The organism is Lysobacter firmicutimachus, from assembly GCF_037027445.1.
GTDB lineage: Bacteria > Pseudomonadota > Gammaproteobacteria > Xanthomonadales > Xanthomonadaceae > Lysobacter > Lysobacter firmicutimachus.
In genome coordinates, this window is sequence record NZ_JBANDL010000002.1 from 3,384,128 (window position 1) to 3,498,063 (window position 113,936).

The window sequence follows — 113,936 nt, forward strand, 5'->3', positions numbered from 1 at the left end:
AGTTCGGCCATTTCTGGGTCGCCCGCCGCTGCGGGGTGAAGGTGCTGCGCTTCTCGATCGGCTTCGGCAAGCCGCTGTGGCTGCGCAAGGCCGCCGACGGCACCGAGTACGCGATCGGCGCGATTCCGCTCGGCGGCTACGTCAAGATGCTCGACGAGCGCGAGTTCGAGATTCCCGATGCGCTGATTCCGCAGGCCTTCAACCGCAAGCCGGTGTGGCAGCGCATCGCCATCGTCGCCGCCGGCCCGCTCGCCAACCTGATCCTGTGCGTGGCCTTGCTGTGGGGCATGTTCGTGATCGGCCGCCCCGATTTCGCCCCGGTGGTCGGCGACGTCGCCGGCCTGGCCGCCGAGTCCGGATTGCGCCGCGGCGACACCGTGCTGCGCATCGGCGACCGCGACACCCCGACCTGGAGCGAAGTGCAACTGGCGCTGCTGCCGCACGCGCTCGACCGCGAGGACGTGGCGGTGCGAATCCGCGCCGAGAACGGCGCCGAGGCCACCCGCCACCTGCGGCTGTCGCGGCTGCCGGCCGAGTTCGACGAACGCCGCGCGGTCCAGATCGTCGGCCTGCGCGGCCGCCACGAGCTGCGCCCGGCGGTGATCGGCCGCATCGAACCGGGCAGCCCCGCCTGGGGCGTGCTGGCCGAGGGCGACCGGGTCACGGCGCTGGACGGCGATCCGCTGCGCAGTTGGGAAGACCTCACCGCGGCCGTGGCCAAGCTGCACCGGCGCGGCGGCAGCGCGATGATCGAGGTCGCCCGCAACGGCGATCGCCTGGCCCTGGAAATCGCCCCGGCGCGGATGCTCAAGCCCGACGGCGAAGCCTACTGGGGCCTGGGCCTGATCTCGGCCGAACTGCCCGAGCCGACGCGCGACGCGGTCCTGCGCTACGGCCCCTTGCAGGCGGTGCCGGCGGCGCTGCGCGAGGGCGTGCACCAGGCCGAACAGCTGTTCGCGATGATCGGCCGCGCCTTCACCGGCCGGGTCTCTCTGCAGAACACCGTGGCCGGGCCGGTGACCATCGGCCGCGCCGCCAATGCCTACGCCAACAACGGGCCGGCCTGGTATCTGCAGCTGCTGGCCCTGCTGTCGCTGAGCCTGGGCATCCTGAACCTGCTGCCGATCCCGATCTTGGACGGCGGTCACCTGCTGTATTACCTTATCGAGCTGGTCAAAGGCAGCCCGGTCAGCGAACGCGTAATGGCGGCCGGACATTTCGTCGGCCTGGCCCTGATCGCCGGCCTGATGGGCCTGGCGTTCTACAACGACATCCTGAACAACTTGGTGCGCTGATGCCGGCCTGACGCTCGAACGGACGCTTTGCCCTCTATCCTGCCGCACTTCGACCCGATGCCCGACTGCCGGCATCCAGCCCCAAACGGACGTAATGATGACGCGAATCCCTAATCGCCGCCTGCTCGCCCTCGCCCTTGCCACGGCAATGACCTCGGCGCCGGCGATTCCCGCGATGGCGCAGTCCGCCGATCCGTTCTCGCTCGGGGTCGCCGCCGCGCCGGGTTCGTTCACGGTCAGCGACATCCGCATCGACGGGCTGCAACGCATTTCCGCCGGCACCGTCTTCACCTACCTGCCGGTCGAGCGCGGCGACACGATGGACTCGGCCAAGGCCGGCGACGCCATCCGCGCCCTGTACAAGACCGGCTTCTTCGAAGACGTGCAGCTCGACCGCCAGGGCACCATCCTGGTCGTCACCGTCGCCGAGCGTCCGGCGATCAACAAGCTCACCCTGACCGGCAACAAGGACATCAAGAGCGAAGACCTGCTCAAGGGCCTGAAGGAAATCGGCCTGGCCGAAGGCGAGACCTTCGACCGCCTGGCCCTGGACAAGGTCACCCAGGACTTGACCCGGCAGTACAACAACCGCGGCAAGTACAACGTCGAGATCACCAATTCGGTGAACCGTCTCGACCGCAACCGCGTCGACCTGACCATCAACGTCAAGGAAGGCAAGGCCGCGAAGATCCGCCACATCAACCTGATCGGCAACGACAAGTTCGAGCAGAAGGACATCCTCGACGGTTGGGAGTCGCGCGAGCACAACTGGCTCAGCTGGTACCGCCGCGACGACCAGTACTCGCGCGAGAAGCTGTCCGGCGATCTGGAAAAGCTCAACTCCTACTACCTCGACCGCGGCTACGTCGACTTCAGCATCGACTCCACCCAGGTCGCGATCAGCCCCGACCGGCAGGACATGTTCCTCACCGCCGGCGTCACCGAGGGCGATCAGTACAAGGTCTCCAGCGTGCAGGTCACCGGCGATACGATCCTGCCCAAGGAGCAGATCGAGAAGCTGGTCATCGTCAAGCCGGACCAGATCTTCTCGCGCCGCCTGCTCGAGATCAGCTCCGACTCGATCACCGCGACCCTGGGCAACGTCGGCTACGCCTTCGCCCAGGTCAACCCGATTCCGGACGTCAACCGCGAGAACAAGACCGTCGGCATCAACATGCAGGTGGTGCCGGGCCCGCGCGTGAACGTGCGCCGGGTCGTGTTCAAGGGCAACACCCGCACCGCCGACGAAGTGCTGCGCCGCGAAATGCGCCAGTTCGAGGGCACCTGGTATTCGCAGGCGGCGATCGACCGCTCCAAGATCCGCCTGCAGGGCCTGGGCTTCTTCGAGAACGTGGACGTCGAGAGCAAGCCGGTGCCCGGCACCAACGACCAGGTCGACGTCGTCTACAACCTCAAGGAAACCACCTCCGGCAGCTTCGTGTTCGGCCTGGGCTATTCGCAGCTGGGCAAGCTGACCACGCAGATCCAGCTGTCGCAGAACAACTTCCTAGGCAGCGGCAACCGCGTGTCGGTGCAGGCCCAGCGCAGCCGCTATCAGTCGCGCTACGACTTCTCCTACACCAACCCCTATTTCACCGACGACGGCGTTTCGCTGGGCTACAACCTGTCCTGGCGCGAACTCGACTACTCGGACTTCAACACCGCCCAGTACTCGACCACCAACGGCACCGCCCAGGTCGTGCTCGGCGTGCCGCTGACCGAAACCGACTCGGTGACCGGCCTGATCGGCATCGACAGCAACGAGATCCTGGCGTTCCCGAACACCGCGCCGCCGAGCATCATCGACTACCTCGACGCGCTCGGCCAGCGCACCTTCCACGCCTGGCGCGCGCAGATCGGCTGGGGCCGCAACAGCCTCAACCACGCGCTGACCCCGACCGCCGGCACCCAGCAGCGGGTGTGGCTGGAAGCGACCCTGCCGGGTTCGACGGTCGAGTACTACAAGATCAACTACAACTTCTCCAAGTTCTGGCCGTTGTCGCGCCACCTGGTGCTCAACACCCGCACCGAGCTGGGCTACGGCGACAGCTACGGCAAGGACGTCAGCCGGGTCGTCGACCCCGACGGCCCGAACGGCCCCGTCGCGCCGCGCACCATCACCGCGACCGGCCTGCCGTTCTTCGAGAACTTCTACGCCGGCGGCGTGCGCTCGGTGCGCGGCTTCACCGACAACACGCTGGGCCCGCGCGAGGCCGCGTTCATCGGCGCGACCTACAAGCAGCCGCTGGGCGGCGCGTTCAAGACCACCGGCTCGCTGGAAATGTATTTCCCGACGTTGCTCGACACGCCCGCCGCGCGCGTCTCGGCGTTCCTCGACTTCGGCAACGTCTACAAGAGCTACGACGATTTCGACGCCGGCGAGCTGCGCGCTTCGGCGGGCATCGCGCTGATGTGGCGTTCGCCCATGGGCCCGATCTCGATCAGCTACGCGTTCCCGTTCAAGAAGCAGGGTCCGGAGTACGATGCCCAGGGCCGCCAGACCGATCGCGGCGACGAGCTGGAGCGTCTGCAGTTCACCTTCGGCGGTACGTTCTGATCGCGGCCGCGGCCGCAGGCGACGCTTCGGGGCCCCTGCTTTGAGCAACAACGGTCACACGGCTCAGGAACTGGCCGAGCGCTTCGCGCTCGGCCTGCGCGGCGACGGCGCCGCGCGCGTGCTCGGGGTCGGCACTCTGGCCCGGGCCGAACCCGGACAGCTGGCCTTTCTCGCCAATCCCAAGTACCGCGCCCAGCTCGCCGCGAGCCGGGCCGGCGTGGTGGTCATGCGCGAGGACGACGCCGAGGGCTACCCCGGCACCGCGCTGATCGCACGCGATCCTTACGCCGCGTTCGCCAAGATCTCGGCCCTGTTCGAGCCGCGCCCGCTGCGCGAGCCCGGCATCCACGCCTCGGCGGCGATCGACCCCAGCGCGGACGTGTCCGCCGACGCCCACATCGGCCCCTTCGTCAGCATCGGCGCGCGCAGCCGGGTCGAGGCCGGCGCCATCGTCGGCCCCGGTTGCGTGATCGGCGAGGACTGCGTGGTCGGCGCCGGCAGCGAGCTGATCGCCCGGGTGACCCTGGTAACCCGGGTCCGGCTCGGCCAGCGTGTGCTGATCCACCCCGGCGCGGTGCTCGGCGCCGACGGCTTCGGCCTGGCGATGGAGGCCGGCCGCTGGCTCAAGGTGCCCCAGCTCGGCGGCGTGGTGGTCGGCGACGACTGCGAGATCGGCGCCAACACCACCATCGACCGCGGCGCGATCGAGGACACGGTGCTGGAGGAGGACGTGCGCCTCGACAACCAGATCCAGATCGGCCACAACGTCCGCATCGGCGCCCACAGCGCCATGGCCGGCTGCTCGGCCGCCGCCGGCAGCGCCAAGATCGGCCGCTACTGCCTGATCGGTGGCGGCGCCGGCGTGCTCGGCCACCTGGAGCTGTGCGACAAGGTGGTCGTCACCGCGATGAGCCTGGTCACCAGCTCGATCCGCGAGCCCGGCGAATACTCCTCCGGCACCCCGTTGATGGACAACCGCAGCTGGCGCAAGAACGCCGCGCGGTTCAAGCAGCTCGACGCGATCGCCCGGCGCAACCCGCGTTCGCGCGAGGACGGCTGAGCCGGCCGCCCGCCCGGCGCCACCATACGCCGGCGCCACACCCGCGGCGAAAACTGCGGGACAATGGGCGTTGCGGCGCAAGCCGGTCACGACGGGCCGCGGACGGACCGCGGACTCCCAGCGCAGGACGCGCATAACGGAAGAACCCAAGAAGATGAGCCAGACCCTGCAACTCCCGCTCGACGTTACGGCGATCCAGAAGCTGCTGCCGCACCGTTACCCGTTTCTGCTGGTCGACCGCGTGGTCGAGTTCGAAGCCCACAAGCGCGTGCTCTGCCGCAAGAACGTGAGTTGCAACGAGCCTTTCTTCAACGGCCACTTTCCGGGCCATCCGGTGATGCCGGGCGTGCTGGTGATCGAAGCGCTGGCCCAGGCCGGCGGCATCCTGACCCAGCTCTCGCACGGCGGCGTCGCCGACGGCCGCCTGTTCTACCTGGTCAAGATCGACAACGCCAAGTTCTCGCGCATGGTCACGCCGGGCGACTGCCTGGAGCTGGAAGTCACGCTCAAGCGCACCATCCGCAACATGGCCATCTACACCGGCATCGCCCGCGTCGACGGCGAGCAGGTCGCCTGCGCCGACATCGTCTGCGCCGAGGTCAAGGAGTGACGCGATGAGCGCCACGATCCATCCGACCGCCTTCGTCGAACCCGGCGCCCGCCTCGGTGCCGGCGTCGAGGTCGGTCCGTTCTGCTACATCGGCGCCGACGTCGAAGTCGGCGAGGGCACCGTGTTCGGCCCGCACTGCGTGGTCCACGGCCCGACCCGGATCGGCCGCGGCAACCGCTTCTACGCCCAGTGCGCGATCGGCGGCGACCCGCAGGACAAGAAATTCGCCGGCGAACGCACCGAGCTGGAAATCGGCGACGACAACGTGTTCCGCGAGTTCGTCACCGTCAACCGCGGCACCGGCAACGGCGGCGGCCTGACCCGGATCGGCAACGGCAACTGGTTCCTGGCCTATACCCACGTCGCCCACGACTGCCATGTCGGCAATCAGTGCGTGTTCTCCAACAACTCGACCCTGGCCGGCCACGTCACCGTGGAAGACCAGGTGATCATGAGCGGCTTCTCCGGCATCCACCAGTTCTGCCGCATCGGCGCGCACGCCTTCATCGGCATGGGCGCGCTGGTCAACGGCGACGTGCCGCCGTTCCTGATGGTCGCCCAGGACGGCTACGGCCGCCCGCGCGGGATCAACAGCGAAGGCCTCAAGCGCCGCGGCTTCGACGCCGAGCGGATCGGCGCGATCAAGCGCGCCTACCGCACCCTGTACGTTTCCGGCGCGTCGCTGGAAGAGGCGCGGGCCAAGCTCGAGGACATGGCCGCCGACAGCCCGGACGTGCGTGCCCTGCTCGACTTCATCGGCAACGGCGAACGGCCGCTGCTGCGCTGAGGCATCGTGACGGCGACGACCCAACGCCTGCGCATCGGCCGGGCCGTCTTCGCCTACACCGTCGACGGCGCCGAACAGCGCGCCGATGTCGCCGAGATCTTCATCGACGAGCGCCCGCTCACGCAGTGGCTGGGCATCGCCCGCGACCTCGGCAACGCCGACACCGACCTGGAAATCCCGCGCCCGACGGCGCTGGCAGAACGCGGCCTCGCCGTATTCCTCGGCCAGCAGCCGGCGCACAATCAACTCGGCAGCGCGCGCTTGGTGCTGTACCGCTGCCACTGCGGCTGCGACTACTGCGGCGTGGTGTCCTGTGTCCTGGAAGTGCGCGAGGACCGGGTCGCGTGGCGGCAGGTGGCGCCGGAATACGAGCACGGCTTCGCCCCGACCGCGAACGCGGCCTCCGTCGGCCCGCTGGACTTCGTCTTCGACCGCGGCCAGTACCAGCGCGAGCTGGAACGCCACTTTTCGGCGTCGCGGCCGGCGCGCTGAGCGACGCGGCAGCCGCCAATGCGCGGCCTCGCGCCGTGCCCGGGCGCCGGCCGGGCCGGTATCGCCGGCGCCCGCCCTGCGGCCGGCAAAAGCCGACGCGGGTCACGCCGTTTGGCAGCAAGTGCCCCTCAACGACCGCGATGGCCCCATGCCCACGCCATTCCGGGCGAGAATGCGGCATCGTCCTCATTCCCGGCCGGCCGTCGCGCCTGCGTTTGCGCGCCGACCGGCACCGGCTCGAACCGGAACGCCTCTTGCCCCGATGAACGCTCCTGCCGCCGTCGCCCCCTCCCCCATCGATGAGATCTTCCCCGCCGCGCCGCCTCCGCCGCCGCGCTTCGCCCTGATCGCCGGGGAAGCCTCCGGCGACCTGCTCGGCGCGGCGCTGATCGAGGAGCTCAAGCGCCGCTACCCCGGCGCCGAGTTCGTCGGCATCGGCGGCGAGCAGATGCGCGCGGCCGGCATGGACACCTGGTTCGACGCCGGCGAACTGGCGGTGATGGGCTTGTCGGAAGTGCTCAAGCACCTGCCGCGGCTGCTGCGCCTGCGCCGCGACGTGCGCCAGCGCATCCTCGACTGGAAGCCCGACGCCTTCATCGGCATCGACGCGCCCGACTTCAATCTCGGCGTCGAACGCTGGCTCAAGCAGCGCGGCGTGCGCACCGCGCATTACGTCAGCCCGTCGGTGTGGGCGTGGCGGCGCAAGCGCGCGCAGAAGATCGGCCTGAGCGCCGACCGGGTGCTGTGCCTGTTCCCGATGGAGCCGCCGATCTACGCCGAATACGGCGTCGACGCGCGCTTCGTCGGCCACCCGCTCGCCGACGAGATGCCGATCCACCCCGACCGCGAAGAAGCGCGGATGAACCTGGGCCTGGACGAAGAGGCGCCGGTGCTGGCGATGCTGCCGGGCTCGCGGGTCGGCGAAATCGAACGGCTGGCCGGCGACTTCCTCGCCGCTGCGGCGCTGATGCTGGCCGCCGAGCCGCGCCTGAGCGTGGTCGCGCCGATGGCCAACGCCGCCTCGCGCGCCGCATTCGAACGCATTCTCGACGCGCACCCCGACGGCGCGCGCCTGCGGCGCGCGCTGCGCATCGTCGACCGCGGCGCGCGCACGGTGATGATCGCCAGCGACGCGGTGTTGCTGGCCTCCGGCACCGCCACCCTGGAAGCGATGCTGGCCAAGCGGCCGATGACCGTGGCCTACAAGGTCTCGCCGCTGACCTACACCCTGGTCAAGCGCCTGGGCATGCTCAAGGTCGACCACTACGCGCTGCCGAACGTGCTCGCCGGCGAAGCGGTGGTGCCGGAGCTGATGCAGGCCGACTGCACCCCGGAAAACCTGGCCGGCGCGACCCTGCGCTGGCTGCGCGAGCCGGCCGCCAGCGCGGCCCTGCTGCCCAAGTTCCAGCGCATCCACCTGGAACTCAAGCGCGACGCCTCGGCCCGAGCGGCCGACGCCATCGCCGAGCTGATCGGCGAGAATGCCAAGGCGGCGGGTTAACCCCGCCATTTCCCTCCTGCCCCGCTCCTCGCTCCCGCTCCACGTGCCTCCGACCGACGCCAGCGCTCCTACCCGCCCCCGCGCCAAGCCCCGCCTCATTGCCGGCATCGACGAGGCCGGGCGCGGCCCGCTGGCCGGGCCGGTCGCGGTGGCCGCGGTGATCCTGCACCCGCGCCGGCGCATCGACGGTCTGGACGATTCCAAGAAACTCACCGAAGCGCGGCGCGAGGCGCTGTTCCCGCTGATCCAGCAGCGCGCCTTGGCCTGGCGGATCGAATTCGTCGAGGTCGAGGAAATCGACCGGGTCAACATCTTCCAGGCCACCATGAGCGGCATGCGCCGCGCGCTGCTGGCGCTGGCCCCCGGCGCCGACCTGGTCCGGGTCGACGGCAACCACCTGCCGCCCGGCCTGCCCTGCCCCGGCGAAGCGCTGATCGGCGGCGATGCGCTGGAGCCGTCGATCATGGCCGCCTCGATCCTGGCCAAGGTCGCGCGCGACCGGCTCATGCGCGAGTTGCATGCGCAGTACCCGCACTACGGTTTCGACCAGCACAAGGGCTATTCCACCGCCGCCCACCTGGCCGCGCTCAACGCCCACGGCCCCTGTCCCCAGCACCGCCGCAGCTTCGCCCCGGTACGCATCGCCGAAGGCCAGTTGGCTTTGTTCTGAGCGCCGCGCCGGCACGGTGCGAAATCTACCCGTGCGGCCTGTGGCTTGCGCCGCGCCGATGCATTGCCATCGCTGTTGCATTTGCTTGAAAAGCCTGGCGCAGCGCGGAACTCGCGGTGACACCTATAGCCCCGAAGGGCGGCGCACAGGACGTGCGTCCCGCCTTTGAAGAGCATGGTTCGATAGGACATGGACGCCCTATCGAAAAATCCCCGCGCAAGCGCCGAGCTCGCAAGGGAGCTTCGCGCGGAACGCGTTTTTCTTTGGTGACTTTCTTTTGAGGCGCAAAAAGAGAGTTAACCGCCGACTTGCGGGCGGACGCTTCGCTCTCGAAGCCTTCGAGCGCAGACGCCGCGAAACTGAAACGTCGCAGTCGCGGCTTACGCCGCTCCTACTGGGCGCCTAAAGAAAGGTATCCGCCCGCTCGTGGGCGGACGCTTTGGCTCTCGAGGCCTTCGAGCGGGAACGCCGCAAGACCGAAACAGCGCGGTCGCGGCTTGCGCGGCTCCTGCTCCGGCGATGCTGCACCGCTTCGGCCGGTAGCGATGAGCGTCGGGGTTCTGCGCATTCCTTGTCGCGGCTCACGCCGCTCCTACAGGGAGCTTCCGACATCGCGGTCGGCTTGCGGGGCGCGCAAGCGCAGGCGCGACCGCCGATCGGCTGAATACGGCCTCCGTGCCATCGGTCACAACGACTTCATACCGGCGCGCTCAGACTGCCGACAGGCGCAGAGTCACCCCTGCAGACTCTGCAGGTTCGCGTCGCACCCGGCCCGCGACGCGCGCCGCCTGCCTCCCCCGAAGGCCGGACGCGAGGTGTTCCATGCGCATGCCTCATCCCACCCCGACCGCCGAGCCGTTGCCGTTCGAGCGCGACTCCGCCGCGCCCCCGGTACCGCCGGCCTACCAACCCGCCCTGGCGATCAAGCCCGCCGCGATCGCCGAGTTCGATGCCCTGGTCCATGAGCTGCAACCCGACGCCGCGCGGGTGGACGCGGCGCGGCTGCAGCGCCTGGCCGGTTGGCTGGCCTCGCTGCCGGCCAGCGAAGCCCGCCGCGTGATCGACGACCGCATGCAACGTCTGCAGGAGCTGCACGCGATGGTCGTAGACCCGGCCTGGGACTGCGATCCGGCCCTGCGCGTGCGGCTGGACAAGCTGTTCGCCTACATCGACCGCCACGACGACCTGATCCCGGACCCGACCCCGCTGCTCGGTCTGCTCGACGACGTGCTGCTGATCGAACTGGCCTGGCCGACCTTCGCCGCCGAAGCCGAGGACTTCCGCGATTTCTGCGCCTACCGCCGGCTCGAGCACCCGCACGGCGAACCGGCCGAACAGCGCGCCGCCTGGATGCGCGACCGGCTGGCCGAACTGGCCCTTCTACAGCACAACGCCCGGGTCAACGACAGCCACTACGCCAACGGCCGCACCCCCGAGCCGGTGTTCCGGGTCGCCTGACCCGGACGCGGCCGCACCGAGGCGGCCGCGCGCGACCTGCCTACGGCGACTGATGCAGGCTCGGGCGTCCGTGATCGCGGGCGCCCGCAACTGCCGGCTTCGCCGGCGCACCGACAGGCTCCGCCGTCGCCGTGGCGAAAGTTTTCGCCGCAGGGTGAGATTCCGCGCCGGAGCCCGCCGCGGCCCGATTCTTCTCCTGTCAAGGCTTGCCCCTAGCCGCCGGGCTGATACCCTGCAATCCGGCACGCAACCGCTGCCGTCCCCCGGCTTGGCATCATCACGGCACGGCCGCAGAACCGGTACGCATGTCCGCTCCATTCGTTCATCTTCACTTGCACAGCGAGTACTCGCTGGCCGACTCCACGATCCGCATCGGCGATCTGGTCAAGCGCTGCGTCGCTCACGGCCAGCCCGCGGTCGCCCTGACCGATCTCGACAACCTATTCGCCGCGGTCAAGTTCTACAAGGCCTGCGAAGGTGCCGGGGTCAAGCCGATCATCGGCGCCGATGTGCATTTGGCCGACGGCAACGAGGCCGCTTCGCGCCTGACCCTGCTGTGCCGCGACCGCGGCGGCTACCTGACGCTGTCGCGCCTGCTCACCCGCGCCTGGATGGAAGGCCACCGCACCGAAGGCGTGGTGCTGCGTCCTGAATGGCTGCGCGAGGACAATCAGGGCCTGTTCGCGATCGCCGGCCGGGCCAGCCTGGCCGGACGCCTGGCGGCGAGCAACCGCCACGAACTCGCCCATGCCTGGCTGGTCGACTGGCAGGGCGTGTTCGGCGACCGCCTGCACCTGGAACTGACCCGCACCCGCCGCGACGGCGAAGAAGCCTTCAACGCCTTCGCCTTGCACGCCGCCGGCAAGCGCGGCCTGCCGGTGGTGGCCAGCAACGACGCCCGCTTTCTCGACGCCGACGGCTTCGACGCGCACGAGGCGCGGGTATGCATCGCCTCCGGCCGCGTGCTCGACGACCCCAAGCGTCCGCGCGACTACAGCGAAGAGCAGTACCTCAAGTCCAGCGAGGAAATGGCCGAGCTGTTCGCCGACGTGCCCGACGCGATCGACAACGCGCTGGCCCTGGCGACGCGCTGCAACGTCGAACTCAAGCTCGGCGAATACGCCCTGCCGGCGTTCCCGGTGCCCAGCGAGCACACCATCGAATCCTGGCTGCGTTCGCAATCGCGCGAAGGCCTGGCCAAGCGCCTGGAGAAGCATCCGCTGGCCCCGGGCAAGACCCGCGAGGAGTACGACCAGCGCCTGGAAGTCGAGCTGGACGTCATCATCAAGATGGGCTTCCCCGGCTACTTCCTGATCGTTGCGGACTTCATCAACTGGGCCAAGGACCACGAGATCCCGGTCGGCCCGGGCCGCGGTTCCGGCGCCGGCTCGCTGGTCGCCTGGGCGCTGGGCATCACCGACCTGGACCCGCTGCCCTACGACCTGCTGTTCGAGCGCTTCCTCAATCCCGAACGCGTGTCGATGCCCGACTTCGACATCGACTTCTGCATGGACCGGCGCGACGAAGTCATCGACTACGTCGCCCGCAAGTACGGCCGCGACCGCGTCTCGCAGATCATCACCTACGGCACGATGGCCGCGAAGGCGGTGGTGCGCGACACCGGCCGCGTGCTCGGCCATCCCTACGGTTTCGTCGACGGCATCGCCAAGCTGATCCCCAACACCCTGGGCATCTCGCTGGACGACGCGCTGGGCGAATCCGAGGCGGCGCGCAAGAACCCGGAGTTGGCCTCCGCCGACCTGATCCAGCGCTACCGCAGCGAAGACGACGTGCGCGACCTGATGGATCTGGCGCGCAGCCTGGAGGACCTGACCCGCAACGCCGGCAAGCACGCCGGCGGCGTGGTGATCGCGCCCAGCCCGCTGTCGGACTTCTGCCCGCTGTTCGCCGAACACGACGGCGAAGGCCGCGGCAAGAGCCCGGTGACCCAGTTCGACAAGGACGACGTCGAAGCCGTCGGCCTGGTCAAGTTCGACTTCCTCGGCCTGCGTACGCTGACGATCATCGATTGGGCGGTGCGCGCGATCAACAAGCGCCGCGCCAAGGAAGGCAAGGAACCGCTCGACGTCAACGCGCTGGAGCTGACCGACAAGGAAACCTACGAGCTGTTCGCGCGCGGCGACACCGTCGCGGTGTTCCAGTTCGAATCGCGCGGCATGCGCGAGCTGCTCAAGCGCGCCAAGCCCGACACCTTCGAAGACATCATCGCGCTCGCCGCCTTGTTCCGTCCGGGCCCGCTGGGTTCGGGGATGGACAAGGACTGGGTCGACCGCAAGCACGGCAACGCCGAAGTCACCTATCCGCACGAGTCGCTGGAGCCGGTGCTGGCGCCGACCTACGGCGTCATCGTCTACCAGGAACAGGTGATGCAGATCGCCCAGGTCCTGGCCGGCTACACCCTCGGCGGCGCCGACATGCTGCGCCGCGCGATGGGCAAGAAGAAGCCGGAGGAGATGGCGAAGGAGCGCGCCAAGTTCGAAACCGGCTGCGCCGAACGCGGCATTCCCGCCAGCCAGGCGACGCCGATCTTCGACTTGATGGAGAAGTTCGCCGAGTACGGCTTCAACAAGTCGCACTCGGCTGCCTACGCCCTGGTCGCCTACCAGACCGGTTGGCTCAAGCGCCACTACGGCGCCGAGTTCATGGCCGCGACCTGCTCGTCGGACATGGACAACACCGACAAGGTGGTGAACTTCCTCGACGAAGCGCGGGTGATGGGCATCACCGTGCTGCCGCCGCACGTCAACGAATCGGACTACATGTTCGAGGCGATCGACGCCGATACGATCCGCTACGGCATCGGCGCGGTAAAGGGCGTCGGCCGCGGCGTGTGCGAAGCCATCGTCGAGGCGCGCCGCGCAGGCCCGTTCGTCGACCTGCTGGATTTCTGCAAGCGCGTCGACAGCGGCAAGCTCAACCGCCGCGCGCTGGAAGCGCTGACCCACGCCGGCGCGCTCGACGGCCTGGGCAAGAACCGGGCGAGCCTGCTGCTGCAGTTGCCGGAAGTGCTCAAGGCCACCGATCAGTTGGCCAAGGAGCGCGCCGCCGGCCAGGTGTCGCTGTTCGGCGGCTTCGAGGCCGCCGCGCCGGCGCTGCACCTGGACCTGCCGGAAACCGAGGAATGGCCGCTGGCGCAGATCCTGCACGGCGAACGCGAAACCCTCGGCCACTACCTCAGCGGCCACCCCTTCGACCCGTATCGGGAAGAGTTGCGCGGCCTGGTCGGCAACGACCTGGGCGAGCTGGAGAAAATCTGGGAAGGCCGCCCGGAAAGCGCGCGCGGCGGCTGGCGCCCGGAGCTAGAAGTCATCATCGCCGGCCAGGTGGTCGGCCTGCGCAAGAAGGGCGACAGCCAGATGTTCGTGCAGATCGAGGACGGCCGCGGCCGCCTGGAGTGCGCGTTCTTCTCCGAAACCTACAGCGAGTTCGCCTCGATGCTGGCGCGCGACCGCCTGCTGGTGATCCAGGGCGGCCTGCGCGAAGACTCTTTCAGCGGCGGCTTCGCCCTGCGCGCGGCGCGCTGCTGGGACTACAACCAGGTCTGCGCGCGCTACGCCCAACGCCTGTCACTGCGGGTCGACCTGCGCGTGCCCGGCGCCTGGCAACGGGTCGACGCGCTGTTGGCCAAGCAACGGCCCGGCAACACGCCGATCCGCCTGGACCTGCTGCGTCAGGGCGCGGCCGGCATGCTCGATCTGAACGGCCCGCAATCGGTGCGCATCGACGCCGAGCTGGCCGGGGTCCTGCGCGCCCAGCCCGGCGTTCGCGCGGTCAAGCTGAGCTTGAACAAGCCCTGGGCGCAAAGCTAGCGGCGCATGCGCGGACACGGGAACGAGCGAGCCGCACCCCCGCTCGTTCCCCGTTCCTTTGCACCGCTGCCAAGCCCGGAACCGTGGCCTCGCTCACGCCCGGGAAGTGCCACCGATGCCCCGTTCCTCTTGACTCGGTCCCCGCCGCTCCCCATGCCCCTCGGTACGGTCCGCCCCCCTAGGCTAGACTGTGCCTCGTCCCAGGCCCACGGCCCCCGAATGAATCCGAACTACCTCGACTTCGAGCAGCCCATCGCCGACCTGGAAGCCAAGATCCAGGAACTGCGCCACGCCAGCAGCGGCCCGGCCGTCGACATCGATGCCGAAATCCACGCCCTGCAGGACAAGCTGCGCCTGCGCACGGCGCAGATCTTCCGCGACCTCTCGTCGTGGCAGATTTCCCAGCTGGCCCGCCATCCCGCCCGCCCCTACACCCTGGATTACCTGCGGGTGATGTGCGACGAGTTCCAGGAACTGGCCGGCGACCGCGCCTTCGCCGACGACAAGGCCATCGTCGGCGGACTGGCCCGCATCGCCGGCCGCAGCGTGGTGGTCATCGGCCATCAGAAAGGCCGCGACACCAAGAGCAAGATCAAGCGCAATTTCGGCATGCCGCGCCCGGAGGGCTACCGCAAGGCGCTGCGGCTGATGAAGCTGGCCGAGCGTTTCCGCCTGCCGCTGTTGACCTTCATCGACACCGCCGGCGCCTGGCCGGGCATCGACGCCGAAGAGCGCGGCCAGTCCGAGGCGATCGCGCGCAATCTGATGGAGATGGCCGAACTCAAGATTCCGGTGATCTGCACCGTGATCGGCGAAGGCGGCTCGGGCGGCGCGCTGGCGATCGGCGTCGGCGACCGCACCCTGATGCTGGAATACAGCACCTACTCGGTGATCACCCCGGAAGGCTGCGCCTCGATCCTGTGGAAGACCGCCGAAAAGGCCAAGGACGCGGCCGAGCAGCTCGGCCTGACCGCCAAGCGCCTGCACGACCTCGGCCTGGTCGACAAGATCGTGCGCGAACCGATCGGCGGCGCGCACCGCAATCCCAAGCAGATGGCGACCCGCCTGAAGGCCGTGCTGTTGAACGAACTCGACGCGCTGGAAAGCGTGCCGACCGAGCAGCTGCTGCAACGCCGCTACGAGCGCTTGCGCAGCTACGGCGCCTACGAAGCCGCGTAACGCGGCGACGACGCGGACATGGACGTCCGGACCCGATCGCGACGCGACGACGCCCGCAGCCGGTTGCTGCGGGCGTTCTGCTATGCGGCCGCATTGCCGTTGGCGCTGTTCTGCCTGGCGGTCGCGCTGAGCTACGGCTTCTACTGGCTGGGGCTGGCCGGGGTTCCGGCCGAGCTGCCGCGAGCGCAGCGCGCGTATCCGGCCGAACTGCGCCGGCTGTACTGGCGCGCGCATGGCGGCCAGGGCGAGATCCGGTTGCCGCGGCTGAGCGCGCCGCGGGTGGCGTGGAAGGCGGCGCGCGCACTCGCCGTTGCCAATCCGGCGCGCGGGCAACCGTCGGCGGCAATCCAGATCCTGACCCAGGCTGCGCGTGCGATGCACGTACAACTCGAGCCCCCGACGGGTCCGACCTTGCGCCGGCATCAGGCGGAATTGTCGCTGGGCATCGCGCTCAGCCGCGAACGCAGCGGCGAGCAGCTGATCGACTATCTGCTCGAGCGCAGCCATTTCGGCCTGGATGCGGGGCGGCGCCCGCTCAACGGCATCGTCGCCGCCGCCGCGCATTACTACGGCCTGCCGCCGGAGCGACTGAACGCCGCCGAACAGATCGCCTTGCTGGTGCTGCCGCACGGCGCGTCTTACTTCGACCCGGCCTGCCACCCCGAGCGGTTTCGCCGACGCTATGCGTTCCTGCTCGGCCGCGCCGGGCTGATTCCGGCAAATACCGCCGAGCAATCTCCGCCCGCGCGCATGCGCATCGGCGCTTGCACCACCACGCGACGCCCATAACCGGGCCCCGATGGCCCACGCATCAGAGCGCTCAGCGAAAACCGTCGTATCCGGTGATCGGCTTCGCTGCGCACGCCGATCGTGCGCCCAACACTCAGCCCCAAGCGCGCTGATACTGCTCCGGTACCTGCAGGTTCGCGCCCAGCTCGCGCGCGGCGCGCTGCGGGAAATACGGATCGCGCAGCAACTCGCGCGCCAGCAACACCACGTCGGCCTCGCCGTCGGCGACGATGCGCTCGGCCTGCGCGGCCTCGGTGATGAGACCGACCGCGCCGGTGGCGATGCCGGCCTCGCGACGGATGCGCGCGGCGAACGGCACCTGATAGCCGGGCTCGACCGGAATCCGCGCGGTCGGCACCAGGCCGCCGCTGGACACGTCGATCAGGTCGACGCCCAGCTCCTTGACCTCGCGCGCCAGGGCCACGCTCTGCTCGATGTCCCAGCCGCCGTCGGCCCAGTCGGTCGCGGAGATGCGCAGCCACAGCGGCAGCCGCTCCGGCCACACTTCGCGCACCGCGGCCAGTACTTCGCGCAACAGTCGGGTGCGGTTGTCGAAGTCGCCGCCGTAGCGGTCGTCGCGCCGGTTCGACAGCGGCGACAGGAACTGGTGCAGCAGATAGCCGTGCGCGGCGTGGATCTCGACCAGTTGGAAACAGGCGTCGAGCGCGCGCTGCGCGGCGGCGGCGAAGTCGTCGACCACGGTGCGGATCTCGATCGGCGACAACTCGCGCGGTACCGGCGACTCGCTGCGGAACGGCAGCGCCGACGGCGCCACCGGCCGCCAGCCGCCGTCGGCCGGCGCGACCGGCTTGCCGCCCAGCCAGGGCGCTTCGACGCTGGCCTTGCGCCCGGCGTGGCCGAGCTGGACGCCGACCGCGGTGCCGCGCGAACGCAGGAAGCAGTTGATCCGGTGCCAGGCCTCGGCCTGGGCGGCATTCCACAAGCCGGTGTCGGCCGGCGAAATGCGCCCCTCCGCGGAGACCGCGCTGGCTTCGCTCAGGATCAGCCCGGCGCCGCCGACCGCGCGGCTGCCGAGATGGACCAGATGCCAGTTGTTCGGCAACCCGTCGACGGCCGAGTACTGGCACATCGGCGAGACCACCAGGCGGTTGCGCAAGGTCAGCGACCGTTGCGTGAGCGGAGCGAAAAGCCGGGACACGGCGGTTTTCCTGGAGTGGATGATGGGAAAAACGGTAACGAGCCCCGACTTCGCGCGCAGCATCACCGATGGGTTGCTGCGTCCCGTCGCCGTGGCACCATGAACGCATGCCCCTCTCGCCCGCCGATGCGATCGCCTCCGCCCTGCGCGAACTGCCGGCGACGCCGCTGTGCGTGGGCTACAGCGGCGGCCTGGATTCCGGCGCGCTGCTGCACGCTTTGGCGGCTTCGCCGCAGGCGCGCGCGCAGGGCCTGCGGGCCTGGCATGTGCACCACGGCCTGCATCCGCAGGCCGACGCCTGGGCGGCGCATTGCGCGCGAATCTGCGCCGGGCTCGGCCTGGAATTGACCGTTTCGCGGGTATCGGTTGAAGCCGGCCACGGCGACGGCCCGGAGGCCGCGGCGCGGCGCGCGCGCCATGCCGCGTTCGCCGCCGACCTGGGCGCCGGCGAGACCCTGGTCCTGGCCCACCATCGCGACGATCAGGCCGAGACCCTGCTGCTGCGCCTGCTGCGCGGCTCCGGCCCGGACGGACTGGCGGCGATGCGCGAGCGCCGCGATTGCGGCCGCGGCATGCTGTGGCGGCCGCTGCTGTCGCTGTCGCGCGCGCAGTTGCTGGCCTATGCGCAAGCGCAGGGGCTGGAGTGGATCGACGACCCCAGCAACGCCGACCCGGCCTTCGATCGCAATTTCCTGCGCCTGCGCGTGCTGCCGTTGCTGCGTGAACGCTGGCCGCAAGCCGATGCCGCGTTCGCCCTGTCGGCGCGGTTGCAGGAGGAGGCCGCGCAGTTGCTCGACGAAGGCGACGCGCTGGCGCTGGCCGGGGCGCGCAGCCTGGATCCGCAGGCGCTGTCGCGCCGCGCCTTGCGCGCCTTGCCGCCGGCGCGACGCGCGCGGGTGCTGCGGCGCTGGATCGCCGCATTGGGCCTGCCGCCGCTACCGGCCGCCGGCGCGACCCGGATCGAGGACGAATTGCTCCACGCGCGTGCCGACGCCGAGGCCGAATTCGCCTGGCACGGCGCGGTGGTCCGCGCTTGGCGCGACCTGTTGCATGCACAGCCGCAACGCCCGCCCCTGCCGGCCGACTGGAGCACGGTCTGGGACGGCCGCGCCGGCCTCGCCCTGCCCGGCGGCGGGCAATGGCGACTGCTCGGCGCCGACGCGTTCCCGGCGCCCTTGCGCGCGCATGCGCGCCGCGGCGGCGAACGCATCGTCCTGCCCGGGCGGACCCACGGCCACACGCTCAAACACGCGCTGCAGGACCTCGGCGTGCCCCCCTGGGAACGGCGCCGGCTGCCGCTGCTGAGTGCTGCGGACGGCGAGCTGCTGGCCGCTGGCGACCTGCTGTACTCGGCGCGGCTGGACGGCTGGCTGCGCGAACGCGGCGCACGCCTGATCTGGCAAAACTGAGCCGTCGCCGCAACGGCGCGCGCCTGCGCCGCATTGACCCGGTCCAGGAGCGGCCGCACACTTCTCCCATGCCTCGCAAACCCGCCAACGAAGCCTCGCCGGTGGCCGATTTCGAACAGTCGCTCGACGCGCTCGAGCAACTGGTCGAGAAGATGGAACACGGCGAAATGAGCCTGGAAGAATCGCTCGCCGCCTACGAACGCGGCGTCGGCCTGTACCGGCGCTGCCAGACCGCGCTGGAACAGGCGGAACTGCGCGTGCGCCTGCTGAGCGACCCGCAGGACCCGGCCGGCGCCGAACCGTTCGGCAACGCCGGCCCGCCGGGCAGCGATATCGATGCCTGACGCCCGTCCGGGCGAGGACCGCCTGAGCGCCTGGCGCGGGCGCGCCGACGCCGCCCTGGCCCGCGCCTTGCCCGATGCCGAGGCCGAACCGCAACGCCTGCACCGGGCGATGCGCCATGCCGTGCTGCTCGGCGGCAAGCGCATGCGGCCGCTGCTGGTCTACGCCAGCGGCGCGCTGTTCGATGCCGCGCCCGAGACCCTGGACGCGCCGGCTTGCGCGGTCGAACTGGTCCACGCCTATTCGCTGGTCCACGACGACCTGCCGGCGATGGACGACGATGCCTTGCGCCGCGGCCAGCCGACCGTGCATGTGGCCTTCGACGAGGCCACCGCGATCCTGGCCGGCGACGCGCTGCAATCGCTGGCCTTCGCCGTGCTGGCCGACGCGCCGGCCGCGGCCGACGTGCGGGTCGCGCTGTTGCGCAGCCTGGCCGAAGCGGCCGGCGTCGCCGGCATGTGCGGCGGCCAGGCGCTGGACATCGACGCCACCGGCCGCGGCGAACGCCTCAGCCTGGCGGCGCTGGAGCGCCTGCATGCGCTCAAGACCGGGGCGCTGATCCGTGCCGCGGTGCGGATGGGCGCGCTGTGCGGCGGCGCCGACAGCGACGCGTTGGCCGCGCTGGACCGCTACGCGCAGGCGCTCGGCCTCGCCTTCCAGGTCCGCGACGACATCCTGGATGTCGAAGGCGACAGCCAGACCCTGGGCAAGACCGCCGGCAAGGACGCGGCTCAGGACAAGTCCACCTTCCCGGCGCTGATCGGCCTGGACGCCTCGCGCGCGCGCCTGGACGAACTGGCCGCGGTCATGGACCAGGCATTGGCGTCGTTCGGCGAACGCGCACAGGCCTTGCGCGCGCTCGGCCGCCTGGCGATCGAACGCGACCGCTGAAGCGGCGCCGCGCGCGGCGTCGCGGCCGCGCTGCGTTTCTCTCCTGACCGATCGCCGCAGGCACGCGCCGCATGCCTGCGGATGCATGCACCTGCGCAAGAACGACATGAAAAAACGAAGGCGGACCGGAGTCCGCCTTCGTCGTGCCTCGCAACGATGTCGCGCGCGATCAGTTGACCAGGCGCAGCGTCATCGGATAGCGGTAGGACTCGCCCTTGTTGGCGGCCAGCGCGGCGAGGATGGTCAGCACCAGCCAGGCCAGGCCGACGACCAGCATCAGCAGGAAGCCGATCAGCACGATGGTCAGGACCGCGCTGACGATGAAGGCGATCAGCACGGTGATATTGAAGTTGAGCGCTTCCTTGCCCTGCTCGGCGACGAAAGGCATGGTGTCCTTCTTGATCAGCCAGACCACCAGCGGGCCGAGGACCGAGCCGAAGGGAATGATCAAACCGACCAACGTGCTCAGATGAGCCAGCATGCCCCAAGTCTTCTCGTCCTGACTGATTTCGTTCATTACGCTTCCCCTACGTTTTGATGGTCGTGTGTTGGCCGTGCTTTTGACAGCCGCGTTGACGGTAGACGACAAGGTCCACGGCGGACATTGTCGCCCTCGCCGGCATCATAAACCTTTCTGTGTCACAGAATAAGCACGCGACCGCTTGCGGCCGCGGCCGCGCCGTGCAACGTAGCCCGGCCTGCGATCCGGCCATCGGGCCCTCGCCGGGCCCGACGCACGCGCGCGTTGCGACTCAGGTCGCACGCCAGCCGGACAGCGGCGCGATCGCGCGGCTGTCGGGAAACAGGCCGGTTTCGAGCACCCGCTCCGGCACGCCCAGATGCTCGCCGGCCAGCGCCTTGAACAGCGCGCGCAGATCGGTGGTGGTGCGCAGGTCGCGGCCTTCGTTGAGTTGATTCGGGCCCAGCCCGGGCCAGTCGCCGGCGATGCGCCCGCCGCGCACCGCGCCGCCGCACAGCAAGGCCATCGCGCCGGTGCCGTGGTCGGTGCCGCCGGTGCCGTTGATCTGGGCGGTGCGGCCGAACTCGGTCACCACCGCGACCACGGTGCGCGACCAGGCCGCGCCGAAGCCGTCGCGCGCGGCGGCCAGGCCGCGATCGAGTTCGGCCAGCTTGCGCGCCAATTGCGGCGCCTGATTGCGGTGGCTGTCCCAGCCGCTGTCCTCGACGAAGCCGATCCGCGGCCCGCCGTCGACGCCCATGCGCTCGCCGGCCACGCGCATGGCCTCGGCCAGATCGAACACGCCCGCCCCCGCCCGCGCCTGCTCGGCGAACCGGGTCGAGCGCTCGAAGGTCTCGTCCAGCCGCGGATCGGCCGCATACAGCGGACGCAGCAGTTGCAGCAGTTGCGGATCGACCGCCTTGGGCAACGGCGGCCACCAGTTGCTCGCGCGCGCGTTGCCGCGCAGCGCCAACGGCATCACCGCCGCGACCGCGAGCCCGGATTCGCCGGCCGGCAACGCGCCGACGCAGCGGCCGAGCCAACCGTCGCGCGCGCCGCCCGGACGCGCGGTGCCGTTCTCCAGGCAGTCTTGGGCGTCGAAATGCGAACGCGCCCGGTACGGCGGCGCGATCGCCACTACCGGCAGCGCCTGTCCGGCGCGGTACATCGCCGCAGTGCGGGTCATCGCCGGGTGCAGCCCGAACAGGCCGTCGATACGGATCGGCTCCTCCACCGCAGCGGCGGCGCGCAGGCGCGCATAGGCAGGATCGGCGTAGGGCGGCAGCCAATGCAGGCCGTCCAGACCGCCGCGCAACAGCACCAGCAGCAGACGCGTGTCGGCGGCCGCGCCGGCGCGGCCGGCGGCGCCGGCCGCCGCCGGGAACAAGGTCAGCAGCGCGCTCGCGCCGAATGCGGCGAGCAGGCCTCGGCGTTGCGGATCCATTTCATGCCCTCCACTGGAACGCAGGACTGGCGAACAGCAGCGCGTGACCTTCGCTGGCCGAACCGGCGCGGCGCAGGCCGATCGCGAAATCGCCCTGCACCGCCGATTCGCCGAGCACCGCCAGCGCGCGCGGATACGGTGCGGCGCCGCGGCCGTCGACGCGCGCGGCCAACATCTGCGCGGCCTGGATGCGCTTCCACAATCCGTCCGGGCTGCTCCAATCGGCCGCGGTGTCGGCGAAGCCGGCCGGCGAACGCGGCGTGAACACCGGTTGGCCCAGGCGCGAAAGCAGGCCGGTCAGGGCGCGCGCATCGACCGTCAGCTCGCCTGCGCGCAGCGCCGAGATCACGAAATCGTTCGGGGTCTTGAACTTGCACGCGTCCGCGCTCCAGGCCGCGTCGCTTTCGACCATCGCCCGGTACATCGCGCGCAGATCGCCCGCTTCGCGCAGATAGGCCTGGGCCATGCGCTCGACCAGGGCCTTGGGCGGCTGGTCGGCGACGAAATGGCGGGCGAGCTTGAAGCTCAGATGGCGCGCGGTCGAAGGATGCCGGGCCAGATCGGCGAGCACCGCGCGTCCCTGCTCGACCCCGCCTTCGGCGTAGTCGCGGCCGAGCACGCGCCGCGCACCGGGCTCGTGGGTGCGGGCGCGGAACACGAAACCGCTGCCCGGCGCGCGATCGCCGTAGTCCTGGGCCTCGTTGGAGTTGAGCGCGCTCCAACCGGTGATCGCGCGCGCCAGCTCGATCACGTCGTCCTGGCGGTAGCCGCCGTCGACGCCGAGGGTGTGCAGTTCGAGGATTTCGCGCGCCAGGTTTTCGTTGAGGCCGCGGCGCTCGCGACGCAGCTGTGCGGCGCGTTGCGCGACGGCCGAGTCGTCGCCGATCGAGATCGCGTTGTCCAGGTAACGCAGCATCGCCGGATGGGTTTCCACCGCCAGCAGCATGTCCTGGAAGCGGCCGAGCACGTGCGGCCGTATCGCCTCGCGCTCCATCGGCGCCGCGTACAGGCGGGTGTCGCCCTTGTCGACGGAAACCGCGAAATGGTTCGACCAGAACTGCACCAGGCGTTCGACGAACGGCGCGTCGGTATGCGCGGCGTGGCTGAAACGCGCGGCGTACTCGCGCGACTGTTGTTCGCGCAGTTCGCGCCGCAAGGCCGCCGAACGCCGGTCGGCGGGACCGTCGCGGCCGCTGTCCGCGGCCGGCTCGGCGCCCGCCGCCTGCGCGGCCATCGCCGGCGCCGCATCGGCCGACATCGCGCCCGCGGCGGATTTGCGCTGCGCCCGCGCCTCGCGCGAGGCGGCCAGTTGCTTGTGTTCGAGCAGCATCGTCGCCGCGCTGCTGGGCAGCCCCTGGAACTCGCTGTGCGCCGGCGAGCGCGCGAGTTGGGCGAGCAGGATCTCGCGGCCGTCGCCGCTGCGCTCGAGTTCGCCCGGCCTCGCGCCGAGCCCGAAACGATTCGCGGCCGTCGCCTTGCTTGCGCTCATGCGGCCTCCCGGAAGTGGACTCCCAGGATGAACGCCTCAGCTGAGCCTAGGTTGACCGGATCGGGGCCGCGCCCGATCCGCAGTGCGATAGCGCTTAGCGGTTCTCAGTCTTCGGCCGATTCGCCGGCGACCGTCATGCGTCCGACCAGGATCGAGCCGGTGCGCACATGCGAGCGATAGTCGACGTCGCTGCCGACCGCTTCGATCGCCGCGAACATGTTGCGCAGATTGCCGGCGATGGTGATGCCGTCGACCGGGTACTGGATTTCGCCGTTCTCGACCCAGAAACCGGCGGCGCCGCGCGAGTAATCGCCGGTGACCGCATTGACGCCCTGCCCCATCAGTTCGGTGACCAACAGGCCACGGCCCATGTCGCGCAGCAGCGAGTCGAAATCGCCGGCGTTGGCGGCGACCTGCAGGTTGTGCACGCCGCCGGCGTTGGCGGTGGTCTGCAGGCCGAGCTTGCGCGCCGAATAGCTGCCGAGCACGTAGCGCTGCAGCACGCCGGCGCGGACCAGCGAGGATTCGCGCGTGGCCACGCCTTCGGCGTCGAACGCGGTGGAGCGGAAGCCGCGCGGCAGGAACGGCTGTTCGTCGAGCTGAAACCAGGACGGGAACAACGCGCTGCCGACGCTGTCGACCAGGAAACTGGCGCGCCGGTACAGGGCGCCGCCGCTGACCGCGCCGAGCAGATGGCCGATCAGCGAGCGCGCGCTTTCGGCCGCGTACAGCACCGGGTATTCGCCGGTCGGGATCTGCCGCGGCGCAAGCCGGGCGACGGTGCGTTCGCCGGCGCGGCGGCCGACGCTGGCGGCCGATTCCAGGTCTTCGGCGGCCAGCGCCGAGCTGTACCAGCCGTCGCGCTGCATGCCATCGCCGCGGCCGGCGATCAGCGCGCAGCCCAGACTGTGTTGGGTGCTGCGCTCGCGGCCGACGAAGCCGTGCGAATTGGCGTAGACGCCGAGGCTGGCGCCGGTGCCGATGGAAGCGCCGTCGGAATTCTCGATCCGGGCATCGGCGGCGCGCCCGGCCGCTTCGCAGGCCAGGGCCAGCTCGACCGCGCGGTCCGCGTCGATCAGCCACGGATGCCAGGTGTCGAATTCGCGCAGATCGGTGGCCATCAGCGCGGCGTCGGCCAAGCCGGCGGCGCTGTCGTCCTCGGTGTAGCGGGCGATCGCGCAGGCCTGCTCGACCGTGGCCTCCAGGCTCTCGTCGCGCAGGTCGGCGGTGCTGGCGCTGCCCTTGCGCTGGCCGAAGTAGACGGTCACGGCGATGCCGCGGTCGCGGGTGGCCTCGACCGTCTCGACCTCGCCCATGCGCACGTTCACGTTCAGGCCGGTCTCCTCCGAGCAGGAGACCTCGGCCTGGCTGGCGCCGCGCGCCCGGGCCGCCGCCAGCAGGCGCTGGGACAGGTCGGCGAGCGCGTCCAGGCGCGCTTCGGGGTCGGCGAAGGTATGGGCCGGAGCGGCGGAACTCAGGGCGACTGCGTTCAATGTCTTATCCTTACGCTGTGCGGCGCCGCGGGCGCCGCCGATTCTTGTTCAGTTTGCAGGTTAGAGAGAGGTTTTGCGATGCGCGGCAGAGACGAAGACACCGGCGAATTCTTCAGCCCCAGCCGCAGCCAGAACCGGCGCGAGGCGCTGGAAGTGCTGGCCCTGGGCGAAAAACTGGTGTCGCTGAGCGAGGCCCAGCTGGCCAAGCTGCCGGTGCCTGAATCGCTGTTGCCGCACATTCGCGAGTGCAAGCGCATCACCGCCCACATCGCCCACAAGCGCCAGCTGGCGTATCTGGCCAAGCAGATGCGGCGCGAGGACGACGAAGTGCTGGAGGCGCTGCGCGACGCGCTCGACGAGAACGGCGAGGCGGCGCGGCGCGAAGTCGCGGCCATGCACCGGGTCGAGAACTGGCGCGAACGCCTGCTCGAAGGCGGCGACGCCGCGTTGGCCGAACTGCTGGATGAGTACCCGCAGGCCGATCGCCAGCGCCTGCGCCAACTGGTCCGCAACACCTTGGACGAACGCAAGCGCAACAAGCCGCCGCACGCTTTCCGCGAGCTGTACCGCGAGCTGCGCGATGCGATCCTGGGTGCGCGCGAGGCCGGCGACGACGCCGACGACGCGCTGCCCGAGCAGGACTGAACCGCGCCACGGGCCAGCGCCGCGGTCATCGACGACGCCTTGCTGCGCGTCGAAACCCGGCGCACCCGCTTCGTCGCCGAAGGCATCGCGGCCGGCGACGCCTTCGCGCTGGAGCATCCGGCGGCGGACAGGAACGAACTCAAGCGGTTGGCGCTGCGGGCGCGGACGATAAAGCGCCGCTACGGCACGCCGCGCCGGCCGCTGCGCGATCTGCGCGCGCTCGACCCGGCGCGCTGAGCGGCGGCGCCCGCCGCAGCGCGGCGCCGCTCACGATTGGGTACCGCCGACGGTCAGCTGGTCGATCAACAGCGAGGGCTGGCCGACGCCGACCGGCACGCTCTGTCCGTCCTTGCCGCACACGCCCACGCCCTCGTCCAGGGCCAGGTCGTGGCCGATCATGCGGACCCGCTGCATGGTCTCTGGGCCGTTGCCGATCAAGGTCGCGCCCTTGACCGGCGCGGTGATCTTGCCGTCTTCAATCAGATACGCCTCGGTGGCCGAGAACACGTACTTGCCGCTGGTGATGTCGACCTGGCCGCCGCCGAAATTGACCGCGTACAGGCCCTTCTTGACCGAGCGGATCATCTCTTCCGGGTCGTGGCTGCCCGCGAGCATGTAGGTGTTGGTCATGCGCGGCATCGGCAGATGGGCGAAGGACTCGCGGCGGCCGTTGCCGGTCGGCGCCATGCCCATTAGGCGCGCGTTGAGGGTGTCCTGCATGTAGCCGACCAGCACGCCGTCCTCGATCAGGGGGGTGCAGTGGGTCGGCGTGCCCTCGTCGTCGATGTTGAGCGAGCCGCGGCGGCCTTCCAGGGTGCCGTCGTCGACGATGGTCACGCCCTTGGCGGCGACCCGCTGGCCCATGCGGCCGGCGTAGGTCGAGGTGCCCTTGCGGTTGAAATCGCCTTCCAGGCCGTGGCCGACCGCTTCGTGCAGCAGCACGCCGGGCCAGCCCGAGCCGAGCACCACCGGCATCACCCCGGCCGGCGCGTCGATCGCGTCCAGATTCACCAGCGCCTGGCGCAGCGCCTCGCGCGCCAGACGCTCGGGGCGGTCGCCGCCGAGCAGTTCGGCGTAGCTGTAGCGGCCGCCGCCGCCGGCATAGCCGCTTTCGCGGCGGCCGTTGTGCTCGACGATGATCTGCACGTTGAGCCGCACCAGCGGGCGCACGTCGCCGGCCAGCACGCCGTCGCTGCGCGCCACCAGGATGGTGTCGACGCCGCCGCTGAGGCTGACGATGACCTGCTTGACCCGCGGGTCGGCGGCGCGCAGCAGCTTGTCGAGCCGGCGCAGCGCTTCGACCTTGGTCTCGTTGGCGACCGAATCGATCGGGTCTTCGCTGGGATACAGCGAACGTCCGCCGCCGCGGACCAGGGCGCGGGCCGCATGCGCGTTGCCCTCGCGGGCGATCGCGCGCGCCGAGCGAGAGGCCGCCAGCAGCGCCTCGCCGTTGATCTCGTCGGAATAGGCGAAGCCGGTCTTCTCGCCGCTGATCGCGCGCACGCCGACGCCCTGTTCGATCGAATGCGAGCCGTCCTTGACGATGCCGTCCTCGACGCTCCAGCTCTCGCGGCGTGCGTGCTGGAAGTAGAGATCGCCGAAATCGACGCCCGGACCGAGCAAGGCGCCGAAGCTGCGCTCCAGGCCGCCGGCGTCGAGCCCGGCGGGCAGCAGGAGGCGGGTTTCGGCGATCTGCAGAGGAAGGGTCATGAGGGAGCCGTGAAGTCGTGGTGGGGCCATCTTAGGCGGCCGGGACGGCGCGTGGACGGGCGGACGGCGAAAAACGCCGATCGCGCGCCCCTGCGCAACGGGAACGTAGGACAGATGGTGGCGTGAGGGCCGCCGATCAATCCCGGCGGCCCCTGTCGCGGCCGGCGTTCAGCCGGCCGGCGGCGTCGTGGCGGCGGCGCGGGTCTGTTCGCGGGTGACCACTTCGACCTTGGGCTCTTTCCACGGCCCGGTGACCCGGTAGGTCTTGGAAGCCAGGCTGCCCAGCGGACGCTGCAGCACTGCGTTGGCGGCCGCGCCGATCGCCGCGCCGACCGGGCCGGCGGCGAGCGCGCCCACCGCCGTCAGCACGTTGGCCGCCTTAGGCCGTACTTCGATGGTCTGATCGTAGCGCTGCGCACGCAGGTCGGCGGCGCCGCGGATCGAGATCGCCGCGGCCGGGCCGTCGATGGTGAGGTCGTCGCTGCGCGCGCTGCCGTTGCCGAAGCGCACCGTGCCGCCGATCCGGTCGAAGGCGAAGCCCTTGGAGAACAGATCGCGGAAATCCAGGGTCAACCGGCGCGGCAGCTGGGCCACGCTGAGCAGCCCGAGCACGCGCCCGGCGCCGGGCTCGATCTCCAGCAGGCGGCCGTCGCGCGCATCCAGGGTCAGGCTGCCCTCGAGCGAGCCCAGGGCGAAGCCAGCCGGGCTGCCCGGCCAGCCGGCCTCGAACTTGGCCTTGGCGCGGCCGCCGCCGATCTGGTTGGCGAAGCCGAAACCGTTCATCAGCGCGCCGACGTCGCCGCTGTCGACGCTGAGGTTCAGATGCGTGTGCGCGTTCGCGCCGCGGCCGGTCCAGTCGCCGCTGAGGTCGATGGCCTGCTTCGGCGCGCGCGTGCTGATCTGTTCGATGCGCATGCCGGCCGCGGTCGGCCGGGTCCGCACGCTGGCCTGGCCCAACGGCGCGTCGCCGACGCGCAGGTCGGCGATGTCGAGCAGCAGGGCCGGAATCTGCGCCGGGTGCATGCCTTGATCCTGGCCCGCGCTCGCGGCGTGCGCCGGCGCCGCCGCACTCGCGCTTGCATTCGGCCCCGCGCCGCCTGCAGGCGCCGGCGCGCGCCAATGCACGCGGGCGAAGCGGCCGGCGATGGCGCCGCCCTCGCCGCCCGGAATCAGCACCGCGCCCTCCAGCGCCGCGCCTTCGGCACGCACCGCGGTCGCGCCGCGCGGCGCCGGGGCGACGATGATGCGGGTGTCGGGGAAGTTGCCGCCGATCAACTGCAGTTGCTGCGCGCTGACGTCGATGCGTTGCAAGGCCAGGCCGCCGCCCTCGCCGCTGCCGCCGTCGCCGTGGGCCAGCGCGATCCAGTCGACCGCGTCGAGCTGCGCTGCGCGTCCGGTGGCGATCAGGCCGGCGGCCGGCGGCGCCTCGTCGACCCGGTTGCTGCCCAGCGCCACGCGCACGCCGGTGCGGCCGTTGACGGTGCGCGCACGAACCGCCAGCACGTTGCCCAGCGATACGCGCACATCGCCGCTGCCGAGCGGCAACGGGGTTTCGACGGTCGTCGGCAGACTCGCCGCGGCCGGCTTGGCCAGCGGCGCGGGGAAGCTCAGCGCGGTGCCGACCAGGTTGGATTGCAGGCGCAGCACGGTCGGCGCCGGCGCGGCCACGCCGGTGGCCTTGACCGCGGTAGTCGCGCCCGGGCTCTTGGGAATCGAAATCGCCGCGGTCCACAGCGAGCGCCCGTCCAGGTAGGGCTTTAGCCAGGCCAGTTCGTCCGGGCCGCGCGCGATCAGTTCGTCGGCGCCGGAGGCGGTGTCGAGCGCGGCCTCGAACACGTTGCCGCGGTCGCGCACGTACTCGTCGCCGGCGCGCAGCGACAGCTTGCCCGGCGCGCCCTCGTGCAGCACCGCCAGCTCTTCGGCGCGGAAACCGCCGCGGCCGTATTCGGCGCGGCCGCGCACCTGTTCGAAAGCCAGCTTCCAGCGCGGGTCGGCCAGCCTGGCGTTGTCCAGCGCGACCGTACCGGCGATGCGGGTCTGGCTGTTGGGCCGCAGCGGCAGTTCCATTTCGAAACCGACCTGGGCCGGGCCGCTGGCGCGCACGTTGTTCAGGGTGTCGGCATGGTCCTTCTGCAGCGGACTGTGCTTGAGCAGGGCCACCAGTTGCGCCGCATCGGCGGCGCCGTCGGCTTCGACGCGCAGGCGGCCGTCCTTGTAGCGATCGATGCCGGCCTCGACCCGGCGCACGCCGACCCCGGCCATGCGGCCGTTGCCGATGACGCTGAAACCGTCGGCGACGAAGCGCACGTCGGCGTCCAGCCCTTCCACCGCCGGCCACTCGGGCTGGAACTTCACCACCGCGCCCTCCAGCCGGGCGCTGGCCTCGAACAAGCCGTTGTTGCGGTTGAACGGCCAGTCGTCGAGGTCGCCGGAGATCACCGCATGGGCATCGCTCAGGCGGCCGCCGACCAAGGCGGTGTCGAGCCAATGCACCAGATGCGCCGACATCTTGTCGCGGATCCAGAAGCCCTTGGCGACCGGTACCTGGGTCGGGTCCAGGTCGGCGGCGATGTCGATCCACGGTCGGGTGCCGTCGCCCTGCCACCACAGGCCGCCGCGCGCGCGCACGCCGAAACCCTTGCCCTGCACGCGCAGCGCGGTGGTGCCGATGCGCCAGCCGGCGCCCTCGCGCCAACCGCCGACGCGGCCGTCGAGGCTGACCGTATGCGCCACGCCGAAACCGGTCGGCCAGTCGAAACGCATCGGCGAGGCCGGATCGAGGTCGAGCACGAAGCCGTCGGCATCGCCTTCGAAGCGTCCCGACAGGCCCTGCAGCCCGGGGCTGGAACCGACCGCGTCGAAGCCCAGCGCCTGGATCCGGCCGCTGGCGAACAGAGGCCCGTTGCGGCGGCCGTTCACGGCGATCTCGCTCAGCGATACGCGCGGCTTGGCAGTCTCTAGCCAATGCCGCAGGCGTTCGGGCAAGGCGTCGCTGAGCGCGACCACGGCGATCAGCGGGCCGGCGTCGATGCGCGGCGCGCGCAAGGCATAGCGCTCGCCGCCGGCGACGGCGAGCCCGTCCAGGGTCTGCACCTGCTCGCCGCTGCCGATGCGCAGGCGCTGCGCGTCGTAGCGCCAGCCCTGCTCGGTCAGGCGCCAGAACGACAGGGTTTCGACATGTTCGAATTCGGTCCGCGCCGGCGCGGCATCGGCGTGGGCGCCGTGACGCTCGGCACGCAGGCCGACCCGGTCGAGCGCGGCCGACACCGTCACCGCCGCGACCCGGTGCCCGCGCAACTCGGCCCAGGCCTCGGCGCGGCCCTGGCCGGACTCGATCCGGATTCCGGCCAGTTTCAGCAGCGGCGACCAGCCCGCGAGGTCGGCGCGGGTGGCGCCGGCGTAGGCGCGGCCGTCGCCGCGGCGGCGGTCGAAATCCAATACCGCGTCCAGCGGCGTCGACGGCGCCCCGGCGACGCCGACGCTGGGCCACACCCGCGCGCCGGCACGCACGCGCGGCCCGTCCACGCGCAGGCGCAGGTCGATCTTGGGAATGCGCGCTTCGACGCCGAGGCTGGGCGCGATCACCGCCAGCTTGCCGTCGATCACCTGCAGCTCGCCCAGGCCTTCCAGCGCCGACAGCGGATCGCGCTGCGGCGCGCTGTCCTGGCCGGGCAAACCGCGCACTTTCCAGCGCCCGTCGCCGGCGCGCTCCAGAGTCAGATCCAGGCCCTTCAGGCGCAGCTCGGAGAACGACTGCCCCGGCAGCAGGCCGGCGTAGACCGACACCAACATTTCCGCATCGCCGATGGTGAACGCCTGCGCGCCTTCGCCGATGCGCAATCCGTCCAGGCGCAACAACGGCCCGCGCCGGGTCCACTGCGTCTGCACCCGATCGAACGCCACCGGCCGCCCGGCGCGCTGGCTCAGCCATTGCGCGACCTGCTCGGGATGGCTCTCGGCCAGCGGCAGCACCTGGCTCGCCGCCCCCAGCAACACCGCAACCAGCACCAGCACGATCGCGACGCCATAGAAGGCGCCACGACGGGCCATGCGCAGGCGGCGGCGCAGGGGGGTGGGCATCAGCGCGCCGCTCCGCGTCCTGACCGGATTGGGGATTGGGGATTGGGGATTCGCAGAAGCAAAAGCACGGTCGACCCGCGTCGGTCGCAGGCTCGCCCCGACCCGCTTTCACGAATCCCGAATCCCAAATCCCCAATCCCCGCCTCAGAGCAGCACGACATCGAACTGCTCCTGCGCATACTGGTCGTCGGCCTGGAAGCGGATCGACTTGCCGAGGAATTCCTCCAGTTCGGCGACCGCGGCGGATTCCTCGTCGGTGATCCGCGCCACCACCTTGGGCGAGGCGATCACCAGCAGGCGCGCGGCGTCGAACTGGCGCACCTGGCGGACGATGTCGCGGAAGATCTCGTAGGTCACCGTTTCCGGGGTCTTGAGCGTGCCGCGGCCGCCGCATTCGTGGCAGGGCTCGCTGAGCTGGCGCTCCAGGCTTTCGGTGGTGCGCTTGCGGGTCATCTCCACCAGGCCCAACGGCGAGAATTCGTACACCGTGGTCTTGGCGTGATCGCGGGTCAGCGCCTTCTCGAGCTGGCGCAGCACCTGGCGGCGGTGCTCCAGGTCAGTCATGTCGATGAAGTCGATGATGATGATGCCGCCCAGGTTGCGCAGCCGCAGTTGCCGGGCGACCGACTGCGCCGCCTCCAGATTGGTGCGGTAAACGGTTTCCTCGAGGTTGCGTTGACCGAGGAAGGAACCGGTGTTGACGTCGATGGTGGTCATCGCCTCGGTCTGGTCGATCACCAGGTAGCCGCCGGACTTCAGCGGCACTTCCTTGTCGAGCGCGCGCTGGATTTCGTCCTCGACCCCGTACAGGTCGAAGATCGGCCGCGCGCCGGTGTAGTGCTCGATCTTCTCCGCCAGCCCCGGCATGTACTGGGCGGCGAAGCTGCGCAGGCGCTCGCAGGTCTCGCGCGAGTCGACCTTGACCTTCTCCACGTCGCGCCGGATCAGGTCGCGCACCGCGCGCAACGGCAGGCTCAGGTCTTCGTAGACGCGCTCGCCGACCTTGCAGCTGCGCGATTTCTCGGCGATCAGCGACCAGGCCCGGCTCAGGTAGGCGATGTCCTCGGCCAGCGCCTCTTCCGGCTGGCCTTCGGCGTTGGTGCGGACGATGTAGCCATGGTGTTCGGCCGACGGCGCCAGCGAGGTCACCAGGCTCTTGAGCCGCGCGCGTTCGCCCTCGTCCTCGATCCGCGCCGAGACCCCGACTACGCGGGTGCGCGGCAACAGCACCAGGTAGCGCGAGGGAATGCTGAGCTGGGTGGTCAGGCGCGCGCCCTTGCTGCCGATCGGGTCCTTGACCACCTGGACCACGATCTCCTGGCCTTCGCGCAGCAGTTCGGCGATCGGCCGGGTCGGGGTCGGCGGCAGCGGCGCCTCGTCGCCCTCGCTCTCGCCGCTCTGGTTCGGCTTGACGATGTCGGCGGCGTGCAGGAACGCGGCACGTTCCAGGCCGATCTCGACGAACGCCGCCTGCATCCCGGGCATGACCCGTTGCACCTTGCCCTTGTAGATGTTGCCGACCACGCCGCGGCGCCAACCGCGCTCGATGTGCAGTTCCTGCAGCATGCCGTTCTCGACCACGGCGACGCGGGTCTCGCGCGGAGTGACGTTGACCAGGATTTCTTCAGTCATGGGGCGGCGCGGGGTCCAGGGCGGCGGGGGCGGCGAAAAACAACGGTACGGGGGAGACGGAAGCGGCCGGCGCCGCGCGGGCTAGCCGAGCCCGAACTGGCGCAGCAACTGCGCGGTTTCGTACAGCGGCAGCCCCATCACCCCGGAGTAGCTGCCGGACAGCCGGGTCACGAAGGCCTCGGCCGCGCCCTGGATCGCATAGGCGCCGGCCTTGCCCATCGGTTCGCCGCCGGCCACGTAGCGGGCGATGGTCGCCTCGTCGAGTTCGGCGAAGCTGACTTCGGACACCGACACGGCCTGGGCCTCGCGCGCCGGCGAGACCAGCGAGACCGCGGAGATCACCCGGTGGGTGCGGCCGGACAGGCGCCTGAGCATGGCCGCCGCGTCGGCGGCGTCGCGCGGCTTGCCGAACACCTCGTCGTCGAGCACGACCTCGGTGTCCGAGCCCAGCACCACCGCGGCCGGGTTGCCGACCACCTTGAGCAGGCCGGCCCCGGCCTTCTCGCGGGCGACCCGGCGCACGTAGTCCTCGGCCGGTTCGCCGGGCTGGCGCTGTTCGGGCACGTCGAGTTCGAGCAGGCCGAATTCGTGGCCCAGGCGGGCCAGCAATTCGCGTCGCCGCGGCGACTGGGAGGCGAGATAGAGCATGCGCGGAAGCATAACCCGCGCTGACTGAGCGCCAGCCGACATTCGCTCGCGCAAACCCCGTCACGAATCACGGTTCGTTAACCAGTTCAGCAAGACCCTAGCCTCGTCACCCAAGGAGCTCCACATGATCCGGTCGCCGTTCCAGCGTTCCGCCCGCACGATGCCCCCCGCCGTCTCCGCCCCCCGTCCCGCTTCCCGCTCGGCTTCGCTGCGCCCGCTGGCGCTGGCCGCCTTCCTCGCCTTCGGAGCCGTCACCGCCATGTCCGCGTCCGCCCAGACCACGCCTTACGTCGCCACCGACGGCACCCTGTTGTCGGTCTCGGCCGAATCCCAGGCCAAGCGCACTCCCAACATCGCCACGGTCTCCACCGGCGTGGTCACCCAGGCCGCCGACGCCAACGCGGCGATGCGCGCCAACGCCGAGCAGATGGCCAAGGTCGTGGCCGCGATCAAGGCCGCCGGCATCGCCGAGCGCGACATCCAGACCAGCGGCATCAACCTCAACCCGCAGTACCGCTACCAGGAAAACCAGCCGCCGCAGATCACCGGCTATCAGGCCAACAACAACGTCAACATCGTCATCCGCGACATCTCCAAGGTCGGCAAGATCCTCGACTCGCTGGTCGCCACCGGCGCCAACCAGATCAACGGCCCGAGCTTCGACCTGGACGACAAGGACAAGGAAGCCGCGTTCGACGAAGCCCGCCGCGGCGCCATCGAGAAGGCCCAGGCCCGCGCCGAGATGTACGCCAAGGCCCTGGGCATGAAGGTGCGCCGCATCGTCAGCGTCAGCGAGGGCGGCCGCTTCGCCCCGCCGATGCCGATGCCGATGATGGCCATGCGCATGGAGAAGGCCGGCGCCGCGGCCGACACCTCGGTCTCGCCGGGCGAAAACACCTTGTCGATGAACCTCGACGTGGTGTTCGAACTGGGCAAGTGATCGTGGCCGGCGCCGACAAGCAGGCTCCGCGCGGACCCGACGGCAAGCCGGCGCGCGCGCCGGGCTACCCCGAGCCGCAACCGCGCGACCGCGACGATGCGCAGCGCCCCGGGCGCAAACCGCCGTCGCCCGACGAGGGCGGCCTGGAACGCAAGCCCGCGCCGGGCACCGACCCGGCCCAGGACTGAGCGGCGCCGCCGCTGCCGTCCTGCCGCCCCGAGGCGGCCGTCACGACCGACCCGACGAGGCCCGCGCGAGCGGGCCTCGTCGTTTTAGGCGTTGGCGAGCGACGCGGCCGCAAGTGGCCGACGGCCCAGGCCGACGCGCTTCGTTGCCTGCCATTCAGCCAAAGCCCAACGCCGCCGGCGCCCGCATCGGCGATCTCGTTGCAGCAATCGCGCAAGCATCGTCCGCGATCCGCCGGCGATCTGCGTCGAGGATTGGATGCCGATGCATCCGGCCCTCACGACCAAAGTCGCAAACGAGAACCGCTTGCGTTTGGCAAACCCACGGAGCAGTTTGTGATCGAAAGCCGGCTTCAGATTCGACCCCGTTCGCGGTAGGCGCACGTTGATTGTCGTTGTGTCGATCATCCAAGGAGGAAGCCCATGGTTCGTGCGATTCCCTCTTCCCAGCTCCGCCAGCCGCTGGACGGCGTGCGCATCGCCGGCAACACCGGCGCGATCGCCTTCAATACGGTGATGCTGTTGTTGCTGCTGGCGCCGCTGAGCGCCCCCAAGCTGCTGCTGCCGCCGGTCGACGAAGATCCGATCATCCAGATTCCGCTGCGGCCGAAGCCGGTTCCGCCTCCGGTCATCGAAGAACCGTTGCCGATCAATCGCAAGCCCGCTCCGCCGACGGTGACCCAGCCGGTGCGACAGGAGCAGCCGCCGACGATCGTGGTCGACCACCCCGATCCGGCGCCGACCGACTTCGCCGGCATCGAGCAACCGCAGATCCAGGTCGCCAAGGCCGACCCGCCGGCCGGCAGCGACCCGGGCATCCAGACCGGCGCCAGCCTGCAGGCCCTCAACAACCCCGCCCCGCCCTACCCGCCGCAGGCGGTGCGCGACAACCTGACCGGGGTGGTCGAATTGGAGATCCTGGTCGGCGTCGACGGCAAGCCGCTCGACGTCAGCGTGGTCCGCAGCAGCGGCCACCGCATCCTCGACCAGGCCGCGCGCCGGGTGGTGCTGAGCCGCTGGACCTTCCAGCCGGCGATGCGCGACGGCCAGCCGGTGCAGGCCCGCGGCCGGGTGCCGATCGAATTCAAGTTGGCGCAGTGAGCGCGCGCTGACGCGCGTGTGCAACAGCGAAAACCCGGGCCTTGCCCGGGTTTTCGCTGTTGCGGGATTGGGGATTTGGGATTGGCAAAAGCAGCTCGCCGGCTTTTTGCTCCTGCTCTTACGAATCCCCAATCCCGAATCCCCAATCCCGTCACCGGGCCTAAGCCCGGTGATACGGATGATTGGCCAACAACGCCGCCGCCCGGTACAGCTGCTCGGCCGCGACCAGGCGCACCAGCATGTGCGGCAGGGTCAGCGGGCCCAGCGACCATTGTTCGTCGGCGCGGGCGAGCACGTCGGGGGCGTGGCCTTCCGGGCCGCCGATCAGGAACGCCAGGTCGCGGCCCTGGCCGCGCCAATGTTCCAGGCGCTGCGCCAGCTGTTCCGAAGTCCATAACCGGCCGCGGCCTTCCAGCGCCACCACGCAGGCGTTCTTCGGCAACGCGGCGAGTACGCGCGCGCCCTCGTCCTGGGTCGCGCGCGCGGCGTCGCGGCCCTTGCCGCGCAGGCCGGGCTCGATCTCCACCAGCTCCAGCGGCAGCCAATGCGAGAGGCGTTTCTGGTATTCGCCGAAGCCTTCGGCGACCCAGCGCGGCGCGCGCTCGCCGACCGCGATCAATCTGCTTTTCATGCGCGCATGGTAGCCAAGCGCGCGATCGCGGTCCCGCCTGGGCGGGACTGTCATATTCCGGTTACCGCGCCGGCCTAGGGTGCTCAGTTCCCCCGCCCCCAGCCCCGCAGGAGTATCCCGATGGATGCGTTCGATCCCTCCCGCCGCCAGGTCATCAAGAGCAGCGCTGCCGCCATGGCGGTCGGCGCGATCGGCAGTCTCGGCGCGCTGTACTCGCGCCAGGCCGATGCCGCGACCGACCCCAGCCGCATCGCTCCGGTGCCGAGCCGCTACGGCCCGCTCGCGCCGGTCGCCGACCTCGCCACCGGTTTGCCGCTGCTGCAGTTGCCGCGCGGCTTCAGCTATCGCTCCTTCGCCTGGAGCGGCGACCGCATGGCCGACGGCCGGCCCTGTCCGGACCGCCACGACGGCATGGCGGTGGTCGCCGCGCGTCGCGTCCCGCATCGCCCGCACGGCCGCGGCCACGCCAGTCACGAGCTGGTGCTGATCCGCAATCACGAGCGCGGCGCCGGCAACTCGCCGATCCGCGCGCCGGGCATGTACGACACCGGCACGGTCTCCGGCGGCCAGCCCGGCGGCGGCACCACCACCCTGCGCTACCGCTTCGACGGCGGCCGCCACGGCGGCGGCTGGGACAGCGTCGAAGCCAGCCTCGGCGGCACGATGGTCAACTGCGCCGGCGGCCCGACCCCGTGGGGCACCTGGCTGACCTGCGAGGAGATCAAGAGCAATGCCGTGTCCAGCACCGGCCGCAAGCACGGCTATGTGTTCGAAGTCGATCCGCGCAGCGAACGCACCACCGGCCGGCCGCTGATCGGCCTGGGCCGCTTCAGCCACGAAGCGGTGGCGATCGATCCGCGCACCGGCATCGTCTATCTGACCGAAGACGACCGCAACAAGTCCGGCCTGTACCGCTTCATTCCCCACGACCGCTATGGCCGTCCGGGCTCGCTCGAACACGGCGGCCGGCTGCAGGCCGCGCGCGTGCGCGGCAAGCGCAACGCCGACCTGACCACCGCGGCGATCGGCAACGAGTTCCAGCTCGAATGGGTCGACATCCCCGATCCGGACCTGGATTCGATCCTGGCCCCGAGCGGTTTCCCCGACATCGGCGGCAACGACACCCTCAGCGGCCCGTTCGCCCAGGCCTGGAGCGAAGGCGGCCTGCGCATGAGCCGGGGCGAAGGCATCTGGTACAGCTACGGCAAGATGTTCATCGTCGACACCAGCAGCGGCGTCGACGCGCAAGGCCGCAAGGGCCGCGGCAACGGCGCGGTGTGGGTGCTGGACCTGTTCACCCAACGCCTGCGCGCGCTGTTCGTCAGCAACCACCAACTCGCCGCGCACAACCCCGACAACATCACCGTCAACGCGCGCGGCGGCGTGGTGCTGTGCGAGGACCCGGACGCCGCGCCGGCCGGCAGCCCCGACGAGTACGGCCCGGGCACGCGCCTGATCGGCCTGACCCGCGCCGGCGAGTCGTTCTATCTGTGCAAGAACAACGCCGAGCTGACTTCGACCCAGATCGCCGACGCCGGCAAGAACATCGCCGAAGGCGACTACCGCGACAGCGAGTTCTGCGGCGCCTGCTGGGACCCGGCCGGCCGCATCCTGTTCGTCAACATGCAGACCCCGGGCATCACCTTCGCCATCACCGGCCCCTGGGAACGCGGCCCGCTGTAGGCCGGCGGCTCGCCGTGCCGCCCCGCCGCGGGCGGCACGCGGTGGCGAGCGCAAGCGCAAAAAAAGGCCCGGCGCAAGCCGGGCCTTTCTCGTTCTGCGCGCCGCGGATCAGCGCAGGTTGTCGTCGATCACCTGGATCTTGACCCGCTTGCGCAGCTCCGAGGTCAGCTCGCGGCCTTCCTCGTAACCGCCCAGCTGCGAGATCTGGGTGCGCATCATGTCCAACTGCGCCGGCGGGATGTCGGCCTTGTTGCCCGGCACCACCTTGTCGACCGCGAACAGGACGACGCGGCCGTCCGGCAGCACCGCCTTGCCGGCGCTGGACTTGCCGGCAGCCGGCGCCTTCAGGGCGAAGATCGCCTCGGCCACTTCCGGCGTCGGCAGCGGCATGCCGCGGGCCACGTTCGGCACCACTTCCGGCGCCGGCAACTGCTTGGACGCAGCGACCGCGGCCAGGGTTTCGCCGGCGTTGACGCGCGCCAGCAGCGCCTGCGCTTCCTGCTCGGCCGCCTTGGCGGCGCGGTCGGCGCGCACCGCGGCGATCACCTTGTCGCGCACCTGGGCCAGCGGCAGCGCACGTTCCGGGGTATGCGAGACCACTCGGATCAGCACGCTGTGCTCCGGGCCGATCTCGATCGGATCGCTGACCGTGTTGTCCTGCAGGCGCGCCTCGGAGAACGCGGCGCGGATCACCGCCGGGTTGGCGCCGATGCCGCCGTTGTTGAGTGCGGCGTCGCGGGTGATCGGACCGGTCTTCATCACCGCCAGGTTCATCGCCTTGGCCGGCTCGGCCAGCGAGGTCGGGTTCTTGTAGACCATGTCGACCAGCTTGGCCGAGAAGTCGTTGAAGGCGCGCTCGCGCGAGGTCTCGCTCTCTTCGCGCAGCAGGGTCTCGCGCACGGCCTCGAACGGCTGCACCTGGCCGGCCTTGACCTCGCGCACCAGGATCACGTGCCAGCCCGACTCGTCCTTCACCGGCGCGCTGACTTCGCCGACCTTGAGCTTGAACATCGCGTCTTCGAACGCGCCCGGGAAGGTGCCCTTGTTGATCCAGCCCAGGTCGCCGCCGACCGCCTTGGAGCCGAGGTCTTCGCTGTTGGCGCGCGCCAGCGCGGCGAAGTCGGCGCCGGCGGCCTTGGCCTGGGCGGCGATCTGCGCGGCCTTGGTTTCGGCGGCCTTCTGCGCCGCGGCGTCGGCGCCGGCGGCGACGTTGATCTGGATGTGCGAGACCAGGCGCTGCTCTTCGGCGACGAAGCGGCTCTTCTCGTCTTCGTAGCGCTTGCGCAGCGAAGCCTCGGTCGGCGCGCCCGGCGGCGGCAGCGTCGCGCCGGTCAGTTCGACGTATTCGAGGATCACGCTTTCCGGCGCGCGGAAATCCTTGCCGTGGCCCTCGTACCACTTCTGGATCTCGGCGGCGGAAACCTCGGCGGTATCGGCGGCCGGCGGCGGCATCAGCAGCAGGCTGACGTCGCGGCGCTCGCCCATCAGCTTGATCAGGCGATCCATCTCGGCCTGGGTCAGGAAGCTGCTCTCGCCGACGTTGCCGACGATGAGGTTCTCCATCAGGCGATCGCGCACGAACTGCTCGAACTCGGTCGGCGACTGCGGCGGCTGGCGCATCTGCAGGCCGTACAGGTAACGCTCCTGGCTGAACTTGCCGGTGCCGTCCTGGAATTCGGGCACCGCCTGGATGGTCTTGACCACGGCGCCGTCGGCGACCGACAGCCCTTCGGTTTCGGCGACCAGCATGCGCACGCGCTCGTCGATCAGTTGGTCGAGCACCTTGCGCTTGTTTTCCGGCTTCTCGAACTCGCGCGCGTCGAAAGCCTCGCCTTCGGCGGCGCGGCGACGGTCGCGTTCGCGCTGGAAGCGCTCGTCGAATTCGGAACGCTCGACCGCGGCCTTGGTCCACAGCATCGAGACCGGCCACCACGACGGCGCCGAACGCCACCACGACGGCGCCATCTCGATCCGCGCCACGGCGTTGTCGACCCGCTGCACCAGGTACTGCTCGATGCCGACGAAGGCGAAGGGAATGATCAGCAGGCCCAGGATCACCGTGGCGATCCAGCCCGAGGTCTTGTCGCGAAGTGTCTGCAGCATGTTCCGGGTCGCGTTCAGTCGTAAGCCGGACAGTTTAGCGCGGTTCCGGGCGGCGGGCGGAGGCCGGCGACGCCGGTCGCAATCCGGCCGTCCCGGCGGCCGCAGGGACGGCGGGCGCCGTGCCAGGGGCGCCCGCCACCGGCGCGGGGCATGCTGCGCAGCAAAACGAACACCCGCCCCGACCGGGCCCGCCGCGGGCAAAAGAAAAGGCGCCGTTTCCGGCGCCTCGGTAAAACTGGCGGAGTGGACGGGACTCGAACCCGCGACCTCCGGCGTGACAGGCCAGCATTCTAACCGACTGAACTACCACTCCGCTGTTTTGAAACTGCATATCGAAACTGGAACGATGAAACCGGAAGCGGGTCGCCGCGGCCTCGAAACCCGAGCGCCGAAGCCCGCGCTTCGAACCTTGGAACCTGCGTCCGCCCGGACATGGCCGGAGCGTCGCTGCAAAACAAAGGCGCCGTTTCCGGCGCCTCTGGCAAAACTGGCGGAGTGGACGGGACTCGAACCCGCGACCTCCGGCGTGACAGGCCAGCATTCTAACCGACTGAACTACCACTCCGCGTTTTGAACCTTTCCGCCCGATCCGCCCAGGGCCCGATCGAACGTTCTCACTTATTAGAAAACAAAGGCGCCGTTTCCGGCGCCTCTGGCAAAACTGGCGGAGTGGACGGGACTCGAACCCGCGACCTCCGGCGTGACAGGCCAGCATTCTAACCGACTGAACTACCACTCCGCGTTTTGAACCTTTCCGCCCGATCCGCCCAGGGCCCGATCGAACGTTCTCACTTATTAGAAAACAAAGGCGCCGTTTCCGGCGCCTCTGGCAAAACTGGCGGAGTGGACGGGACTCGAACCCGCGACCTCCGGCGTGACAGGCCAGCATTCTAACCGACTGAACTACCACTCCGCGTTTTGAACTCGGTGCAACCGAACCCGACTCGTACCCGCTTGGACCCCGTCTCTGGACGGGTCCGGCAGAAGACCAGGTCGAACCTGGTGGGTGCTGAGGGTTTCGAACCCCCGACCCTCTCCTTGTAAGGGAGACGCTCTACCGCTGAGCTAAGCACCCCGAGCCTAGGGTTCCGCTGGCGGCCGCCCCTGGCAGCCCCGGCGAGTTGCTTAGTTTACAGCGTCCTTCAGCGCTTTGCCAGCCTTGAAGGAGGGATTCTTCGAAGCCGCGATCTTGATGGTTTCGCCGGTCTTCGGGTTGCGGCCCTGGCGAGCGGCGCGCTTGCGCACCTGGAAGGTGCCGAAGCCAACGAGCGTAACAGTGTCGCCCTTCTTGAGCGCCTTGGTAACGACGTCGATCAGCGCGTCAACGGCAGCGGTAGCGTCGGTCTTCGACAGCTCTGCGGTTTCGGCAACTGCCGCTACGAGTTCGGCCTTGTTCATTATTTTCTTTACTCCTATGCGGATAGACCGCGTGTTCTGAGAATCGCCGCGACGTTGCGGCGTCGCTACGATCAAGCGAGCCGCGTCGCAGTTTTGTGATGAATGCCTGCGACGCGGTTGCGGTCGTTATACCAGCGGCATATTGGGGGTGCAAGCTGGAAAGCTAGCTGTGGCGCGGGTTTCAGCGGTTTTCGACGTTTCCGACCGACGGCCCGGATCAGTGCTTGACGTCGGGCTGCGAAGCCGCCTTGCCGCTGTCGCGCACCGGAATTTCGCCCTCGCCCGACGCGCTCGGCGGCGCGATCGGACGCTCCAGCGCGAGGTCGAGCACTTCGTCGATCCAGCGCGCCGGCACGATCTTCAAACCCTGAGTCACGCTCTTGGGCAGGTCGGCCAGATCCTTGCGGTTCTCTTCCGGAATGATCACCGTGCGGATGCCGCCGCGCAGCGCAGCAAGCAGCTTTTCCTTCAGTCCGCCGATCGGCAGCACGCGCCCGCGCAGAGTGATTTCGCCGGTCATCGCCACGTCGGCCTTGACCGGATTCTTGGTCAGCATCGACACCAGCGCGGTGGCCATGCCGATGCCGGCGCTGGGGCCGTCCTTCGGCGTGGCGCCCTCAGGCACGTGCACGTGCACGTCGTGCTTCTGCAGGAACTCCACGTCGATGCCGAGACGCTCGGCGCGCGCGCGCACCACCGACAGCGCCGCCGACGCGGATTCCTTCATCACGTCGCCGAGCTGGCCGGTCAGCAGCAACTGGCCCTTGCCGGGCACCAGGGTCGCTTCGACCTGCAGCAGATCGCCGCCGACCTCGGTCCAGGCCAGGCCGGTGACCAGGCCGATCTCGTTGGCTTCCTCGGCGCGGCCGAAGTCGTAACGGCGCACGCCCAGGTACTTCTCCAGGTTCTTGGAGCCGACGCTGATCGCGCCTTCCTTGCTCTTCTTCTTCGGCCCGGCCAGGGCGATTTCCTTGACCACCTTGCGGCAGATCTTGGAGATCTCGCGTTCGAGATTGCGCACGCCCGATTCGCGGGTGTAGTAGCGCACGATGTCGCGCACCGCCGCTTCGGCGATCTTGATCTCCTCGGACTTCAGGCCGTTGGCCTTGATCTGCTTGGGCAGCAGATAGCGCATGGCGATGTTGAGCTTCTCCTCCTCGGTGTAGCCCGGAATCCGGATCACTTCCATGCGGTCCAGCAACGGGCCGGGGATGTTGAGCGAGTTGGAGGTGGCGACGAACATCACCTCGCTGAGGTCGAGGTCGACTTCCAGGTAGTGGTCGTTGAAGGCGTTGTTCTGCTCCGGGTCGAGCACTTCCAGCAGCGCCGAGGACGGATCGCCGCGGAAGTCCATCGACATCTTGTCGATCTCGTCGAGCACGAACAGCGGATTCTTGCTGCCGACCTTGTTGAGGTTCTGCACGATCCGGCCCGGCATCGAACCGACGTAGGTGCGGCGATGGCCGCGGATCTCCGCCTCGTCGCGCACGCCGCCCAGCGACATGCGCACGAACTTGCGGTTGGTGGCCTTGGCGATCGACTGGCCGAGCGAGGTCTTGCCCACGCCCGGCGGGCCGACCAGGCACAGGATCGCGCCCTTCATATTCTTCACCCGAGTCTGCACCGCGAGGTACTCGAGGATGCGTTCCTTGACCTTCTCCAGGCCGAAGTGGTCGGCGTCGAGCACGTCCTGCGCGGCCTTGAGGTCCTTGCGGATCTTGGTGCGCTTCTTCCACGGCACGCCCAGCAGCCAGTCGAGGTAGTTGCGCACCACCGCCGCCTCGGCCGACATCGGCGACATCTGCTTGAGCTTGTTGAGCTCGTTCTTGGCCTTGGTCTCCACCGGCTTGGGCATGCCGGCTTCGGCGATCTTGCGCGCGAGCTCGTCGACGTCGTTGGGCGCGTCGTCGATCTCGCCGAGCTCCTTCTGGATCGCCTTCATCTGTTCGTTGAGGTAGTACTCGCGCTGGCTCTTCTCCATCTGCGACTTGACCCGGCCGCGGATGCGCTTCTCCAGCTGCTGCACGTCGATTTCGCCGTCGACCAGGCCGACCAGCTGCTCCAGGCGCGCGCCGATCTCGTGCGTCTCCAGCAGCTTCTGCTTGTCGCCGATGCGCACGCCGAGATGGGCGGCGACGGTGTCGGCCAGGCGGCCGGGCTCGTCGATGCCGGCCAAGGTCTGCATCAGCTCCGGCGGCAGCTTGCGGTTGGTCTTGACGTACTGCTCGAACAGGCCCATCAGCGAACGCGCGATGGCCTCGATCTCGCGTTCTTCGCGATCGACCACCGGCTCGACCGCAACGGCCCGGCCGGACAGCGCGCCGTCGCCTTCGGCGACCTCGGTGACGCGCACGCGCGACACGCCCTCGACCAGCACCTTGATGGTGCCGTCGGGCAGCTTGAGCAATTGCAGCACCTGGGCCAGGGTGCCGATCTCGTAGAGGTCGGCGGCGCCGGGGTCGTCGGTCTCGGCGGACTTCTGCGCGACCAGCAGGATGCGCTTGTCCGCTTCCATCGCCAGATCAAGGGCGCGAATCGACTTGTCGCGGCCCACGAACAGCGGGATCACCATGTGCGGGAACACGACCACATCGCGCAGCGGCAGCACCGGCAGGGTCATGAATTCGGCGGAAGACTGAGTCATCGGGGGTCTCGACAAGCGTGGGGTGAGGATGCCGGGGCATCCAGGCTCCCGTTATGGGGGTGGCGGCCCAGGAGCGCAAGCAATGCCCGTCGGGCGGCCCGCAAAATCAATAAAAACCGCTTGAAAATCACCGCCTTGTGATACAAAGCCGAACCTGGGACAGAGCATTCCGGCCGCCTGCCCCATCGCCAAGGACGCCACCGATGCAACGACTGCACGATGCCATCGAGCAATACAACGCAAGCCGGACCCGCTTCTGGGACGACGACTACAACACCCTGCTCGCGGCCGGCCCGGCCGAGCCGGCCCAGATCGAGCGCCTGCAGGCGCTGGAGCCGCGGCCGCTGCCGGCGGACCTGGTGCAGTTCTATCGCCGTTTCGGCGGCCTGCACAACCAGGACAATACCGAGTCCTATTGCATGGAACTGCCGCTTCCCGGGCAATTGGCCGATGGTCTGGAGGCGGCCAACGCCTACCTGCGGATCCGTTCCCTGGGCCTGGTCGACATGATCGCGCACAGCTGGGGCAACGACCGGCCGGAGTTCGCCGCCGGCGGCGCTTTCTCCCAGGCCGAACTGGACGAACTGAACGGGCGCTACCGCTGCTATGGCTGGTACCGCACCGACACGGTGCTAGAGAGCGCCTGGTACCTGTACGCCGATCCGGACGGTCGTTTCGGTGCGCTGCTCTACGACCAGGACCGGTTCGACCGCACCGCGCGCGAGCTGCGCGCCCTGCTCGCCGCCAGCCCCGCCGGCCAGTCGCTGGAGGATGCGCTGTGCGAGGGCGTGGAGCGGATGCACGCGACGATGATCGAGTGGTGCGACGAGGACGCGGACGAAGACGCCTGAACCGGCGGCGCGCGCTGCCCCGACGCGACCGGCGGGCCGGTCGGCGCCGGAGTTCCATCACTGGGGCGAACGGGCCCTAAAACGAATCGCCCCCGCCGAAGCGGGGGCAAAAACCGATCGCCCCTGCCGAGGCAGGGGCGAGGAACTCACTCGGCCGAAGCGACCTTGGGCTGGGCCGGCGGGTTCTGGTAGATCAGGTAAGGCTCGGACTTGTGTTCGATCACCGACTCGTCGACCACCACCTTGCTGACGTTCTCCAGCGAGGGCAGCTCGTACATGGTGTCGAGCAGCACCGACTCGACGATGGTGCGCAGGCCGCGCGCGCCGGTCTTGCGCTTGAGCGCCTTGCGCGCGATCGCCGCCAACGCGTCCGGACGGAACTCGAGCTCGACGCTTTCCATCTCGAACAGCTTGCGGAACTGCTTGGTGATCGCGTTCTTCGGCTCGGTCAGGATCGAAATCAGCGCCGCCTCGTCCAGTTCCTCGAGGGTCGCGACCACCGGCAGGCGGCCGACGAACTCGGGGATCAGGCCGAACTTGATCAGGTCTTCCGGCTCGACGTCGGCCAGCACCTTGCCGATGTCGGCCTTGCGCTCGCTGCTCTTCACCTTGGCGCCGAAGCCGATGCCGCCGGCCTCGGTGCTGCGCTGCTGGATGATCTTGTCCAGGCCGGCGAACGCGCCGCCGACCACGAACAGGATGTTGCGCGTGTCGACCTGCAGGAATTCCTGCTGCGGATGCTTGCGCCCGCCCTGCGGCGGCACGCTGGCGATGGTGCCTTCGATCAGCTTCAGCAGCGCCTGCTGCACGCCTTCGCCGGACACGTCGCGGGTGATCGAGGGGTTGTCGCTCTTACGCGAAATCTTGTCGATTTCGTCGATGTAGACGATGCCCTGCTGCGCCTTCTCGACGTCGTAGTCGCACTTCTGCAGCAGCTTCTGGATTATGTTCTCGACGTCTTCGCCCACGTAGCCGGCTTCGGTCAGCGTGGTGGCGTCGGCGATCGTGAACGGCACGTTGAGCAGGCGCGCCAGGGTTTCGGCGAGCAGGGTCTTGCCCGAACCGGTCGGACCGACCAGCAGGATGTTCGACTTCGACAGTTCGACGTCGTCGTTCTTCTGCCGGCTCTCGATGCGCTTGTAGTGGTTGTACACGGCGACCGCGAGCGTGCGCTTGGCGCGCTGCTGGCCGATCACGTACTGGTCGAGCACCTCGAGGATCTCGCGCGGCTTGGGCAGGTGGCTGCGCGCCGACTGCGCCTTTTCCTCGAGCTCCTCGCGGATGATGTCGTTGCACAGCTCGACGCACTCATCGCAGATGAACACGCTCGGGCCCGCGATCAGCTTGCGGACCTCGTGCTGGCTTTTACCGCAGAACGAGCAATACAGGATCTTGTTGCTGTCGCCCGTGCTGCGTCCTTGTCGATCGTCGGTCATGCGTTGGCCCGTTGGTGCTCTAAATCGTACTCGTGTTCCGGAGCGGGTCCGGCGGCCCGGGCCGCCGCAGCTCGTTCAGCTGTCACGGCCCGAGGATAACACAGCGGTTCGCCCCCGCCTCGCGTCGGGGGCTGGACGGTTATCCGATGCGGATCAATGGCTTGCGTCCGCGCTCGTTCAGGCCGATTGGATCGTCTCGTCCGGACGGCGTTCCAGCACCTGGTCGACCAGGCCGTAGTCGCGGGCGGCCTCGGCGCTCTTGAAGTTGTCGCGCTCGGTGTCGCGCGCGATCGTCTCCAGAGACTGGCCGGTGTGCTTGGACAGGATCTCGTTGAGGCGCTGACGCAGGGTCAGGATCTCGCGGGCGTGGATGTCGATGTCGGTGGCCTGGCCCTGGAAGCCGCCCAGCGGCTGGTGGATCATGACCCGCGAATTCGGCAGCGCCAGGCGCTTGCCCTTGGCGCCGGCGGCGAGCAGCAGCGCGCCCATGCTGGCGGCCTGGCCGATGCAGATCGTGCTCACGTCCGGCTTGATGTACTGCATGGTGTCGTAGATCGCCATGCCGGCGGTGACCACGCCGCCCGGGGAGTTGATGTAGAAGTTGATGTCCTTCTCGGGATTCTCGGCTTCCAGGAACAGCATCTGGGCCACGATCACGTTGGCGACGTGGTCGTCGACGCCGCCGACCAGGAAGATCACCCGCTCCTTGAGCAGACGCGAATAGATGTCGTAGGCGCGCTCGCCGCGGCTGGTCTGCTCGACCACCATCGGCACCAGGTTGAGGGCTTTGGTCAGGTTATCCATTTCGACGGCACCTATTGACTGACTTAGAAGTTGCGCTTGTTAACGCAAGCGCGGCCCGACCAACTTGGGGCCGGCCGGGCCGCAGCGCAAGAGGCGCGATTGCTAATTGCTTCCGCGCCGGCGCGACCGCCCGATCGGGCATGTTCGCTCCGGCGCGGACCCGGCTCAGGCCGGGCGGATCGCTTCGCTGAACGACAGCGACTGCTCGGTGTGCTGGGCGCGCTCGGCGATCCAGTCGATCACCTGCTCTTCCATCACCCGGTTCTGCAGGCCGGCCATCAGCTGCTGGTCGTTGCGGTACAGGTCGATCACCTGCTGCGGCTCCTCGTAGGTCGAGGCGATCAGGCGCAGGGTCTCGTTGACGCGCTTGGGCTCCAGGCGCAGCTCGTTGCGGCGGGCGATCTCGCCGACCAGCAGGCCGACCAGGACGCGCTTGCGCGCCGCATCCATGTAGTTCAGGTGAGCGTCGGCCGGGGCTTCGATGTGGCGGCCCTGGCGGCGGGCCTGCTCGACGGTCTGCCAGACCATGTCGCGGGCTTCGGCCTCGACCAGCTTCGGCGGCATTTCCACCGACTCGTAGGCGGCGATCAGCTGCTCGCCGACTTCGCGGCGCAGACGGGTCATCAGCGCACCCTTGAGCTCGCGCTCCAGGTTGGTGCGGATGTCGTTGCGGAACTGGTCCGCCTCGCCGCTCTTCACGCCGAAGCTCTTGATGAACTCGGCGTCGACCTCCGGCAGGACCGGCTCGGACACGTTGGTGAGCTTGAGGTGGACCTTGGCCTGCTTGCCGGCCAGCTGCGGCGCGCGCCAGTCGGCCGGGAACTCGACCTCGGCGACGGTCTCGTCGCCGGCCTTGACCCCGACCAGGGCCTCTTCGAGCGGCTTGAACATCGATTCCGAGCCGATCACGGTGCTGCCGTACTCGGCGCCTTCGGCCGGGAAGCGCTCGTCGCCGACCTGGGTCCAGGTTTCGACCTCGACCACGTCGCCGGCCTGAGCGGCGCGCTCGACCTTCTGCAGGGTGCGGCGCTGCAGGCGCAGGTTCTCGATCATCGCGTCGATGTCGGCATCGGCGACTTCGGCGGTATGGCGGACGATGTTGAGCTTGGACACGTCGATGTCGCCGAAATCCGGCACGACTTCGAAGGTGGCCACGTAGGACAGGGTCTCGCCGGCGTCGGCGGCCGGCTCGATGCGCGGCTGGCCGGCGATCTGCAGCTGTTCCTGGCGCACGGCGTTGCTGAAGCCTTCGCGCAGCATGCCGTCGAGGATCTCGGCGCGCACCTGGGCGCCGAAGCGCTGCTCGATGACCTTGGCCGGCACCTTGCCCGGGCGGAAACCCTTGATCTTGGCGCCGCGCGCGATCTCGCGCAGGCGGCCGCCGACCTGGTTTTCCAGGTTCTCGGCCGGGAAGCTGAAGGTCAGTCGGCGTTCGAGCGAGCCCAGCGATTCGAGCGAAACTTGCATATCCACTCCTGCGACCGCGGCACCCGCCGCGGCACGAATGTTGATGATCCTGTCCGGCCGCCGGCCACGACGCATCGCCGGCCAGCGGAACTTGCTAGTTTGGCCGATAAAGGCCGCCGCTGCCAGCGCCGGCTGGCGGGAAATCCCCTCCGGACGGGGTTTTGCGCGCGGTTCGGCGGTTTCGGGGGCGGCAGCGGCGGCGCGAGGCGCCGGGCAGGAACGAAATCCAGCCAGTTTCCGCGCATGGGGCCAGTCCGTATCAGAATTGCCCGAGACGGATGCGCCGCCGCCAATGGCGGCGAGATAGGTACGGGCGATACAGGAACGCCGTAGGCATGTCGCCCCGCCCGCATCGAACAACGAGTTCACCGAGCCGCTCAGAGGCAAGATCGAAGGGCCGGACGGGTCCGACGGCCATCGTTGCGTTTGCGGCGGCCTGGCGTCGGCCAGCCGGCGTGGTGCGAAAGGCGGGACTCGATCCAGTGAAGAGCTATATATTTCAATCACCTAGAAGCAGAGTTCTTGGCACACATGGCACAGAGCGACGCCATCTGTGCCGCCTCTCCAATGCATCTGTGCCACAAGCGGCACACCTTGACCCGAGGAGCATCCGCCACATGGACGATCAAGACAGGAAGCTCCGGCTAGAAGAAGCCAGGATCATGTCCGATGAACTCCAGGCCAGCTTGCCAAAGATGGTGCCCGCAGCAGGTTTGAGCCTGGAATCGATGCTGCCCTTCAAAGCGACCTCACTACGCGAATTGCTTATCCATCGAGCAGCGGACCTCGCCAAGACAGCGACTCAACACTTAGAGGATGGGCAGGTGGTGCCAGGGGCAATCCTCACCAGATCGCTCGTTGAGACCGTAGCAATTTTGTTCTGCCTTCACCGAGAGTTGGAGAGATTTCTGAGTTCTCCAAATGAATCCAGGTTAGGTGAATTTCTGACATCTTCGCTGGTCGGAGCTCGATGGGAGGGGCACCCCGTACAGTCGATAAATGTCCTGACCGCCATAGACAAAGTCGACAAAGAGATCCCTAAGTTCCGCGCGTCCTATGACGCCCTTTCTGAGTACACGCACCCAAATTGGTCGGGGTTACTGGGTAGCTATGGGGCTATTGATCGCGAGAATCATGAGCTCCACCTCGGAGCCAGAGTCAGGGAGTCGAGCCTGCGATCTATTGCCTCAACCCTTTCCGGCTCATTGATGGCCTTCACGCACTACTACAACCTCTTGGCTGACGTCTTGAAGGACTTCAACGACCATTTCGAGAGTGAACTACCCAAATAAGGCTGATCGCGACCAGTCTGAAAAAGCCGAGCGCAGCGGATAGATCTTCCAGTGCGAATCGATATCCTGCAGGGGATGCACACTGGCACAGTTTTGGCACACTTTTTCCTGATTTTTCTTTTTAAATCAGAAGCTTGTGTGGTGCGAAAGGCGGGAGTCGAACCCGCACGCCTTGCGGCGCTGGAACCTAAATCCAGTGCGTCTACCAATTCCGCCACTTTCGCCTGCGCCGGTGCGCGCTGCCGGCGCATTCTAGCGGCCGCGCCGGGGAAACCGCCACGACCGCGGCGCGCACGCCCCGTCCCATCGATCGAAGGTTCGGCCGCCGCGGCAGGACCCGCCGCCGATCGCGGACACGGCAAGGCCGCGCGGCGGCGCTATGCTCGCGCGTCCCCAGCGGAGAACGCCCGTGCGCGAGCTGTACCCGGAAATCGAGCCCTATCGCAGCGAACGCCTGCAGGTCGATGCCATCCACGAACTGCATATCGAAGAATGCGGCAACCCGGACGGGCTGCCGGTGCTGTTCCTGCACGGCGGCCCCGGCGCCGGGGTCTCGCCCTACCACCGCCGCTTCTTCGATCCGGCGCGCTATCGCATCGTGCTGTTCGACCAGCGCGGCGCCGGCCGCTCGACCCCGGCCGCGGAGTTGCGCGAGAACACCACCTGGCACCTGGTCGCCGACATCGAGAAAATCCGCGCCCACCTCGGCATCGAACGCTGGGTGGTGTTCGGCGGCTCCTGGGGCTCGACCCTGGCCCTGGCCTATGCACAGACCCATCCCGCGCCGGTGCTGGGCCTGGTCCTGCGCGGCATCTTCCTCGGCCGCGATTTCGAGCTGCGCTGGTTCAACGAACTCGACGGCGGCGCGCGCTACATCTTTCCCGAGCGTTGGGCGCGCTATCTGGCCTACATTCCTCCGCAAGAGCACGACAACCTCACCGAGGCCTACTGGCGCCGGCTCGACAGCGACGACCCGCAGGTCCGGCTGGCCGCAGCGCTGGCCTGGAGCGACTGGGAAGGCGGCAGCACCACCCTGGTCCACGACCCCGACGGCGCCGACACCCGCGAGGAGCCGCAGGTCGCGATCAACGTGTCGCGCAACGAGGCGCACTACTTCCGCAATCGCGTGTTCCTGCAGCCGGACCAGCTGCTGCGCGGGGTCGAGCGCATCCGCCACATTCCGGCGACGATCGTGCACGGCCGCTACGACATCATCTGCCCGGTCGCCAGCGCGATCGACCTGGCCCAGGCCTGGCCCGAAGCCGAGCTGCGCATCGTCCTGGCCGGCCACAGCGCCGCCGATCCGGCGATCGTCGACGCCCTGGTCGCCGCCACCGACGCGCTGGCCGACCGCTTGGCTTGATCGATGCCGCTCCGGCCCTCGGGGACAGGGGCGGCGCAAGCCGCGACCCGCCAGAGCGGTGCGATGCCGCGCGTCCCCGAGACCGAACGCCTTGGCAGCCGGCGAAAGCCGAGCGGCCCGTTCGCCTCTGCGTCGGTCGCAACGCTCGCGACGCCTGCCACGGCGCCTGCACCGGGTCGCGGCTGAGGCCCCCTCCGCCGGCGCCATTCCCGAAGGAGCGAGGTAATCCGCGCTCTATCGAAGCGGCGCAGTACTCCGCCACCCGCCCCTGCTCCGCCGCGCCCCTCCCCGCCCTGCCGCACCATCGTTCAGCCCATCGCGGCTGGGCCATGACGCCGCCTACACCTGCGAACGGACACGATCCGCGCGCAAAAATGTGCTCGAAGTCTCATTTGCCGGGCAGGCAATGGCAGCGGCATTCGTCCAGGAACGTCAGAGGGGGCCCGTTTGAAATTCCAACTTATCGATTCCGCCCGCCTGCTCGGCGAGCGACGGGTCCGTGCGGCCTTCGCCCTGCTGTTCGGCGGCATCGGCGCCGCCCACGCCGCCAGCGTCCCCTGCACACCCCAGGCCGGCTACACCCATTGCCTGCGCTACACCTACTCCGGCGGCGCCCAGGCCTTCGCCGTCCCCAACGGCGTGACCCGACTGCGGGCCACGCTGTGGGGCGCCGGCGGCGGCGGCTCGATGGCGGCCAGCGGCAACTCGGCCGGCGGCGGCGCCGGCGGCTATGCCGACGGCACGGTCGCGGTGGCGTCCGGCGCCAACCTGACCGTCACCGTCGGCCAGGGCGGCATCGCCACCGGCACCGCCCGCACGTACGGCGGCGGCGGCGCGGGCGGGCCCGGCCGCAACCACGACCCGGCCAGCAATCCGCAAAGCAACGGCTCCTCCGGCGGCGGCATGAGCGCACTGTGGAACGGCGCCGAATTCGTCGCCCTGAACGCCCTGATCGTCGCCGGCGGCGGCGGGGGCTCGGTGTTTTGGACCGATCAGCCGGCCGCGCCGAACCGGCCTTTGGCCGGCGCCGGCGGCGGCGGCAGCGGCGGCGACGGCACCTCGACCTACGGTGGCAAAGGCGGCAGCCAAGTGGCGGGCGGCGCGGCCGGCCTGCCGCTGGCCTCGTGCTATGTCCCCAACGCCTCGGTGATCCCGGCCGGCGCCGCGCTGCGCGGCGGCGACGGCTGTTGGCCGGCGATCGTCGCCGGCACTCCGTTCGAATACGAGGGCGGCGGCGGCGGCGGCGGCGGCTGGTTCGGCGGCGGCGGCGGCACCGGCCAGAACGAGAACAATCCGATCAGCCCGACCACCGGCTACGACGGACCCGGCGGCGGCGGTTCCGGCTTCGTCGGCGCCGCGGTCACCGGCGGCGTGCTGACCCAGGGCGCGGCACCGAGCTACACCGCCGGTTCCACGGCCGCGCCGCCGCAGACCACGCATCCGCTGTACAGCGCCGGCATCGGCCGCGGCGGCGCCGCGGCGACGACGCAGGGCGCGAGCGCGGGCAACGGCGAAGTGATCCTCCAATGGAGCCAGCCGATCCTGCGCTTGCAGAAGGCGCTGCCGAACGGTCGCGTCGCCGCGACCGACCAGTTCGCGCTGACCATCGCCGGCAGCGGTGGCCCGGTGTCGGTCGTCACCACCGGCAGCGGCACCACCGCAACCGGTACCGCGACCTTGTCGGCGGCCAGCGCCGGCAGCGTCTACACCTTGTCCGAGACCGCCAGCGGCAGCACCGCGCTCGGCGACTACACCACCACTTACAGCTGCAGCAACGCGCTGGCCGGCGGACAAACGCCAAGCGGCAGCGGCACCCGCTTCAACGTGACGCCCGTGGCCGGCGACGACCTGACCTGCACCTTCGCCAACACCCGCAACCCGCGCGCCAACCTCACCATCACCAAGACCAACACGCCCGGCGTGAACGGCAACGTCGACCAGAGCGGCGACACCTTGAGCCGCGGCGCCAGCACCAGCTACGTCATCGTGGTCGGCAACAGCGGGCCCGATGCGGTCACCGGCGCGATCCTGCGCGACCCCGTCGCCAACCGCAGCGGCCTGAACTGCACCGCGCCGCCGACCTGCAGCGGCAGCGCCTGTCCCGCCGCGCCGTTGACTGTGGCGGCGCTGGACAGCGGCGTCGCCCTGGGCACGCTGGCCAACGGCGCTTCGGTGACGGTGACGCTGACCTGCACGGTGAACTGAGCCCACGCACGCCCCGGCCGATGCGCGCTTCAGCGGCGGTCGGGATCGCGTCCCAGCACCCGCACCACCGCACTGCCCTGGTACAGCGCGACGAAATAGCCGGTATCGGTGAGATACCAGTGAATGCCCGGATGGAAATAGCCCGGCCAACCGTTCGCGTTGCTCCACAGGATGCCGTCGTTGAAGTCGCGCACGGTCAGGATGCCGTACGCCTCGAAGCTGGCGCGGTGGCCGCCGGCGGCATGGGTGCCGCTGGCCCACAACGGGCGCAGGTCGGCGACGCGGTAGAACACCAGATTGCCGTCGTGCTGCATGCTCAGCTTGTACTGGCCGTTGTTGGAGTAGATCTCCTCTCCGGCCCAGAGCTGGGTGCCTTGCGCGATCTGCTTCGACGCCGATTGCGCGAACGCCGAGTGCATGCAGGCCCACCACAGGCCGAACAACGCAATCCGCATCCAATGCTTGACTGCGAGAGTCATGGCGCTTCCTCGTCGATGAGAGCCGTCACTGCAACGCAGTCGCGGCACCGGATCAAGCGCGACTGCCACCTCGCGGTGGCGACGATATGCCAACCGTGATCGCAACGGCGCTGCCAGCAGGAACGCGGCGCGCCCGCCCGTGCCGGACCCTCGCCGCCCGGCGCCGATGGCGGCATTGCTATAGTGCGGCTTCCTTCGCTCGCTCCCCGGCGCCCCCCGCATGGACCGCGTGTTGCTGAAGCTCGACGACCCAGCGCCGATCTGCCGGCTCCGCTACGAAACCGGCGCGGCCTTGCTGGTGGAGGCCTTGCGCGGCGACGGCATGCCGCTGGCCCGGGTCCGCTTCCGCGAGTGCCTGACGGTACGAGTGCACAACGAGCGGCCGCGGCTCACCGCAGTCGGACGCGAGGTGCCGACTGACTTCCTGCTGATGGAGTTCACCGGCGCCACCGAGCTCAAGGACGACGTCGGCGGCTGTTACACCCGCGACCAGGGCGAGCCCCGGCATTTCTATCTGAGCGCCGGCGACGAGACCATCGATCTGATCGCGTTCGCGGAGCCGGAGGTGCTGCGCTAGGCGGATCGGCACCGGCGCAGCTCCGCAACCGCACCAAGCGCCGGCGCGCACGCCCTGCGCCTGCGGCCGCGGCCGGGCCCTCCCGCAAAGGCGCATCGGTGCGAAAACCGCACGGATGCTGTTCGCGCGCAGGGCTGATGCGGGCGGGGCGCGGGCCGGATCATGGCGCCTCCCAACGGCAACAGGCACTCCGCAATGCGACTGACGTCCCTGCTCGGCATCGCCACCCTTGGCATCGCCGCTCTCGGCCCCTCGATAACCGCGCCGCCGAGGCGCACCCCACCATCCGCGCCATGGCCGGCGCGGCACCCGTCGCCGAGTTGAAGGCCAGCCAGACCGTCTTGCTGGTCATCGATTTCCAGAACGAATACTTCGCCGGCGGGCGCATGCCGATTCCCGACGGCGAGGCCGCGCTGCGCCAGACCCAGCGCCTGCTCGATTTCGCCGACCGTCATCGCATCCGCGTCGTCCACGTTCAGCACGTGCTGCCGGCCGACGCGCCGCTGTTCGCCGAAGGCGGCGAAATGGTGAAGTTCCATCCGGCGATGCGACCGCGAAAGGACGAAGCGGTGGTGAAAAAAGACGCGGTCAGCGTGTTCGCCGGCGCCTCCGCTGCGGCCGTCGAGAAGATCCTGCGCGACGCCGGCGCCGACACCCTGATCCTGGCCGGCCTGCAGACCCATGCCTGCATCGCCGGCGCCGCACGCGACGCCGCCGCGCGCGGCTACCGGGTCGTGGTCGCCTCCGACGCCACCGCCACCCGCGACCTGGACCTGCGCGACGGCGCCCGGATCGGCAACGCGCAACTGCACGCCTCGGCCCTGGCCGAAATCGAGGACGCCTTCGGCGATGTGATGCACACCGCGCGGATTCTCTCGCTGCCGGTGCGCTGATACCCTGCCCGCGATACGCGGCATCCGTCCCCGGCGGATGCCGCGTATCGCCCACCACGACGACGGAGCCGAGCGATGGATCAGTTGTCGGCCATGCGCGCCTACCGCTGCATCGTCGAAGCCGGCAGCGTCACCCGCGCGGCCGAACGCCTCGGCACCACCCACAGCTCGGTCTCGCGTCAACTGCGCCAGTTGGAAGAGCATCTGGGCGTGCGCCTGCTCAACCGCAACAGCCGCAGCCTGACCCCGACCGAGGCCGGCCAACGCTACTACCGCGACAGCGTGGATATCCTCGAACGCGTCGATGCGGCGGGTCGACGGCTCGGCGATGCCGCCGCGCAGCCCTCGGGCCGCTTGCGGCTGAGTCTGCCGCACGCCGTCGGCGCGCTGGAACTGGCGCATTGGCTGCCGGGCTTCATGCAGCGCTATCCGCGGATCGAGCTCGACCTGTCCTGCGACGACCGCATCGTCGATCTGGTCAAGGGCGGCTTCGATATGGCGATCCGCATCAGCGGTCCGTTGGCCGACAGCAGCCTGGTGGCGCGCGAGTTGGCCGTGTTCGAGCGCGTGCTGGTGGCCGCGCCGCCCTACGTCGCCCGGCACGGACTGCCGCGCGTCGTCGAAGATCTGGCCGGCCATCGCCTGCTGGCCTACGCCGGCGACGGCCGCGGCCTGACCCTGAGTCCGCAGCGCGGCGAAGACGAAGAAGTCGCCTTCGATGCCCGCCTGCGCCTGGACTCGATCCTGTCGCTGCACGCCGCCGCGCTGGCCGGCCTGGGCATCGCCGCCTTCACCTGGCCGACCGTGCGTGAGGAGCTGGCCGCAGGACGCCTGCTGCGAGTCCTGCCGCAGCACCGTGCCGGGCGGCGCCATTACTTCGCGATCTATCCGAACGCACGCCAGCTGCCGCCGAAGGTGCGCGCCTTGGTCGAGTATCTGCGCGCGCATTACGCTTCGGCAGGAGCCCCGCCGCGCGCTTGAACCGGCGACGCACACGGCCGCCCGGCAGGCGCGAACCGGCTTGCGGCGCGGCGTCAATTGGGATGGAACATCATCCCCGCCGTGCGCTCCAGGAACCGCATGCAATCGCCAGCCGCCGCCTCGCCGTCGCAAACGATTCCGTACAGCACGACCCGATGGCGGCCGCCGCCCGCGTCGCGCTCCACGCTCCACACCTGGCTTTGCCCCTCGCCGAAGTACTCCGGCTTTTGCCGCAGCCACGCCTCCGGCCATGGGAAGGCGCGCTGCGCCTCGGGCAGGAACGCAACCTCGACCGTGCCCGAGGCGAACCCGAGCGCCTGGGTCGGCGACAGGAAGATCGTCACCGAAACATCGACTTGCAATCCGGCATCCGCCGCGCGCTCAGTGCCCAAGGGCCGACTCCGGCAAGGTCATGCCCGGGGTCCAGCCGCTGCGCTGCAGGAAGGCCTTGGGGTCGTCCATTTCGATGATGTCCTTGAGCGCCGCCTTGCGGTCCTTGGAGTTGAGGTAGTACGCCTTGACGATGCGGTAACCGACCCAGTAGCCCAGGTCGTAGGGTTCATCCGACCCTGGGCGATAGTCGTAGAACCAACCCGAGATATCGGTGCCGTCCATGACTTTGACGAAGGCGCCCTCGATTTCGGCTTCCTTGCCGCGCGTCCAGGCGGCGTGCTTGCCGTTGCCGACCCCACCGGAGGTCAGTTCGGCAAGCAGCTCCGCCGTGCCTTCGGCCAGGGCGAAGCGCAGAACGGTCGCCTTCGGGTCGCCCGGCTCGAATTCGGTCTGCAGGCTCTGCTGGATGTGGCCGTATTCGTGGGCGATGACGCGGACGAAACGCTCTTCCAAGTCCGGATGCATGAAGTCGGCTGCGCACAGCGCCTCCAGACCCAAGGTCACGCCGGCCGGGTGGGTGATGCCGACCGGCTTGCCGCGCCCGACCACGATCGCCACCGGCGGGAACGTCGCCCGCGGATACAGCTCGGCCAGTTCGGCGAACACCGGCACCAAGCGTCGCTTCACCGCGGGCAACACCGCCAGGCAGTCCTTGGCCCTGGCATAGATCGCCGGTTCCGCGCTCATGCGCTCGGCGATGCGCTGCGCGGTGACCCGGCGCGCGGCCGCGAACTCGCGCAGGCTCTGCGTGCCTTGCGCCAAGTACTCCCGGTCGAGCTGTTCGACCGTCGGCCGGCCGCCGGTGGCCTCGTACAAGGCGTAGAACCGGGCCACGTCTTCGGTGCGGATTTCCGGTCCGCGGTGCGCGTGCGCCGATGCGGCGGCGGCCGCGACGCAGGCGGCGAACAGAAAGGTCAGGCGCGGCAGTCTGGGCATGGTCTCGAACCTGGGAGGGACGCCTGCGCGGCAGGCGTCAGGGGGCTCCGCCCGGCCACGAAGAGCCGGGGTGCGAACGATGGCCCGGCTCACTCCAGGCCGGGGTCGTGCGGCACCCCGGCGGAACGGCGCAGGCGCGCAACGCGCCGGCCGGCGGCGCAGGAGCCGATGCGCACTTCCGGCGCCGGCGGCTCCGCGGTCTCGTTGCTGAGCGGGTCGACCCGCGCATCAGCGCATATCCGCGGCCCGACCGGAAGTTTTTTTTTGTGATCGCCCCGCAACGTGCCGGTCGCGGCAGGCGCCGCCGAAGCGCGGGCGCACAGAGCGCCACGGCCGATGCAACGGCCTATTCTCCACCTCGCCGCAGTCGGCCAGAATCCTCGCTCGAAACCGCCCATTCGCGATCACACCGACCGCTGTCCGAACCGCATGTCCGCACCACCCCGCCAGGACGCCTGGACCGGCCGCTTGCTGCTCGGCGAGCACGTGGCCGTGCTGCAGGGCCGCGCCGGCACCAGCCGCCGCCATGCCCATTACGCGCACCAGTTGCTGCTCAGCGAGGGCGCGCCCTGGCTGCTGGACATCGACGGCGAGCGGCGCCAAGGGCAGCGCCTGTGGCTGCCGTCGTTCCAAGCGCATGCCGTGCTGGCAGCGCCGGACGAAGGCTGCACCGTGTTCCTGGAACCCGGCCACGCCGACGTCGCTGCGGTGCTGCGGCAATTGCCGCGGTTGCCGGCGCGCCTGCCGGCGCTGCAGCCGCTGCTGCCGGGGCTGTGCCGCGCGCAACCGCTGGACCGGCGCTTGCGTGCGGCCGTCGCCGAGATCGGCGCGCGCCTGCCCGAGCGCGTGGCCGCGTCCGAGATCGCCCAGGCCGCGCACCTGTCGCCGAGCCAGTTGCACCGGCGCTTCCAGTCCGACCTGGCGATCACCTTGCGCGGCTGGGTGCTGTGGCGGCGCCTGCACCGCGCGCTGGTCCAATTCCTGGCCGGCGACAGTCTGACCGCCAGCGCGCATGCCGCCGGCTTCGCCGACCTCGCCCACCTCTCGCGCAGCCTGCGGCGCATGTTCGGCATCGGTGCCGGCCAGTTGCAGGCCCTGCAATTGCAGGTTTACGAGCGCGACTGAGCGCGCTGCAGTCCGGCCGGCGGCACCGGGACGTCGACGTGGGCCAGATCGCGAAACGGCGCCAGCAACTGGCCGACATAGTCACGCGGATAGTCCGGCTGAGTACCGATCCCCAGGTCGCGGCCGCTCAAGCGGTAGCCGGGCGCCTCGAAGGCGGTGCCGAGCAGGCGATCCCACACGGTGAAGAACAGGCCGAAGTTGACGTCGCCGGCGGTGCCGTAGCGCATATGATGGAAGCGGTGCAGCGGCGCCCAAGCCATCAGCCGGCCCAGCGCCCCGGGGCGCATGTCGACGTTGGAGTGCTGCAACAGCAGCTGGACGGCGATGGCGAAAGCCAACACCGCGGCGACCGGGTGCGGCATGCCCAGCAGCAACAGCGGCAATACTCCGGCCAGCGCCTCGACCGCCTGATGCAGCGGGTGTTTCATCAACCCGTTGAAACCGTACATGCGGGTCACGCTGTGATGCACCGCGTGCAAGCGCCACAACCAACCGACGCGGTGGCTGGCGTAGTGCATCAGGGTGATGCCGAAATCGGCCCCCACCACCGCCAGCGACAACTGCAGCGCGAACGGCCACTGCGTCGGCCAGAGCTGCCACGGCACCCAGGCCGCGAGCAACGGCACCGCGGCGATCGACGCCAGGTTCAAGCCTTCGTTGACCAGCGCATGCGCCGCATCGCGGCCGCGGTCGCCGTGATCGCGGTTGAACGCGGGGTCGTAAGGCCAGCATCGCTCGGCCAGGAACGACAGCCCGATCGCCGCCGCCAACCAGGGCAACAGCCACAGCGCATTGCCGTGGCGATACCCCACCCACCAGGTCGCCGCGGCGACGAAACCGAACAGGAACACAGGGGCATACAGACGCAGCATCCAGGTTTTCACCGTCACTCCCGAACAGAACCAGAGCGACAGCCTCGCCTGCGCGTCGGGCGGACGGCTTGAACAAACCGCGCATGCGGCCTCGGCGTCGGGCCGGATCCAACCTCTCGGCCATCGGATCGATCGCTGCCGCGACCGTGCCGGCCGTGCGGCGCGCATCGTCCCGCTTCGCCGTCGCGAGGTTTCCGTCGGCCGGGGCCGTCCCTAGAACGCAAAGAAAAAGCCCCAGCGTTTCCGCTGGGGCTTTCCGGGATTGGTGGGCCGTCAAGGATTCGAACCTTGGACCTATTGATTAAGAGTCTTGGCAAGTTAGCTTCCAGATCAATAGGTTAGCTTGCTTCTTTTTCCCGAGACCGCGATGCTAAGGCCTTGATTCGCCAAGGAGCGGCGACGCATTTCCCCAGGGCTCAGCTACACAACATCGATCCCCCGCCCCCTTTGAGATGCTCTACTTCGGAGAGATGTCGCGAGGACGCCTCAATTCCTATGCTGCAGTTCGATGCAAAACCTAAGTACCCGCCTGTTGGCCGATGCATCTACTGCGATGCAGTGGATGAAGACCTCACGGACGAGCACATTGTTCCGTTTGGCCTCGCCGGGAATTCCCTGATCCTGCAAAAAGCCAGCTGTAGGCAATGCGCCAAGATCACTAGCCAGTTCGAACTCGACTGCCTGCGCACGACATGGGGGCTGTTCCGCAACCAGTTCGGAATGCCCACCGGCAAGCCCAAAAATCGCAGAGGTGAGGCGGCCCTTGAGATTGGAGCCAGGGGGGCTGGGGGGACCTTTGAACCAACGGGTCGCAAGCTCACCGCCCCCGTCCGGAGCCTCCCTTTCGTATACACAACGCCACTACTTGATCCGCCTGGCATCCTTCTCGGCCGCCCACCGTGCGAAGAATGGTCAGGGCAGTTCTGGATCTACCGGGACGGTATTGAGGCCCTGAGTCAGGTCCGTGACCTCCATGAAGGCCTCAGGGTCGCGTCGATCAATCCGCTTTCCTTTGGGCGAATGCTGGCAAAGATCGCCCACTCCTATGCAGTTGCCGAACTAGGACCGGCTGCGTTCTCGCCATTGGTGCGCGAGTTGATTCTTGGATCGACTTCAACGATGACTCATTGGGTAGGCGCCGGCACAACCGACCTTGTTCCGTCATCCGCAACTAGCCTGCACGAGATTCGCAGTGGCTGGGGCTCCATTGGCGATCAGAGCTTCGCCATAGTAGAGATCCGACTATTTGCGCCGCTCGGCACGCCGACGTACATGGTCGTTGCAGGAAGCCGAACATAGGCGTTGACGATTTTCGTCAACTGCTCATCCACGCCGAAACACTGGAGTGACAAGGCGTTCGGATAGAACTTTGGACTGTCAATTTCCTGGCATTTTCCCGGAAATCCGGACCGATTTAGCAAAAAAAAGGCACTTAGGTTTCCCTAAGTGCCTGTTTTATTTGGTGGGCCGTCAAGGATTCGAACCTTGGACCTATTGATTAAGAGTCAACTGCTCTACCAACTGAGCTAACGGCCCGGTGAAGCTAGGTGCGAAATGATACACCAGTATTTCGCACCGCACAACACTCAAAACTTACTGCTTTACCGCGTACTGCCTTGCAACTGGGGTGGCTGAGGGGACTCGAACCCCCGACAACTGGAATCACAATCCAGTACTCTAACCAACTGAGCTACAGCCACCATAAAACGTTCGGAACGCGACGCCTTGCGGCGAAACATTCCACTGCGATTTGGCGCGCCCGGCAGGAATCGAACCTGCAACCACCGGCTTAGAAGGCCGGTGCTCTATCCGGTTGAGCTACGGGCGCCAGTCGAACAATCTTAACTGACGGCCGGCCTGGGATGGATGGTCGGGGCAGAGGGATTCGAACCCACGACATCCAGCTCCCAAAGCTGGCGCTCTACCAGGCTGAGCTATACCCCGGAACCGGGACTTCCTAGGCACGCCAATGCCGCGAAAGGCCGCATAGTGTGGTCGGCGCTGCGGTCCGTGTCAATGATTCCGGCGCGGTCTTTCGTCATCGTCGCACCCTGCGCCGGCTTGCCGCCGCATTGGCGCAATCCGGCGGCGCGGCGCTCCCCGCCGTTCGGCCGGTCCCGTCTCATCCGGCCCCGTGTATGCTTCGGCCGGTCGGCCGGTGTTCCGCGCCGCACCACCCCAAGCGATACGTTTCCCAAGGAGCAACACATGCGCAGCGGCAATCCCGCATTGAAGGAATCCACCTTCCTCGACCTCGGCAGCGGCGCCGTCGTGCGCGGCAGCGACCAGGCGATGACCCTGAACGGCACGGTCAACAAGACCGGCATCCTGCTGCTGCTGACGGTGCTGACCGCCTCCTTCGCCTGGAGCCAGATCCAGATCACCCCGCAGGGCGCGGTCGGCGCCGCGCCCTACCTGCTCGGCGGCGCGATCGGCGGCCTGATCCTGGCCCTGATCACCAGCTTCAAGCACGCCTGGGCGCCGGTCACCGCGCCGCTGTATGCGCTGGTCGAGGGCTTCTTCCTCGGCGCGATCTCCTCGATGTTCGAAGCCCGCTTCCCGGGCATCGTGATCCAGGCGGTGATGCTGACCTTCGGCACCCTGTTCGCGCTGCTGTTCGCCTATCGCTCGGGCCTGATCAAGGCCACCGAGAACTTCAAGCTGGGCGTGGCCGCGGCCACCGGCGGCATCTTCCTGATCTATCTGGTCAGCATGGTGCTGCGCCTGTTCAACATCAACATTCCCTACATCCACGAGTCCGGCATCGTCGGCATCGGCTTCAGCCTGTTCGTGGTGGTGGTCGCGGCGCTGAACCTGGTGCTGGACTTCGACTTCATCGAGACCGGCGTCGAGCGCGGCGCGCCCAAGCACATGGAGTGGTACGCGGCGTTCGGCCTGATGGTCACCCTGGTGTGGCTGTACGTCGAATTCCTGCGCCTGCTGTCGAAGCTGCAGTCGCGCAACTGATCCGGACCGGAATCGATCACTCGGCAGGGGCGCTTCGGCGCCCCTTGCTGTTTGCGCCGCCGGCGCGCGACGGTCGCCCGGATACGCAAATGCAAACGGCGCCCGCAGGCGCCGTTTTCGCGACCGGGGCGCGACGCGCCCGGACCGGGCCGCTCAGAAGCGGTCGTCCTCGCGCAGCTCGAATTCGCCTTCGATGCCTTCCGCCGGCGGCGGCTGGTCGCCGACCGTCCACAGGCGCTCGAGCGCGTAGAACTCGCGCACCCGCGGCAGCATGACGTGGACGACGACGTCGCCGAGGTCGACCAGCACCCACTCCGCCTCGCGCTCGCCTTCCACGCCCAGCGGCATGACGTCGAGGTTCTTGGCGAACTTCACCACTTCGTCGGCGATCGACTTGACGTGGCGGGTCGAGGTACCGGAGGCGATCACCATGTAGTCGGTGACGCTGCTCTTGCCGCGCACATCGATTTCCACGACATCCTTGGCCTTGAGTTCTTCCACCGCGGCGTGGACCGTCTTGAGCAGCAGCTCGGTCGGCGGCGGCGGGTTCGGCAGCTGGGTCTTGATGACTTGGGCTTGGCTGGTCAAGGGACGATCGGCTCTGTCTTCGGAATGTGCCGGGATTATACCGAAGCCCCGGTGAGCGCTACGCCGTACAGGCCGTGGCGTTCGATATAGGCCGCCACCGCCGGCGGCACCAGTTCGCGCCAGGGCTCGCCGGCGGCGATCCGGGCACGAACCTGACTGGCCGATTCAGCCTGCAGCGGCTGGCGCAGGCGGTACACCCGCCCCGCCGGGGCCTGGCGCAGGCAGTCCACCGAGGCCGTCTCGCGTCCGGCTGCGAACGGGATGCGTTCGGCCTCCAGCGGGCTGCCGGGGCGCTCGGCGACGACGAAATGCGCCAGATCGAACAGCGACCGCCATTCGCGCCACTGCGGCAGGTCGAGGAAGCTGTCGGCGCCGACCAGCAGGGCCAGCGGCTGCGCCGGTCCGAACTCGGCGCGCAATTGGCGCAGGGTTTCGATCGTGTAGGACGGTCCGTCGCGCAGCAGTTCGCGACGGTCGACCACCAGGCCCGGTTCGCCGGCCACGGCCAGATCGAGCATGCGCGCCCGGTGTTCGGCGCTGGCGCCGGGCGGCGCGCGATGCGGCGGATCGGCGGCCGGCATCAGCCGCACCTGCGCCGCCAGCGCGTCGCGCGCGGCGCAGGCGATGGCCAGGTGGCCGTCGTGGATCGGGTCGAAGGTGCCGCCGTAGAACACCGACAGATCGGGCACGCCGACGCTCGTCGCGCTCATGGGCGGACCTCAGCCCGGCGACAGCGCGAGCAGGCGCAGCGCGCGCGGCTCGGCGACCGCCAGCAGCAGGCGCTCCAGCGCGACCCAGGCGTCGCCGGCCTCGCGCCCCTTGGCCATGCGGTCGACCCGCCCGGCCTGGGCCAGCAGGGCCTCCCAGCGGCGCGCGTCGTGGCGCTGCAGCGCGCGCCGGTACATCGGCTGTTTGGAATCCCAGATCCGCTGCGCCTTGAACTCGGCGGCGATGTTGCCGCCGCGCGCATTGACCCGGGCCAGGGCCGCGGTGCGCTGCAGTTCCATCACCACCATGCCGAGCAGGGCCGGCACCGCCTCGCCCTCGGCGCGCAGGCCGGCGAGCATGCGCGAGACCTGCGCGCCCTGCCCGTTCATGGCCGCGTCGAGCACCCGGAACACGTCGAAACGCGCCGCATCGGCAACCAGCGCCTGCATGCGTTCCAGGTCCAGCGGCTGGCCGTCGGACAGCAGCGCCAGTTTGTCGACCTCCTGCGCGGCGGCGAGCAGATTGCCTTCGACCCGGTCGGCCAGGCTCTGCACCGCGTCGCGCTCGGCGCGCAGGCCGCGCGCGCGCAGGCGGCGCTCGATCCATTCCGGCAGTTCGTGCGGCTTGATCGCCCAGGCCACGGCGACGTGGCCGATGCGGGCGATGGCCTCGCTCCACTTGCCGCCGTGCTGTTTGCTCCACTCGCCGGCGGTGACCAGCAGGCTCACGTCCTGCGGCGGGTCGGCGCAGAAATCGGCGATGACCTCGGCGCCTTCCTTGCCCGGCTTGCCGCTGGGCAGGCGCAGTTCGAGCAGGCGCCGGCTGGCGAACAGGCTGGGCGCGCGGAATGCGCCGGCCAGCGCGTTCCAGTCCGGCTCGCGTTGGTTGCCTTCGGCTTCGAACACTTCGCGCTCGCCGATGCCTTGCTTGCGCGCCGCAGCGCGCACCGCGTCGGCGGCTTCGAGCACGCGCAAGGGCTCGGGCCCGGCGATCAGATAGGCCGGGCGCAGCGGTTCGGCGTCGAGTTGGCCGAGCAGACGCTCGGGAGTCAGTTCCATGGTCGGCGGGGCCTCATCGGCGCGGGCCGGCGCCGGTCAGCGCCGCTCGCTGACCGCGCCGACGCGGCGCAACACCGCCGCGCTCATTTCGCGCCGCAGTTCGCGCATCAGGATTTCGCGCTCGCCTTCGGTGCCGATGGCGTTGACCGGGTTGGCGACGTAGTCGCGCGCCAGTTCCACGCTTTGCCGCGGCAGCAGCGCCGAGCCGTCGGCCTTGCGCAGTTCGAACACCACCGCGTAGCGCAGGGTGTACTCCTGCACGCGGCCGAGTTCGTCGAGCGCGGCCGGGGTGTCGCCCCAGCGCTCGGACATCAGGTCGAGCACCGCGACTTCGCTGCTGTCCGGGGTCGCCGGCACCGCGCCTGCGCGGGTCAGGGCCTGAGCCAGGTTTTCGGCCAGGGGGCTGTAGCGGTCGGCGGAGACCACCCGCACCGGGCCCAGATCGGGCGGCAGGGTCAGGGCCTGGCGCAACTGGAAGCCGCAGGCCGACAGGGCCAGCACCGCGGCCGCGAGCGAAGTGCGCGCGGCGGCGCGCAGGAAGGAGGAGCGAGTCATGGAGCGAAGTCTGGACGAGGCGGCAGCGGGCATCAATAGCGAAGCCTGAACCGCGCCGCCTCGGCGCGACTCAGTACCGGATCTCGTGCCCGGCGAACAGCGCCTGCGGGGTCTGCGCGCCGGGCAGCGCCAGCAGCCGTTGCTGCCAGCCCTGCACCGCCGGCCAGCGCTCGGCCCAGACCCGCGCCGGGAAGCCGGCGGCCTCGGCCCAGGGTTCGACTGCGTAGAACAGATAGCCGCTGCAGGCCACGTCGGCGATGGTCGGTGCGTCTCCGGCCAGCCACGGCGTGGCGCTCAGCTGCGCCTGCAGACGGTCGAGGTCGGCGATCGAGCGGCGATCGTACCAGGCCAGGACCGCCGGATCGTAGTGGCCGAACTGGCGGCCGTAGCGCGAATGGGCGACGTTGAGGCTGACCCGGTTGGCTTCCCAGCTCAGCCATTCGCGCACGTGCAGGCGCTGGTCGGTATCGGCGCCGTCGAGACCGCCTTCGCGTACCGCCAGGTAGTCGAGGATCACGTTCGACTGGCACAGCACGCGGCCGTCGATGCGCAGCACCGGGATCTCGCCGTGCGCGGCGAGTTCGCGGAACTCCTGCGAACGCTGGTCGCGCGGGCGGCGGATGTCGACGTGGCGCTGCTCGAATGCGATCCCGAGCAGTCGCAGGGCCAGGGCGGCCTTGTAGCTGAAGCCGGAATCGGGGTGGCAATAGAGGATCGGGGTCATGGCGGGCGGCGGACGGCTGAGCGGTCGGGGCGGCTGGGAAAAGCAACGGCCAATCCCCTCCCCCGTTGCTCAAAGGGAGGGACAGCAACCGCCAAGTGGCTCGACGACGACATCGGCAGCGGCCACAGTGGCGAGGGTCGAGTGAAGCAGCAACCGGATCGCCGGAAGCGCCGACAGCGGCGATCGTCCCGATCGCAACGCCCACCTATCGGCGGCCCCTTTTTGAAATAGGGAGCCAGGGGATTTGCTTTACGCCGTTGCTTTACGCCGTTGCTTTACGCCGCCGCCTGCGCCCCTCGCACGGGCGCAGGCGAGCGCCGGTCAGCTGGCGACGATGTTGACGATCTTGCCCGGCACCACGATCACCTTGCGCACGGTCAGGCCTTCCATGTACTTGACCGCGTTCGGCTCGGCCAGGGCCAGCTTCTCGATCTCGTCCTTGGGCGCGTTGACCGCGACCTCGATGGTGCCGCGCAGCTTGCCGTTGACCTGCACCGCCAGGGTCACCGCGTCGCGCGCCAGCGCGGACTCGTCGACCTGCGGGAACGGCAGGTCTTCGAGCAGGGTCTCGGCATGGCCCAGCGCCTGCCACAGCGCGTGGCTGGTGTGCGGGGTGATCGGATTGAGCAGCAGCACCATCGCTTCCAGCGCTTCCTGGCGCAGGGCGCGGCCGTTGTCGCTGGCGTCGTCGAACTTGTACAGATGGTTCAGCAGTTCCATCACCGCGGCGATCGCGGTGTTGAAGCTGTGGCGGCGGCCGTAGTCGCCGCCGACCTTCTGCACGGTTTCGTGGATCTGCCGGCGCAGGGTCTTCTGCGGCGCGTTCAGCGCGGCCGCATCCAGCGCCGGCGCGGCGCCGCCGTCGGCGTGCTTGTGCACCGCCGTCCACAACCGGCGCAGGAACCGCGCCATGCCTTCCACCCCGGCCTCGTTCCACTCCAGCGACTGGTCCGGCGGCGCGGCGAACATCGAGAACAGGCGCACCGTGTCGGCACCGTACTTGCCGACCATCAACTGCGGGTCGACGCCGTTGTTCTTCGACTTCGACATCTTCTCGGTGCCGCCGATCTGCACCGGCAGGCCGTCGGCTTTGAGCAGCGCGCCGGTGATGCGGCCGCGCTCGTCGCGCACGGTTTCCACGTCGGCCGGGTTGATCCAGTCCTTGGTGCCGTCGCCGTTGTCGCGGTAGAAGGTCTCGGCGATCACCATGCCCTGGGTCAGCAGGTTGATCGCCGGCTCGTCGCTGGCGACCAGTCCCTGGTCGCGCATCAGCTTGTGATAGAAGCGGAAGTACAGCAGGTGCAGGATCGCGTGCTCGATGCCGCCGATGTACTGGTCGACCGGAGTCCAGTACTTGGCGCGCGCATCGACCTGTTGGGCCGCGCCCGGCGAGGTGTAGCGGGCGTAGTACCAGCTCGACTCCATGAAGGTGTCGAAGGTGTCGGTCTCGCGCTCGGCCGCGCCGCCGCAGTTCGGGCAGGTGGTCTTGCGCCAGTTCGGGTCGGCCTTGATCGGCGAGGCGACGCCGCTGAACTCGACATCCTCCGGCAGCACCACCGGCAACTGATCCTCCGGCACCGGCACGTCGCCGCAGCCCGGGCACAGGATCACCGGGATCGGGCAGCCCCAATAGCGCTGGCGGCTGACGCCCCAGTCGCGCAGGCGGTAATTGACCCGGCGCGCGCCGCGGCCGTCGGCCTCGAAGCGCTCGGCCAGCGCGTCCAGCGCCTGCTGGAAGTCCAGGCCGTCGTACTCGCCCGAATTGACCAGCCAGCCGCGCTCGGTGAACGCGGCCTGCTCGGCGATGCCCTGCTGGAACTGTTCGACCACCTGCACCGCGGCGCTGGTCTCGTACACGTCGACCGCGGGCGCGCCGCCCAGGGCGCTTTGCATCGGGTCCTTGTGCGCGATCAGGTCCTGGCCGATCTCGGCCAGGGCGTCGCGCACCGCATCGGGCACGATCACGGTCTTGATCGGCAGCTGATAGCGCTTGGCGAACTCCCAGTCGCGCTGGTCGTGGCCGGGCACGGCCATGACCGCGCCGGTGCCGTAGTTCATCAGCACGAAGTTGGCCACGTACACCGGCACCGGCTCGCCGGTGACCGGGTGGATCGCGCGCAGGCCGGTGTCGCGGCCGCGCTTTTCCTGGGTTTCCAGCTCGGCCTCGGACACCCCGCCCTGGCGCAGTTCGGCGATGAACTCGGCCAGGTCGGCGTCGCTGCGCGCGGCGCGCGCGGCCAGCGGGTGCTCGGCGGCGATCGAGACGAAGGTCACGCCCATCAGGGTGTCCGGACGGGTGGTGAACACGGTCAACGGCTCGACCGCGGCGCCATGTTCGTCGACCACCTCGAAGCGGATCTCCAGGCCTTCGCTGCGGCCGATCCAGTTGCGCTGCATGGTCTTGACCGCGTCCGGCCAGCCCGGCAGCGCGTCCAGGCCGTCGAGCAGTTCCTGCGCGTAGTCGGTGATCTTGAGGAACCACTGCGGGATTTCGCGCTTCTCGACCAACGCGCCGGTGCGCCAGCCGCGGCCGTCGATGACCTGCTCGTTGGCCAGCACGGTCTGGTCGACCGGGTCCCAATTGACCACCGAGTTCTTGCGGTAGGCCAGGCCCTGCTTCATCAGCCGCACGAACATGCGCTGCTCGTGGACGTAGTAGTCCGGGGTGCAGGTGGCGAACTCGCGCGACCAGTCGATGGCGTAGCCCAGCTGCTTCAGCTGCGCCTTCATGTGGGCGATGTTGGCGTAGGTCCACTTGGCCGGCGCGGTCTTGTTCTTGATCGCGGCGTTCTCGGCCGGCAGGCCGAACGCGTCCCAGCCCATCGGCTGCAGCACGTTGTGGCCGGTCATGCGCTTGTAGCGGCTGATCACGTCGCCGATGGTGTAGTTGCGCACGTGGCCCATGTGCAGCGCGCCCGACGGGTACGGCAGCATCGACAGGCAGTAGTACTTGGGCTTGTCCGACGATTCGTCGACCTCGAACGCGCGGGAGTCGTCCCAATAGCGCTGGGCGGCGGATTCGACCGCGCCCGGGTCGAAGGCCTTGGTTTCGTTCTTGGGGTCGTGCGAGGCGGGGGAGACGTCGGTAGACACGGGCAGGCGGAAAGCGAAAGGACAGGACCGGCAAGCCTACCGCAGCGCACAAACCGCCGCCATGCGCGGCGCGGCGCGAGCCGGGCTTTTTTGCCGGGCGGAGCCCGGCCGACCATGACTCTTGGCATCCGCCGCAGCCCCCGGCGCGTGTTTAGATCGGGCCTTTCTCCGCCCATCGCGCACCGGAAACCGCCCATGACCCGCCTCGCCGCCGCCGTCGTCGCCGTGCTGTCCGCCGCCGTCCCCGCCCTCGCCGGGGCCGCCCCCGCCGCCGAACCGCTGGCGCTGCAATGCGGACGCCTGTTCGACGCGCGCAACGGCAAGGTCCTGGAGGCACGCACCGTGGTGGTGCGCGAGGGCAAGATCGCCGAGGTCCTGCCCGGCCGCGCCGAAGCCCCGGGCGCCCGCGCCATCGACCTGTCCGGCCACACCTGCAGCCCCGGCTGGACCGACCTGCACGTGCACCTGGGCTCGCAGTCCAGCCCGCAGAGCTATTCCGAGGGCTTCCGCCTGGACGAGGTCGACTTCGCCTTCCGCGCGGTCGGCTACGCCAAGAAGACCCTGCTGGCCGGCTTCACCAGCGTGCGCGACCTCGGCGGCGAGGTCAGCCCGCACCTGCGCGACGCGATCAACCAGGGCCTGGTCGACGGCCCGCGGATCTGGGCCGCCGGCAAGTCCATCGCCACCACCGGCGGCCACGCCGACCCGACCAACGGCTACAACGACGCGCTCTCCCACCTGATCGGCCCGCCCGGCCCGACCGAGGGCGTGATCAACTCGATCGACGACGCCCGCCAGGCCGTGCGCCAGCGTTACAAGGAAGGCAGCGACGTGATCAAGATCACCGCCACCGGCGGCGTGCTCAGCTACGCCAAGTCCGGCGACGCGCCGCAGTTCACCGTCGAGGAAGTCAAGGCCATCGTCGACACCGCGCGCGATTACGGCTATCGCGTCGCCGCCCACGCCCACGGCACCGAGGGCATGAAGCGCGCGATCCTCGGCGGGGTGACCTCGATCGAACACGGCACCTACATGACCGACGAGGTCATGAGCCTGATGAAGCAGAAAGGCACCTGGTACGTGCCCACCGTCTACGCCGGCCGCTTCGTCGCCGACAAGGCCAAGCTCGACGGCTACTTCCCCGAGGTGGTGCGGCCCAAGGCGGCGCGGATCGGCGCGCTGATCCAGGACACCGCCGCCAAGGCCTACAAGAACGGGGTCAAGATCGCCTTCGGCACCGACATGGGCGTCGGCCCGCACGGCGACAACGCACGCGAATTCCTCTACATGGTGGAAGCCGGCATCCCCGCCGCCGTGGCCCTGCAGGCCGCCACCATCCGCGCCGCCGAGGTGCTGGGCGTGGACGACCAGGGCGTGATCGAAGCCGGCAAGCGCGCCGACATCGTCGCCGTGCCCGGCAACCCGGTCGAGGACATCAACGCGGTGATGAAGGTGGACTTCGTGATGAAGGACGGGCAGGTTTACAAGCAAGCGCTGTAACTTCCAAGGGACGGAGGGGACCAAGCGAGCTCAACCCCCTCCGTTCCCTGTGCGCGGCGCCTTCGCGCCGCTGCGCACGCCGCGCGCCCTTCGTCGCTCCAAGCCGCCTTAGCGACCGCCTTCACCGCCGCCGATGCGCGTATCGGTCGCGATCCAGTTGACTTCCCAACTGCGCCCGCCGTCCTGCGAGTACGCCTGCTCGAACCGTGCCGTATTGGCGGCGATGCGGGTGATGACGAAGCGAACCAGGACGGCTTTCCCGTCGAGATCCTCCTGTCCGTAGAACTCGCCGCGCCCCTGGCGGAAGCCGCCGTGGATCGGAGACGTCAACACGCCGTTGCGCAGGCTGGCGTAGTGCAGATTCCACTGCCGCACCTGCGGGTTGTACAGGCGCAGATTCACGCCCTCGATCTGTCCGGCCGCGCCTTGGACGCGCAGCTCGACCAGATTGCCGCGCCCGCCCATCACCTTGCGCACGACGCTGGTGCCGGAATAATCGAGCCACTCCTGCGACCCCGACAGCGGATTCGCCAACCGGCGCAGTTCGGTCCTCCACACGCCGATCTCCCAGTCGAAATCCTGTTGACCGTCGCCCGGCAACGCGCGGGCAACGCCTTGCCGCGGCGGCTGTTGCGCGATCGCGTTCGGCGCCAGCAGCGCGATCGCCAGACAGGCGCTACCGATCCATTTCGATCCCTTGCATTGCATCGTCTCGTCCTCGCTCCCATGATGCGGCGAGGATGCGAGTACAAGGCCGCCATGAACAAGAAGGCACCTGCAGGTAACCATGCTCGACCCAATCCGGCCCGCCCCAATCCGCTCGAAGGCTGCCCGCTGGCGGCGGCCTTCGCGGCGATCGGCGGCAAGTGGAAGTTGACCCTCCTGTACTGGCTGGCGCACGGCGAACTGCACTTCGCCGGCCTGCGCAGCCGGGCCGCACCGATTTCGCAAAAAGTGCTCGCCGAGCAATTGCGCGAACTCGAAGCCGACGGCCTCGTCGTGCGCACGCCGACCGGCGAAGTTCCCGCGCCGGTGATCTACCGACTCACCGAGTACGGCCGCACCGTGGCGCCGATCGTCGAAGCCGTGCGCGTATGGGGCGAAGGGCATCTGCGGCGCTCGTCGGCGGAGCAGCGTCGCGATGGCAGGGGCTGCGGCGAGAGCCTGCGCCCGCGGACGCAGGTCTGACGGTCCGGATCGATTACGTCGGCCGCCCCTGTCGCTGCATCGTGGCGGATGTCGTTCCTGGAGCCCTCCAGCATGTTCAAGGATTGGATCGCACTATGGCGACCGAAGCGTTCCGATGTCGCCGCTCATATCGCCGCGCTGAAGGCCTTGCCGTTTCTCGCCTACGAAGGCCGTCGACTCAACGGAAACGGCGAGCGTTGGCGGAGCTTTCATTTCCGTGTGATCGGCACCGATTGGGTCGCGATCCTGCACGACCAGGGCGCGAACACGACACCTTGGACCATCTTCGCGCGCCGGCCGCCGGGCACCACGTACGGAGATTCGTTCTCGAGCTTCGAACGATTCCTGAGCCAGATACCGCAGGAGCTCCAGGCGGACTTTAGCGAGAATGCTCACCTGTTTCAGCCCGCCAAGCCAGCGGCATGAACAGGCCCCTATCTGCCCCTCTGGACCTCTGCAGCTCACCTACCGGCGCAAGAACCGGCGACTGTTTTGTAGACGAATGTTAAGGAGACCGCCGGACAGGGTGGGCGTAAACTCGACCCAAGTCGCGCTCGACCGCGTCAATCGCATCCCCGGCAAAGGACGTGCTATGCCCCTCCCCTTCCGCCCTGTCGGATCTACCGCCATCGGCCTGCTGGCCTGCTTGGCGGTGGCCGGCTGCGCACAGAAGCCAACCCAGCCATCCCCCCAGGAAAAGGACGCCCCCATGACTCAGCCCATCCCTGAGGGCGGCGAACGCGCCGCGGATGAAGTAGCCGCGATGCTGGACCGCATCGCCCGAGAGTCCACGAACACATCGGCCGCACCGCCACAGCCCGCCAACGAACGACCGGCCGCACAGGGCAAGGCACTGGCTGCAAACGAATTGATCGCGATCACCTTGCAGCTCATCGATAGCCTCAGGTCTTCGCGAGATCTATCCCCGGAACGCGTCGGCGACGCAGTCGGGGTCGAACTTTCCGAACGCAACGGAAACACGGTCGCAGGGCCGTTGACAGAGGGCGGAACCTATTTCATCTCAAGCAAGGCGCTCTATCGCGAGCGACCCGACAAGTGGACGACCAGCATTTTGCTGCTCCCCGGTGGCACAGATTCGAATTGCACATTCCCCCTTGAGACGCTGCGCCGACACACGGCGACAAAAGGATTTCGGGCCACGGAGAACATACGTCGTCGCGATGGGAGCGAACGTGCCTTGTATCGCTTGCCGACGACAGCCGAAGACATCGAGTTCGTCATAGAAGCCGATGTCGCACGAGCCACCGGCTCTCCGCCTTGCATTCGCGAACTGATCATCGAAGCCAATACCGAAGAGGATCGGTAATGAGCCAGATGCGCGCGGAAATCAGGCCTCTGCTCGAAGATTTGGCGCACCAGGACGGACTACCGCCCAACGCGGTGTCCGATCTTGAGGCGACGATCGCCAGTTCGCCCTATTTGCAGAACGTCATGGCGAGCGCCATCAAAGGCGGAACGTTGAAGCATCTGGCCATCACCGACGCTCCGCACGAAGGCGGGCGCTATGTAGGCTCCAGCGGAACGATCAACCTGGACGTCGACAACTTCAATTCGAGCCAGTCCCGAAGCTTGCTGGCTCATCGCGACAACTTGGCGGTCGTACTGGGGCACGAAGCGGGGCACGCCCTGCTGGCCGATGCGGAACTGCGCGAGCGCTACAAGCTGAGTTACGAGACAACCGATGCCATCCGGGCCGCTTCGCGCGACGGTACTGCAGCCGACCTGACCGCTTCGGTGGAACGTTACCTTAGCTTCACCAGAAGAAATGAGGCGCTGGCTGAGTTGATCGGCCTCAATTCCCTCGCCAGCCGCACGACCGGCGGCGTCGCCGCCGCATTCGATCGCGATAAATTCCTGGCCCGGGCAGATCCATCGACACCCTGCATCGAGAACGGGATTCTGGCCAAAGGCATCGCACTAGGCGAAGGCGGCATCCAGTTCACCGGAAACAAGCTCGTAAGCCCCGCCGTGGAGGCCGTGGCGCAATGCTATACGGACAACGCCTCAAGCTTGGGGCAGCATGGCGACTCCGGCTATCGGGCGTACTACGGAGGCGGCCTCATGGAGACCCTGTACGAGGCCCGTCGGGAATACGCCAAGGGGACGACGATGCACGTCCCCGATATCGAACTCGATCTGGCAAAACTGAAGTTGGATCCACGCAAGATCGAACGCGCTGGGGTGGACCTGGGTGGCCGCGGAAACTCTTTCGACTTTGTCGACACCAGCGCCGGCCGCCGCGAGTACGAATCCGTATCTCACACCCACTCAGGGCGATCGACACAGTCGACAAATCCGCGCGAGCCAGTGGCCAGAAACGAGACACCGGACGCGCCCACCTTCCGAGCGGACCATCCCGATCACCCCGACCACCCCGCGTTCGACAGCATCCGAGCGACGGTACGCGCCGACGGCAGATGGGACGATGCGCAATCCAGCAATATCGCAGCTGCACTACTTCGCGAACACAAGGCCGATCCGCTCAGCCATCGGCTCGACCGCGTAGTCATCGGCAACACGACCGCGCAGGGCGAGACCAACGTGTTCGCGGTCTACGCGCCGCACGGCGACAAAGATCCGTTCTTCACTACACGAGTGGAAATGAATGCAGCGGCTCAGATTCCTGCCGAACGCAACCTCGAACAGGTCGAGCAGATCAACCGGCGACATATCCAAAAACATCATCTATCCGAGCAACTGGACACACAGATCCAGACTCAGAACCCGACACGGACATTGACACCGTACTAGCCAGTCGACAATACCTACTGTCAGTCCAAGCTTCTCAACCTAATCCGAATAGTTTCGGAACACAGAAGCAGCTCATCCCCCCTCCCCAGGAAGGTCTTTGGCATGCATAGGGCAGCGTCGAATGGGTTTTCCCATCAGAAAATAGCGCATACCAGGAATCTTGAGTGTGCGCCAGAGCAGGTCAGCCAAATCATAAGGCAAGCTCAAGTACCGATGAATCCAATCGAGCATATTCGGGATGGATTGGCGCCTGACTTTTCGTTCGGATATCCGCCTACCATCCAGCGTCAGCGCCACTTTATGATGGGTGTAAGCATTTCTTTCCTCATTAATGAACTTGAGGGACTCATAAAGCGCCCCACCTTTCGGAAATGAGTACCCATCCGCCCACAATTTAGGCGCGGAACTCCATTTCTCTAAAAATGTTGCACGCTCGACAAAAGCAAAAATCTCGTAACTCCCAAGCGAAGCGAGTTTAGTCGCAACCACATCATTAATGATTGCTTCGCAGAGCGAGTGCGACAGAAGCAAAGAAGTAACATACTCAGACAAGACCGACTCACCCAAGGCGCTCGTTCGTTGAAAGGCTGGTTCAGCTGCCATACGAATCTGACCTTCCACAAACTCTCGAAGCGAATCGTCTTGCTCCACTTGCGGCAAATAGCTTGCTATCACGCGTGCCCGGATCAAGTCTACCGGCTCCGGCGCAAAGTTCTCCCAAGAAAATCTGAGCTTTTCATACTCAGCCCATCTTGCTCGGACCGCGAATTCCAGGGACCAGTGATCCCCCGACGACTCAATTTTTGGCACGTACTGGTGCGTGACATCGCTCATACATAACCCTGGACTCCGTTTCCGCTAGCTTTAAATTGCGTCGATCATTAGCCGATCTAACTGGCGCCCTTTGATTAACAGTCAAATGCTTCAGTTGCAAGGCCGTCAATGCCTTTGCGCCTACACTCTAAATGCCGCAGCGCCGCACATCACCCCGTGAATCCGGTCACGGCGACCGCTCGGCAGGCATGCCATAAACAGGCCGCCGGGCTGCGTCCGGCAGGAGTTCCTCTCTCGCCACCCGAGCCTCGTCCGTCCGCGTCAGTGCGCGTGCGGCGGCGCCCCACGAAAACGGAGTTTCGCCATGACCCGATCGCAATCCCTGCTCGCCGTCTGCGCCCTGGTGTTCGGCGGTGCGTTCTCGATCGCCACGACCCAGGCCGCGCCGCCGTGTCCGGAGTGCTATTACCCGTATCGCGCCTGCATGCGCGCGGCGACCACCACGGCCGAGCAGCAGGCTTGCCAGGCCGAGTACCACGAATGCGTCGGGATGTTCTGCTCGATTCCCTGAGCCGACGCCCCGATGCGCAGCGCGCCGCGGCGGCGCCGGTTCGCCGGCGTCCGCTGCGGCTTGCTGACGACCGGGTCAGGCGAGGCCGCGACGTGCGGCCGGCCAGGCCGCGCCGAGGTAGCAGCCCAGCCACAGCAGCAGCGCCAGGCGCTGCGCCGGCGGCGCGGCGAGCAGGCGCAGTTCCGAAGCGGCCATGAGCGCCAGCACCGCGCCGCCGCCGCTCCAGACCAGCGCGGTCAGCGCCGGCCTCGCCTGGCGCACGCCCAGCCCGAGCAAGGCCGCGCCGGGCACGAACGCCAGCCACCACAGCATCCACATCGCCGCATGCAAACGGCTGGCGCGGGCATCGAGGTCGCTGGGGTCCAGGGGCAACAGGCCTTGCCCGGCCCAGGCCAGCGCCGACAGGGCGCACAACCAGGCGCCGATGCGCGCGGCGGCGCCGAGCGCGTCGTAGCGTTCGCGCAGGCGCCAGGCCAGCACGGCCAGCAGCAGGCCGGGGACGACGAAGCCGAACAGGTTGAACGCGGCCGCGCGCTCGATGCCCTGCGCGCCGAGCAGCCCGGGCGGATGGCGCCAATGCGAATAGCCGTCGAGCGCGGCGCCGAAACCGAGCAAGGCGCCGAGGCAGCACACGGCCGCGAGCAGGGCCAAGGCCGGTTCGAGCCGCGGACGCGGGTTTGCCGAATTCGATGCTTGCGCCGCCGCTGCGCCGGCGGCGGCGGAAGCGCCCGGCGTCGCCGGGCCGGGCCTGGATGAGCGTTTCATCGCCACATGCTAGCGTGCGCACCGATCCGGCGCGCTTGCCTTGCGTCCGCGCCGCCCCCACCTCCGGATTCGAACCGCGCGGACTTTGCGCGCCGAACCCTTGAAGAGCCAGCCGATGACCGCCACCGCCCTGCCCCACGTCTTCGACGCCACCACCGAACGTTTCCAGGAAGAGGTGCTGCAGAAATCGCTGCAGACGCCGGTGCTGGTCGACTTCTGGGCCGATTGGTGCCAGCCGTGCAAGGTGCTGGGGCCGATCCTGGAAAAGCTGGCCGGCGAGTACAACGGCGCGTTCGAACTGGCCAAGGTCGACGTCGAAGCCGAGCAGCAACTCGGCGCGGCGTTCCAGATCCGTTCGATTCCGACCGTGTTCCTGATCAAGGGCGGCCAGTTGGTCGACGGTTTCGCCGAAGCGCTGCCGGAAAGCGCGGTGCGCGAATTCCTCAAGCACCACGGCATCGAGCCGGGCGAGGCGCCGGCCGATGCCGAACCGGCCGAGGCCGCGCCGGTGGACCCGCATGCCGAGGTGGTGCGCCTGCGCCGCGAAGTCGCCGAGCAGCCGGACAAGCCCGAGCTGCAGCTCGACCTGGCCCTGGCCCTGCTCGCCACCGGCGCCGCGCAGGAGTCGGAACAATTGCTCGACAGCCTGCCGGCGAACCTGGCCACCGACGACCGCAGCCTGCGCGCCCGCGCGCGGCTGGGCTTCCTCGCCGTGACCCGCGACGCGCCGCCGCTGGAGACCCTGGAGGCGGCCCTCGCCGCGCAGCCGGACGATCTGCAGGCGCGCTACCTGCTCGGCGCACGCCTGATCGCCGCCGGCCGCGACCAGGCCGGCCTGGACCAGTTCATCGAATTGCTGCGGCGCGACCGCAGCTACCAGGAAGGCCTGCCGCGCAAGGCCCTGATCGACGCCTTCCGGGTGGTCGAGGACGCCGATCTGGTCGGCCAGTACCGGCGCAAGATGGCGTCGCTGCTGTTCTAAGCCTGCGCCCCGGGGCCGGCCGCGCCGCCCGGGGTTGACTATACGCATGCGTATGGCAGGATGGCGGGGCTTCGATTTCCGCCCTCCCCGCCTCGCCTGCTTGTCGCCCGCATGAAAGCCAGCACCCTGCGCCACGGCCTCAATCTGTGGCCGCCGTTCCTGTTCTCCGGCATCCACGTCGCCGCGATCGCGCCGGATTACCGGCATGCCGCGGTCGAGCTGCGGATGCGGCCGTGGAACCGCAACTACGTCGGCACTCACTTCGGCGGCAGCCTGTTCGCGATGACCGATCCGTTCTGGATGCTGTTGGCGCTGCAGGCGCTGGGCAAGGATTACATCGTCTGGGACCGCGCCGGCTCGATCGAATTCGTCAAGCCCGGCCGCGGCACGGTGCGCGCCGAATTCGCCCTGGACGAGACGATCCTGGACGAATTGCGCGCCGCCACCGCCGGCGGCGAGAAATACCTGCGCTGGTTCGACACCGACGTGGTCGATGGCGACGGCGAGGTCGTCGCCAAGATCCGCAAACAACTGTACGTGCGGCGCAAGCGCGACAAACGCTGACGTCGCCCTAACGCCCCAAGCCCCAAGCTGTGACCGCGTTCGCAAGGCGAATCGCGGCGGCGTCCGATTGCGCTCCCCTTGTCATCACGGTCGGATAACAGACACACTAGCTCGAATGCGGGCACTGGCGGCGGGATTGCCGACCGGTCGCGATATGGGGCCGCGATGTCCATCACGAACGATCAAACCGAAGGCGCGAGCGCTCCGATGCCGGAGATTCCGGGCTATCGGCTGCGCGAGATCATCAACCACGGCGCTCTGTCGACCGTCTACCTGGGCGAGCAGGCCGCGCTCGGTCGCGAAGTCGCGATCAAGATCATGCTGCCGCACGCGCTGGCCGACGAGGTCAGCCGGCGCCGGTTCGAGAACGAAGTGCGCACGATCGCGCGCCTGGAACATCCCAACGTGGTCGGCATCCACGAAGTCGGGCGCACCCGCGAGGGCCTGCCCTACTACGCCATGCCGTATCTGCCGCGCGGCCACCTGGGCAAGCGCATCGAACGCGGCTTCGCCGGCGGCGAGCGCGACGTGCTGGCGATCGTCGAACCGCTGCTGGCGGCGCTGGAATACGCCCACGCCCGCGGCGTCGTGCATCGCGACGTCAAGGCCGAGAACGTGCTGTTCGACATCGCCGAGCGGCCGCTGCTGGCCGACTTCGGCATCGCCCTGCGCCGCGGCTACGGCGCGCGCATGACCGCGACCGGGCTGGCGGTCGGCAGCACCGCCTACATGGCGCCGGAGCAGGCGCGCGGCGAAGACGTCGACGGCCGCGCCGACCTCTACAGCCTCGGCGTGCTGATCTGGGAAATGCTGACCGGACGGCTGCCGTTCGAAGCGCCCGATGCGCTGTCGATGGCCGTGATGCACGCGCAGGACCCGATCCCGAAGCTGCCGCCGGCGCTGAAGCACTGGCAGCGCTTCATGAACCGCGCTCTGGCCAAGCAGCCCGAGCAGCGTTTTGCCGACGCCGCGGAAATGGCCGCGGCGATCGGCGAGATCAAGCACCGCGGCGAGATGTCCGCGTTCGCGCGCGGCATGAGCCATCTGCGGCCGCTCAAGCGCTGGGCCACGCCGGCCTGGGCCGGGCTGGCGGTGGTCGCGATCGCCCTGGTGACCCTGGCCTTCGGCCTCAACCGGGTCGAACAAGACGGTTTCTTCCGCGCCCAGGCGCCGGCGACGGATGCGGCGCGCAACGCCGCGGCCGATCCGGACCCGACCCAGGCGATGATGGCGCCGCTGCCGACCGCGCCGCTGCAGGATTCGCTGCAATCGGCGCGCAACTACATCGCCCAGGGCCGCCTGGCTGCGCCGGCCGACGCCAACGCCTACAACAGCCTGCTCACCGCCTGGCATCTGGACAGCACCAGTCCGGAAGTCGCCGCGGTGGTCGAGGAACTGACCCAGGCCTTCGCCGAGGAAATGGCCCGCGACCTGCGCGAAGGCCGCGACCAGCGCGCCCGCGAACACCTGGTCAACGCCACCGCGCTCGGCCAGCAGACCGGCACCGCCGATTCGCCGGCCCAGCGCAGCTTGCGCGAGAAGGCGTCCGTCGCATTGGAGGCCCGGCTCGAACAGGCCGCGCGACGCGGCGACGGCGCCGACGCCGGCAAGGTGATCGCCTTGGCCGAAGAGTTCGGCCTGCCGCGCAATGTCTCCACCCGGCTGGTCGCGCAGGCGCGCGGCATCGCCGGCGATGGCGCCATCGCGCGCGGCGCGCCGGGCGTCGCGGCGGCTACGCCGGCCGCCAGCGTCGCGGTCAGCTTCAATCCGCGTCCGGTCAGCCGCGGCGAGTACGCGCGCTTCGCCAACGCCAACGGCCGCCCCCCGGCGCTGTGCCGCGAACGCGTCTCGTTGTTGCGGGTGATCGCGCCCAAGGACTGGCGCGCGCCGGGCTTCGACCAGAGCGAGGCCGAGCCGGTGGTGTGCGTATCGATCGCCGACGCCGAGGCCTACGCGCGCTGGTACAGCCAGCAGACCGGCCGCAGCTACCGTCTGCCGACCGCCGAAGAGGCCCAGCGCATGCCCGGCACCAGCGGCCGCGCCCTGTCGATGTGGTCCGCCGATTGCGGCCGCAACTGCCAGCAGCGCCAGGTCGGCGGCACCTCCTGGCGCAGCCGCACCGCGCAGCGCCCGCTCAGCGGCGGCCGCGGCTACGACGACGTCGGCTTCCGCCTGGTGCGCGAACGCTGAGCGGCGACGGCCGCGGCGACGCGGCGGCGCCCCTGTAGGAGCGGCGTAAGCCGCGACCAACCGAAGCGACGCAATACCACGCCGTCCTCCGAAGCCGACGACTCCGCAGCCCCTTCCGATCTACCGGGCTTCAGCCACCGCGCTCGCATCCGCCGCTGCGGCTGTCGCGGCTGACGCCGCTCCTACAAGGGGGCGTAAGCCGCGACCCACCGAAGCGACGCAATACCACGCCGTTCTCCGAAGCCGACGACTCCGCAGCCCCTTCCGATCTACCGGGCTTCGACCACCGCGCTCGCATCCACCGCTGCGGCTGTCGCGGCTGACGCCGCTCCTACAGGGGCCGGCGCCGCCGCGGGCGGGGCGGTGCGCCCCCTTCCGAACCCACGCCGCCATGCGGCTGCCGCGGCAGGGCCGTTAGAATCGGCGCCATGCGCCCGCCCACTCTGCAACGCCTGTTCCTCACCGGCCTGCTGACCCTGTTGCCGATCTGGCTGACTTGGGTCGTGGTCAAGTTCGTGTTCGTGATGCTGTCGGACATCAGCCGGCCCTTGATCGGGCCGCTGTTGCAAGACCTCGCGCTCGCCCATCCGCAAGCGTTGTCCTGGCTCGGCTCCGAATGGGTGCAGACCGCGCTGGCCCTGATCGCGACCCTGGCGGTGATCCTGCTGTCCGGCGCGATGGCGCGGGTGGTGGTCGGCCAGACCGTGCTGCGCTGGTTCGAATCGCTGATCAAACGCGTGCCGCTGGCCAGCATCGTCTACGGCAGCGCGCGGCAATTGCTCGATATCCTGCAGACCAAGCCCGACGGCACCCAGCGCGTGGTGCTGATCGACTTCCCGCACAACGAGATGAAGTCGATCGGCTTCGTCACCAAGGTCCTGCGCGAAGCCGGCAGCGGCCGCGAACTGGCGGCGGTGTACGTGCCGACCACGCCCAATCCGACTTCCGGCTACCTGGAGATCGTGCCGGTGGAGAAGATCACCCCGACCGACTGGACCGTGGATCAGGCCATGAGCTTCATCATCTCCGGCGGCGCGGTGTCGCCGGCCTCGATTCCGTTCTCGGTGCCTTCCGCGGCCGATACCTTCCCCGCCGCACCCGCGGCGCCCGACATGGACCGTTCGCAATGACTTCACGCCTGCTGCAAAGCCTGCGCTGTACCGCCTTCGCCCTCCTCGCCCTCGGCGCCGCATCGGCCGCCGCCGCCCCCGCCGCGCTGACCCCGCATCCGGTCCGCCTCGACGACGGCCGCCGCTTCAACCTCAACCTGCCGGCGGATCTGGACATCGTGCCGGTGGTGCAAGGCCTCAAGCGGGTGCGCTTCTTCGCCCGCAGCCCGGACGGCCGCCTGTTCGTCACCGACCTGCACGACCTCAGCGACAACAAGCTCGGGCGCGTCTACGCGCTGGACGGCTGGGACGAGCAGAAGGAACGCTACACCAAGGTTTCGGTGTACTTGGACAAGCAGCGCAATCCCAACAGCGTCGCCTTCTACACCGACCCGGCCGGCAAGAGCTGGCTGTACGTGGCCAACACCGACAAGCTGCTGCGCTATCGCTACCGCAACGGCGACACCAGGCCGTCTTCGGAACCGGAAGTGCTGGCGAGCTTTCCCGACTACGGCCTGAGCTACAAATACGGCGGCTGGCACCTGACCCGCACCCTCGCCTTCGGCGGCGACAAGCTCTATGTCTCGGTCGGCAGCAGTTGCAACGCCTGCGTCGAAAAAGAAGACGTGCGCGCGGCGATCCTGCAGATGAACCCCGACGGCAGCGGCCGCCGCTTCTATGCCACCGGGCTACGCAACGCGGTCGGCCTGCTGTATCGCGATGGCCGCCTGTACGCGACCAACCAGGGGTCCGATCATCTCGGCGACCGCAAGCCCGACGAAACCCTGTTCGAGGTCCGCGACGGCACCGACTACGGCTGGCCTTACTGCTACCACCACCAGGGCAAGCCGCTGGCCGATCCCAAGTTTCCGCGCAAGGCCGGCTGCGCCGCGGTGCCCAAGGCGTTCGCCTTCTTTCCTTCGCATGCCTCGGCCTTGGGCCTGAGCTGGTTTCCGGCCGCCGACGGCGGCTTGCTGCGCGACGAATTCCTGGTCGCTCTGCACGGCGCCAGCAAGCTCGCGCTCGACCACGGTTATCGCATCGTGCGAGTCAAGGCCGACGGCCGCAGCGGCGGCGAGCTGGTCAGCGGCTTCCTCGCCGGCGGCAAGGTGCTGGGCCGTCCCTGCGACGTGCTGCGCACCGGTCGCGACAGCTTCCTGTTCACCGACGACAAGAGCGGCGTGATCTACCGGGTGAGGCCGAAGCGGTGAGCGCGAACCCGTCGCCGCTCGCCGCGGCCCCCGGTGGAGGCACGCGCACCCTGCAGGACCGCGCGCTGCGCTTATTCATCGTGCTGTCCGCGTTTTTCTGCGTCAACGCGGCGCTGGCCGAATTCATCGGGGTCAAGATCTTCGCCCTCGAAGACACCCTGCGCATCGCGCCGTTGCAGTGGAACCTGTTCGGCCAGACCGGCTCGCTGAACTTCACCGCCGGCACCCTGCTGTGGCCGATCGTGTTCCTGATGACCGACGTGGTCAACGAATTCTTCGGCCGCCGTGGCGTGCGCTTCATTTCCTGGCTGGCGACGCTGCTGATCGCCTACGGCTTCGTGTTCGCGTTCGCGGCGATCGCGCTGGCCCCGGCCGGCTGGTGGGTCACCGCGGCCCAGGCTCAGGGCGTGCCGGACTACCAGGCCGCGTTCGCGGCGATCTTCGGCCAGGGTTTGTGGAGCATCGGCGGCTCGCTGGTCGCGTTCATGCTCGGCCAGCTGATCGACGTCTCGGTGTTCCACCGCATCCGCAGCGCCACCGGCGAGAAGCACGTATGGCTGCGCGCGACCGGCTCGACCGCGGTCTCGCAACTGGTCGACAGCTTCGTGGTGCTGTACATCGCCTTCGTGCTGGGGCCGCAGCATTGGCCGATTCCGCAGTTCCTGGCGATCGGCACGGTCAACTACGGCTACAAGATGCTGGCCGCGTTCGCGATGATCCCGTTGATTTACCTGCTGCGGCGCTGGATCCACCGCTACCTGGGCGAAGCGCGCGCGCGCCAGCTGCGCGAGGAAGCCGCGGCCGATTGAGCGGCGACGCCGGAGCGCCGCTGCCGCGACAACCGCAGCGGTGCGACGCAGCGCCGTCATCCGAAGCACGCCGCACTGCGGAGCGAACAGCTCCGATCGTCCGGGCTTCGGCGGTTACGCTTGCGCACACCACTGCGGTGGGTCGCGGCTTGCGCCGCTCCTACCCCGACCGCCGCGACGCAGCGCCTGCCGTTGCCGTTGCCGTTGCCGTTGCCGTGGAGAGCCTGGCGCCGCATCGAACTCGCGAGAACGCCCTGGAGCCCCGGAGGGCGGCCCGCAGGGAGGCGGGCCGTGCGCAGCCAAGCCAGGGAGAGCCTGTGCGGAGCAGCCCCGCGCAAGCTAGGTCCCATCGTGGCTTTTGATTCGAAACCGCCATGGCGTTTTCTTTGGCTACTTTTTGACCGAAGGAAATCCAGTAGGACGTTGTCGCCTTGGACAAAGAAAGTGACCCGGCCGCTTGCGGACGGAAGCTCTGCTTGAAGCTTTAAGCTTTGAAGCTTCACAGGCCTTCGAACGACAGACGCCGCGAGACCGCAAGGACGCGGTCGCGGCTTACGCCGCTCCTACACACCCCGCGACGGTTTCGGGCTTCGATCGATGGCGAAGGCGTTGATTCCTCTACGCGTCCCGTGGTCGCGGCTTGCGCCGCTCCTACCCAACCCCGCGACGGTTTCGGGCTTCGATCGATGGCGCCGGCGTTGGGCTCCCTGCGCGCCCCAGGGGGCGCCGGCCGCTCACCCCAGGCCGAGGCCGGCGCGGACTTTTTCGCGATAGCTGGCGCCGCTGCCTAGGCGCAGGCCGTTGGTCAGGCGCAGCAGGTAGCGGCCGCCGTCGAGATGTTCGATGTCGCGGATCGCGTCGACCCGGACGATCCGCGAGCGGTGGATGCGCAGGAAACGACGCGGGTCCAGCCGGGTTTCGATCCCGCTCATGGTCTCGCGCAACAGATACGACTGCGCGCCGCAGCGCAGCTCGACATAGTTGCTCTGCGCCAGCACGCATTCGATCTCGTCGACCGGTATCAGGCGCAGGCGCGCGCCGACCGGCACCGCCAGTCGCGGCGGATAGGCCTGCCCGTCGCCGGCCTCGGCCGCGCGCAAGGCCGGTTCGCGTGCGCGTCGCACGCGCGCCAGCGCGGCGGCAAGACGCTCGGCGGAATAAGGTTTCAACAGGTAGTCGACCGCATCGGCGTCGAAAGCGCGCAAGGCGTGATCGGCATAAGCGGTCACGAACACCACCTGCGGCCGCTGCGGCGGCGGCAGGGCGTCGAGTACGCCGAAGCCGCTGAGTTCGGGCAGGCGGATGTCGAGGAACACCACGTCCGGCTGCAGCCGGCGCAAGGCGGCGATCGCGCTGTCGCCGTCGGCGCATTCGGCCACCACGTCGACCGCACCGGCCTGCTCGAGCAGGCGCCGCAGCCGCGCCCGCGACATGGCTTCGTCGTCGACCACCACCGCGCGCAACGGCGTCGCGTTCATGCCGCCGCCTCGCCCGGCACCCATCGCCGGTACGGCAGTTGCAGGCGCACGCAGGTGCCGCCGGCGGGACGCGCGCCGATCTCGAAGCGATGGCCGTTGCCGTACAGGCACTGCAGCCGCGCGCGGGTATTGCTCAAGCCCACGCCCGGCCCCGGGGCGGCCGCACGCTGGCCGCCGTCGTCGCTGACCTCCAGGATCAACCGGTCGGCCTCGCGCTGCGCGCTGACCGACACTGCGCCGGGCGTGGTACGGGTCGCGACCGCGTGGTGGATCGCGTTCTCGACCAAGGGCTGCAACAGCAGCTGCGGCACGCTGGCGTCGAGCAAGGCCGAGTCGATCGCCCATTCGACCTGCAGGCGCTCGCCGAGCCGGATCTTCTCGATGCCCAGGTAGTGGTCGAGCACGACCAGTTCGTCGCGCAACGCAATCTCCTGGTTGTGCGAGTTGTCCAGGCTGTGGCGCAGCAGCGCGCCGAGATCGACCAGCATGCGGTCGGCGCCGTCGGGATCGCGATGCACCATCTCGGCGATCGAGTTCAACGCGTTGAACAGAAAATGCGGATTGAGCTGGGCCGACAAGGCTTCCAGCCGCGCCCGCGCCAGGCGCGACTCCAGTTCCAGGGCCTGACGCTCGCGCTGGCGCGCGCGCGCCGCGTAGGCGCCGGCGTGGGCGACGCCGACGATCATCCAACTGCTGAGGGTGTTGTTGAGCACGCTGGTGAACAGCACTTCGCCCGGGCCGGGCAGCACCTCGTACCAACCGATCCAGCGATTGAACAGCAGCACCGCAACGGTGCGCAGCACGATCACCGCCAGCACCGCCAGCCCCTGCACGCACAGCGCGCGGGCGACGCGGCCGCGTTCGATCGGCTGCCGGCGCACGCATTCGAACAGGAACAGGGTCAGCGGCACCCACAGCCAGGCGCTGGCCAGCTCCTTGCGCAGGGTGCCGCTCCAGTCCGGGGCCTGGCCGGCGGCCTCGTGCATGGTCGCGATCTGGCCGACCCAGACCAAGCCGCTGAGGGTCCACCAGCCGAGCACCGCAAGCAGCAGCCAAGTTCGATTGCGCATGGACGGGGATGCTGGACCGCGCCGCGCGCGCTTGCAATCGCAGCGCCGGCATTCGTCACCGCGCGGCCCCGGTTCGTCCCCGCGGGCGCCTCGGCGCCTGGCCGGCGGCGCAGGCTGCGGCCACCGACCGCTCCCACGAGGACACCGCCATGCGCCGCCCCTTGCCGCCCGTCGCCGCGCCCTGGGCTTTCGCCTTCGCCGCCAGCCTGCTCGCCTGCGCCGCGCCGTTGCGCGCCGGCGAAACCTGCCCCGAAGTGCGCCGCTACGGCGACGGCAGCATCAACAGCCCGGGCTGGGAGTGGCGGCTGAGCTTCAGCCCCGACCGTCGCCGCGCGTATTGGTCGCACACCGCCGGTTGGTGGCCGGGCACGCGCGAGCGCGCCACGATCCGCACCGCGCTGCGCGGCCGCAACGGCTGGGGCGCGCCGCAGACAGCGTCGTTCTCCGGCGTGCACAGCGACATGGACCCGTTCGTCTCGCCCGACGGCCGCTCGCTGGTGTTCTCCTCCGCGCGCCCGCGCCCGGACGGACAGGCGGGGAAGATGGATTTGTGGCTGGCCGAACGCCACGCCCACGGCTGGCGCGAACCGCGCCATCTCGGCGATGCGGTCAACAGCGCCGGCGACGAGTTGTACCCGAGCATGGATCGCCGCGGCCATCTCTACTTCGCCAGCGAACGCGGCGGCGAGTGGAACATCTACGTCAGCCGTCGCCTGCGCAACGGCGACTACGCGCCGGCGCAAGCGGTCGCCGGCGGCGTCAACACCGCCGAACGCTGGGAGTTCAATCCGGAAATTTCGCCCGACGGCCGCACCCTGCTGTTCACCCGCCTGGACCTGCCCGACGCCTTGCCCGACCAGGGCCACGGCTGGGGCGACCTGTATGCGGCGCGCTGGCGCGACGGCCGCTTCGGCACCGCGGTCAACCTCGGCCCCTGCGTCAACACCCGATGGGACGAATTCCATCCCACCGTGTTGTGGGAACGCCGGCAGTTGTTCTACGCCCGCGACATCGGCCAGCCCAGCGACTTCTACACCACCCGCCTGCGCCTGCCCGACCTCGGCGATTGAGCAGGGCCGCCGCGCACGCGCAGGACCCGGCCGCCGGCGCGCTGGTCCGCCGGCGATCCGCGACACCGCGACGTCGCGCACGCTGCGGCCGCGGCGGCGCATGACCTTCGGCGCTTGCCGCGGCATGGCGCGCACGGGAGCCTGCGGGTCCGTCCGTTGCGAACGCCCGTTCCCATGACTCCGACCCCGTTCCGACCGGGCCCGGCGCGCGCCGCGCGCCCGGCCGCCGTGTCCCGCCTCGTCCTCGTCGCGGCCTTGAGCGCCGCGCTCGTCCTGGCCCTGCCCGCCGCCGCCCAGGCCGCCGACGCCGGCACGCCCGCGCCGCGCGTCACCGTGCAGACCAAGGCCGAGAAACTCAACCGCCTGTACGAGCAGTACTGGGAAGAAACCCTGCAGCTCAATCCGCTGCTCGCCACCGCCCAGGGCGACCCGCGCTACAACGACCGCTTGCCGAACTTCGCCAGCGCCGAGTTCCGCCGGCGCAGCCGCGAGTTCGACCAGCGCTGGCTCAAGACCATTGAATCGGTCGGCTCGCAAGGCCTGTCGGCGCAAGACTTGCTGAGCTACGAGATCTTCGTCCGCGACACGCGCATGGACCTGGAAGCCGAGCGCTTCCCGGGCTGGATGCAGCCGGTCAACCAGTTCAACAACTTCGCCGCCACGATCGCCCAGCTCGGCTCGGGCGCCGGCTCGCAGCCGTTCAAGACCGTCGCCGACTACGACAACTGGCGCAAGCGCGCGGCGCTGGCGCCGGCGGTGTTCGACCAGCTCATCGCCAACAGCCGCGAAGGGGTCAAGCGCGGCGTGGTCCAGCCCAAGGCGCTGATGCTCAAGGTGCTGCCGCAGCTCGACGCGCTGATCAAGGAACGCGCCGAGGACACCCTGTTCTGGAAGCCGGTGACGAATTGGCCGGCCGGCATCGAAGAGCAGGACAAGGCGCGCCTGAGCGCCGAGTACCGGCAGATGATCGAGACCGAATTGATGCCGGCCTATGCCCGGCTGCGCGACTACATCAAGAACGAGTACCTGGCGCAGGCGCGCGACAGCGCCGGGCTCGGCGCGCTGCCCGACGGCGCCGATTGGTACGCCTTCAACGCCCGCCGCTCGACCACCACCGAGCTGAGCCCGGCGCAGATCCACCAGATCGGCCTGGACGAGGTGGCGCGCATCCACGGCGAGATCCGCAAGGTCATGGCCGAGGTCAAGTTCCAGGGCTCGCTGCAGGACTTCTTCAAGTTCATGCAGAACGATCCGCGCTTCGTGTTCAAGGACGAGCCGGCTCTGCTCGCCCACTACCGCGGTCTGGAAGCCAAGATCAACCGCAAAGTGCCGGAACTGTTTTCGCTGACCCCGAAAGCGCCGTTCGAGATCCGTCCGGTGGAAGCGTTCCGCGCCCAGTCCGCGGCCGGCGGTTCGTACATGCGGCCGAGCGAGGACGGCAGCCGCCCGGGCATCTTCTACGTCAACACCTACGACTTGCCGACGCGCAAGACTTGGGACGCGGAAGACCTGTACCTGCACGAGGCCATCCCCGGCCACCACTTCCAGTTGGCCCTGCAACAGGAACTGAGCGACCTGCCCAAGTTCCGCCGCTTCGGCGGCGCCACCGCCTTCACCGAAGGCTGGGGCTTGTACGCCGAATCGCTGGGCCGCGACCTGGGCGTCTACACCGATCCCTACAACTACTTCGGCTATCTGCAGAACGAGCTGTGGCGCGCGATCCGCCTGGTGGTGGACACCGGCCTGCACAGCAAGGGCTGGACCCGCGAGCAGGTGATCGCCTACATGCTGGAGAACTCGGCCGAGAGCGAGACCCAGTCCACCGCCGAAGCCGAACGCTACATGGCCATCCCCGGCCAGGCCCTGGCCTACAAGATCGGCGAACTGCGCATCATGCAGTTGCGCCAGCGCGCCGAGCAGGCGCTGGGGCCGCGCTTCGACATCCGCGAGTTCCACGCCGAAGTGCTCAAGGACGGCGCCGTGCCGCTGGACGTGCTGGAACGCAAGATCGACCGCTGGATCGCCTCGCGCCGCGGCTGAGCGGCCCTGCCGGCGGCCGGGTGGGACCGCCGCCGGCCAAGGCCCCAGGACCGGTCCGTACGGGCCGGTCCGCTTCCGTACAGCGAACCCGGGCCCGGCGGCGCTAGGATGCCCCCGGAGTCGGCCGCAGCAGAACGCAACGGCCGCAGCGGAAAAAATGTGACCGACGGCGCATAATGCGCGGTTGCTATGCCGCTGCCGCCCGTCGGCCCCGCTGTCCCACCCAGCTACGGAAAACGGATGCTTCCCACTCCAGCGCTCCCGCTCCCCGCTTTCGTGCGCGCCGCCCGTCGCCTGGCCGCCGCGCGCCGGCCCTTCGCCGCCGCCCTGGGCGGCCTGCTGTTGCTGGGCTCCGGCCTGGCCCAGGCCGAAGACTGGGCCTACCGGGTCCGTCCCGGCGACACCCTGTGGGACCTTGGCGCCAAGCATCTCAAGGTCGGGATCAACTGGCGCAAACTGCAGGAATACAACCGCATCGCCGACCCCTACCACCTGCCGCCGGGCTCGCGCATGCAGTTCCCGATCGGCTGGCTGCGGATCGAGCCGGCCAAGGCGCGGGTGGTCGCGGTACGTGGCGCGGTCAATTTGCTGCCGCCGGCCGCCGCCACGCCGCTGCCGGCCAAGCTGGTCAGCGAAGGCATGCACATCGGCATCGGCAGCCGCCTGGAAACCGGGCCGGGCGCCAGCGCCACGCTGGAGTTCGCCGACGGCTCGCGCCTGCTGGTGCAGGACAACAGCAGCGTGGTGTTCGACCAGCTCAGCAGCTACGGCAGCACCGGCATGGTCGACACCCGCATGCGCCTGCGCCGCGGCCGCACCTTGAACCGGGTCATCCCGGCCAAGGGACCGGCCTCGCGCTACATCATCGACACCCCCTCGGCGACCTCGAGCGTGCGCGGCACCCACTTCCGGGTCAGCGCCGGCGATGAAGGCGCGCCGGACGCGACCGAAGTGCTGGAAGGCAAGGTCGCCGTCGGCGCCGGCCCGGGCCAGGTGCTGCTGCGCCCGGGCTACGGCACCGTCGCCGCGGCCGGCGCCGCGCCGGCTGCGCCGATCGCGCTGCTGCCGGCCCCGTCCTGGGCGGATGCGGACACCCGCCTGGAGCAGTTGCCGGCCGTGCTGGCCTGGGCGCCGGTGCCCGGCGCGGTGGCCTACCGGGTGGAAGTCGTGCGCGACGACGCGCCGGAAGTGCTGCTGTTCGAAACCCGCACTCAGGACACCCGCCTGCGCATCGACGACCTGCCGGCCGGACGCCAGCGGGTGCGGGTGCGCGCCGTCGCCGACAACGGCCTGGGCGGCCGCGACAGCGAGCGCAGTTTCGTCGTCCACGATCTGCCGCCGCCGCTGACGATCAGCCCGCTCGACGGCCAGCGCATCGGCCTGCCGCGGCCGCGCTTCGAGTGGACCCTGGCCCAGGGCGTCGAACGCACCCGCTTGCAGGTGGCGGCGGACGAACAGTTCGCGCAGCCGCTGATCGATACCGAAGTCGACGGCCAGCGCTTCCGTCCGTCGCTATCCCTGCCCGCGGGCAAGTACTATTGGCGCGTGGCGTCGCGCGATGCGCAAGGCCGCATCGGCCGGTTCGGCAACGCCTTGCCGTTCGAGGTCAGCGACGCACCGGCCGATCCCGGCCTGGAAGCTCCGCAGGCCGCGCAGGGACGTCTGACCCTGCGCTGGCAGAAGGGCGAACCGGGCCAGCGCTACCGCGTGCAGATCGCGCGCAAGCCCGACTTTTCCACGCTGTTGCTCGAAGAGGTGGTGGACGTGCCGCAGATCGAACTCAAGCGCCCCGGCAGCGGCCGCTGGTACGTGCGCGTGCAGACCGTCGAGGACGACGGCTATGCGGCGCCGTTCGGCCCCTCGCAGGAAATCCGCCTGCCGTGCCGGCTGTGCTACGGCGCCGGCGCGGCGGGCGCCGTGTTGCTGCTGCTGGCTCTATGACCTTCGGCGCCCGGTCCTGGCTGCTGCGCGGCGCCACCGCGCTGGTCGTGGCCGGCCTCGCGGCGCTGTTGACCGTAAGCGGCGCCACCTGGCGCCTGGACGATTTCTTCTACGACCTGCACCTGTCCAAGTGGGGCTACGCGCCCGACGACGACGTGGTGATCGTCGCCATCGACGACCGCAGCCTCAACGAGCTCGGGCAGTGGCCGTGGCCGCGCGACATCCATGCGCAAATGCTCGACCGCCTGGGCTACGCCGGCGTGCGCGGGGTCGCGCTGGACCTGGTCCTGACCGAGCCCGACCGCAACGGCGACCAGCACGACCGTACCCTGGCCGCGGCCATGCGCCGGCTCGGCCGGGTCGCCCTGCCGGTGATCACCGCGCCGATGCGCCAGAACGCGCCGCCGGTGGAAGTGCTGCCGACGCCGCTGATCGCCACCGCCGCCGCCACCCTGGGCCATACCGACATCGAACTCGATGCCGAGGGCACCACCCGCGGCATGTATCTCAAGGCCGGGCTGGGCGAATCGCGCTGGTCGGCGCTGGGCCTGGCGCTGATCGGGCTGGAACCCGGCACCGCGCCGCATCCTCTGCCCGGCCTGCGCCGACCCAGGTCGCAGCAGGGCTCGCCCTATCAGTGGACCCGCGACAACTACGTGCGGATCCGCTTCGCCGGCCCGCCCGGCACCTTCGGCCAGGTCTCCTACGCCGACGTGATCAACGGCCAGGTGCCGACCGAGCTGCTGCGCGGACGCTGGATCGTGGTCGGCGTCACCGCGACCGGGCTGGTGCCCAGCTACCTGACCCCGATGGCCGACGACGCGCGCATGCACGGCGCCGAGTACCAGGCCAACGTGATCGAAATGCTGTTGCACGACCGCGCGATCGTGCCGCTGCACCCGTTGTGGCAGGCCCTGCTGGCCGCGGCCATGCTGTTCGCGGTGATGCTGCTGATGTTGCACCCGCGCCTGGAGCGGCCCCTGTTGGTGACCGGCGCCGGCGCGCTGCTGAGCGCGATCGGCAGCGTCGCCCTGCTGCGCCTGGGCAATGTCTGGTTCGCCCCGGCCACGACCATCGTCATGATCGGCCTGGCCTACCTGCTGTGGGTGATCGGCCATCTGCGCCACTGGCGCCGCGAGGCCAATCTCGACACCCTGACCCAGCTCGGCAACCGCCGCCGCTTCGACCACGTGCTGCAACGCGAGCTGGCCAGCGCGCGCCGCACCCGCGCGCCGCTGTCGCTGGCGCTGATCGACGTCGACTTCTTCAAGGCCTACAACGACGCCGAAGGCCATCGCGCCGGCGACAAGCTGCTGCGCGAGATCGCCGAGATCATCGCTGCGCACGCACGCCGGCCGCGCGACCTCGCCGCGCGCTTCGGCGGCGACGAATTCGCCCTGATCCTGCCGGACACCCACGTCGAAGGCGCCGCGCGCGTCGCCGACGGCATCCTCGACGACATGCGCAAGCTCGACGCGCGCTACGGCAAGGCCTCGGCCGACCAACGGGTCAGCCTCAGCATCGGCCTGTACACCTGCGTCCCCGGCGTGCACACCCACGTGCGCACCGTGTTCGACGCCGCCGACGCGGCGCTGTACCAGGCCAAGGAAAACGGCCGCGACCGCCGCGTCGCCAGCCGGCTCGGCAGCGCCGAACCCTGAGCGGCGGTCGCGCCCGGCCCTCCCGAACGGACCTCAGGGCGAGACGAAGGTGTCGGCGCCGGCGAGGATATGGTCCCAGTCGTACTGACTGTTGGGCCGCGCCAACTGCCACAGGGTGCGCAGGCCGGTGCTGTTCGGCCCATCGACGCAGGTGCCGGTCCAGGCGGTGATGCTGCCGATCTGGTTCCAGCGCACGGTGAAGGCGTAGGTGGTCAGGTTGCTGCCGCCGGGCTGCGCCGGCGCGCTGTTGACCCAGCCCACCAGCGGATAGAAACCGGGCGCGCCGCTGCTGGTGCGGTACTGGCCCTGGATGGCGCCGCTGCGCGGATCGTAAGACGTGATCCTCATTTCCGACCCCATCTGATTGCGCCAGGTGCCGACCGGGCTGCCGCAACGAACCTGGGCGGCCGCCTCGGTCTTGGCCTTGGCCTTGCGCGGCTCCTTGGCCTGCAACGGAGCGGCGGCGAAGGCGAACGTGGCGAGAACGGCGATGACTGCGCGTTGCATGATCGACTCTCCGTAGGTGGACCGGCCCTCGCCGCGTCCCGCGACGCGACGGCCGATCCCGATCATCGGAACCGCGCCTTTTCGCCTCGGCCATCACGCTCGTTCAAACGGGGATCGCGCACACGGTTTGGTTTTGAGGCGGGGATTCGGGACTGGGGATTCGGAATGGCGAAAGCGCCGCACCACTGTCTCCCAACTCCTGTTCGCTGTCTCCTTGAGTTCCCCGCCAAAGAAAAAGGCCGGCTTGCGCCGGCCTCTTCCTGGCTCCGCTTGCGCGGGGCGATCAGCCCGCGTTGCGGTCGCGGCGCTGGCCGCCCTGACCGCCGCCGCGATGCTGCTTCGGACCGGCGTGCGCATGACGCGGCGCCGGCTTGCCGTGCGGACGGTGGCCGGGCTTGCGCGGCGCGTTGTTGCCGCGGTTGCCGCCGGGGCCCGGACGGCGCGCGCCCGGTGCGTCGGAGCCCATGCGGATCGGACGCGACGGCTCGTAGCCGGCGACGGTCACCATCTCGATGTCGTCCTTGAGGATGCGCTGGATCTGGCGCAGCAGGCCGGCCTCGTCCGGCGACACCAGCGACAGCGCTTCGCCGCTGGCGCCGTTGCGGCCGGTGCGGCCGATGCGGTGGACGTAGTCCTCGGCCACCATCGGCAGATCGAAGTTGATCACCAGCGGCAGGCTGGGGATGTCCAGGCCGCGCGCGGCCACATCGGTCGCGACCAGCACCCGCGCCTTGTTCGCCTTGAAGTCGCGCAGCGCCTTCTGGCGCTGGGCCTGGCTCTTGTTGCCGTGGATCGCCACCGACTTCAGGCCGGCGTCTTCGAGCTGTTCGGCCAGGCGGTTGCAACCGTGCTTGGTGCGGCCGAACACGATCACCTGATCGTTCGGACGGCCGGCCAGGATCTCGATCAGCAGGTCGCGCTTGCGGCCGCCGTCGACCGGATGCACGCGATGGCTGATCGCATCGGCCACGGCGTTGTTGGCGGCGATCTGCACTTGGCGCGGCTCGCGCATGAACTCCAGCGCCAGCTGCTTGATCTGCGCTTCGAACGTGGCCGAGAACAGCAGGGTCTGGCGCGAGGCCGGCAGGCGGCCGAGGATGCGCTTGATCGCCGGCAGGAAGCCCATGTCGAGCATGCGGTCGGCTTCGTCCATGACCAGCAGTTCGACCGCGTCGAGCTTGGCGCTGCCGCGCTCGAGGTGGTCGATCAGCCGGCCCGGGGTCGCCACCAGCACGTCGACGCCGCGGCGCAGCGCGTCGAGCTGCGGGCCCATGCCGGCGCCGCCGAAGATGGCGTGGATGTTCAGGCGCAGGTACTTGGCGTAGCCGCGCAGGCTGTCGCTGACCTGCAGCGCCAGCTCGCGGGTCGGCGCCAGGATCAGCACGCGCGGCTTGCGCTGGCCGCCGCCCTGGACGGTGGCCAGGCGGTGCAGCAACGGCAGGCCGAACGCGGCGGTCTTGCCGGTGCCGGTCTGGGCGCCGCCGAGCAGGTCGTGCCCGGCCAGGGCCAGCGGGATCGCTTCGGCCTGGATCGGGGTCGGGGTGGTGTAATTCTGTTCGGACAGCGCGCGCAGCAACGCGGGCGCCAGCCCAAGCGATTCGAACGTCATGGCGAAACTCCTGCAAAGCGCGAAAGCCAGCCGCGGCGCGGGCCGAAGCCTGCGCCCGCTCGCGGGCGATCGCGTGACGACTCCAGCGTTCCCTTGAACCGCGCTGCGAGTGATCGGATTGAACGGCGCCGGATGCTCCGGGCCGTGTCTGCGCTACGAAAGACGTGCGGGATAAGGTCGCGCCGGCGAATCCGGGACTCGGTGCGGGGCGACAGGCAACCTGGGAAACGTACCCTTGCGGGGAGGCAGCCGTGCGCTGAACGGGGCGAACTCTACGCGAAAACCGGCTTCTCCGCCAGCTGCGGCGGTTTGCGCCCCGCCGATGCCGGCACGGCGTTCAGGCTGGGAGGCCGCGCAGGAGCGACGCAGGATCCCTCGCCACCGGGTTCCTCCCTGCCCTCCGACCGCATTCACACCGTTGCAAAAGGGCTACCAGACGGGGCTTTCCCGCTTCACCGATCCGATCGCCCCACGCCGCTGTGAACCATCGCGAAGTCCCTCCCCGCCCCCTTGTCTTCAAAGGGGGCAGGCCTCGGATGAGCGCGCGCAACGGTGGTGCCGGCAGCGGGCCGGGGCCATGAACGCGACGGCGCCTACTCCGATCCTGCGGCGAGCAGACGGGCTCGCCGCGCCGCCGGCCCTCACAGCTTCTTGCGGTTGTCTTCCGGCACCCGGTCGATCAGCTTGTTGTAGGGGTCGAAGCCGACCTCGTACGGCGCCTCGTCGACCACCACGGTCAAAGTCGGCTCGGTTTCGAGGACGCGCCGTCGCTCCAGCCACAGCGGCTTCTCGTCGGCCTCTTCGCCCGAGGGGCCGCGCGCGAACACGCCGATCTCGATCCAGTCGTCCATCGGCGCCGGGCTTTCCTTGCCCTTGCCGTCGGCGTAGCGCTTGGCCGCGTGCAGGCGCATCGTCACCTCGTACTTGCCGTCGGCGCGACGCTTGGAAGTGGCCTCGACCACCCGGTTGTCGTAGAAGCTGATCTTTTCGAACAAATCCCCGATCAGCCGCTGCTGCTCCGGCTTGGCTTCGGCGCGCAGATAGCCCAGCAGTTCGGCCGAGTTGGTGTAAGGCGGCGCCTGGTAGGCCTTGTCCCGCAGGAACCGTTGCAAGGCGCGGTTGACCGCCGCTTCGCCGAGTTCCTCGCGCAGGCGGTAGAACACCAGCGAGCCCTTGCGGTAATGCACGTAGGGCTGGTCCTCGACCCGCGCCAGCGGCAGCTCTTCGACCCGCTCGCCGCCGCGCCCCGACAAGTACTCGTCCAATTCGTACTTGAGGAAGCGGCGCATCTTGGCCCGCCCGTACTCCTTCTCCATCACCATCAGCGCCGAGTACTGAGACAGCGACTCCGACAGCACGGTCGAGCCCTGGGTGGCGGCGCCGATCACCTGGTGCGCCCACCACTGGTGCGCGATCTCGTGCGCGGTGACGTAGAACACGTAGTCGATCTGGTCCGGGTCGCGCAGGTCGGCGATGAAGCCGATCGATTCGGAGAACGGGATGGTGTTGGCGAAGCTCTGCGCGAAGCGCTCGTAGCCCGGGAACTCCAGGATCCGCACCTGGCGGTGCTGGTACGGGGTGAAGTTGGCCTGGAAATAATCCAGCGACTTGCGCGAGGCGTCGATCATCCGGTCGACGTTGAAGGCGTGGCGGGCGTCGTAATAGATCTCGATCGGCACGCCCTGGTGCTCGGCGCGGCGGACCTCCCAGCGCGCCGACAGATAAGCGTAGAACGGCATCATCGGCCGGTCCATCGCATAGTCGAAGCAACGCCGCCCGTCGCGGCGGTATTCGCGCTGCAGATAGCCCGGCGCCAGCGCGATCTGGTCCGGCGCGGTGCACACCGAGGTCCGAAACGCGATCCAGTCGGAATCGGTGGAGATGTAGTGGTTGGCGCGCGCGGCCTGGTCCTCGAGCTTGGCCATGCGCGGCAACTCGCCGAGCCCGCGCTTGCGGCGTTCGTTGCGGTCTTCGAGCTGGCCGCGTTCGCTGTAGCCGAAGTGCGGCAGGTCGTTGGAGTTGAAGAAGGTGCCGTTCTCCACGATCGAGGTATTGTCCGGCTCGTTGCCGAAGCCGCGTTGGACGAAGCTCTGGCGGAAATCGAAGTTGCGCTGCTCGCCCGCCTGCATCGGCCGGTCGAACCGGTAGATGCGGTAGCCGATGCGGCGATCGTCGCTGACCAGCTTGGCGCCGCCGAACTCCATGCGTTCGATCCGCGCTTGCGGCGAGTAGCGGACATGCAGCTCGCGGATCGGCGCCGCATGCTGATTGACGATGCGATAGCGCCCGGCGATCGTCACCGCCAGCCGTTCCGGATACAGGTCGACGCGGTTGTCGACCGCGACGATGCGCGGCTGCGGCAGGTCCTTGTAGCGGCGGTAGCGGGTCTCGTACTCGGCCTGCTCGTCCATCGCCACGTCGGACGGCAAGTAGCGGTTGAGCACGTTGGTGTTCCAGAAAATGAAGCCGCCGACGGCCGCCCAGCACGCGATCGTGCCGGCCAGCATCAGGCTGGGCCGGCCGCGCAAGCGCTCGCGCGCCACGGCCATGCGGCCGCGCCAGTCCGGCGCCACGCCGCGCACCCAGAATGCGGCCGACAGCAGCAACAACGCGAGCAGGAACAGCCCCCAGTAGCCGGTGAACCACAACCGCGGCTCGAGGAAATGGCCGTAGCCGTTGAGGTCCGAATACGGCACGGCGGGAGCGTGGCCGTAGTTGTACAGGTTGTGCTCCAGATGCAGATAGCGCATCCCCGCCTTGACCACCAACACCAGGATGATCACCCCGTAACCGGCGAAGCGGTTGTTGGTCAGCACCTGCATCGCCAGCGCCAGCCCGCCCATCAGCACGAACGGGGTCGAGTTCACCAGCAATCCCTGCAGGTACAGCGCGGGTTCCAGCGCGGTGTAGCCCTTGACCAGCTGGTAGCCCATCGCGGCGACCGCGCCGACCGCCTGGAAGCAGGCCACCACCGCGACCAGGCAGACGAACTTGCTGGTCAGCGGCAGCCAGTTCGGCACCGGCATCGCGTCGATCACTTCGGCCAGGCGCACGCTGCGCTCGCGGAACACCAGTTCGCCGGCGTAGTACAGCACCACGAAGATCAGCATGTAGCTGTAGGTGCCCTGCAGCGCCTCCAGCATCAGCGCGGTGGTCGGGTAGGTCTTGGTCCCGAACATGCTCTGCATGACACTGACCGAACCGAGGAAATTCAGCAGCGAGAACGCCAGCATCACCAGGAACGGCACGCTGCGGAACACGCCGAGCAGGTCCATGCGCAAGGCATGCAGGAACTGCGCGCGGCGCGCGCCGGCGTCGAACCGAGGCGAGACCTTGGGCAGCACCAGAGGCGGAGTCGCCGCCTCGGCCGAAGCGGTGCGCCGGCGCTGCCACCAACGCGGCTTGCCGGTACCGGCGCGCAGCGGCTTGAACAGGGCGAAGGCCAGCGCGATCACCGCCAGTCCGGCCGCGCTCCACAGCAGACGGTTGACCAGCAGGAAGCCTTCGATCGCCGGCAGCGCGCGGTTGTACTCGTCGGCCGACCAATAGCGGATGCTGCGATCGAACGCGACCAGGCCGAACGGATCGAGCAGGGTCGCCAGCCAATCGTTCTCCATGTCCTCCATCAGCACCCCGGCGATGGCGTTGAGCAGGAAGGACCCCATCGCGCCCAGGTACACCACCAACAACTTGCGCGAACTCAGCGCCAGCAAGGTCAACAGCGCCCCGGTCACGATCAGGTTCGGCAGCACGAACACCGCGAAGCCCCACAGGTAGGGACGCAGCGAGAATGCCGCGACCCGCTCCGGGTCCACCCAGGGCATGAACGGCCCCAGCATCATTCCCAACGCAACCAGCACGTACAGCGCCAGACAGCCGACCAGGGCCGCGGCCAGGCGCCCGATCAGATAGTCGCGCTTGCGCATCGGCGTGGCGAAGAACAAGTCCGCCGTGCCCTGTTCGAAGTCGCGCAGCAGCGCGCCGGCCACGAACACCATGATCGCGAACAGCCCGACCACGCTGAAATTGCCGAACAGGTTGACGATCACCACCGGCGCGTTGCGGTCGACGTTGCCGATCGCGCCGCCCATCTGCACCGCTTCGCTGCTGGTCAGGGCGAAGGCGAGCAGACCGTAGACCGCGGCGAACAGCCACAGCAACGGCGAGCGCAGCTGCTGGCGCAGCTCGAAACGGAAGAATTCCAGGATCATGGGCGCGCTCCGCTCAGGCCGCGACGCGCGCGTGCTGGCGCAGGCGCTGGAAGTACACGTCCTCCAGATCCGGCTCGACCGGTTCGAATCCGGATTCGGGCGCCTCGGCGCTGAACACGTGGATCACCGGCTGGCCGCCGACCAGGCGCGTCGACAGCACGGTGAAGCGGGTCTCGTAGCTGGGCAGTTCGGCCTTGGTCACCCGCTTGCGCCAGACCTGCTCGCGCAGCGCGGCGATCGCCGCGGCCGGCTCGCCGGTCAGCAGCACCTTGCCCTTGTTGACGATCGCCATGGTCGGGCACAGATCGGTCACGTCCTCGACGATGTGGGTGGACAGGATCACCGCGACCTGCTCGCCGATCTCGGCCAGCAGGTTGAGAAAGCGATTGCGCTCCTCGGGGTCCAGGCCGGCGGTGGGCTCGTCGACGATCACCAGCCGGGGCTGGCCGAGCAGAGCCTGGGCGATGCCGAAGCGCTGGCGCATGCCGCCGGAGAAGGTGCCGAGTTTCTGCTTGCGCGCGTTCCACAGATTGACCTGGTGCAGCAAGCCGTCCACCACTTCGCGGCGCTGCCTGCGCTGGCTCAGGCCCTTGAGCACGGCGAAATGCTCGAGCAGGTCCTCGGCGCTGACCTTGGGATAGACGCCGAAGTCCTGCGGCAGGTAGCCGAGTTGGCGGCGCACGGTCTCCTTGTCGCGCAGCACGTCGATCGGCTTGCCGTCGGCGCCCTCCAGGGTGGCGCTGCCGGAGTCGGCCTCCTGCAGGGTCGCCAGGGTGCGCATCAGCGAGGACTTGCCGGCGCCGTTCGGGCCGAGCAGGCCGAACATGCCGCGCGGAATCTCCAGGCTGATGCCGTCGAGGGCGCGCACGCCATTGGCGTAAGTCTTGGTCAAATCGCGGATGGTCAGCATCGCTCGTTCCCTGTCGTTGCCCGTTGGACGCGGCCGGCGGCCGCGCATGGCGGTCCGCGACGCACGCGGACGTTTCCACGCAGATGCTAGCGACGGCGCGCACCGCGCCCATGGGCGGATGGTCTACGTGACCGATGGCAGGGGGCGGATTGTGACGCCAGCCGCGCTAGCCGGCGCCCGCGCGGTACTCGCGCGGCGACACGCCGTAGCGCTTCTTGAACGCTACCGACAAGTGGCTGTGGCTGGCGAAGCCGGCTTCCACGGCGATCGTGGCGATGTCCTGGTCGCTCTCGCGCAGGCGCAAACAGACCCGGCGCAGGCGCTCGCCGAGCACATACTGGATCGGGCTCGCGCCGAATGCGGCACGGAACGCGATCAGCAGACGGTGCACGCTCAACCCGGCGATCTGGGCCAGTGCGGCCAAACGGATCGGCCGGTCCGAAGCCGGCTGTTCCAGATGCGCGCGGATGTAGTCCTCGATGCGCCGCCGCTGGATCGGCGCGAGTTGCGGCGGCGGCGCGGCGTGCGCCGCCGCTCCCGCCGCGTACTCGCGCAGCAAGTGCAGGCCCAGGGCCTGGCCCAGCGCCTCGCGCAGCATCGCCGCCAGCTCGTCGCCGGCGCCGCTGAGCCCGGCCAGGCGCGCGGCCAGGCCGTGCACGAACGGATCGCGGTGCTTCATGCGCGCGCCGAGCCCGGCGGCGGCATCCCGGCAGGGACCGAAACGGGCCGGGTCGATATTGAACTCGGCGTAGGCGATGTCGCCGCCCAGCGCCTCGCCGCGGTACTGGCGCCCGGCCGGAATCAACCACAGGTCGCCGGCGGCGGGCGGCAGGCGCAGCCGGCCGGCGCCTTCGATGCGGGTGTCCAGGCGCCGCATCGCGCCGTCGAGATGGACGATCAGGGTGTGGCGGTCGTGCTGCAGCCGCCACTGGGTCGGCTCGGCGATGCTCTCGGCGGCGAAGGCGAAGTCCAGCCCCGGGGCCAGGCTCAGTTCGCGGTTGAACGCCAGCCGGCGCGCGCCGAGCCAGTCGCGCACCGCCGCCGCGCCCAGGGCCGCGTCGGCACGGGCGACGGCGCCGGCCGCAACGGCCGGCGGAGAAGTTGGAAGCGGTTCGGACATCGTGGAAGCGCGGCAGGCCCGGGGCGAGCTAAACATGACAGCAATCACATTCGTGTCAACACGCGGGACAGTCCCGTCCCGCGTCCCTCCCCGCCCCAAAAAACGGAGTCCCTCCATGCCCGACCGTTCCCTCCACGGCAAGACCGTCGTCATCGGCGGCGGCGCCAAGAACCTCGGCGGCCTGATTTCGCGCGAGCTCGCCGCCGGCGGCGCTGCCGGCATCGCCGTCCACTACAACTCCGACGCCACCCGCGCCGCGGCCGAGGAAACCGTCGCCGCGGTGCGCGCCGCCGGCGCCGAGGCGTTCGCCCATCAGGGCGACCTGACCCGGCCGGCCGAGGTCGCCAAGCTGTTCGACGCGGCCCTGGCGGCGTTCGGCAAGATCGACATCGCCGTCAACACCACCGGCATGGTGATCAAGAAACCGCTGGTCGAGGTGACCGAGGCCGAGTACGACCGCATGTTCGCGGTCAATTCCAAGGCGGCGTTCTTCTTCATCCAGGAGGCCGGCAAGAAGCTGGCCGACGACGGCAACATCTGCACCATCGTCAGTTCGCTGTTGGCCGCCTACACGCCGTTCTACGCCGTCTACCCGGGCAGCAAGGCGCCGATCGAGCACTTCACCCGCGCCGCATCCAAGGAACTCGGCGCACGCGGCATCTCGGTCAACGCGGTCGGCCCGGGGCCGATGGACACGCCGTTCTTCTACCCGGCCGAGTCGCAGGAGTCGGCGGCCTATCACGCCACCGCCGCGGCGCTGAGCGGGCGCACCAAGAGCGGCCTGACCGAGATCCGGGACATCGCCCCGCTGGTGCGGTTCCTGGTCACCGAAGGTTGGTGGATCACCGGCCAGACCCTCTTCGCCAACGGCGGCTATACGACGCGCTGACGCCGTCATGGACACAGCCCGTGCGGGTGCCGGCCGGAGCGACATCCGTTTCGACCGGCATCGCCGCAACATCGCAGGTTGCGTTGTCGCGGCAGGCCGGCGCCAGGGCGAAAAGAGCGAGCGCGTGTCCGGCCGCGCGCATTCGCGGATGCGCCGCTCGGCCGCGCGCCGGCCCGTGCCGACGCCTGCACGCCGCCTGCACGCACTTGCGCCAACCATGCGCGCGACGGCCGCCGACGCCGCCTGTCGCGCTTTTTGCGGGGATACGCCATGCACACCCTCCTGGTTCTGCTCGCCGGCTTCGCCCTGCTCGGCCTGTGCCTGCTGATCGCGCGCCTGGCCGGCGGTCCCGGCCGGACGCCGCAGCGCAAAGCGATCGTCGCCTTCGTGCCGCTGTGGCTGATCGGCGCCGGGATCAACCTCTGGGCCGGCGTGCATCACGCCGGCTACAGCGTCGCCGACGAGCTGCCGATCTTCCTGCTGGTGTTCTTGCTGCCCGTCGTGGCTGCGCTGGCGCTACGATGGACGCTTTCGCGCCGCTGACTCCGGCCCCTCCCTCCCGCCAACCGCGGCCCATCGATGACGACGTCTTCCCGCCCCACCCTGCTGCGCTCGCGCGAAGGCCACGCCAAAGTCGGCTTCAGCGAGCTTTTCTTCGACCTGGTGTTCGTGTTCGCGGTCACCCAGCTCTCGCACACTCTGCTCGAACACCTCGACACCGGCGGCGCGCTGCGCACCGGCCTGCTGTTCCTCGCGGTGTGGTGGCTGTGGATCTACACGTCCTGGGTCACCAACTGGCTGGACCCGGAAAAAGTGCCGGTGCGGCTGATGATCTTCGGCCTGATGCTGGGCGGACTGCTGCTGTCCTCGTCGCTGCCGCAGGCTTTCGGCGAACGCGGGCTCGCGTTCGGCGCGGTGTTCGCGGCGATGCAGGTCGGCCGCACGCTGTTCATGCTGTGGGCGCTGCGCGGCGGACGCAGTCCCGGCAATTTCCGCAATTTCCTGCGCATCCTGGTCTGGCTGTCGTTGTCGGCGCTGCTGTGGATCGGCGGCGGCCTGGCCGAACCGGAGCCGCGCCTGATCTGGTGGCTCGGCGCGGTCGCAATCGAATACCTCGGCCCGGTCGCCTATTTCCGCGTGCCCGGCCTGGGCCGTTCGAGCCTGGCCGACTGGGACGTGGAGGGCGGCCATCTGTCCGAGCGCTGCGGCTTGTTCATCATCATCGCCCTGGGCGAGTCGATCCTCATCACCGGCGCGACCTTCGCCAAGCTGGACTGGAACCCCACCACCGTGACCGCGTTCTGCCTCGCCTTCCTCGGCAGCGTGGCGATGTGGTGGATCTATTTCGACAGCGGCGCCGCGCGCGGCGAACACCGCATCGTCCACGGCGGCGACAGCGCGCGCCAGGCGCGCCTGGCCTATACCTACCTGCATCTGCTGATCGTCGGCGGCGTCGTCGTCTGCGCGGTGGCCGACGAACTGGTGCTGGTGCATCCCGACCATGCCGAGCCGGCCGGCATCGCCGCGATCGTCGGCGGCCCGGCGTTGTACCTGCTGGGCTGCGCCTTGTTCAAATGGGTCACCAATACGCGCAGGTTCCCGCCGCTGTCGCATATGGCCGGGCTGGCGATGCTGGCGGCGCTCGCGCTCGCGGCGGCGCCGCTGCACCTGTCGGCACTGGCCCTGGGCGCGGCGACCACGGCCGTGTTCGTCGTCGTGGCGGCCTGGGAAACCGCGGCGCTGCGCCGCGGTCGCGCCGTCGCGCCGAGACACTGAGCGCGTCGCCTTCGGACGGTCCCGCGACCTCGCCGCCGTCGCGAATCGCACCCTCCCGCGATCGGCGCTGCGTACGGCGTCGACGCTTCGCCGCACCGGCAAGATTTTCCGGTCGTGCGCAAACTGCGCTCATTGCGCCACGCGCAACCCGCGAATGCCGCTACGCACGCATCTGGCATGGAATCTGCGACGTTCAGGGCGTTCTGTCCGCAGAGGAAGTCGCCATGAGAACGCTCGTCCTGCTCGTCGCTATCGCCGCCGCCGCGAGCGGCTGCAACAATCCACGCAACGATCCCGCTCGCCCGGCCGATCACGCCGCCGATGCCGCCGCCGGCCCGGCTCCGGCCGCTACCGACACGCCGGCTGGAGCCACGCTGAGCGCCGATGCGGCCGCGCCGATGCCCGCGGCGGATGCCGCACAGGGCGACCCGCTGGTCCTGGGCCTGCTGACGGCGCTCAACGAACACGAGATCGCAGCCGCACGCCAGGCTCAGCAGAAAGGCGTGAGCGGCGCGGTGCTGGAGTTCGCCAACCTGATGGAGAAGGAACACGGCGCCAACCAAGCCAAGACCCGGACCCTGGGTACGCCGGCCGAGGGCGCCGAAGTCCAGGCGATAAAGGACAAGGGCAAAGCCGAACTCGACGCGCTTGGGGCCAAGTCTGGCGACGACTACCGCAAGGCGTATGTCGCGGCGATGGTGAAGGATCATCAGGACGCGCTGGAGCAGATCGACAACCAACTGATGCCTGCCGCGAGCGGCGAACCGGTCAAGGCGCACTTGCGCGATACCCGCGAGCACGTGGCCATGCACCTGAATCAGGCTCGCAAGCTAGCGCAATGATGCGCCTACCATCGATCAAAGCAGCGACCGGCCCGCAGTAGGCGCACGCCCCTCGACCCGGTGGTTCGTTCGCAGCGAGCCCTCGGGGCTATCGCGCTTGAGGCGGGTTGCGCAGACCGGATAGCCCCCCGCCTGCCGACCCAAGCGTAGACACAGCGCAGAAGAGAGGGCGGCGGAGGACGGCCGATAGGGCTCGATCTATTTCCAAAGCAAGGCGGAGCCGGGCACGGCAGGAACGGCCACACAGGCTTGAAAGCCAATTGCGGCGATGTCCTGGACGCTTGGCTGCGTCGAAGCAACAGAGCCCATGATTCGGGGAAAAGGGAATGGGCTGCTTCGCTCGATTTTCAACCAAGCTGCAGGGCGCGGAAGCATCAGAATCACTCAGAAGCGTCTTCGAACGCTCAATCGCAAGAATGAACAACAGAACCTCTCAGCAGGGATGATGTGCACCTTTAAGGTGAGGTAACGAAACCCTTCGCCACTGAGCCGACAGTAGGCATATCACCCAACCCTAGACGCAAACGAGGGGCGGGCCTAGGCCCGCCCCTCGTTTTGGAGTCCTGCAATCAATAGCTGACCGTCAAGCGCACTCCACTGAAGTCCGTTTCCCCGTAGAGACTGAAGTACATGTCCCGGTCGGTCGGCGGATTGTTGATTACGATCGATTCTTCATTGCCGGCGCTATTCCTCGACCAGTAGTTGTGATCGTACGAGTACGCCCAACGCGAGGGGCCAAGGGTATTGGCGAACAGACTAGCGTTGCCGGTACCACCGCTCGCGGTAATCCGTACCGTCGAAACCCCAGCCGGAACCCTCATGTAGAAATGAGCGTGATTCCCTTTCGTCTGCGAGATATTGCTGCGACTGCAATTCCCCGCCATCAGACGCACGTCCGCCGCAGTGCATTCCGGCAGCGGCCGGCAGCCAGTGCCGTCGGCATAGCAAGCCAGCCAGTTGTTGAAGCCTCCGTCATAGCCGGTACCGATGGCGTCTATCCGCTGCTTGTAAGCAGCATAGTTCCCCGGCCGGAAGTAGGACAAGAACCAGTTCACATCGCTGGATCGCTCCTCGAACATGTAACGCACGGCCAAATACCCGCCCTGGTAGACCCGCGCCGAATCGCCGTAATCGGTCTTGAACAGTTGGCTGAGCGTCCAAGTCTTGCTCCGGGCATGGTCGCGCGCCCGGGTGTTGTCCTGATTCAGGAACGACCACGAGATGTACTCGGCCAATCCTTCGGTCCACCAGACGGTGCCCTGGCTGTAAGCGGCGTTGAAGTCGCCGTACAGATTGTAGCGGCCGTCCAGGTAGTGCACGAACTCGTGCTCCAGGTTCCAGATCGTGAACGCCGGGATCCACTCGGCGCGATAGGCGATGAAACGCCCCTGATTGCCTGCGGTCGCCGGATTGCCTTCGAGGTAGATGCCGCCGTTGTTGGTGCCGTTCCCGTAGAAGGTGGACGAGTGCTTCCTGTACTCGCTGCTGCTGTCGAAGATCACCATCTCCAGCGAGGTATTGTCGTTGGCGACTGCATTGTTACCGGTCGCCAGGCGCTGATGGAACAACCCTTCCACGCCCGCCACCGTATTGCAAGCGGTACGCAGCTGATCCGCGGTCATGCGCTGTGCGCGGATGCTGACGTTCGGAGTGCACACATGGCGAGTCGGCAACACCGCTTCCTTGTACGCTTCGATGTAATCGCACAGCCCGTACTGCTGGCAGTTCGCGCGATCGTGCGCGTTGATCTGCGCTGCGAACTTGGCCCGGAGCGGCGCGGAGGAGTTCTGGAACGACGTGCGAGGCACCAGGTCCCGAAGCTGCGCGGAGACGGCCGACTTGATGTTGCCGCTGTACTGCAGGAATCGGCCCAACTCCGCGCCGCTGTCGCTCACCAGGTCCCATCCGTTCGTATCCAGCAAGCCGTAGTTGTTGCGGATGAAATTGGCGAGCGTGTTGGCGGTGTCGATTCCCGCCTGATCCGACAGGCCCTCGTACTTCTTGCCCCTGTTGAACAGAGCCAGCAAGCTCTGGCGTATCGCATTCTGCATGCCGGGCATGCGTTCGTACGAGTTGTCGTAGTTTTCGATCAGCCTGCGGATGCGCGGCAAATAGCGCAACGCCTCTTGGGTGGAATCGATCAACGTGAGGGCTTCGTTGAGGACTATGGCGTGAACGTCGTTCTCCAGGGCCAAGACGACGTTGTTGTTGAAGTACGCGTCGAGCGCCGAACGAACCGCCGGAGCCACATTCGCATTGAACGCGGGGAAACCCTGGTCCCGATACTTGTCTTCCAGGAAGTAAACGGCCCGCATGACATAGATCATTTCCCTGAGGGAGCCGTCGTTGTCGCCGTCGTAAATCCGGCTGAGCCGCTCGACTTCATTGGCGAGAGTCACCATGTTCGCGCTGCTGAACACACTCCTCGCGTCGCTCAGGGACAAAACGTACTGGGCGCTAAGGCACGAAAATTCCGCATGCCGCACCCGCTCCAAGAGGTCGGCACCGACCGCACCGACGAAGTTGCAACCTTCGTGCGCCGCGGCGCCCGCCGGCGTCTCTTTGCTCGCGCCCTGTCTCTGCCCGCGCGACTTCTCGGGCCACTGCTTGCGATTGAACTCGTCGATCGCCGCCTGTTCTTCGCCGATCTTGACCCGGTGCCCCTGATAGACGCCTTGCGGCGGCACCATATGCGGTTCGAGCGGCTTCGACTGAACATGAGTGCCGCCGAACAGCGCTTCGCCAGCCGAAGGCGCGGGCCCCGGGCGGAGCGTGCGCTGCGACGGCTGAGCGGAACGGCCCTGTCGCCCCCCATGCTCCGAGCGCCACTCTTGCCCGTGCCCGTGTCCCTGCTCTTGCCCATTCATCGCATACAGGTTGCGCTCGGCCGAGGCGGTGCCGGCGGGATGCCCGTTCGCACGGCTCGTGCCCAACAAGGCTCGGTCCGGCTGGTCGTCGCCGAACAGTTTCGACAGCCAAGCATCCGGAGCTCCGGGAAACTCGGCGGCAAAGCCTTTGCCCTCATCGGGCAAGCTCATCGTCGCCGCACCGAGCAATGCGGCGCCAACCGCAGCAATGCAGACCTTCTTTGAACGTTGCAACATCGAAAATCTCCTTATTACGGCGACACCAACCAGTCACGCCGTTCATGGCGTGCGGCAGATAGGATTTAAGCGATAGAAGTAAGGGGCGGCGTTGATCGCTGCCCGACCATAGCTACAACAAGCCCGGTCGATTCGAATCGCCACCGGATCGATGGCTGCTTGGCGTTCGTCCGGCGTCCGCTCGAACACATTCGACTTTGTAGCGGGTTTAACTCTAGGCAGACGGACGCAAAAAATGTATGCGGAATAATCTTAGATTTTGCTTCGTCGAAGAACGCGTCGCCTGCAGCGACATTCACTGCAACAGCCGATCGCTATGGCATGTCGCCGCAGATATCGCGCAGACAGGAAAGTGAAGGCCATCTGAAGAGCGCAACAGGAGGGCAGACTGTTGCGGCATTCACTTGATCCATCGGCACCGACCGGCGCTCTGAACGGTCATCGAGCGCAGTCGTTCATCGATGAAATTCCTGAATCCGTATCCATGCGATGGGGGCGCCGTGCATTCCCGGCTCGACGGCATCCTGCTATTTGCAGCGTCGTCATCGTCGAAGCGTCCTGACCGACGATGGCGAACAAGACGGAGAGACGGAACAAGACTTTGTCGCCGTTCGCCGCCTGACCATCGGAATCCGCATCGTCCGCAAACGCTGCTGCGCACGCGCTTTCGTTGCGCCGATGCGAGCCCGACAAGTCACGACGAAGCACGCTCGCACACGACGCCGTCGATGCGGCGCCGCGCTCGATCGGGCGCTCCGTTCGAGTTGCCGCGGGCCGCGCTGGCGTGTGGATGTCCATCGCAAGCGGCGCGATACAGGACATGTGAAGATCGTCGGCGGCACGGCTGCTACAATCGCCGCGTCCACCGCACCGGAGCGCATCGCTCCGCTTGCGCCGTCAACGCGACGGCCATGGCTCGCGGCCGGACATTCCCGCTCGGCTCCCTGCGTCGCATCGTCGCCGCCTGCCCGTCCGTCCCGCGCGGGCGCGCATCGCCGAGCCCGCTTCGTGCGCAACGCTGTCGCGGCTGGCTTGGCGCGACGTCTCGCGTGATCGGCCGCGCGCGGCCGCCACGCGCGCCGCGCGCACGCCTCGACAGGAGAATCCATGGTCTTCCGCGTTTCGATCGTCCTGCTCGCCGTCCTGGTCGCCGCAGGCGTGCTGGCACCGGATTCGTTCAACCGATCGATCCAGTCCGTACTCGCGCCCACTCTCGCCCACGCCGGTTGGCTGTATCTGCTGATCGTGTTCGCGGCGTTGCTGTTCCTGCTTTACCTGAGCTTCGGCCGTTTCGCCGATCTGCGCATCGGCGGCGACGATGCCGAACCCGAGTTCTCGCGCACCAGTTGGCTGTCGATGCTGTTCGCCGCCGGCATGGGCATCGGCCTGGTGTTCTGGGGCGCGGCCGAGCCGCTGTCGCATTATCTGCATCCGCCCGAGGGCTTGGCGCCGCAGAGCCGGGAAGCGGCGCGCGCGTCGATGCGCTACGTGTTCTTCCATTGGGGCCTGCATCCCTGGGCGGTGTACGCCCTGGTCGGCTTGGCGATGGCCTGGTTCCGGTTCAACCGCCGCGGCCGCGGCCAGATCAGCGACCTGCTGGAACCGGTGATCCCGGCGCGGCATCGACGCTGGGCGGGACCCGCGGTCGATATCGCCGCGGTGGTCGCGACCGCGATAGGCGTCGCGACCACGCTGGGCTTCGGCACCATCCAGATCAGCGCCGGGCTGGCGCGCGTGTTCGGCCTCGACGCGACGCCGGCCCTGCAGCTGTGCGTGGTCGCGGTCGCCTTCGTGCTGTACATGGCATCGTCCCTGACCGGCCTACACCGCGGCATCAAATGGTTGTCCAACCTCAACCTCGCCTTGGCCGCGCTGCTGCTCGCCTTCGTCCTGGTATGCGGCCCGACCGGTTTCGTGTTCGAGACCTTCACCACCACCCTGGGCGGCTACATCAACCAGTTGCCGAACATGAGCCTACGCATGGCGCCGTTCTCGCGCGATCCGTGGGTCGGCGAGTGGACGATCTTCTACTGGGCCTGGTGGATCGCCTGGGCGCCTTTCGTCGGCAGCTTCATCGCCCGCATCTCGCGCGGCCGACGGGTGCGCGAGTTCGTGTTCGGCGTGGTGCTGGTGCCGACCCTGATGAGTTTCCTGTGGTTCTCCGTCTTCGGCGGCAGCGCGCTGTGGGCGCAGATGTTCGCCGGCGCCGACTTGGCCGGCCCCCTGGCGCAAGGTTATGAGCAGGTGCTGTTCGGTCTGCTCGAACAGTTGCCGGCGACGCGGATCGCGTCGGTCGCCGCGATCGCCCTGCTGATGATGTTCTTCGTCACCTCGGCCGATTCGGCGACCCTGGTGCTGGCCGGCATGTCCAGCGAGGACCGCGCCGACCCGTCGCTGTCGCGGCGCGCGGTGTGGGGCGCGATCCAGGCTCTGATCGCGGTCGCGCTGCTTCTCGCCGGCGGGCTCGACGCATTGCAGGGATTGATCATCGTCGCCGCGCTGCCGTTCGCCCTGCTTCTGGTACTGGTGCTGGTCGCGCTGTACCGGGCGCTGGATCGCGCCTATCGCGAGCGGCAACGACTCCAGGCGCGCCAGCGCCGCGCGATGCTGCGCTGGCTGGCCAGCGAAGCGGCGGACTGAATCCGCCGCGTTGCCGCTTATTGCACCGTGCAGGAAAACACCAGGCTGAGGTTGGCGCCGACCGGCAGCGTGCCCAACGCCAGGCCGGCGCTCAGGTGACTGATCAGAATCGGGCTCGGCGTGGTCGGACACGCACCCGCGGTGGCGCTGCTGCAGGTCACCGTATTGCCGGCCGGGCAGTTCAGGCCGGCGCCCGGCGCGTCCTGCACCAGCGCGCCGGTGACCGCCACCGGACCGTTGTTGGTCACCTTCACCGTGTATTGGGTCGCGGCGCCGCGCACGACGGTGTCGTTGGCCTGATCGTTGTCGCCCGCCAACGGCGTGTTGGTCTTGCTGATGACCAGATCGGCGACCTGCGCGACGTTGGTGAACGTGCAGACGATGGCGCTGCCGGGCGCAGTCGCCGCCGCGTCCAGGGTCACGCTGCGGTTGGCCAGATCGTTGCTCGCGCTGCCGCCCGCGCCGAGGCCGGTGCAGGAAATCCCGCCCAGCAGGTAGCCTGCCGGCAACGGACCTTCGCTCAGCGTGGTCGCGGTGTTCGCCGCGGTCAACACCTGCACCGGGCCGGCCACGCCGGTGCCGGCGGCGGCGGTGGTGATGTCGTGATTGGCGATGCCGTTGCTGCCGCTGAATGAGAACGTGCCGGTGCCGTTCTGGGTGACTTTGACCGCCTGCACCGTCGGCAACCGCGCGTTGGTCGCCACGCAACTGATCTCGCTGAGATTGGCGTTGGCCGTGTTCGGCGTAGTCGGCGGCCCGACCGGCGCGCTGATCAGGCTGAAGAAGGTGCGCGTGGTGCCGGCCGCGCCGAGGACGACGTTGGCGCCGGAGCGATCGGTACAGGCGATGCTGGAACTGTAGCTGCCCAGGCTGGTGCCGGTGCCCGCGGTCTCGCTGACCGTGATCAGGGCGCTCAGCGGCACCGGTACCCAGTCGGTGGTGCCGTTATGGCCGACGTTGGAAACCGTACCGCTGTTGGTCTGCACCGCGGTCGCCGAGGCCGGCGCCACCGAGAGATTGAACAGACCCGGGTCGCTCGTCGGCGCCAGCGCCTTGGTCAGGCGCACGCGCGGCAACAAGGTGATCGGGTAGTCCTCCACTTCGCCGCTGTCGGCCAGGCCGGTCGCGTTCTGCACTTGCGAGGTCGTATAGCCCACGCGCAAACGCATATAGCTTTCGCCGGCGACGTAGGTCGCACCGGTGGGAATGGTCCAGTTCAACGCGACGTTGCCGTTGCCGTTGCCGCTCACGTTCGCACAGGCGCGCTCGGCGGTCTCGAAACTGCCGTTGCGGTTGAAGTCGATCCAACCGCACAACTGCGGCGTCGCACCCGACACGCTCTGGAAGCCGGCCACCGGCACCGACAGGCTGTAGGTGCCGACGCCGACCGGCGCCAGCGTGCCCAAGGCGTTGTCGGTGTCGCCCGCAGCATCGTTGCTGGCGCGCGGGCTGGTCGCCGGTGCGGGCGTGATGTAGGCGGTGCCGTTGGGGATCGTCAGCGGCAAGGTCGGATCGACGCTGAGGCTCGGCCCCAATGTCAGGCCGGAATTGACGTGGCCGGCCATGCCGTAGCTGGTCGGCGCATCGCTGAAATCTTCGTCGACGGTGATCGTCACCGTATAACCGTCCGCTCCCAGATCGCCAGCGCCGAGCGTCGGATTACCGATGCCGATGCCCAGCGCGATCGAGGTGAATGTGCCGTTGAGCTGCGCGGTGCCGCAACCCGAGGTCGTGGCCGGATTTCCGCACGCGATCGAAGGGGCGTTCGATGACGGGCGCAGCACGGTGTTGGCGCTGACGGTGGTCAGGGTGCCGCCGACGACGGTCCAGGTCGAACCCACCGGCGAAGTGAAAAAGGTCGAAGTGAACCCTGCGCCTGCGCCGGTACCGCCAAGGCGCGCAAAATGGAATCGTGGATTGACCACCGGCCGGCTGAAATTGAAAGTCAAGTTACCGCGCGACACTTGTCCGCCAGCCGCGACCACGGTCGTGGTGCCGGGAGTCAGGAAATTGAAGGTTTCCGACACCAAATCGATGCGCGGGTCGTAGGCGCCGGGCGGGTTGCCGCCGAAGCTCAAACCGCCAGCCGTCACCGACGTCGAGGTCGTGCCCGGTACGCCGCCGCCGGACACGGCCGTCAAGCTCAAGCCGGAGAGGTAGGTCGTCTGGGTCCCCGTAGCGGCATCGACATCGGGGTTCTGCTCCGACGCCCACAGCGCCGACGGCAGCATTACCGCGATCGCGGCGAGCAGGGCCGCGCCGGAAACTCTGCGCGCACCAGGGCGGAAACGAGGTGCGCATGCGGTTCCCGGGGTCGATCCAGCGCCGTTGCTCGCTCGAAAATCCATGCTTCGTTCACTCCGTCGTCGAGTCGACATATCTTCGCGTTCCGATCAGGCGCCCAACGCCCGCATTTGATCAACGAAGCGCAATAACCATGCCAACGTGCAGTGCGCAGCCGAAGACTCGCCGCAGCGACAGTCCGGGCCGTCCTCAGCGTGAAAGAAAGTACATCATTTATGAGACATCAATCGCTAAAAATGACGCGCGGCGACAGTTTTTGCCGTTTCAGATCAGACATTTGCGAGGGTTATTTCCTGAATACAGTGAATAAGCCTTGCCCCCCCCTGTATCTCCTTACACCTGCAACGTCATCCCCGGCCGCGCCAACGCCACTTCCACCCCGTACCGCTCCCCGATTTCCCCCGCCAGCGCTTCGCGCGCCTTGTCTTCGCCGTGCACCAACGCCAACGGCGGATGGCCGGCGATGTTCCCGTACCACTCGATCAAGCCGCGCTGGTCGGTATGCGCCGACAGCCCGCCGATGGTGTGGCGCTGGGCCAGCGCGCGCACGTCGCGGCCGTGGATGCGCACCCATTGGGCGCCGTCGACCAGGCGCCGGCCGACCGTGCCTTCGGCCTGGTAGCCGACGAACACCACGCGGGTCTGCG

The 113,936-nt window shown here is 68.8% G+C and carries 92 protein-coding genes and 10 tRNA genes (2 of these 102 running past the window's edge); 52 read left to right on the forward strand and 50 right to left on the reverse strand.

Going from position 1 to position 113,936, the window contains the following annotated elements:
* From rseP to V2J18_RS14755, 12 genes are all read left to right on the forward strand, one after another.
* A protein-coding gene (rseP, locus tag V2J18_RS14700; protein WP_336132131.1) for an RIP metalloprotease RseP crosses the window boundary here: on the forward strand, positions 1–1,295 show its 3' portion. Its footprint begins 67 nt before the window's first position; the window shows 1,295 of its 1,362 coding nt (coding positions 68–1,362); its start codon lies beyond the left edge, outside the window; the stop codon is at positions 1,293–1,295.
* A gap of 97 nt (positions 1,296–1,392) precedes the next feature.
* Positions 1,393–3,852: an outer membrane protein assembly factor BamA gene (gene bamA / locus V2J18_RS14705; RefSeq protein ID WP_064748798.1), complete on the forward strand. Its 2,460-nt coding sequence runs from the start codon at positions 1,393–1,395 to the stop codon at positions 3,850–3,852.
* Between the two features lie 40 nt (positions 3,853–3,892).
* Positions 3,893–4,912: a UDP-3-O-(3-hydroxymyristoyl)glucosamine N-acyltransferase gene (lpxD, locus tag V2J18_RS14710; protein ID WP_336132132.1), complete on the forward strand. Its 1,020-nt coding sequence runs from the start codon at positions 3,893–3,895 to the stop codon at positions 4,910–4,912.
* Between the two features lie 154 nt (positions 4,913–5,066).
* Entirely contained in the window at positions 5,067–5,522 is a 456-nt protein-coding gene (gene fabZ, locus V2J18_RS14715; protein WP_064748789.1) for a 3-hydroxyacyl-ACP dehydratase FabZ, read from the forward strand.
* A gap of 4 nt (positions 5,523–5,526) precedes the next feature.
* Positions 5,527–6,309, forward strand: a complete 783-nt coding sequence (lpxA, locus tag V2J18_RS14720; protein WP_064748788.1) for an acyl-ACP--UDP-N-acetylglucosamine O-acyltransferase — start codon at positions 5,527–5,529, stop codon at positions 6,307–6,309.
* Positions 6,310–6,315: 6 nt separating this feature from the next.
* The gene (locus tag V2J18_RS14725; RefSeq protein ID WP_336132133.1) at positions 6,316–6,801 is read left to right on the forward strand and encodes a hypothetical protein; all 486 of its coding nucleotides are present in this window, start codon (positions 6,316–6,318) and stop codon (positions 6,799–6,801) included.
* Positions 6,802–7,063: 262 nt separating this feature from the next.
* A complete protein-coding gene (gene lpxB, locus V2J18_RS14730; RefSeq protein ID WP_064748786.1) occupies positions 7,064–8,302 on the forward strand; it encodes a lipid-A-disaccharide synthase in 1,239 nt (412 codons plus the stop codon).
* A 43-nt stretch (positions 8,303–8,345) separates the two neighbouring features.
* On the forward strand, positions 8,346–8,972 hold the full coding sequence (locus V2J18_RS14735; protein ID WP_064748785.1) for a ribonuclease HII: 627 nt from the start codon (positions 8,346–8,348) through the stop codon (positions 8,970–8,972).
* A gap of 828 nt (positions 8,973–9,800) precedes the next feature.
* On the forward strand, positions 9,801–10,430 hold the full coding sequence (locus V2J18_RS14740; protein WP_141233520.1) for a hypothetical protein: 630 nt from the start codon (positions 9,801–9,803) through the stop codon (positions 10,428–10,430).
* A 305-nt stretch (positions 10,431–10,735) separates the two neighbouring features.
* On the forward strand, positions 10,736–14,260 hold the full coding sequence (gene dnaE / locus V2J18_RS14745) for a DNA polymerase III subunit alpha (protein WP_064748783.1): 3,525 nt from the start codon (positions 10,736–10,738) through the stop codon (positions 14,258–14,260).
* Between the two features lie 219 nt (positions 14,261–14,479).
* Positions 14,480–15,439, forward strand: coding sequence for an acetyl-CoA carboxylase carboxyltransferase subunit alpha (locus V2J18_RS14750; protein WP_064748782.1), 960 nt, complete (start codon positions 14,480–14,482; stop codon positions 15,437–15,439).
* 18 nt (positions 15,440–15,457) lie between these two features.
* Positions 15,458–16,228: a transglycosylase domain-containing protein gene (locus V2J18_RS14755; protein ID WP_064748781.1), complete on the forward strand. Its 771-nt coding sequence runs from the start codon at positions 15,458–15,460 to the stop codon at positions 16,226–16,228.
* Between the two features lie 94 nt (positions 16,229–16,322).
* Here the strand turns inward: V2J18_RS14755 and V2J18_RS14760 are convergent, their stop codons facing one another.
* Entirely contained in the window at positions 16,323–17,450 is a 1,128-nt protein-coding gene (locus V2J18_RS14760; RefSeq protein ID WP_425606028.1) for an NADH:flavin oxidoreductase/NADH oxidase, read from the reverse strand.
* Positions 17,451–17,494: 44 nt separating this feature from the next.
* Between V2J18_RS14760 and tilS the strand changes: the two genes are divergently transcribed.
* The 3 genes from tilS to ispA all read left to right on the forward strand — a co-directional run bounded on the left by tilS (position 17,495) and on the right by ispA (position 20,029).
* Entirely contained in the window at positions 17,495–18,796 is a 1,302-nt protein-coding gene (tilS, locus tag V2J18_RS14765; RefSeq protein ID WP_336132136.1) for a tRNA lysidine(34) synthetase TilS, read from the forward strand.
* 68 nt (positions 18,797–18,864) lie between these two features.
* Positions 18,865–19,140: an exodeoxyribonuclease VII small subunit gene (locus V2J18_RS14770; protein ID WP_064748778.1), complete on the forward strand. Its 276-nt coding sequence runs from the start codon at positions 18,865–18,867 to the stop codon at positions 19,138–19,140.
* Positions 19,133–20,029 (forward strand): (2E,6E)-farnesyl diphosphate synthase, encoded by an 897-nt coding sequence (ispA, locus tag V2J18_RS14775; RefSeq protein ID WP_064748777.1) that lies wholly within the window; start codon positions 19,133–19,135, stop codon positions 20,027–20,029. The genes V2J18_RS14770 and ispA overlap by 8 nt, the downstream gene beginning before the upstream one ends.
* Before the next feature lie 169 nt (positions 20,030–20,198).
* On the opposite strand, the gene V2J18_RS14780 is transcribed toward ispA, so the two are convergent.
* The 4 genes from V2J18_RS14780 to pmbA all read right to left on the reverse strand — a co-directional run bounded on the left by V2J18_RS14780 (position 20,199) and on the right by pmbA (position 24,915).
* Positions 20,199–20,546, reverse strand: a complete 348-nt coding sequence (locus V2J18_RS14780) for a DUF4870 domain-containing protein (protein WP_064748776.1) — start codon at positions 20,544–20,546, stop codon at positions 20,199–20,201.
* Positions 20,547–20,781: 235 nt separating this feature from the next.
* A complete protein-coding gene (locus V2J18_RS14785) occupies positions 20,782–21,933 on the reverse strand; it encodes a DUF1501 domain-containing protein (RefSeq protein ID WP_336132137.1) in 1,152 nt (383 codons plus the stop codon).
* Between the two features lies 1 nt (position 21,934).
* On the reverse strand, positions 21,935–23,422 hold the full coding sequence (locus V2J18_RS14790) for a DUF1800 domain-containing protein (RefSeq protein ID WP_336132138.1): 1,488 nt from the start codon (positions 23,420–23,422) through the stop codon (positions 21,935–21,937).
* Positions 23,423–23,526: 104 nt separating this feature from the next.
* Positions 23,527–24,915 (reverse strand): metalloprotease PmbA, encoded by a 1,389-nt coding sequence (gene pmbA, locus V2J18_RS14795; RefSeq protein WP_064748773.1) that lies wholly within the window; start codon positions 24,913–24,915, stop codon positions 23,527–23,529.
* Between the two features lie 78 nt (positions 24,916–24,993).
* Between pmbA and yjgA the strand changes: the two genes are divergently transcribed.
* Complete coding sequence (gene yjgA, locus V2J18_RS14800; protein WP_064748772.1) at positions 24,994–25,560, forward strand: ribosome biogenesis factor YjgA; 567 nt, start codon at positions 24,994–24,996, stop codon at positions 25,558–25,560.
* A gap of 39 nt (positions 25,561–25,599) precedes the next feature.
* Complete coding sequence (locus tag V2J18_RS14805; protein ID WP_064748771.1) at positions 25,600–25,797, forward strand: hypothetical protein; 198 nt, start codon at positions 25,600–25,602, stop codon at positions 25,795–25,797.
* Positions 25,798–25,827: 30 nt separating this feature from the next.
* On the opposite strand, the gene tldD is transcribed toward V2J18_RS14805, so the two are convergent.
* The 4 genes from tldD to V2J18_RS14825 all read right to left on the reverse strand — a co-directional run bounded on the left by tldD (position 25,828) and on the right by V2J18_RS14825 (position 33,630).
* Entirely contained in the window at positions 25,828–27,270 is a 1,443-nt protein-coding gene (gene tldD, locus V2J18_RS14810) for a metalloprotease TldD (RefSeq protein WP_064748770.1), read from the reverse strand.
* Between the two features lie 168 nt (positions 27,271–27,438).
* Positions 27,439–31,350: a YhdP family protein gene (locus V2J18_RS14815; protein ID WP_064748769.1), complete on the reverse strand. Its 3,912-nt coding sequence runs from the start codon at positions 31,348–31,350 to the stop codon at positions 27,439–27,441.
* A 144-nt stretch (positions 31,351–31,494) separates the two neighbouring features.
* A complete protein-coding gene (gene rng, locus V2J18_RS14820) occupies positions 31,495–32,982 on the reverse strand; it encodes a ribonuclease G (protein WP_064748768.1) in 1,488 nt (495 codons plus the stop codon).
* Positions 32,983–33,063: 81 nt separating this feature from the next.
* The gene (locus V2J18_RS14825) at positions 33,064–33,630 is read right to left on the reverse strand and encodes a Maf family protein (RefSeq protein ID WP_064748767.1); all 567 of its coding nucleotides are present in this window, start codon (positions 33,628–33,630) and stop codon (positions 33,064–33,066) included.
* Positions 33,631–33,790: 160 nt separating this feature from the next.
* On the opposite strand from V2J18_RS14825, the gene V2J18_RS14830 reads away from it, so the two are divergent.
* The 3 genes from V2J18_RS14830 (at position 33,791) to V2J18_RS14840 (ending at position 35,856) form a co-directional block, all read left to right on the forward strand.
* A complete protein-coding gene (locus tag V2J18_RS14830; RefSeq protein WP_064748766.1) occupies positions 33,791–34,570 on the forward strand; it encodes an SIMPL domain-containing protein in 780 nt (259 codons plus the stop codon).
* Positions 34,567–34,758 carry a hypothetical protein gene (locus V2J18_RS14835; RefSeq protein ID WP_064748765.1) on the forward strand — a complete coding sequence of 64 codons (192 nt, stop codon included), beginning with the start codon at positions 34,567–34,569 and terminating at the stop codon, positions 34,756–34,758. The genes V2J18_RS14830 and V2J18_RS14835 overlap by 4 nt, the downstream gene beginning before the upstream one ends.
* Before the next feature lie 420 nt (positions 34,759–35,178).
* Positions 35,179–35,856, forward strand: coding sequence for an energy transducer TonB (locus V2J18_RS14840; RefSeq protein ID WP_336132139.1), 678 nt, complete (start codon positions 35,179–35,181; stop codon positions 35,854–35,856).
* Between the two features lie 160 nt (positions 35,857–36,016).
* Here V2J18_RS14840 and rlmH read toward each other — a convergent pair whose 3' ends face one another.
* On the reverse strand, positions 36,017–36,487 hold the full coding sequence (gene rlmH, locus V2J18_RS14845; RefSeq protein WP_064748763.1) for a 23S rRNA (pseudouridine(1915)-N(3))-methyltransferase RlmH: 471 nt from the start codon (positions 36,485–36,487) through the stop codon (positions 36,017–36,019).
* 120 nt (positions 36,488–36,607) lie between these two features.
* On the opposite strand from rlmH, the gene V2J18_RS14850 reads away from it, so the two are divergent.
* The gene (locus V2J18_RS14850; RefSeq protein ID WP_336132140.1) at positions 36,608–38,170 is read left to right on the forward strand and encodes an alkaline phosphatase PhoX; all 1,563 of its coding nucleotides are present in this window, start codon (positions 36,608–36,610) and stop codon (positions 38,168–38,170) included.
* Between the two features lie 108 nt (positions 38,171–38,278).
* Here V2J18_RS14850 and V2J18_RS14855 read toward each other — a convergent pair whose 3' ends face one another.
* The 8 genes from V2J18_RS14855 to lon all read right to left on the reverse strand — a co-directional run bounded on the left by V2J18_RS14855 (position 38,279) and on the right by lon (position 44,315).
* A complete protein-coding gene (locus V2J18_RS14855) occupies positions 38,279–40,273 on the reverse strand; it encodes a peptidyl-prolyl cis-trans isomerase (RefSeq protein ID WP_336132141.1) in 1,995 nt (664 codons plus the stop codon).
* Between the two features lie 236 nt (positions 40,274–40,509).
* A tRNA-Asp gene (locus tag V2J18_RS14860) sits at positions 40,510–40,586 on the reverse strand.
* A 175-nt stretch (positions 40,587–40,761) separates the two neighbouring features.
* Positions 40,762–40,838: transfer RNA gene (locus tag V2J18_RS14865), tRNA-Asp, on the reverse strand.
* Positions 40,839–40,935: 97 nt separating this feature from the next.
* Positions 40,936–41,012 (reverse strand) — tRNA-Asp (locus V2J18_RS14870).
* Between the two features lie 97 nt (positions 41,013–41,109).
* Positions 41,110–41,186, reverse strand: a tRNA-Asp gene (locus V2J18_RS14875).
* An 87-nt stretch (positions 41,187–41,273) separates the two neighbouring features.
* A tRNA-Val gene (locus V2J18_RS14880) sits at positions 41,274–41,348 on the reverse strand.
* Positions 41,349–41,398: 50 nt separating this feature from the next.
* Complete coding sequence (locus tag V2J18_RS14885) at positions 41,399–41,746, reverse strand: HU family DNA-binding protein (RefSeq protein WP_261370217.1); 348 nt, start codon at positions 41,744–41,746, stop codon at positions 41,399–41,401.
* A 142-nt stretch (positions 41,747–41,888) separates the two neighbouring features.
* A complete protein-coding gene (lon, locus tag V2J18_RS14890) occupies positions 41,889–44,315 on the reverse strand; it encodes an endopeptidase La (protein WP_336132142.1) in 2,427 nt (808 codons plus the stop codon).
* 203 nt (positions 44,316–44,518) lie between these two features.
* On the opposite strand from lon, the gene V2J18_RS14895 reads away from it, so the two are divergent.
* Positions 44,519–45,166 carry an SMI1/KNR4 family protein gene (locus V2J18_RS14895; RefSeq protein ID WP_064749766.1) on the forward strand — a complete coding sequence of 216 codons (648 nt, stop codon included), beginning with the start codon at positions 44,519–44,521 and terminating at the stop codon, positions 45,164–45,166.
* Positions 45,167–45,312: 146 nt separating this feature from the next.
* Here V2J18_RS14895 and clpX read toward each other — a convergent pair whose 3' ends face one another.
* The 3 genes from clpX to tig form a co-directional block, all read right to left on the reverse strand.
* Positions 45,313–46,602: an ATP-dependent Clp protease ATP-binding subunit ClpX gene (clpX, locus tag V2J18_RS14900; protein WP_064749765.1), complete on the reverse strand. Its 1,290-nt coding sequence runs from the start codon at positions 46,600–46,602 to the stop codon at positions 45,313–45,315.
* Positions 46,603–46,779: 177 nt separating this feature from the next.
* Positions 46,780–47,406 (reverse strand): ATP-dependent Clp endopeptidase proteolytic subunit ClpP, encoded by a 627-nt coding sequence (gene clpP, locus V2J18_RS14905; protein ID WP_064749764.1) that lies wholly within the window; start codon positions 47,404–47,406, stop codon positions 46,780–46,782.
* 165 nt (positions 47,407–47,571) lie between these two features.
* Entirely contained in the window at positions 47,572–48,873 is a 1,302-nt protein-coding gene (gene tig, locus V2J18_RS14910) for a trigger factor (protein ID WP_064749763.1), read from the reverse strand.
* A 617-nt stretch (positions 48,874–49,490) separates the two neighbouring features.
* On the opposite strand from tig, the gene V2J18_RS14915 reads away from it, so the two are divergent.
* On the forward strand, positions 49,491–50,165 hold the full coding sequence (locus V2J18_RS14915; RefSeq protein WP_336132143.1) for a hypothetical protein: 675 nt from the start codon (positions 49,491–49,493) through the stop codon (positions 50,163–50,165).
* Between the two features lie 139 nt (positions 50,166–50,304).
* Here V2J18_RS14915 and V2J18_RS14920 read toward each other — a convergent pair.
* Positions 50,305–50,389: transfer RNA gene (locus tag V2J18_RS14920), tRNA-Leu, on the reverse strand.
* Positions 50,390–50,574: 185 nt separating this feature from the next.
* Here V2J18_RS14920 and pip point away from each other — a divergent pair.
* Positions 50,575–51,528, forward strand: coding sequence for a prolyl aminopeptidase (gene pip / locus V2J18_RS14925; RefSeq protein WP_064749762.1), 954 nt, complete (start codon positions 50,575–50,577; stop codon positions 51,526–51,528).
* Positions 51,529–51,975: 447 nt separating this feature from the next.
* The gene (locus V2J18_RS14930; RefSeq protein ID WP_336132144.1) at positions 51,976–53,733 is read left to right on the forward strand and encodes a glycine-rich domain-containing protein; all 1,758 of its coding nucleotides are present in this window, start codon (positions 51,976–51,978) and stop codon (positions 53,731–53,733) included.
* 29 nt (positions 53,734–53,762) lie between these two features.
* Here V2J18_RS14930 and V2J18_RS14935 read toward each other — a convergent pair whose 3' ends face one another.
* A complete protein-coding gene (locus V2J18_RS14935; RefSeq protein WP_336132145.1) occupies positions 53,763–54,212 on the reverse strand; it encodes a hypothetical protein in 450 nt (149 codons plus the stop codon).
* A 220-nt stretch (positions 54,213–54,432) separates the two neighbouring features.
* On the opposite strand from V2J18_RS14935, the gene V2J18_RS14940 reads away from it, so the two are divergent.
* The 3 genes from V2J18_RS14940 (at position 54,433) to V2J18_RS14950 (ending at position 56,663) form a co-directional block, all read left to right on the forward strand.
* Positions 54,433–54,789: a hypothetical protein gene (locus V2J18_RS14940; protein WP_336132146.1), complete on the forward strand. Its 357-nt coding sequence runs from the start codon at positions 54,433–54,435 to the stop codon at positions 54,787–54,789.
* A 293-nt stretch (positions 54,790–55,082) separates the two neighbouring features.
* Positions 55,083–55,682 (forward strand): cysteine hydrolase family protein, encoded by a 600-nt coding sequence (locus V2J18_RS14945; RefSeq protein ID WP_336132147.1) that lies wholly within the window; start codon positions 55,083–55,085, stop codon positions 55,680–55,682.
* A gap of 75 nt (positions 55,683–55,757) precedes the next feature.
* The gene (locus V2J18_RS14950) at positions 55,758–56,663 is read left to right on the forward strand and encodes a LysR family transcriptional regulator (protein WP_336132148.1); all 906 of its coding nucleotides are present in this window, start codon (positions 55,758–55,760) and stop codon (positions 56,661–56,663) included.
* A 53-nt stretch (positions 56,664–56,716) separates the two neighbouring features.
* Here the strand turns inward: V2J18_RS14950 and V2J18_RS14955 are convergent, their stop codons facing one another.
* Both V2J18_RS14955 and V2J18_RS14960 read right to left on the reverse strand, forming a co-directional pair.
* The gene (locus tag V2J18_RS14955; protein ID WP_336132149.1) at positions 56,717–57,055 is read right to left on the reverse strand and encodes a hypothetical protein; all 339 of its coding nucleotides are present in this window, start codon (positions 57,053–57,055) and stop codon (positions 56,717–56,719) included.
* The gene (locus V2J18_RS14960) at positions 57,045–57,992 is read right to left on the reverse strand and encodes a DUF2268 domain-containing putative Zn-dependent protease (RefSeq protein WP_336132150.1); all 948 of its coding nucleotides are present in this window, start codon (positions 57,990–57,992) and stop codon (positions 57,045–57,047) included. The genes V2J18_RS14955 and V2J18_RS14960 overlap by 11 nt, the downstream gene beginning before the upstream one ends.
* A 429-nt stretch (positions 57,993–58,421) precedes the next feature.
* Between V2J18_RS14960 and V2J18_RS14965 the strand changes: the two genes are divergently transcribed.
* A complete protein-coding gene (locus V2J18_RS14965; protein ID WP_064746966.1) occupies positions 58,422–59,117 on the forward strand; it encodes a helix-turn-helix transcriptional regulator in 696 nt (231 codons plus the stop codon).
* On the opposite strand, the gene V2J18_RS14970 is transcribed toward V2J18_RS14965, so the two are convergent.
* Positions 59,102–59,989 carry a sterol desaturase family protein gene (locus tag V2J18_RS14970; protein WP_336133119.1) on the reverse strand — a complete coding sequence of 296 codons (888 nt, stop codon included), beginning with the start codon at positions 59,987–59,989 and terminating at the stop codon, positions 59,102–59,104. The genes V2J18_RS14965 and V2J18_RS14970 overlap by 16 nt on opposite strands.
* 495 nt (positions 59,990–60,484) lie before the next feature.
* Between V2J18_RS14970 and V2J18_RS14975 the strand changes: the two genes are divergently transcribed.
* A complete protein-coding gene (locus V2J18_RS14975) occupies positions 60,485–61,288 on the forward strand; it encodes a hypothetical protein (RefSeq protein WP_336132151.1) in 804 nt (267 codons plus the stop codon).
* Between the two features lie 161 nt (positions 61,289–61,449).
* Here V2J18_RS14975 and V2J18_RS14980 read toward each other — a convergent pair.
* The 4 genes from V2J18_RS14980 to V2J18_RS14995 all read right to left on the reverse strand — a co-directional run bounded on the left by V2J18_RS14980 (position 61,450) and on the right by V2J18_RS14995 (position 61,933).
* Positions 61,450–61,525 (reverse strand) — tRNA-Lys (locus tag V2J18_RS14980).
* An 87-nt stretch (positions 61,526–61,612) separates the two neighbouring features.
* Positions 61,613–61,689, reverse strand: a tRNA-His gene (locus V2J18_RS14985).
* Between the two features lie 51 nt (positions 61,690–61,740).
* Positions 61,741–61,817: transfer RNA gene (locus tag V2J18_RS14990), tRNA-Arg, on the reverse strand.
* A 39-nt stretch (positions 61,818–61,856) separates the two neighbouring features.
* Positions 61,857–61,933, reverse strand: a tRNA-Pro gene (locus V2J18_RS14995).
* Between the two features lie 264 nt (positions 61,934–62,197).
* On the opposite strand from V2J18_RS14995, the gene V2J18_RS15000 reads away from it, so the two are divergent.
* Complete coding sequence (locus V2J18_RS15000; RefSeq protein ID WP_064746964.1) at positions 62,198–62,956, forward strand: Bax inhibitor-1/YccA family protein; 759 nt, start codon at positions 62,198–62,200, stop codon at positions 62,954–62,956.
* 153 nt (positions 62,957–63,109) lie between these two features.
* On the opposite strand, the gene rsfS is transcribed toward V2J18_RS15000, so the two are convergent.
* The 6 genes from rsfS to leuS form a co-directional block, all read right to left on the reverse strand.
* Entirely contained in the window at positions 63,110–63,544 is a 435-nt protein-coding gene (gene rsfS, locus V2J18_RS15005; RefSeq protein ID WP_064746963.1) for a ribosome silencing factor, read from the reverse strand.
* Between the two features lie 35 nt (positions 63,545–63,579).
* Positions 63,580–64,254, reverse strand: coding sequence for a nicotinate-nucleotide adenylyltransferase (nadD, locus tag V2J18_RS15010; protein WP_425606030.1), 675 nt, complete (start codon positions 64,252–64,254; stop codon positions 63,580–63,582).
* A 9-nt stretch (positions 64,255–64,263) separates the two neighbouring features.
* A complete protein-coding gene (gene holA, locus V2J18_RS15015; RefSeq protein ID WP_336132152.1) occupies positions 64,264–65,310 on the reverse strand; it encodes a DNA polymerase III subunit delta in 1,047 nt (348 codons plus the stop codon).
* 36 nt (positions 65,311–65,346) lie between these two features.
* Complete coding sequence (locus V2J18_RS15020; RefSeq protein ID WP_064746960.1) at positions 65,347–65,865, reverse strand: LPS-assembly lipoprotein LptE; 519 nt, start codon at positions 65,863–65,865, stop codon at positions 65,347–65,349.
* A gap of 70 nt (positions 65,866–65,935) precedes the next feature.
* Positions 65,936–66,589, reverse strand: a complete 654-nt coding sequence (locus tag V2J18_RS15025) for a glutathione S-transferase family protein (protein ID WP_064746959.1) — start codon at positions 66,587–66,589, stop codon at positions 65,936–65,938.
* Between the two features lie 321 nt (positions 66,590–66,910).
* A complete protein-coding gene (gene leuS / locus V2J18_RS15030; protein WP_336132153.1) occupies positions 66,911–69,682 on the reverse strand; it encodes a leucine--tRNA ligase in 2,772 nt (923 codons plus the stop codon).
* Positions 69,683–69,877: 195 nt separating this feature from the next.
* Between leuS and V2J18_RS15035 the strand changes: the two genes are divergently transcribed.
* Entirely contained in the window at positions 69,878–71,182 is a 1,305-nt protein-coding gene (locus V2J18_RS15035) for a metal-dependent hydrolase family protein (RefSeq protein WP_336132154.1), read from the forward strand.
* 108 nt (positions 71,183–71,290) lie between these two features.
* Here the strand turns inward: V2J18_RS15035 and V2J18_RS15040 are convergent, their stop codons facing one another.
* A complete protein-coding gene (locus V2J18_RS15040) occupies positions 71,291–71,890 on the reverse strand; it encodes a hypothetical protein (protein ID WP_064746952.1) in 600 nt (199 codons plus the stop codon).
* A 51-nt stretch (positions 71,891–71,941) separates the two neighbouring features.
* Between V2J18_RS15040 and V2J18_RS15045 the strand changes: the two genes are divergently transcribed.
* The 4 genes from V2J18_RS15045 to V2J18_RS15060 all read left to right on the forward strand — a co-directional run bounded on the left by V2J18_RS15045 (position 71,942) and on the right by V2J18_RS15060 (position 75,142).
* Positions 71,942–72,370 (forward strand): winged helix-turn-helix transcriptional regulator, encoded by a 429-nt coding sequence (locus V2J18_RS15045; RefSeq protein WP_186442523.1) that lies wholly within the window; start codon positions 71,942–71,944, stop codon positions 72,368–72,370.
* Positions 72,371–72,442: 72 nt separating this feature from the next.
* A complete protein-coding gene (locus V2J18_RS15050; RefSeq protein ID WP_141233375.1) occupies positions 72,443–72,796 on the forward strand; it encodes a hypothetical protein in 354 nt (117 codons plus the stop codon).
* A gap of 283 nt (positions 72,797–73,079) precedes the next feature.
* On the forward strand, positions 73,080–73,697 hold the full coding sequence (locus tag V2J18_RS15055) for a hypothetical protein (protein WP_141233374.1): 618 nt from the start codon (positions 73,080–73,082) through the stop codon (positions 73,695–73,697).
* The gene (locus V2J18_RS15060) at positions 73,697–75,142 is read left to right on the forward strand and encodes an XVIPCD domain-containing protein (RefSeq protein WP_064746950.1); all 1,446 of its coding nucleotides are present in this window, start codon (positions 73,697–73,699) and stop codon (positions 75,140–75,142) included. The genes V2J18_RS15055 and V2J18_RS15060 overlap by 1 nt, the downstream gene beginning before the upstream one ends.
* Positions 75,143–75,214: 72 nt before the next feature.
* On the opposite strand, the gene V2J18_RS15065 is transcribed toward V2J18_RS15060, so the two are convergent.
* Positions 75,215–75,976, reverse strand: a complete 762-nt coding sequence (locus V2J18_RS15065) for a hypothetical protein (protein WP_141233373.1) — start codon at positions 75,974–75,976, stop codon at positions 75,215–75,217.
* A 304-nt stretch (positions 75,977–76,280) separates the two neighbouring features.
* On the opposite strand from V2J18_RS15065, the gene V2J18_RS15070 reads away from it, so the two are divergent.
* Positions 76,281–76,487, forward strand: coding sequence for a hypothetical protein (locus V2J18_RS15070; RefSeq protein ID WP_064746949.1), 207 nt, complete (start codon positions 76,281–76,283; stop codon positions 76,485–76,487).
* Positions 76,488–76,562: 75 nt separating this feature from the next.
* Here V2J18_RS15070 and V2J18_RS15075 read toward each other — a convergent pair whose 3' ends face one another.
* The gene (locus V2J18_RS15075) at positions 76,563–77,138 is read right to left on the reverse strand and encodes a DUF998 domain-containing protein (RefSeq protein WP_064746948.1); all 576 of its coding nucleotides are present in this window, start codon (positions 77,136–77,138) and stop codon (positions 76,563–76,565) included.
* A gap of 229 nt (positions 77,139–77,367) precedes the next feature.
* Here V2J18_RS15075 and trxA point away from each other — a divergent pair, with 229 nt between their 5' ends.
* The 6 genes from trxA to V2J18_RS15105 all read left to right on the forward strand — a co-directional run bounded on the left by trxA (position 77,368) and on the right by V2J18_RS15105 (position 84,117).
* A complete protein-coding gene (trxA, locus tag V2J18_RS15080) occupies positions 77,368–78,234 on the forward strand; it encodes a thioredoxin (RefSeq protein WP_064746955.1) in 867 nt (288 codons plus the stop codon).
* A 111-nt stretch (positions 78,235–78,345) separates the two neighbouring features.
* Positions 78,346–78,798 carry a DUF4442 domain-containing protein gene (locus tag V2J18_RS15085; protein ID WP_336132158.1) on the forward strand — a complete coding sequence of 151 codons (453 nt, stop codon included), beginning with the start codon at positions 78,346–78,348 and terminating at the stop codon, positions 78,796–78,798.
* A 165-nt stretch (positions 78,799–78,963) separates the two neighbouring features.
* Positions 78,964–80,988 (forward strand): bifunctional serine/threonine-protein kinase/formylglycine-generating enzyme family protein, encoded by a 2,025-nt coding sequence (locus V2J18_RS15090; protein WP_336132160.1) that lies wholly within the window; start codon positions 78,964–78,966, stop codon positions 80,986–80,988.
* Positions 80,989–81,416: 428 nt separating this feature from the next.
* Positions 81,417–82,118, forward strand: coding sequence for a DUF502 domain-containing protein (locus V2J18_RS15095; RefSeq protein ID WP_079248059.1), 702 nt, complete (start codon positions 81,417–81,419; stop codon positions 82,116–82,118).
* Positions 82,115–83,308 carry a PQQ-dependent sugar dehydrogenase gene (locus V2J18_RS15100; protein WP_141233372.1) on the forward strand — a complete coding sequence of 398 codons (1,194 nt, stop codon included), beginning with the start codon at positions 82,115–82,117 and terminating at the stop codon, positions 83,306–83,308. The genes V2J18_RS15095 and V2J18_RS15100 overlap by 4 nt, the downstream gene beginning before the upstream one ends.
* Complete coding sequence (locus V2J18_RS15105) at positions 83,305–84,117, forward strand: queuosine precursor transporter (protein WP_064746945.1); 813 nt, start codon at positions 83,305–83,307, stop codon at positions 84,115–84,117. Before V2J18_RS15100 ends, V2J18_RS15105 begins: the two co-directional genes overlap by 4 nt.
* A 734-nt stretch (positions 84,118–84,851) precedes the next feature.
* On the opposite strand, the gene V2J18_RS15110 is transcribed toward V2J18_RS15105, so the two are convergent.
* Together V2J18_RS15110 and V2J18_RS15115 are read right to left on the reverse strand one after the other, a co-directional pair.
* A complete protein-coding gene (locus V2J18_RS15110; protein ID WP_336132161.1) occupies positions 84,852–85,595 on the reverse strand; it encodes a LytR/AlgR family response regulator transcription factor in 744 nt (247 codons plus the stop codon).
* On the reverse strand, positions 85,592–86,665 hold the full coding sequence (locus tag V2J18_RS15115; RefSeq protein ID WP_064747456.1) for a sensor histidine kinase: 1,074 nt from the start codon (positions 86,663–86,665) through the stop codon (positions 85,592–85,594). Before V2J18_RS15115 ends, V2J18_RS15110 begins: the two co-directional genes overlap by 4 nt.
* 149 nt (positions 86,666–86,814) lie before the next feature.
* On the opposite strand from V2J18_RS15115, the gene V2J18_RS15120 reads away from it, so the two are divergent.
* The 4 genes from V2J18_RS15120 (at position 86,815) to V2J18_RS15135 (ending at position 93,377) form a co-directional block, all read left to right on the forward strand.
* On the forward strand, positions 86,815–87,735 hold the full coding sequence (locus V2J18_RS15120) for a TolB family protein (RefSeq protein ID WP_075575058.1): 921 nt from the start codon (positions 86,815–86,817) through the stop codon (positions 87,733–87,735).
* Between the two features lie 174 nt (positions 87,736–87,909).
* Positions 87,910–89,775: a DUF885 domain-containing protein gene (locus V2J18_RS15125; protein WP_064747458.1), complete on the forward strand. Its 1,866-nt coding sequence runs from the start codon at positions 87,910–87,912 to the stop codon at positions 89,773–89,775.
* Between the two features lie 276 nt (positions 89,776–90,051).
* Positions 90,052–91,716: a FecR domain-containing protein gene (locus V2J18_RS15130; RefSeq protein WP_261370062.1), complete on the forward strand. Its 1,665-nt coding sequence runs from the start codon at positions 90,052–90,054 to the stop codon at positions 91,714–91,716.
* The gene (locus V2J18_RS15135; protein ID WP_064747460.1) at positions 91,713–93,377 is read left to right on the forward strand and encodes a CHASE2 domain-containing protein; all 1,665 of its coding nucleotides are present in this window, start codon (positions 91,713–91,715) and stop codon (positions 93,375–93,377) included. The genes V2J18_RS15130 and V2J18_RS15135 overlap by 4 nt, the downstream gene beginning before the upstream one ends.
* A gap of 33 nt (positions 93,378–93,410) precedes the next feature.
* Here the strand turns inward: V2J18_RS15135 and V2J18_RS15140 are convergent, their stop codons facing one another.
* The 5 genes from V2J18_RS15140 to V2J18_RS15160 form a co-directional block, all read right to left on the reverse strand.
* Complete coding sequence (locus tag V2J18_RS15140) at positions 93,411–93,884, reverse strand: avidin/streptavidin family protein (RefSeq protein WP_336132164.1); 474 nt, start codon at positions 93,882–93,884, stop codon at positions 93,411–93,413.
* A gap of 283 nt (positions 93,885–94,167) precedes the next feature.
* On the reverse strand, positions 94,168–95,493 hold the full coding sequence (locus tag V2J18_RS15145) for a DEAD/DEAH box helicase (protein ID WP_064747462.1): 1,326 nt from the start codon (positions 95,491–95,493) through the stop codon (positions 94,168–94,170).
* Between the two features lie 641 nt (positions 95,494–96,134).
* The gene (locus V2J18_RS15150) at positions 96,135–99,704 is read right to left on the reverse strand and encodes an ABC transporter permease/M1 family aminopeptidase (RefSeq protein ID WP_336132166.1); all 3,570 of its coding nucleotides are present in this window, start codon (positions 99,702–99,704) and stop codon (positions 96,135–96,137) included.
* A 13-nt stretch (positions 99,705–99,717) separates the two neighbouring features.
* Positions 99,718–100,614 (reverse strand): ABC transporter ATP-binding protein, encoded by an 897-nt coding sequence (locus V2J18_RS15155; protein WP_064747464.1) that lies wholly within the window; start codon positions 100,612–100,614, stop codon positions 99,718–99,720.
* A gap of 166 nt (positions 100,615–100,780) precedes the next feature.
* Positions 100,781–101,734, reverse strand: a complete 954-nt coding sequence (locus V2J18_RS15160; RefSeq protein WP_336132168.1) for a helix-turn-helix transcriptional regulator — start codon at positions 101,732–101,734, stop codon at positions 100,781–100,783.
* Positions 101,735–101,849: 115 nt separating this feature from the next.
* On the opposite strand from V2J18_RS15160, the gene V2J18_RS15165 reads away from it, so the two are divergent.
* From V2J18_RS15165 to V2J18_RS15180, 4 genes are all read left to right on the forward strand, one after another.
* Positions 101,850–102,623 (forward strand): SDR family oxidoreductase, encoded by a 774-nt coding sequence (locus V2J18_RS15165; protein ID WP_064747466.1) that lies wholly within the window; start codon positions 101,850–101,852, stop codon positions 102,621–102,623.
* A gap of 270 nt (positions 102,624–102,893) precedes the next feature.
* Entirely contained in the window at positions 102,894–103,166 is a 273-nt protein-coding gene (locus V2J18_RS15170) for a hypothetical protein (protein WP_064747467.1), read from the forward strand.
* Positions 103,167–103,202: 36 nt separating this feature from the next.
* Positions 103,203–104,399, forward strand: coding sequence for a low temperature requirement protein A (locus tag V2J18_RS15175; RefSeq protein WP_064747468.1), 1,197 nt, complete (start codon positions 103,203–103,205; stop codon positions 104,397–104,399).
* A 224-nt stretch (positions 104,400–104,623) separates the two neighbouring features.
* Positions 104,624–105,241, forward strand: a complete 618-nt coding sequence (locus V2J18_RS15180; RefSeq protein ID WP_064747469.1) for a DUF4142 domain-containing protein — start codon at positions 104,624–104,626, stop codon at positions 105,239–105,241.
* A 569-nt stretch (positions 105,242–105,810) separates the two neighbouring features.
* Here V2J18_RS15180 and V2J18_RS15185 read toward each other — a convergent pair.
* Positions 105,811–108,345 carry a collagenase gene (locus V2J18_RS15185; protein ID WP_336132173.1) on the reverse strand — a complete coding sequence of 845 codons (2,535 nt, stop codon included), beginning with the start codon at positions 108,343–108,345 and terminating at the stop codon, positions 105,811–105,813.
* A gap of 438 nt (positions 108,346–108,783) precedes the next feature.
* Positions 108,784–109,167, reverse strand: a complete 384-nt coding sequence (locus tag V2J18_RS15190) for a hypothetical protein (RefSeq protein WP_336132174.1) — start codon at positions 109,165–109,167, stop codon at positions 108,784–108,786.
* Positions 109,168–109,452: 285 nt separating this feature from the next.
* Here V2J18_RS15190 and V2J18_RS15195 point away from each other — a divergent pair, with 285 nt between their 5' ends.
* The gene (locus tag V2J18_RS15195) at positions 109,453–110,985 is read left to right on the forward strand and encodes a BCCT family transporter (RefSeq protein WP_064747471.1); all 1,533 of its coding nucleotides are present in this window, start codon (positions 109,453–109,455) and stop codon (positions 110,983–110,985) included.
* Positions 110,986–111,002: 17 nt separating this feature from the next.
* On the opposite strand, the gene V2J18_RS15200 is transcribed toward V2J18_RS15195, so the two are convergent.
* Positions 111,003–113,216, reverse strand: a complete 2,214-nt coding sequence (locus V2J18_RS15200) for a prealbumin-like fold domain-containing protein (RefSeq protein WP_336132177.1) — start codon at positions 113,214–113,216, stop codon at positions 111,003–111,005.
* 406 nt (positions 113,217–113,622) lie between these two features.
* Positions 113,623–113,936, reverse strand: partial view of an MBL fold metallo-hydrolase gene (locus V2J18_RS15205; protein ID WP_336132179.1) — the end only. 1,060 nt of this gene lie beyond the right edge of the window; only the last 314 of its 1,374 coding nucleotides appear in the window; its start codon lies beyond the right edge, outside the window — the gene reads right to left on this strand; it ends in the stop codon at positions 113,623–113,625.

What these genes read in the sequence shown, in the direction of transcription:
- V2J18_RS14895 (WP_064749766.1), top strand. Translation starts at nt 44,519, where the DNA reads ATGCAACGACTGCACGATGCCATCGAGCAATACAACGCAAGCCGGACC.
- V2J18_RS15190 (WP_336132174.1), bottom strand. Translation starts at nt 109,167, where the DNA reads ATGTCCTGTATCGCGCCGCTTGCGATGGACATCCACACGCCAGCGCGG.
- V2J18_RS15040 (WP_064746952.1), bottom strand. Translation starts at nt 71,890, where the DNA reads ATGCAATGCAAGGGATCGAAATGGATCGGTAGCGCCTGTCTGGCGATC.
- rng (WP_064748768.1), bottom strand. Translation starts at nt 32,982, where the DNA reads ATGACTGAAGAAATCCTGGTCAACGTCACTCCGCGCGAGACCCGCGTC.
- V2J18_RS15125 (WP_064747458.1), top strand. Translation starts at nt 87,910, where the DNA reads ATGACTCCGACCCCGTTCCGACCGGGCCCGGCGCGCGCCGCGCGCCCG.
- V2J18_RS15085 (WP_336132158.1), top strand. Translation starts at nt 78,346, where the DNA reads ATGAAAGCCAGCACCCTGCGCCACGGCCTCAATCTGTGGCCGCCGTTC.
- yjgA (WP_064748772.1), top strand. Translation starts at nt 24,994, where the DNA reads ATGCGCGGCAGAGACGAAGACACCGGCGAATTCTTCAGCCCCAGCCGC.
- ispA (WP_064748777.1), top strand. Translation starts at nt 19,133, where the DNA reads ATGCCTGACGCCCGTCCGGGCGAGGACCGCCTGAGCGCCTGGCGCGGG.
- V2J18_RS15140 (WP_336132164.1), bottom strand. Translation starts at nt 93,884, where the DNA reads ATGCAACGCGCAGTCATCGCCGTTCTCGCCACGTTCGCCTTCGCCGCC.
- tig (WP_064749763.1), bottom strand. Translation starts at nt 48,873, where the DNA reads ATGCAAGTTTCGCTCGAATCGCTGGGCTCGCTCGAACGCCGACTGACC.
- V2J18_RS15155 (WP_064747464.1), bottom strand. Translation starts at nt 100,614, where the DNA reads ATGCTGACCATCCGCGATTTGACCAAGACTTACGCCAATGGCGTGCGC.
- V2J18_RS15200 (WP_336132177.1), bottom strand. Translation starts at nt 113,216, where the DNA reads ATGCTGCCGTCGGCGCTGTGGGCGTCGGAGCAGAACCCCGATGTCGAT.
- V2J18_RS14960 (WP_336132150.1), bottom strand. Translation starts at nt 57,992, where the DNA reads ATGCCCAGACTGCCGCGCCTGACCTTTCTGTTCGCCGCCTGCGTCGCG.
- V2J18_RS15060 (WP_064746950.1), top strand. Translation starts at nt 73,697, where the DNA reads ATGAGCCAGATGCGCGCGGAAATCAGGCCTCTGCTCGAAGATTTGGCG.
- V2J18_RS14755 (WP_064748781.1), top strand. Translation starts at nt 15,458, where the DNA reads ATGGACGTCCGGACCCGATCGCGACGCGACGACGCCCGCAGCCGGTTG.
- V2J18_RS14855 (WP_336132141.1), bottom strand. Translation starts at nt 40,273, where the DNA reads ATGCTGCAGACACTTCGCGACAAGACCTCGGGCTGGATCGCCACGGTG.
- V2J18_RS14935 (WP_336132145.1), bottom strand. Translation starts at nt 54,212, where the DNA reads ATGACTCTCGCAGTCAAGCATTGGATGCGGATTGCGTTGTTCGGCCTG.
- V2J18_RS14965 (WP_064746966.1), top strand. Translation starts at nt 58,422, where the DNA reads ATGTCCGCACCACCCCGCCAGGACGCCTGGACCGGCCGCTTGCTGCTC.
- V2J18_RS15135 (WP_064747460.1), top strand. Translation starts at nt 91,713, where the DNA reads ATGACCTTCGGCGCCCGGTCCTGGCTGCTGCGCGGCGCCACCGCGCTG.
- V2J18_RS14780 (WP_064748776.1), bottom strand. Translation starts at nt 20,546, where the DNA reads ATGAACGAAATCAGTCAGGACGAGAAGACTTGGGGCATGCTGGCTCAT.
- V2J18_RS14825 (WP_064748767.1), bottom strand. Translation starts at nt 33,630, where the DNA reads ATGCTCTATCTCGCCTCCCAGTCGCCGCGGCGACGCGAATTGCTGGCC.
- V2J18_RS15090 (WP_336132160.1), top strand. Translation starts at nt 78,964, where the DNA reads ATGTCCATCACGAACGATCAAACCGAAGGCGCGAGCGCTCCGATGCCG.
- V2J18_RS14915 (WP_336132143.1), top strand. Translation starts at nt 49,491, where the DNA reads ATGGACGATCAAGACAGGAAGCTCCGGCTAGAAGAAGCCAGGATCATG.
- V2J18_RS15095 (WP_079248059.1), top strand. Translation starts at nt 81,417, where the DNA reads ATGCGCCCGCCCACTCTGCAACGCCTGTTCCTCACCGGCCTGCTGACC.
- V2J18_RS14760 (WP_425606028.1), bottom strand. Translation starts at nt 17,450, where the DNA reads ATGCTGCGCGCGAAGTCGGGGCTCGTTACCGTTTTTCCCATCATCCAC.
- V2J18_RS14850 (WP_336132140.1), top strand. Translation starts at nt 36,608, where the DNA reads ATGGATGCGTTCGATCCCTCCCGCCGCCAGGTCATCAAGAGCAGCGCT.
- V2J18_RS15145 (WP_064747462.1), bottom strand. Translation starts at nt 95,493, where the DNA reads ATGACGTTCGAATCGCTTGGGCTGGCGCCCGCGTTGCTGCGCGCGCTG.
- V2J18_RS15045 (WP_186442523.1), top strand. Translation starts at nt 71,942, where the DNA reads ATGAACAAGAAGGCACCTGCAGGTAACCATGCTCGACCCAATCCGGCC.
- V2J18_RS14950 (WP_336132148.1), top strand. Translation starts at nt 55,758, where the DNA reads ATGGATCAGTTGTCGGCCATGCGCGCCTACCGCTGCATCGTCGAAGCC.
- V2J18_RS14945 (WP_336132147.1), top strand. Translation starts at nt 55,083, where the DNA reads ATGGCCGGCGCGGCACCCGTCGCCGAGTTGAAGGCCAGCCAGACCGTC.
- V2J18_RS15020 (WP_064746960.1), bottom strand. Translation starts at nt 65,865, where the DNA reads ATGACTCGCTCCTCCTTCCTGCGCGCCGCCGCGCGCACTTCGCTCGCG.
- V2J18_RS14785 (WP_336132137.1), bottom strand. Translation starts at nt 21,933, where the DNA reads ATGGATCCGCAACGCCGAGGCCTGCTCGCCGCATTCGGCGCGAGCGCG.
- holA (WP_336132152.1), bottom strand. Translation starts at nt 65,310, where the DNA reads ATGGAACTGACTCCCGAGCGTCTGCTCGGCCAACTCGACGCCGAACCG.
- V2J18_RS15170 (WP_064747467.1), top strand. Translation starts at nt 102,894, where the DNA reads ATGCACACCCTCCTGGTTCTGCTCGCCGGCTTCGCCCTGCTCGGCCTG.
- V2J18_RS15100 (WP_141233372.1), top strand. Translation starts at nt 82,115, where the DNA reads ATGACTTCACGCCTGCTGCAAAGCCTGCGCTGTACCGCCTTCGCCCTC.
- V2J18_RS15195 (WP_064747471.1), top strand. Translation starts at nt 109,453, where the DNA reads ATGGTCTTCCGCGTTTCGATCGTCCTGCTCGCCGTCCTGGTCGCCGCA.
- V2J18_RS14815 (WP_064748769.1), bottom strand. Translation starts at nt 31,350, where the DNA reads ATGCCCACCCCCCTGCGCCGCCGCCTGCGCATGGCCCGTCGTGGCGCC.
- clpX (WP_064749765.1), bottom strand. Translation starts at nt 46,602, where the DNA reads ATGACCGACGATCGACAAGGACGCAGCACGGGCGACAGCAACAAGATC.
- V2J18_RS15150 (WP_336132166.1), bottom strand. Translation starts at nt 99,704, where the DNA reads ATGATCCTGGAATTCTTCCGTTTCGAGCTGCGCCAGCAGCTGCGCTCG.
- V2J18_RS15000 (WP_064746964.1), top strand. Translation starts at nt 62,198, where the DNA reads ATGCGCAGCGGCAATCCCGCATTGAAGGAATCCACCTTCCTCGACCTC.
- V2J18_RS15115 (WP_064747456.1), bottom strand. Translation starts at nt 86,665, where the DNA reads ATGCGCAATCGAACTTGGCTGCTGCTTGCGGTGCTCGGCTGGTGGACC.
- V2J18_RS14830 (WP_064748766.1), top strand. Translation starts at nt 33,791, where the DNA reads ATGCCCCCCGCCGTCTCCGCCCCCCGTCCCGCTTCCCGCTCGGCTTCG.
- V2J18_RS14770 (WP_064748778.1), top strand. Translation starts at nt 18,865, where the DNA reads ATGCCTCGCAAACCCGCCAACGAAGCCTCGCCGGTGGCCGATTTCGAA.
- V2J18_RS15180 (WP_064747469.1), top strand. Translation starts at nt 104,624, where the DNA reads ATGAGAACGCTCGTCCTGCTCGTCGCTATCGCCGCCGCCGCGAGCGGC.
- clpP (WP_064749764.1), bottom strand. Translation starts at nt 47,406, where the DNA reads ATGGATAACCTGACCAAAGCCCTCAACCTGGTGCCGATGGTGGTCGAG.
- V2J18_RS14940 (WP_336132146.1), top strand. Translation starts at nt 54,433, where the DNA reads ATGGACCGCGTGTTGCTGAAGCTCGACGACCCAGCGCCGATCTGCCGG.
- V2J18_RS15175 (WP_064747468.1), top strand. Translation starts at nt 103,203, where the DNA reads ATGACGACGTCTTCCCGCCCCACCCTGCTGCGCTCGCGCGAAGGCCAC.
- V2J18_RS14750 (WP_064748782.1), top strand. Translation starts at nt 14,480, where the DNA reads ATGAATCCGAACTACCTCGACTTCGAGCAGCCCATCGCCGACCTGGAA.
- dnaE (WP_064748783.1), top strand. Translation starts at nt 10,736, where the DNA reads ATGTCCGCTCCATTCGTTCATCTTCACTTGCACAGCGAGTACTCGCTG.
- V2J18_RS15185 (WP_336132173.1), bottom strand. Translation starts at nt 108,345, where the DNA reads ATGTTGCAACGTTCAAAGAAGGTCTGCATTGCTGCGGTTGGCGCCGCA.
- V2J18_RS15025 (WP_064746959.1), bottom strand. Translation starts at nt 66,589, where the DNA reads ATGACCCCGATCCTCTATTGCCACCCCGATTCCGGCTTCAGCTACAAG.
- tilS (WP_336132136.1), top strand. Translation starts at nt 17,495, where the DNA reads ATGCCCCTCTCGCCCGCCGATGCGATCGCCTCCGCCCTGCGCGAACTG.
- V2J18_RS15120 (WP_075575058.1), top strand. Translation starts at nt 86,815, where the DNA reads ATGCGCCGCCCCTTGCCGCCCGTCGCCGCGCCCTGGGCTTTCGCCTTC.
- V2J18_RS14970 (WP_336133119.1), bottom strand. Translation starts at nt 59,989, where the DNA reads ATGCTGCGTCTGTATGCCCCTGTGTTCCTGTTCGGTTTCGTCGCCGCG.
- V2J18_RS14790 (WP_336132138.1), bottom strand. Translation starts at nt 23,422, where the DNA reads ATGAGCGCAAGCAAGGCGACGGCCGCGAATCGTTTCGGGCTCGGCGCG.
- V2J18_RS15110 (WP_336132161.1), bottom strand. Translation starts at nt 85,595, where the DNA reads ATGAACGCGACGCCGTTGCGCGCGGTGGTGGTCGACGACGAAGCCATG.
- V2J18_RS15065 (WP_141233373.1), bottom strand. Translation starts at nt 75,976, where the DNA reads ATGAGCGATGTCACGCACCAGTACGTGCCAAAAATTGAGTCGTCGGGG.
- lon (WP_336132142.1), bottom strand. Translation starts at nt 44,315, where the DNA reads ATGACTCAGTCTTCCGCCGAATTCATGACCCTGCCGGTGCTGCCGCTG.
- V2J18_RS15050 (WP_141233375.1), top strand. Translation starts at nt 72,443, where the DNA reads ATGTTCAAGGATTGGATCGCACTATGGCGACCGAAGCGTTCCGATGTC.
- V2J18_RS14975 (WP_336132151.1), top strand. Translation starts at nt 60,485, where the DNA reads ATGCTGCAGTTCGATGCAAAACCTAAGTACCCGCCTGTTGGCCGATGC.
- V2J18_RS15070 (WP_064746949.1), top strand. Translation starts at nt 76,281, where the DNA reads ATGACCCGATCGCAATCCCTGCTCGCCGTCTGCGCCCTGGTGTTCGGC.
- nadD (WP_425606030.1), bottom strand. Translation starts at nt 64,254, where the DNA reads ATGAGCGCGACGAGCGTCGGCGTGCCCGATCTGTCGGTGTTCTACGGC.
- tldD (WP_064748770.1), bottom strand. Translation starts at nt 27,270, where the DNA reads ATGACCCTTCCTCTGCAGATCGCCGAAACCCGCCTCCTGCTGCCCGCC.
- trxA (WP_064746955.1), top strand. Translation starts at nt 77,368, where the DNA reads ATGACCGCCACCGCCCTGCCCCACGTCTTCGACGCCACCACCGAACGT.
- V2J18_RS15160 (WP_336132168.1), bottom strand. Translation starts at nt 101,734, where the DNA reads ATGTCCGAACCGCTTCCAACTTCTCCGCCGGCCGTTGCGGCCGGCGCC.
- V2J18_RS14740 (WP_141233520.1), top strand. Translation starts at nt 9,801, where the DNA reads ATGCCTCATCCCACCCCGACCGCCGAGCCGTTGCCGTTCGAGCGCGAC.
- bamA (WP_064748798.1), top strand. Translation starts at nt 1,393, where the DNA reads ATGACGCGAATCCCTAATCGCCGCCTGCTCGCCCTCGCCCTTGCCACG.
- lpxB (WP_064748786.1), top strand. Translation starts at nt 7,064, where the DNA reads ATGAACGCTCCTGCCGCCGTCGCCCCCTCCCCCATCGATGAGATCTTC.
- fabZ (WP_064748789.1), top strand. Translation starts at nt 5,067, where the DNA reads ATGAGCCAGACCCTGCAACTCCCGCTCGACGTTACGGCGATCCAGAAG.
- V2J18_RS15035 (WP_336132154.1), top strand. Translation starts at nt 69,878, where the DNA reads ATGACCCGCCTCGCCGCCGCCGTCGTCGCCGTGCTGTCCGCCGCCGTC.
- V2J18_RS15165 (WP_064747466.1), top strand. Translation starts at nt 101,850, where the DNA reads ATGCCCGACCGTTCCCTCCACGGCAAGACCGTCGTCATCGGCGGCGGC.
- rlmH (WP_064748763.1), bottom strand. Translation starts at nt 36,487, where the DNA reads ATGAAAAGCAGATTGATCGCGGTCGGCGAGCGCGCGCCGCGCTGGGTC.
- V2J18_RS14840 (WP_336132139.1), top strand. Translation starts at nt 35,179, where the DNA reads ATGGTTCGTGCGATTCCCTCTTCCCAGCTCCGCCAGCCGCTGGACGGC.
- lpxA (WP_064748788.1), top strand. Translation starts at nt 5,527, where the DNA reads ATGAGCGCCACGATCCATCCGACCGCCTTCGTCGAACCCGGCGCCCGC.
- V2J18_RS15055 (WP_141233374.1), top strand. Translation starts at nt 73,080, where the DNA reads ATGACTCAGCCCATCCCTGAGGGCGGCGAACGCGCCGCGGATGAAGTA.